Source organism: Neorhizobium sp. T25_13 (assembly GCF_002968675.1).
GTDB classification, from domain to species: domain Bacteria; phylum Pseudomonadota; class Alphaproteobacteria; order Rhizobiales; family Rhizobiaceae; genus Neorhizobium; species Neorhizobium tomejilense.
The window spans coordinates 56,523-158,567 of sequence record NZ_PVBI01000011.1 but is presented as its reverse complement, the minus strand read 5'-3'; the positions used below and the strand labels follow the sequence as shown (position 1 = coordinate 158,567).

General features: G+C 62.4%; 96 protein-coding genes, 1 tRNA gene and 1 pseudogene (1 of these 98 cut by a window edge). 54 read left to right on the top strand and 44 right to left on the bottom strand.

Going from position 1 to position 102,045, the window contains the following annotated elements; genetic code table 11:
* The first annotated feature begins 49 nt into the window (after positions 1-49).
* Positions 50-126, top strand: a tRNA-Met gene (locus C5J22_RS23645).
* A 59-nt stretch (positions 127-185) separates the two neighbouring features.
* On the opposite strand, the gene C5J22_RS23640 is transcribed toward C5J22_RS23645, so the two are convergent.
* Entirely contained in the window at positions 186-1,025 is an 840-nt protein-coding gene (locus C5J22_RS23640; protein ID WP_245440514.1) for a DUF3313 domain-containing protein, read from the bottom strand.
* A 59-nt stretch (positions 1,026-1,084) separates the two neighbouring features.
* The gene (locus C5J22_RS23635; RefSeq protein WP_105440239.1) at positions 1,085-2,254 is read right to left on the bottom strand and encodes a patatin-like phospholipase family protein; all 1,170 of its coding nucleotides are present in this window, start codon (positions 2,252-2,254) and stop codon (positions 1,085-1,087) included.
* A 457-nt stretch (positions 2,255-2,711) separates the two neighbouring features.
* On the opposite strand from C5J22_RS23635, the gene C5J22_RS23630 reads away from it, so the two are divergent.
* Positions 2,712-2,957: a hypothetical protein gene (locus tag C5J22_RS23630; RefSeq protein WP_105440238.1), complete on the top strand. Its 246-nt coding sequence runs from the start codon at positions 2,712-2,714 to the stop codon at positions 2,955-2,957.
* Positions 2,958-2,989: 32 nt separating this feature from the next.
* Here the strand turns inward: C5J22_RS23630 and C5J22_RS23625 are convergent, their stop codons facing one another.
* The 5 genes from C5J22_RS23625 to C5J22_RS23605 all read right to left on the bottom strand — a co-directional run bounded on the left by C5J22_RS23625 (position 2,990) and on the right by C5J22_RS23605 (position 10,553).
* Complete coding sequence (locus C5J22_RS23625) at positions 2,990-4,357, bottom strand: HAMP domain-containing sensor histidine kinase (RefSeq protein WP_245440513.1); 1,368 nt, start codon at positions 4,355-4,357, stop codon at positions 2,990-2,992.
* A gap of 38 nt (positions 4,358-4,395) precedes the next feature.
* Positions 4,396-5,151, bottom strand: coding sequence for a response regulator (locus C5J22_RS23620; protein WP_105405012.1), 756 nt, complete (start codon positions 5,149-5,151; stop codon positions 4,396-4,398).
* 113 nt (positions 5,152-5,264) lie between these two features.
* The gene (locus tag C5J22_RS23615; RefSeq protein WP_105440236.1) at positions 5,265-8,366 is read right to left on the bottom strand and encodes an efflux RND transporter permease subunit; all 3,102 of its coding nucleotides are present in this window, start codon (positions 8,364-8,366) and stop codon (positions 5,265-5,267) included.
* On the bottom strand, positions 8,363-9,466 hold the full coding sequence (locus C5J22_RS23610; RefSeq protein WP_172746763.1) for an efflux RND transporter periplasmic adaptor subunit: 1,104 nt from the start codon (positions 9,464-9,466) through the stop codon (positions 8,363-8,365). The genes C5J22_RS23615 and C5J22_RS23610 overlap by 4 nt, the downstream gene beginning before the upstream one ends.
* Positions 9,467-9,686: 220 nt before the next feature.
* Complete coding sequence (locus tag C5J22_RS23605) at positions 9,687-10,553, bottom strand: MipA/OmpV family protein (RefSeq protein WP_245440512.1); 867 nt, start codon at positions 10,551-10,553, stop codon at positions 9,687-9,689.
* Positions 10,554-10,799: 246 nt separating this feature from the next.
* Here C5J22_RS23605 and C5J22_RS23600 point away from each other — a divergent pair, with 246 nt between their 5' ends.
* The gene (locus tag C5J22_RS23600) at positions 10,800-11,279 is read left to right on the top strand and encodes a hypothetical protein (RefSeq protein WP_105440234.1); all 480 of its coding nucleotides are present in this window, start codon (positions 10,800-10,802) and stop codon (positions 11,277-11,279) included.
* Positions 11,266-11,706 (top strand): hypothetical protein, encoded by a 441-nt coding sequence (locus tag C5J22_RS23595; protein WP_245440511.1) that lies wholly within the window; start codon positions 11,266-11,268, stop codon positions 11,704-11,706. Before C5J22_RS23600 ends, C5J22_RS23595 begins: the two co-directional genes overlap by 14 nt.
* Positions 11,707-11,759: 53 nt before the next feature.
* Here the strand turns inward: C5J22_RS23595 and C5J22_RS23590 are convergent, their stop codons facing one another.
* From C5J22_RS23590 to C5J22_RS23560, 7 genes are all read right to left on the bottom strand, one after another.
* The gene (locus tag C5J22_RS23590) at positions 11,760-12,599 is read right to left on the bottom strand and encodes a MurR/RpiR family transcriptional regulator (RefSeq protein WP_105440249.1); all 840 of its coding nucleotides are present in this window, start codon (positions 12,597-12,599) and stop codon (positions 11,760-11,762) included.
* Between the two features lie 104 nt (positions 12,600-12,703).
* Positions 12,704-13,381, bottom strand: coding sequence for an aspartate/glutamate racemase family protein (locus C5J22_RS23585; protein ID WP_105440233.1), 678 nt, complete (start codon positions 13,379-13,381; stop codon positions 12,704-12,706).
* A gap of 69 nt (positions 13,382-13,450) precedes the next feature.
* Positions 13,451-14,416 (bottom strand): ABC transporter ATP-binding protein, encoded by a 966-nt coding sequence (locus C5J22_RS23580; protein WP_371412662.1) that lies wholly within the window; start codon positions 14,414-14,416, stop codon positions 13,451-13,453.
* Positions 14,417-14,418: 2 nt separating this feature from the next.
* Positions 14,419-15,480, bottom strand: a complete 1,062-nt coding sequence (locus C5J22_RS23575) for an ABC transporter ATP-binding protein (RefSeq protein WP_105440231.1) — start codon at positions 15,478-15,480, stop codon at positions 14,419-14,421.
* Entirely contained in the window at positions 15,477-16,370 is an 894-nt protein-coding gene (locus tag C5J22_RS23570) for an ABC transporter permease (RefSeq protein ID WP_105416747.1), read from the bottom strand. The genes C5J22_RS23575 and C5J22_RS23570 overlap by 4 nt, the downstream gene beginning before the upstream one ends.
* Positions 16,371-16,373: 3 nt before the next feature.
* Positions 16,374-17,327, bottom strand: a complete 954-nt coding sequence (locus C5J22_RS23565; RefSeq protein ID WP_105440230.1) for an ABC transporter permease — start codon at positions 17,325-17,327, stop codon at positions 16,374-16,376.
* A 77-nt stretch (positions 17,328-17,404) separates the two neighbouring features.
* Positions 17,405-19,000 carry an ABC transporter substrate-binding protein gene (locus C5J22_RS23560; RefSeq protein ID WP_105440229.1) on the bottom strand — a complete coding sequence of 532 codons (1,596 nt, stop codon included), beginning with the start codon at positions 18,998-19,000 and terminating at the stop codon, positions 17,405-17,407.
* A gap of 399 nt (positions 19,001-19,399) precedes the next feature.
* Between C5J22_RS23560 and C5J22_RS23555 the strand changes: the two genes are divergently transcribed.
* Positions 19,400-20,221 carry a bifunctional allantoicase/(S)-ureidoglycine aminohydrolase gene (locus C5J22_RS23555; protein WP_105440228.1) on the top strand — a complete coding sequence of 274 codons (822 nt, stop codon included), beginning with the start codon at positions 19,400-19,402 and terminating at the stop codon, positions 20,219-20,221.
* A gap of 46 nt (positions 20,222-20,267) precedes the next feature.
* Here the strand turns inward: C5J22_RS23555 and C5J22_RS23550 are convergent, their stop codons facing one another.
* The 6 genes from C5J22_RS23550 to C5J22_RS23525 all read right to left on the bottom strand — a co-directional run bounded on the left by C5J22_RS23550 (position 20,268) and on the right by C5J22_RS23525 (position 26,170).
* Positions 20,268-21,104: a GNAT family N-acetyltransferase gene (locus C5J22_RS23550; RefSeq protein WP_105440227.1), complete on the bottom strand. Its 837-nt coding sequence runs from the start codon at positions 21,102-21,104 to the stop codon at positions 20,268-20,270.
* Positions 21,101-21,847 (bottom strand): aspartate/glutamate racemase family protein, encoded by a 747-nt coding sequence (locus tag C5J22_RS23545; RefSeq protein ID WP_105440226.1) that lies wholly within the window; start codon positions 21,845-21,847, stop codon positions 21,101-21,103. The genes C5J22_RS23550 and C5J22_RS23545 overlap by 4 nt, the downstream gene beginning before the upstream one ends.
* A gap of 5 nt (positions 21,848-21,852) precedes the next feature.
* Positions 21,853-22,671, bottom strand: a complete 819-nt coding sequence (locus C5J22_RS23540; protein WP_105405004.1) for an ABC transporter permease — start codon at positions 22,669-22,671, stop codon at positions 21,853-21,855.
* Between the two features lie 19 nt (positions 22,672-22,690).
* A complete protein-coding gene (locus C5J22_RS23535) occupies positions 22,691-23,605 on the bottom strand; it encodes an ABC transporter permease (protein WP_172746758.1) in 915 nt (304 codons plus the stop codon).
* Between the two features lie 146 nt (positions 23,606-23,751).
* The gene (locus C5J22_RS23530) at positions 23,752-25,041 is read right to left on the bottom strand and encodes a PotD/PotF family extracellular solute-binding protein (protein ID WP_105440225.1); all 1,290 of its coding nucleotides are present in this window, start codon (positions 25,039-25,041) and stop codon (positions 23,752-23,754) included.
* A 37-nt stretch (positions 25,042-25,078) separates the two neighbouring features.
* A complete protein-coding gene (locus tag C5J22_RS23525; protein WP_105440224.1) occupies positions 25,079-26,170 on the bottom strand; it encodes an ABC transporter ATP-binding protein in 1,092 nt (363 codons plus the stop codon).
* A 240-nt stretch (positions 26,171-26,410) separates the two neighbouring features.
* Here C5J22_RS23525 and C5J22_RS23520 point away from each other — a divergent pair, with 240 nt between their 5' ends.
* A complete protein-coding gene (locus C5J22_RS23520; RefSeq protein WP_046607778.1) occupies positions 26,411-27,139 on the top strand; it encodes a GntR family transcriptional regulator in 729 nt (242 codons plus the stop codon).
* Here C5J22_RS23520 and C5J22_RS23515 read toward each other — a convergent pair.
* Complete coding sequence (locus C5J22_RS23515; protein WP_105440223.1) at positions 27,136-27,693, bottom strand: nucleoside 2-deoxyribosyltransferase; 558 nt, start codon at positions 27,691-27,693, stop codon at positions 27,136-27,138. The genes C5J22_RS23520 and C5J22_RS23515 overlap by 4 nt on opposite strands.
* Before the next feature lie 228 nt (positions 27,694-27,921).
* On the opposite strand from C5J22_RS23515, the gene C5J22_RS23510 reads away from it, so the two are divergent.
* From C5J22_RS23510 to C5J22_RS23485, 6 genes are read left to right on the top strand one after another with little or no spacing between them, the layout of a single operon-like run.
* Positions 27,922-29,013: an ABC transporter substrate-binding protein gene (locus C5J22_RS23510; protein WP_105440222.1), complete on the top strand. Its 1,092-nt coding sequence runs from the start codon at positions 27,922-27,924 to the stop codon at positions 29,011-29,013.
* Between the two features lie 3 nt (positions 29,014-29,016).
* Positions 29,017-30,078 carry an iron ABC transporter permease gene (locus C5J22_RS23505; protein ID WP_105440221.1) on the top strand — a complete coding sequence of 354 codons (1,062 nt, stop codon included), beginning with the start codon at positions 29,017-29,019 and terminating at the stop codon, positions 30,076-30,078.
* A complete protein-coding gene (locus C5J22_RS23500) occupies positions 30,075-30,836 on the top strand; it encodes an ABC transporter ATP-binding protein (protein ID WP_105440220.1) in 762 nt (253 codons plus the stop codon). The genes C5J22_RS23505 and C5J22_RS23500 overlap by 4 nt, the downstream gene beginning before the upstream one ends.
* Positions 30,833-31,447: a hypothetical protein gene (locus tag C5J22_RS23495; protein ID WP_105440219.1), complete on the top strand. Its 615-nt coding sequence runs from the start codon at positions 30,833-30,835 to the stop codon at positions 31,445-31,447. Before C5J22_RS23500 ends, C5J22_RS23495 begins: the two co-directional genes overlap by 4 nt.
* A complete protein-coding gene (locus C5J22_RS23490) occupies positions 31,447-32,067 on the top strand; it encodes a hypothetical protein (RefSeq protein ID WP_105440218.1) in 621 nt (206 codons plus the stop codon). The genes C5J22_RS23495 and C5J22_RS23490 overlap by 1 nt, the downstream gene beginning before the upstream one ends.
* A complete protein-coding gene (locus C5J22_RS23485) occupies positions 32,064-32,567 on the top strand; it encodes a hypothetical protein (protein WP_105440217.1) in 504 nt (167 codons plus the stop codon). Before C5J22_RS23490 ends, C5J22_RS23485 begins: the two co-directional genes overlap by 4 nt.
* A gap of 4 nt (positions 32,568-32,571) precedes the next feature.
* On the opposite strand, the gene C5J22_RS23480 is transcribed toward C5J22_RS23485, so the two are convergent.
* Both C5J22_RS23480 and C5J22_RS23475 read right to left on the bottom strand, forming a co-directional pair.
* Positions 32,572-33,675, bottom strand: coding sequence for an NADH:flavin oxidoreductase/NADH oxidase (locus C5J22_RS23480; protein WP_105440216.1), 1,104 nt, complete (start codon positions 33,673-33,675; stop codon positions 32,572-32,574).
* A 121-nt stretch (positions 33,676-33,796) separates the two neighbouring features.
* Positions 33,797-35,671 (bottom strand): adenine deaminase, encoded by a 1,875-nt coding sequence (locus tag C5J22_RS23475; RefSeq protein WP_371412661.1) that lies wholly within the window; start codon positions 35,669-35,671, stop codon positions 33,797-33,799.
* A gap of 267 nt (positions 35,672-35,938) precedes the next feature.
* On the opposite strand from C5J22_RS23475, the gene C5J22_RS23470 reads away from it, so the two are divergent.
* The 8 genes from C5J22_RS23470 (at position 35,939) to ccoP (ending at position 43,302) form a co-directional block, all read left to right on the top strand.
* The gene (locus C5J22_RS23470; RefSeq protein WP_105440214.1) at positions 35,939-36,979 is read left to right on the top strand and encodes an ABC transporter substrate-binding protein; all 1,041 of its coding nucleotides are present in this window, start codon (positions 35,939-35,941) and stop codon (positions 36,977-36,979) included.
* 90 nt (positions 36,980-37,069) lie between these two features.
* Positions 37,070-37,894, top strand: coding sequence for an ABC transporter permease (locus C5J22_RS23465; RefSeq protein WP_105440213.1), 825 nt, complete (start codon positions 37,070-37,072; stop codon positions 37,892-37,894).
* Positions 37,891-38,682 (top strand): ABC transporter permease, encoded by a 792-nt coding sequence (locus C5J22_RS23460; RefSeq protein WP_037086550.1) that lies wholly within the window; start codon positions 37,891-37,893, stop codon positions 38,680-38,682. Before C5J22_RS23465 ends, C5J22_RS23460 begins: the two co-directional genes overlap by 4 nt.
* 6 nt (positions 38,683-38,688) lie before the next feature.
* Positions 38,689-39,747 (top strand): ABC transporter ATP-binding protein, encoded by a 1,059-nt coding sequence (locus tag C5J22_RS23455; RefSeq protein WP_105440212.1) that lies wholly within the window; start codon positions 38,689-38,691, stop codon positions 39,745-39,747.
* Positions 39,748-39,884: 137 nt separating this feature from the next.
* The gene (gene ccoN, locus C5J22_RS23450) at positions 39,885-41,510 is read left to right on the top strand and encodes a cytochrome-c oxidase, cbb3-type subunit I (RefSeq protein ID WP_105440211.1); all 1,626 of its coding nucleotides are present in this window, start codon (positions 39,885-39,887) and stop codon (positions 41,508-41,510) included.
* 14 nt (positions 41,511-41,524) lie between these two features.
* Positions 41,525-42,256, top strand: coding sequence for a cytochrome-c oxidase, cbb3-type subunit II (gene ccoO, locus C5J22_RS23445; protein WP_105404987.1), 732 nt, complete (start codon positions 41,525-41,527; stop codon positions 42,254-42,256).
* Between the two features lie 12 nt (positions 42,257-42,268).
* Positions 42,269-42,421 carry a CcoQ/FixQ family Cbb3-type cytochrome c oxidase assembly chaperone gene (locus C5J22_RS23440; protein WP_007762698.1) on the top strand — a complete coding sequence of 51 codons (153 nt, stop codon included), beginning with the start codon at positions 42,269-42,271 and terminating at the stop codon, positions 42,419-42,421.
* 17 nt (positions 42,422-42,438) lie between these two features.
* Positions 42,439-43,302: a cytochrome-c oxidase, cbb3-type subunit III gene (ccoP, locus tag C5J22_RS23435; protein WP_105440247.1), complete on the top strand. Its 864-nt coding sequence runs from the start codon at positions 42,439-42,441 to the stop codon at positions 43,300-43,302.
* Here ccoP and C5J22_RS23430 read toward each other — a convergent pair whose 3' ends face one another.
* Positions 43,303-43,719 carry a type II toxin-antitoxin system VapC family toxin gene (locus C5J22_RS23430; RefSeq protein ID WP_172724217.1) on the bottom strand — a complete coding sequence of 139 codons (417 nt, stop codon included), beginning with the start codon at positions 43,717-43,719 and terminating at the stop codon, positions 43,303-43,305.
* Positions 43,709-43,996, bottom strand: a complete 288-nt coding sequence (locus tag C5J22_RS31345; protein WP_172746757.1) for a hypothetical protein — start codon at positions 43,994-43,996, stop codon at positions 43,709-43,711. Before C5J22_RS31345 ends, C5J22_RS23430 begins: the two co-directional genes overlap by 11 nt.
* A 142-nt stretch (positions 43,997-44,138) precedes the next feature.
* On the opposite strand from C5J22_RS31345, the gene ccoG reads away from it, so the two are divergent.
* The 4 genes from ccoG to ccoS are packed head-to-tail and all read left to right on the top strand — an operon-like array spanning position 44,139 to position 48,656.
* Entirely contained in the window at positions 44,139-45,719 is a 1,581-nt protein-coding gene (ccoG, locus tag C5J22_RS23425; RefSeq protein ID WP_105440210.1) for a cytochrome c oxidase accessory protein CcoG, read from the top strand.
* Complete coding sequence (locus tag C5J22_RS23420) at positions 45,716-46,225, top strand: FixH family protein (RefSeq protein ID WP_245440510.1); 510 nt, start codon at positions 45,716-45,718, stop codon at positions 46,223-46,225. The genes ccoG and C5J22_RS23420 overlap by 4 nt, the downstream gene beginning before the upstream one ends.
* Complete coding sequence (locus C5J22_RS23415) at positions 46,222-48,513, top strand: cation-translocating P-type ATPase (protein ID WP_105440209.1); 2,292 nt, start codon at positions 46,222-46,224, stop codon at positions 48,511-48,513. The genes C5J22_RS23420 and C5J22_RS23415 overlap by 4 nt, the downstream gene beginning before the upstream one ends.
* Entirely contained in the window at positions 48,510-48,656 is a 147-nt protein-coding gene (gene ccoS / locus C5J22_RS23410) for a cbb3-type cytochrome oxidase assembly protein CcoS (RefSeq protein WP_007757373.1), read from the top strand. The genes C5J22_RS23415 and ccoS overlap by 4 nt, the downstream gene beginning before the upstream one ends.
* Positions 48,657-48,769: 113 nt before the next feature.
* Here the strand turns inward: ccoS and C5J22_RS23405 are convergent, their stop codons facing one another.
* Positions 48,770-50,692: a PAS domain-containing sensor histidine kinase gene (locus tag C5J22_RS23405; protein ID WP_105440208.1), complete on the bottom strand. Its 1,923-nt coding sequence runs from the start codon at positions 50,690-50,692 to the stop codon at positions 48,770-48,772.
* 11 nt (positions 50,693-50,703) lie between these two features.
* Positions 50,704-51,459: a cyclic nucleotide-binding domain-containing protein gene (locus C5J22_RS23400; protein WP_105440207.1), complete on the bottom strand. Its 756-nt coding sequence runs from the start codon at positions 51,457-51,459 to the stop codon at positions 50,704-50,706.
* 119 nt (positions 51,460-51,578) lie between these two features.
* Between C5J22_RS23400 and C5J22_RS23395 the strand changes: the two genes are divergently transcribed.
* A complete protein-coding gene (locus tag C5J22_RS23395; RefSeq protein ID WP_105416823.1) occupies positions 51,579-52,304 on the top strand; it encodes a response regulator in 726 nt (241 codons plus the stop codon).
* On the opposite strand, the gene C5J22_RS23390 is transcribed toward C5J22_RS23395, so the two are convergent.
* From C5J22_RS23390 to C5J22_RS23360, 7 genes are all read right to left on the bottom strand, one after another.
* Positions 52,305-53,468 carry a CapA family protein gene (locus C5J22_RS23390; protein WP_105440206.1) on the bottom strand — a complete coding sequence of 388 codons (1,164 nt, stop codon included), beginning with the start codon at positions 53,466-53,468 and terminating at the stop codon, positions 52,305-52,307. It lies immediately after the preceding gene.
* Positions 53,465-55,369, bottom strand: coding sequence for a CocE/NonD family hydrolase (locus C5J22_RS23385; RefSeq protein WP_245440509.1), 1,905 nt, complete (start codon positions 55,367-55,369; stop codon positions 53,465-53,467). The genes C5J22_RS23390 and C5J22_RS23385 overlap by 4 nt, the downstream gene beginning before the upstream one ends.
* A 120-nt stretch (positions 55,370-55,489) precedes the next feature.
* Positions 55,490-57,064: an ABC transporter substrate-binding protein gene (locus C5J22_RS23380; protein WP_105440205.1), complete on the bottom strand. Its 1,575-nt coding sequence runs from the start codon at positions 57,062-57,064 to the stop codon at positions 55,490-55,492.
* A 20-nt stretch (positions 57,065-57,084) separates the two neighbouring features.
* Positions 57,085-58,152: an ABC transporter ATP-binding protein gene (locus tag C5J22_RS23375; RefSeq protein WP_105440204.1), complete on the bottom strand. Its 1,068-nt coding sequence runs from the start codon at positions 58,150-58,152 to the stop codon at positions 57,085-57,087.
* The gene (locus C5J22_RS23370) at positions 58,149-59,120 is read right to left on the bottom strand and encodes an ABC transporter ATP-binding protein (protein ID WP_105440203.1); all 972 of its coding nucleotides are present in this window, start codon (positions 59,118-59,120) and stop codon (positions 58,149-58,151) included. Before C5J22_RS23370 ends, C5J22_RS23375 begins: the two co-directional genes overlap by 4 nt.
* Positions 59,121-59,125: 5 nt before the next feature.
* Positions 59,126-60,025 carry an ABC transporter permease gene (locus C5J22_RS23365; RefSeq protein ID WP_105440202.1) on the bottom strand — a complete coding sequence of 300 codons (900 nt, stop codon included), beginning with the start codon at positions 60,023-60,025 and terminating at the stop codon, positions 59,126-59,128.
* Entirely contained in the window at positions 60,022-60,996 is a 975-nt protein-coding gene (locus C5J22_RS23360) for an ABC transporter permease (RefSeq protein ID WP_105440201.1), read from the bottom strand. Before C5J22_RS23360 ends, C5J22_RS23365 begins: the two co-directional genes overlap by 4 nt.
* 209 nt (positions 60,997-61,205) lie before the next feature.
* Here C5J22_RS23360 and C5J22_RS23355 point away from each other — a divergent pair, with 209 nt between their 5' ends.
* The 8 genes and pseudogenes from C5J22_RS23355 to scpA all read left to right on the top strand — a co-directional run bounded on the left by C5J22_RS23355 (position 61,206) and on the right by scpA (position 71,766).
* Complete coding sequence (locus tag C5J22_RS23355) at positions 61,206-62,102, top strand: LysR family transcriptional regulator (RefSeq protein ID WP_105440200.1); 897 nt, start codon at positions 61,206-61,208, stop codon at positions 62,100-62,102.
* Positions 62,103-62,187: 85 nt separating this feature from the next.
* Positions 62,188-62,456, top strand: a pseudogene (locus C5J22_RS23350) (leucine zipper domain-containing protein); the annotation flags it as partial.
* Between the two features lie 87 nt (positions 62,457-62,543).
* Positions 62,544-64,355 (top strand): hypothetical protein, encoded by a 1,812-nt coding sequence (locus tag C5J22_RS23345; RefSeq protein WP_105440199.1) that lies wholly within the window; start codon positions 62,544-62,546, stop codon positions 64,353-64,355.
* A 325-nt stretch (positions 64,356-64,680) separates the two neighbouring features.
* Positions 64,681-66,213 carry an acyl-CoA carboxylase subunit beta gene (locus tag C5J22_RS23340; RefSeq protein WP_105440198.1) on the top strand — a complete coding sequence of 511 codons (1,533 nt, stop codon included), beginning with the start codon at positions 64,681-64,683 and terminating at the stop codon, positions 66,211-66,213.
* Between the two features lie 87 nt (positions 66,214-66,300).
* A complete protein-coding gene (yghU, locus tag C5J22_RS23335) occupies positions 66,301-67,200 on the top strand; it encodes a glutathione-dependent disulfide-bond oxidoreductase (protein ID WP_105440197.1) in 900 nt (299 codons plus the stop codon).
* A 23-nt stretch (positions 67,201-67,223) separates the two neighbouring features.
* Positions 67,224-67,601 (top strand): hypothetical protein, encoded by a 378-nt coding sequence (locus C5J22_RS23330; RefSeq protein WP_105424839.1) that lies wholly within the window; start codon positions 67,224-67,226, stop codon positions 67,599-67,601.
* Positions 67,601-69,610, top strand: coding sequence for an acetyl/propionyl/methylcrotonyl-CoA carboxylase subunit alpha (locus C5J22_RS23325; protein ID WP_105440196.1), 2,010 nt, complete (start codon positions 67,601-67,603; stop codon positions 69,608-69,610). The genes C5J22_RS23330 and C5J22_RS23325 overlap by 1 nt, the downstream gene beginning before the upstream one ends.
* 14 nt (positions 69,611-69,624) lie before the next feature.
* Positions 69,625-71,766, top strand: a complete 2,142-nt coding sequence (gene scpA, locus C5J22_RS23320) for a methylmalonyl-CoA mutase (RefSeq protein WP_105440244.1) — start codon at positions 69,625-69,627, stop codon at positions 71,764-71,766.
* Positions 71,767-71,769: 3 nt separating this feature from the next.
* Here scpA and C5J22_RS23315 read toward each other — a convergent pair whose 3' ends face one another.
* Entirely contained in the window at positions 71,770-72,708 is a 939-nt protein-coding gene (locus C5J22_RS23315) for a sugar-binding transcriptional regulator (protein WP_105440195.1), read from the bottom strand.
* 148 nt (positions 72,709-72,856) lie between these two features.
* Here C5J22_RS23315 and C5J22_RS23310 point away from each other — a divergent pair, with 148 nt between their 5' ends.
* From C5J22_RS23310 to C5J22_RS23260, 11 genes are all read left to right on the top strand, one after another.
* Positions 72,857-74,182, top strand: a complete 1,326-nt coding sequence (locus tag C5J22_RS23310; protein WP_105440194.1) for an extracellular solute-binding protein — start codon at positions 72,857-72,859, stop codon at positions 74,180-74,182.
* The gene (locus C5J22_RS23305; RefSeq protein ID WP_105440193.1) at positions 74,169-75,161 is read left to right on the top strand and encodes an ABC transporter permease subunit; all 993 of its coding nucleotides are present in this window, start codon (positions 74,169-74,171) and stop codon (positions 75,159-75,161) included. The genes C5J22_RS23310 and C5J22_RS23305 overlap by 14 nt, the downstream gene beginning before the upstream one ends.
* Positions 75,162-75,163: 2 nt before the next feature.
* Positions 75,164-76,084 carry an ABC transporter permease subunit gene (locus C5J22_RS23300; protein WP_105440192.1) on the top strand — a complete coding sequence of 307 codons (921 nt, stop codon included), beginning with the start codon at positions 75,164-75,166 and terminating at the stop codon, positions 76,082-76,084.
* A gap of 16 nt (positions 76,085-76,100) precedes the next feature.
* The gene (locus tag C5J22_RS23295) at positions 76,101-76,853 is read left to right on the top strand and encodes a glycerophosphodiester phosphodiesterase family protein (protein WP_105440191.1); all 753 of its coding nucleotides are present in this window, start codon (positions 76,101-76,103) and stop codon (positions 76,851-76,853) included.
* A complete protein-coding gene (locus C5J22_RS23290; RefSeq protein ID WP_105440190.1) occupies positions 76,840-78,366 on the top strand; it encodes an alkaline phosphatase in 1,527 nt (508 codons plus the stop codon). The genes C5J22_RS23295 and C5J22_RS23290 overlap by 14 nt, the downstream gene beginning before the upstream one ends.
* 23 nt (positions 78,367-78,389) lie before the next feature.
* Positions 78,390-79,073, top strand: coding sequence for an HAD family phosphatase (locus C5J22_RS23285; protein ID WP_105440189.1), 684 nt, complete (start codon positions 78,390-78,392; stop codon positions 79,071-79,073).
* 113 nt (positions 79,074-79,186) lie between these two features.
* The gene (locus tag C5J22_RS23280; protein ID WP_105440188.1) at positions 79,187-80,320 is read left to right on the top strand and encodes an ABC transporter ATP-binding protein; all 1,134 of its coding nucleotides are present in this window, start codon (positions 79,187-79,189) and stop codon (positions 80,318-80,320) included.
* Positions 80,321-80,362: 42 nt separating this feature from the next.
* A complete protein-coding gene (locus tag C5J22_RS23275; RefSeq protein ID WP_105402215.1) occupies positions 80,363-81,496 on the top strand; it encodes an extracellular solute-binding protein in 1,134 nt (377 codons plus the stop codon).
* 177 nt (positions 81,497-81,673) lie between these two features.
* The gene (locus C5J22_RS23270) at positions 81,674-82,495 is read left to right on the top strand and encodes an ABC transporter permease (protein ID WP_105440187.1); all 822 of its coding nucleotides are present in this window, start codon (positions 81,674-81,676) and stop codon (positions 82,493-82,495) included.
* Entirely contained in the window at positions 82,492-83,331 is an 840-nt protein-coding gene (locus C5J22_RS23265) for an ABC transporter permease (protein ID WP_105440186.1), read from the top strand. The genes C5J22_RS23270 and C5J22_RS23265 overlap by 4 nt, the downstream gene beginning before the upstream one ends.
* A 7-nt stretch (positions 83,332-83,338) precedes the next feature.
* Positions 83,339-84,352, top strand: coding sequence for a LacI family DNA-binding transcriptional regulator (locus C5J22_RS23260; RefSeq protein ID WP_105440185.1), 1,014 nt, complete (start codon positions 83,339-83,341; stop codon positions 84,350-84,352).
* Here the strand turns inward: C5J22_RS23260 and C5J22_RS23255 are convergent.
* Genes C5J22_RS23255 through C5J22_RS23245 form a run of 3 tightly spaced genes read right to left on the bottom strand, consistent with a single transcriptional unit; the run spans position 84,349 to position 86,512 of the window.
* Complete coding sequence (locus C5J22_RS23255) at positions 84,349-85,224, bottom strand: amidohydrolase family protein (RefSeq protein ID WP_038547636.1); 876 nt, start codon at positions 85,222-85,224, stop codon at positions 84,349-84,351. The genes C5J22_RS23260 and C5J22_RS23255 overlap by 4 nt on opposite strands.
* A 25-nt stretch (positions 85,225-85,249) precedes the next feature.
* Positions 85,250-85,705 carry a MarR family winged helix-turn-helix transcriptional regulator gene (locus tag C5J22_RS23250; RefSeq protein WP_105440184.1) on the bottom strand — a complete coding sequence of 152 codons (456 nt, stop codon included), beginning with the start codon at positions 85,703-85,705 and terminating at the stop codon, positions 85,250-85,252.
* 12 nt (positions 85,706-85,717) lie between these two features.
* Positions 85,718-86,512: a crotonase/enoyl-CoA hydratase family protein gene (locus tag C5J22_RS23245; RefSeq protein WP_038547642.1), complete on the bottom strand. Its 795-nt coding sequence runs from the start codon at positions 86,510-86,512 to the stop codon at positions 85,718-85,720.
* 133 nt (positions 86,513-86,645) lie between these two features.
* On the opposite strand from C5J22_RS23245, the gene C5J22_RS23240 reads away from it, so the two are divergent.
* The 7 genes from C5J22_RS23240 (at position 86,646) to C5J22_RS23210 (ending at position 95,145) form a co-directional block, all read left to right on the top strand.
* Positions 86,646-88,502: a feruloyl-CoA synthase gene (locus tag C5J22_RS23240; RefSeq protein ID WP_105440183.1), complete on the top strand. Its 1,857-nt coding sequence runs from the start codon at positions 86,646-86,648 to the stop codon at positions 88,500-88,502.
* Positions 88,499-89,260, top strand: coding sequence for an SDR family NAD(P)-dependent oxidoreductase (locus tag C5J22_RS23235; protein WP_105440182.1), 762 nt, complete (start codon positions 88,499-88,501; stop codon positions 89,258-89,260). Before C5J22_RS23240 ends, C5J22_RS23235 begins: the two co-directional genes overlap by 4 nt.
* 6 nt (positions 89,261-89,266) lie before the next feature.
* Positions 89,267-90,874: an acyl-CoA dehydrogenase family protein gene (locus C5J22_RS23230; protein WP_172746756.1), complete on the top strand. Its 1,608-nt coding sequence runs from the start codon at positions 89,267-89,269 to the stop codon at positions 90,872-90,874.
* Positions 90,875-90,990: 116 nt separating this feature from the next.
* Complete coding sequence (locus C5J22_RS23225; protein WP_105440181.1) at positions 90,991-91,899, top strand: LysR family transcriptional regulator; 909 nt, start codon at positions 90,991-90,993, stop codon at positions 91,897-91,899.
* A 180-nt stretch (positions 91,900-92,079) separates the two neighbouring features.
* On the top strand, positions 92,080-93,417 hold the full coding sequence (locus C5J22_RS23220) for an FAD-dependent oxidoreductase (RefSeq protein WP_105440180.1): 1,338 nt from the start codon (positions 92,080-92,082) through the stop codon (positions 93,415-93,417).
* 10 nt (positions 93,418-93,427) lie between these two features.
* The gene (locus tag C5J22_RS23215; RefSeq protein WP_105440179.1) at positions 93,428-94,699 is read left to right on the top strand and encodes an aconitase X catalytic domain-containing protein; all 1,272 of its coding nucleotides are present in this window, start codon (positions 93,428-93,430) and stop codon (positions 94,697-94,699) included.
* Complete coding sequence (locus tag C5J22_RS23210) at positions 94,699-95,145, top strand: aconitase X swivel domain-containing protein (RefSeq protein WP_105416882.1); 447 nt, start codon at positions 94,699-94,701, stop codon at positions 95,143-95,145. The genes C5J22_RS23215 and C5J22_RS23210 overlap by 1 nt, the downstream gene beginning before the upstream one ends.
* A gap of 2 nt (positions 95,146-95,147) precedes the next feature.
* Here the strand turns inward: C5J22_RS23210 and C5J22_RS23205 are convergent, their stop codons facing one another.
* Positions 95,148-95,960, bottom strand: coding sequence for an NAD(P)H-binding protein (locus tag C5J22_RS23205; RefSeq protein ID WP_105440178.1), 813 nt, complete (start codon positions 95,958-95,960; stop codon positions 95,148-95,150).
* Between the two features lie 119 nt (positions 95,961-96,079).
* Between C5J22_RS23205 and C5J22_RS23200 the strand changes: the two genes are divergently transcribed.
* From C5J22_RS23200 to C5J22_RS23190, 3 genes are all read left to right on the top strand, one after another.
* Positions 96,080-96,694, top strand: a complete 615-nt coding sequence (locus tag C5J22_RS23200; protein WP_105440177.1) for a TetR/AcrR family transcriptional regulator — start codon at positions 96,080-96,082, stop codon at positions 96,692-96,694.
* 66 nt (positions 96,695-96,760) lie between these two features.
* Positions 96,761-97,501 (top strand): SDR family oxidoreductase, encoded by a 741-nt coding sequence (locus tag C5J22_RS23195; protein ID WP_105440176.1) that lies wholly within the window; start codon positions 96,761-96,763, stop codon positions 97,499-97,501.
* A 74-nt stretch (positions 97,502-97,575) separates the two neighbouring features.
* A complete protein-coding gene (locus C5J22_RS23190) occupies positions 97,576-98,622 on the top strand; it encodes an NAD(P)-dependent alcohol dehydrogenase (protein ID WP_105440175.1) in 1,047 nt (348 codons plus the stop codon).
* Here the strand turns inward: C5J22_RS23190 and C5J22_RS23185 are convergent, their stop codons facing one another.
* The 5 genes from C5J22_RS23185 to C5J22_RS23165 all read right to left on the bottom strand — a co-directional run.
* Positions 98,623-99,327 (bottom strand): ParA family protein, encoded by a 705-nt coding sequence (locus C5J22_RS23185; protein ID WP_046669009.1) that lies wholly within the window; start codon positions 99,325-99,327, stop codon positions 98,623-98,625.
* A 116-nt stretch (positions 99,328-99,443) separates the two neighbouring features.
* Entirely contained in the window at positions 99,444-100,526 is a 1,083-nt protein-coding gene (locus tag C5J22_RS23180) for a chemotaxis response regulator protein-glutamate methylesterase (RefSeq protein ID WP_105440174.1), read from the bottom strand.
* A 3-nt stretch (positions 100,527-100,529) separates the two neighbouring features.
* Positions 100,530-101,393, bottom strand: a complete 864-nt coding sequence (locus C5J22_RS23175; RefSeq protein ID WP_105440173.1) for a protein-glutamate O-methyltransferase CheR — start codon at positions 101,391-101,393, stop codon at positions 100,530-100,532.
* 39 nt (positions 101,394-101,432) lie between these two features.
* Positions 101,433-101,924, bottom strand: coding sequence for a chemotaxis protein CheW (locus tag C5J22_RS23170; RefSeq protein ID WP_105440172.1), 492 nt, complete (start codon positions 101,922-101,924; stop codon positions 101,433-101,435).
* Positions 101,924-102,045, bottom strand: partial view of a methyl-accepting chemotaxis protein gene (locus tag C5J22_RS23165; RefSeq protein WP_105440171.1) — the 3' end only. The gene runs 1,684 nt beyond the window's last position; only the last 122 of its 1,806 coding nucleotides appear in the window; the start codon falls outside the window, past its right edge; the stop codon is at positions 101,924-101,926. The genes C5J22_RS23170 and C5J22_RS23165 overlap by 1 nt, the downstream gene beginning before the upstream one ends.

The window sequence follows — 102,045 nt, the reverse complement described above, 5'->3', positions numbered from 1 at the left end:
GCCAAGCAGTTTACGCACCGCGATAAATCCCGCAGGGATTTACGCTTAACGCGGGGTGGAGCAGCCCGGTAGCTCGTCAGGCTCATAACCTGAAGGCCGCAGGTTCAAATCCTGCCCCCGCAACCAAATTCCCAAAACTCCCGAAGCAATCGCTCCGGGAGTTTTTTGTGGTCGAGCGATATGGTCTACCGGTTCTGTGCCGGAGGCTGCTTGTCGGTCCAGGTGGGCGGCATCCCGACCTGAGAGGCTGCAAAGTCCACCAGACCGGGCGACCGGCCGAATTTCTCGCAGGCAGGGTATTTCGGCTTCCCACCAAGTCCGGATTTGATCCTCTGCCCCGACGGGATTTTGGGGAGACCTTTGAAAGGTGTCTTGCCGGTGACGAGCATCTTGGAAAAATCACTGCCGAAGCTCGCCGCAAGCGAATAGGCGTCCCCGATCTGCGAAACGCGCGCACTGGTGGTCACGAAGTTCGCTCCCTTTGCCCATACCATCGCACCGACTTGCTTGCCGTCCCTTGTGGTTGCCTCGGCCTCTACGGCAAGACCTCCAAGCCCGATAGGCAACCGCGGGACGGGCACCGGAGCGACGAAGTTGGCTCCGAGCGACGTTGCCGTCGACAGGCCGGCCACCACGGTATTGGTCGGCACGATGCGGGTGATGGTGGCGTGAACGACGAGATCCGCATCCGCTTTCCGATCCACAACCATGAAACGATCACTGACGCCGACGCAGAGGGCGCGGCTGATCACATTCGCGACCAAGGCGCGATGGGAAGATTTGCTGATGGATAGTGCAGCACCGTCCGAAACCTTCGTTGGCTCGATGTAGATCGTTCTGGCGGGCACAAGATCGGTTGGCGTAACGCGATAATTTGCCTTGGTCATTCGCCCGTTGTTCGATGTCAAGCTGTCGTAGGATGTGAGTGAACTTGCCCGTTCGAGCGGCACGGCGGCGCAGCCGCCGAGCAACAACGCAAGGAGAGCAGGCGCAATCAGCCGATGGCACGGCTGGATGCCTGCCAAGCCAAGGCGGGGATGTAACATTTCGTTCTCCTATTGGGATTGGGGGGAGGTCGGTGCGGCTATCGCCACTGTGCCGTCTGTGCGGCTGTGAGCGTGTCGGCGAACGAAGGCCTGTCTTTCCACAGGCTGCCGCTCGCCATTTTTGCGTATCCGAGGTTGAAGACCGCACGCATGTAGTTGGTGTTGAACGGATCGGTCATATTGTAGGCGAGCTGCGTATCGATCGAGGCCACGCGGAACCGAATGCCGCTCCTTTGGGCATAGATGTAGGTGGCCACCAGCGCGCTGCGTGTCTGCGCCTTGATGAGGGAGGAATTCGCCCTGGCCATGACTGTAAACGTGTTGTTCGTGGTGGTTGAAAATTCAGACATCAGTGCGTTGTTGATGATGATGTACATGTTCAGCTTCACGCCCTTGGGCCACTCGACCGTGTCCGAATTGGCCATCCATCCCTCCGGAACCGTCAGGATTTGGGACGCAGCGCCTCCGTCGGAGTGCATTTCCTCGAAGGACTGATCGCCTGACTTTGCCTTGATGAGTACCGCTGGATAAAGGCCCGGGATGCTTGCCGAGGCGATGACAACATCGCGGAAGAGTTTTAGCGCGTCGGGCCGACCGCTGTCGGCGATGGCGCCCATGTTCCAGATCACCGCTCTCTGGGAATCGAGGTTCGAGGTCAAGACAAGCAGGCGCCGTCCCTTGCGATGTTCTGCGGCAATCTTCGCCAGTACCTCCTGCGTCAGGTACCGCTCGACCATCGTTCTAAGCGGCTTCTGCTTCAGGAGGCTTGCGCCGAGGAGGCCCTTGGGTAGGAAATCGGCATCGACTAACGTCTTGGCGACACCGCTCGTGTACAATTCGACGAGGATGTTGTCATAGGCGGGACCGAGGAAGGCGTAAGGTGCGATCAGTGCGCCGGTGCTGACGCCGCTGACAATGTCGAATTCGGGCCGCTGTCCCCTATCCGACCAGGCCTTCAGCGCGCCCACGCTGAACGCGCCTCCGGCACCACCGCCCGACAACACGAGGTAGTTGACTTCCTTGTGTCTCGGGATGGGCAACCATGCACGTGTTTCGGGCAGGTTCCGGCTTGTGTCCGCATAGATACGAATATCGCCGAACCCCTCGATACCGGCGGTCGCGGCAGCTTTCGGCCCATAGGCAATACGGTCCGGCGCCATGCAACCAGCAAGAAAAGCCAGCAGGAGGATAGCTATCACGCGATACACGGCTATAGCCTTGCGCCGGGCGAATGTCTGGAGGAGACGTTGAAATTTCCACCGACCGTACAGCCGATATCATCCGCGGATGTTGCATGCGGACTCCATGATGGACCGATCGCCCAATGCGGCGGCCCCACCAGATAACCTTTGAAATGCACCGTAACTTCCCTCGGAATCGAATCTGGCGGTATCAATGCAGAGTTCGTCGTTGCCTTGGGTTTTATAATGTTAAGAGTCATTGGCCGCAGCGATTGGGCGTCCACCATCGGGTCGGCAGCAGCGTCATGGATCGCCGAGGCCTGGCAGTTGTCCATGTCGCGGCCGGCTGACGAACAACGGCTATGCATTCCCGATTGATATCCCGCAACAAAACTTCATCGATCGCCTTTGTTTCGTCCCTGTTTTGACATCGCCCGGTTGCTTGCCGCGGTTATCGATCCAGACAGCAAAACGGGAGGTCGTTATGACCGATGATGAGATGACGATTGCCGAGGTCCTGAAGGATCCTCTGATCCGGCTAATGATGCGGGCAGACCGGGTGTCTTTGAGAGAGATGGAAAAACTGCTTCGGGAGGCGGCATTGGGGATTCCGCTGGCCTTCTCCGAAGACCGCCGGGGTGACATGCGCTACCTCGTCAGGCCGGCAATCCTTGAGCCGAAGTTGCCGTCGATATCATCAGCGGCACCAGCTGATCGGCAGCGCGCGTGACCATCATCGGGGATTTCGCCAGCATGTGGTGACTACCTCTGCTTGACGAGAGCCTCTTGCGCTAGCGCCTGTTCTTTCGCAGATGAGGCCTGGCTGCTTCGATGCGGTGCGGTCTCCACCGGCGGCAATTGTAGCGTCACTCGCAGACCATGCGGCAATATGTTTTCAAGTAGCAGCGAGCCACCGTGGCCCTTTGCGATTTCATCGGCAATCGAAAGCCCCAGCCCAAAACCGCTGCTGGAATTGAGTGACCGGGCCTCGTCAACCTTGAAGAAGGGCTCCAGGACCTTGTCCTCCAGCCCTTCTTCAAGGCCTGGGCCGTTGTCGCTGACAATTATTACCGCTCCACCCTGCGGGCTATCGCGCAATTCGACAGCTACCTTCGTGCCGAACCTTACCGCGTTCTCCACGATATTGGTGATAGCCCGTATGAGCGCCTTTTGTTGACACACGTATCCAAACCGCTCGGGTCCGCAGTAAATTACGTCATGGCCGAGGTCACAAAATTCCGACGCGATAGTCCGCAGAAGGCTGGAAATATCAACCTTTCGAGGCGGTTCGGCTGTAACGGTGCTGCTTAAATACTGAAGGCTTTCCTCAATCATGGTGGTGAGGTTGTCAATATCCGCCAACATTGCTTCCCTGGAGGCGGGGTCCTTCGAACGCTCCACGCGCATTCGCAGTCGTGTCAGCGGCGTCCTGAGATCGTGGCTCACAGCCGTCAGCATCCGTGTGCGATCATCGACCATTTTACGGATGCGGTGACGCATGTTGTTGAGTGCCGTCGCAAGTGTGCGAAGTTCCCTGGCGCCTTCGGCGGTGAATTGCTCTTCTTCGTTACCGTCCAGGCGCAGTCGCTTTGCCGCGTCGGCAAAGCGGACGAGAGGCGACGTGATCATGCGGCTTATATAGAGCACCAGGAGGAGCATCGGCAGCATCAGGATGTTGGCTTTGGCGATGAACTCGAAGACTGCGCTGAAAGACGAGGGGGAAACATCGGCACCGGCGAACCCGATAACGAGAGCACGGTGCGCGTCAAGGCGCACCGCAACCGTACTGTGTCCCCCGCCGTCCGAACTGTCTTTAAGAACCACCACCTCAAAATCGGCAGGCAAGACATCCTGAAGCGCGTCCGAGATGAGGGGATCACCCGTTTGACGCGCCAATTCGCTACGGACGTCGCTCCATGGCAGAACCTTCAATTCGAAATTGCCGGAGGCGCTTGCCCTCACCAGATGCTCGATTTCGTCGTCATTTCTGGCGCTTCTGACCTGATGCACAAGCAGCTCGATTTGAGCGCCTTTGCCCATGAGCATTTTTTCATTCTGGAAAATGAATGGCTCAGGGAGAACAGCGATAAGAAAGATAACGAGCAGCGGAACAATAGATGCGAACACCATGAATTGGGTTCGTATGGATGCCCTGCGCAAGCGGCCAATCATGGTGCTATCGCAACCTCCGGAGTGAACACATATCCGCCCAGGCGCACGGTTTTGATGAATGTCGGCTCCTTGTAATTCGGTTCGATTTTCTGCCGGACACGACTGACATGGACATCAATGCTGCGTTCGACAGGTCCTGCAGAGCCTGCGTGGGTACGGGCCAGTATTTCCTGGCGGTTCATTACCTGCCGGGGGTTCTGGCAAAACACCAGCAGCACATCAAATTCCGCCGTCGTGAGCGACACATGGAAACCGTCGCGGTCGGTCAATTCTCGCGTGACCGGGTCGATCCGCCAGCCCGCAAACGTCATGGGTGCCTGTTGTGGCTTGACCTGCGCTGAATACGACGACCGCCGCAGAAGCGCCTTTATCCTCGCCAGAAGTTCCCTGGATTTGAACGGTTTCGTGACGTAGTCATCGGCGCCCAGCTCCAGTCCGACAACCCTGTCTATCTCTTTCGTTCGCGCCGTCAGCATGAGGATGGGTATCGTATCAGACGACCTGATTCTTCTGCATATGCTGAAACCGTCCTCACCAGGCAGCATTCCATCCAGCACTATAAGGTCGAATTCCTTCTTCTTCAGGACACCGTCCATTTCGACCGCAGACCCGACCGCCTCTGCGGCATAACCCGCCTCCTTGATCAGATCGATCAGCATACTGGCGATATCCCGATCATCCTCGACGACCAGGATTCGGGCTGACCCTTGTACAAGAACATTGGACGCGACGTTATTCATAGGCTTGGCCATTTGTGCCGGAATTCCGATTATCAGTTAGCTCGTTTCGCAGCATGGTTGTCAGCAACAATTATGTTTAATTTTGTTTCTGCGGTTCCGCCACGGACTCTGAATCGATGGGTTCGTCACTGGCGGTCAGCCTCAGTCTTCAGTTCATGGACCACGGCCTCGCGGCGATCGTCCTTCCCGAAGCTTCGCGTTAGAAGCAGCAGGAAATCGTCGACAAAGGTGAAGATCACGGGAATAACGACGAGGCTGAGGACAGTGGACGTCATCAGGCCGCCGATGACGACGATCGCCATCGGCTGACGGAAGCTTGCATCGCCGCCGCTGAGGCTCAGGGCCACCGGAAGCATGCCGCCGCCCATGGCGATCGTCGTCATGACGATCGGGCGCGCGCGCTTATGGCAGGCGTCGACCAGGGCGTCGAAGCGCGCGAGACCTGCGCGTCGCGACATGATCGCGTATTCGACCAGCAGGATCGAATTCTTCGTCACCACGCCCATCAGCATGAGCAGGCCGATCAACACAGGCATGGAGAAGCTCGTGCCGGTCAGCACGAGCGGCAGCAGGGCGCCGCCCAGCGATAGCGGCAGCGCCATGAGGATCGTCAGCGGCTGGAGGAAGTCATGGAAGAGCAGCACCAGAACCGCATAGATGCAGAATACGCCTATCCCCATGGCGATGGCGAAGTTGTCGAAGAGTTCCGAGCTGCGCTCCAGTTCGCCCTGTTCGACGAGCCTGACGTCGTCCGGAAGGTTTTGGAGGGCGGGCAACGCCTGCGCTTCGCGATAGACGTCGCCGAGGATGCGGCCGTTGAGTTCGACCGACAGCGTAACGTTTCGCGAGCGGTCGATGCGGCTGATCTCGGACGGACTGCCCCCGATGCGGATGTCGGCGACCGAACCGAGATCGACGCTGCCCCTGGCGCCGGCAACGCGGAGATTTGCAATGTCGTCAAGCGTCGTTCGGTTGCCGGGATCGAACCGGACGCGGATGGGAAGCTGGCGCTGGGGCAGGTTGAGCTTGGCGAGCGAGGAGGAATAATCCCCGCTCGTGGCCACACGAACCGCTTCGGAAATCGCTTCTGCCGTGACGCCGAGGGCGGCGGCGCGATTGAGGTCCGGGACGATCTGGACGTCCGGGGCCTGCAGGGAGGCGCTGGACGTCACTGCGCCGATGCCTCGAAGGCCTCGCAGCTGTTCTTCGAGTGCTCCCGCCGCCCGGTCGAGCGCCCCGGAATCGTCGCTGGCGAGTGTTATTTCCAGCGTCGTACCGTTGCCGCCCGTACCCACTTCGATCCTGACGCCCGGGAGAACTGCGAGCGCCTGCCGGATGTCGTTTTCGATCTCGACCTGCTTGCGGCTGCGTTCGCCGATCTTCTTCAAATCGGCGACAAGCGAGGCGGTCGCCGTATCGACGGTCGTCGAGGAATCGATCATGTCGTCCGACGAGGCGCTTCCGACGGCGGAAAACACCCGCGTGACGTCCGGCAAACCGGAAACGATACCTGCCGCCCGCCGCGTCATGGCGTCTGTTTGTTCAATCGGGCTGCCGGGCTGAAGCGTAAGAGTGACCTTCGTCTGCGAATCGTCGGATGCGGGCAGGAAGCCGGCGCTGAGCATGGTAATCGTCGAGAGCGAGAGCCCGAGGAATATGCAGACGCCGAGGACCGTCAGCTTGCGATGGTGCAGGCAGGTTTTGACGACGGCCATGTAGGCGCGCATGATCGCGCCGTCTCTCTGCTCGATCGGACGCGCCTTCATCAGATAAGCGGCCATCATCGGCGTCAGCAGGCGTGCGACGACCAGTGAGGCGAGAACGGCCACCGCCGCCGTTATACCGAACTGGCGGAAGATCAGGCCGGGAATACCGCTCATGAAAGCGGTCGGCAGGAAGACCGCGACGAGCGTCAAGGTCGTTGCGACGACGGCAAGGCCGATTTCATCGGCCGCCTCGAGCGCCGCTCCCTTCGGAGTTTTTCCCATTTGCAGGTGGCGTGCGATGTTCTCGATCTCAACGATCGCGTCGTCGATGAGGATGCCGACCACGAGCGAGAGGGCGAGCAGCGTCACCGTATTGAGGCTGAAATCCGCCAGATACATTACGAGAAAAGTCGGGACGACCGAGAGCGGCAGCGCCACCGCCGAAAGCAGGGTCGCCCGCCAGTCGCGCAGGAAGAGCCAAACTACGACGACAGCCAGGATTGCACCTTCATAGAGCATGTTCATGGAGCCGTCGTAGTTTTCGATGATCGGCCCGACCGTGCTGTAAGCCTGGACGATCTCGACATCGGGGTTGGCTGCGGCAAAGTCCTGCATGGCCGCTTCGATGGCGGCCGCGACGCCCGTATCCGAAAAGCCGTTGGATCGTTTCACCTCGACAGCGATCACGAGTTCGCCATCGAGATAGGCGATCGACGAGCGGTCGGCAAAGCTGTCCGTCACCGCGCCAATCTCGGCCAGCTGCACCAGCTCTCCGCTCGGAAGCGGGATTGCGAGCGCCTTCAGCTCCTCGACCGAGGAAACCGCCCCAAGCGTGCGGATCCCCTGCTTGCCGCCGCCGATCTCAGCCCGGCCGCCCGATGTGTCGGCCTGGACGGACTTAAGTTGCGAGGAAACGGTCGCCGCGCTGAGGCTGAGGGCGCTCATGATCTGGGGGTTGAGGTCGATGTGCACTTCGCGCTCGATGCCACCGATCCGGCTGACCTCGCCGACGCCGGGTACGGAAAGAAGGGCCTTCGTCATGTCGTTGTCGATGAACCAGGAGAGTTCCGTCTCGTTGAGGCGGGCGGAGCGCACCGCGTAGGTGAGGAGGGTGGAGCCTTGCACCGTCACCTTGGTCACGCCCGGCGCCTGCATCTCGGAAGGGAGGTCGCCGCTCGCACTATCGACGGCATTGCGCACCTCGTTCAGTGCTTCCTCGCTGTCCTTTCCCAACTGGAACGAGACATTGATGATGACCGATCCGTCCGTGACCGTCGTCGTGATGTGGTCGAGGAGGCTCAGCGATGCGAGCCTGTCTTCGATCTTGCGCGCGACTTCCGTTTCGAGTTGCGCCGGCGCGGCGCCTTCAAGCGAGGCGCTGATCTTGATCGTCGGCAAGTCCATGTCGGGAAAGTTCTGTACCGCGAGCCGGTCGAAGGCGATCAGGCCGCCGACGGTCAGCAGGATGAACAGCAGGATGGCGGGAACCGGATTGCGGATCGACCAGGCGGAGAAGTTCATCGTGATTCGCCCTTTTCGAGCTTGACGAGCGCGTCTCCAGCCACCCGGACGAAGGCCTTGTCCGAAAGGAAAGCGCCACCCGCCGTCACGACGTCGGTCGAGCGGTCGAGGCTAGAGAGGATTTCCACTTCACTGCCATTGCGGCGGCCGGTTTCCACACGAATGCGTGACGCGCGTCTGTCTGCATCCACGGTGAAGACGTAAGCGATGCCGTCACGCAGGACGAGCGCCGTCTCGGGCACCGTGAGCGCCGTGGTGGTCTCAAGCTCGATCTGACCGGTGACGTATAGACCGATGGGCGGTCGCGCCGCCGCCGGCAGCGCCACATAGGCGAGCGCCCGGCCGGTATCGGTGCTGACCGTCGGTGCGACAAGCCGAACGGTTCCTTTGATACGTCGATCACCAGGACCGACGATCGTGGCTGTGAGGCCTTGCCTGATGCGAGGCAGATAGCGCGCGGACACTTCCGCCTGCCATTCGACGCGTTGCTGGCGGATCATGCGGAACAGCTCCGTGCCGGAGGAGACGACGGCGCCGAGCTGGGCCGAGCGGGACGTGATCAGCCCATCGTCCACGGCCAGGATAGTCGTCTTGGCGAGCTTGATCTTCTGGCTTTCCAGCAAGGCTTCGGCGGATTCCACCCCTGCCATCGCCGTCTGTTCGGCGATCAGGTATTCGTTGATCTTTTCATCCGACAGCACGCCGCTTCCCTGCACCTTGCGCGCCCGGTCGGCATTCGCCGTCGCCTTGGCGAGGTCGGCCCTGGCGCTTGCCAAGGCGGCCTCCTGGTTACGCAGTTCTGCACGCACGGCTTCGTCGGCAAGCCGGACGAGGGGCTGACCCTTCGAAACGACCGATCCGACATCGACAAGGACGGCGGTCACGCGCAGGCCATCGATTTCCGCAGCGATCACCGCTTCATGCCAGGGCTTGAGCCAGCCGCTGGCCGGCACCGTTTCAGGCCATCGGCGTTCTGCGGGATTGGCCACGGCGACGGTAAGCGCTGCCGCCTTGTTCTGTTGCGCAAGCACAGGCTCCGCTGCGGAAGCAAGGTTTGCGCTCACGAAGAGGGCGAGAAGAAGAGTTGTCGGTCGCATCAGTTGAATCTGCTTTTCTGGCATCGCGCTTACTGCCCACATTCGTCAGCCGCGATTTCATGTCCGAGCCATTGGGCCGGCCCGCGGCTCCAGACCCGGCCAGCTGGAATGCCTGCTCGCTGGGAGGGAATGACCGCGATGTGGAGTTGACGGCGAGAAGCCGAGGATAAGAGACCGGCGAGCGGGAAGGATGTCGCCGGCTTTGCCGTGTCCTGCCGAGCTCCTAGAACTTGTATCCGACCATCAGCATCGCAGACGGCTGCACGTCGTTCTGCACGATTGGACTATCCTTCGCATCGCCGGTCAGGAAACCGACCGCTGCCTGGCCGCGAATAACCCAGTGCTCGGTCGCCATATACGTGACGGACGCCTCGATATCGAAGCGTTTCAGGCCAGCGCCTGCCTCGTATTGCCGCAATCCCGATCTCGCAGACTGGGCAGCGGTTACCCCAAAATAGCTTTCCATGTGGTTGTCGTCGGCGAACGTCGCGGAAGCGCCCGCGGAAAGAATAAAGCGGTCATAGTGATGCGAGACATTCGCACCGACCTGACCGATCAGGCCGTCGCTGCCCCCGATTGTCTTGTCGACAGACGCATAAAATTCCAGCGGGCCCATTTCATACGAAAGCTGCGCTCCGACGACGGCGCCGGCGTCGATGTCGCCCAGTCCCTTCAGGTGATCGGAATCATCTTCATCGCGCCCGCCCCCCATGTCGTAACCGCCTTTCACCGTGAGCTTAACGCCGTTGGACTTCAGCACATCGATTTCCAGCCCGCCCGGATCGACCGTGACGCGATCACCGAAAGTGGCGGAAATCATGGGAATGGGGACCAGTTCGAACTCGTCGGATCCTTCGAATTTGGGTGCATACATGACTCCGGCGCCGACCATAACGTTCCAGTCGGAAAGCTTCTGGCGTATCCCGCCAAACCGTCCCTTGTCGAAATTCGTTGTCGCGGGGATAGCAGCCTCTTCACCTTCGTAAGGGTCAGCAGCGCGTGCCTGGGTAAGGGGGCAGGCGACAACCGCGAGCCCCGCAGCGATGGCGACGCGCCGAGGATGGCTTAAGAAGGACTTGGTGAATGACATTCGAATTGGCTCCTGGGATCCGGTAGAGAGTTTTCGGCGTGCAGGTGTAAGCCCGACGCGCCAGCCTCTTGCGGAGCGCACTGTCCCAGACGACGCCGTTAACTTGGGTTTTGTGATGTTAAGAAATGTTGTCCCAGACGACGCCGCTGAACCGCGGACGGCGGCCGCAACAAAATCACACAAAACCAAACACACTCTTGCACCGGCAAAAGCTAGGTTTTCTCATCTCCGTATGAGGAACTCGCTATGTCTATCGAAACCACTCACCCCAAGAGAATTCTTGTGTTTCTGCCCGTGGCGGCGGCCAATGCGATCGTCGCGATGCTGGCGGCCCATGGACATGAGTCCGTTGCGGTGTCGACGTTTCCGGAGGCTTTTACGGCACTCCGTTCGGACAATTATTCCTTCGCCATAACGACCCGACCCGAGATCGATCTCGTGCGGAATATCCGCTCCATCCCGGTGGTCAATCTCGAGGTTTTCTTCCACACGGAGCCTTCCGGCGATGGCCCGTTGATAACGTCGAAACGGTTCGACAGCAGCGCATTCATGAAACGGATCGAGTTCCTTGTTCAGCCTCTGGCAACGAGAGTTGAACACGCTGGCATCGAGCAAACAAAGAATGAAGGGATGCGAGAACCGATGGCGCCCCGATGGCGGGTGGCGTTGAAGTCCGTCTTTGGTTTGCTGCGTCGGCGAGAAGGATTGAAGGATGTTCGATCCTGAGAGGCTTACAGCGGCCGGCTTCAGTTCGGCGATAGAGGGAAGCAGCAAAAGAAGAAGAATAACCGCAGCCGGACAGGAGCCTTGGACGATGGAGCTCTGGCGCATCGCAGTTCCACGGCAGGAGCAGGCCTTTTTCGGGATATGTCTTTTGGTTCACTGGCTGATAAGCGCCGCCTCGTTGAGCGGGTATATTATAGTCGTTCTGTTTCTGATCGTGGCGGTGGGCCGGCTTGTGCGGCATGCCGCGACCCTGTTTGCATCAAGACTGCCAAGGAGGTCGCAACGCAGGCACTATATCGTGCTGTGTACGTCAGTGGCCTTCTTTTTCCTGCTCGTTATGCGAGGTTGTTGCCTCGCTGCTGTGATCGTGGACGTCGGATTTCATTCCGATCTGTTTGAAGCCCGTGGCGATATCGGTCAGCATTGACGAGCAGCCAGATTGAGTGCCGGGGGGTCTTCTCGCCATCGGCGCTGACCGCATCACAGTTCGTCGAGCCCTTCATTCAGCGTCTCGATGTGGCGTAGCCGCTTTCTCCCCTCGACGCCCGCCTTCTCCAGGCATCGGGTGATCAGTAGATGGCAGAGGGCCATGACCGCCGTGTGGTTGAAGAGTGGACCGGGTGCCAGGGTCTGGCATTGGAAATGCCAGGTTGCCGACGTCTCGAACGCGGCACCTTCGTCGGTGATGTAGAGAAGCTTCGCTTTTGACTTCCGGAGCTGGGCAAGGATGGCGTCCACCTGAGCGATCCTCCGGCGCATGGCGAAGAATACGACCACGTCGTCTTCCCGCAGGCTGACAAGATGTTCTCCAAGCGTCTGCCCTGCGCCGGGGATTGCGACGATATCCTCGATGACCTGGGTCAACTGCCATTGCAGGTAGGAGGCAAAGGGATGGCTGCTCCGGAAACCGAGCACCCAGACTTTCCGCGCCGCAATCATCGCTTCCGTCACGGCCTCGATCTGGCCCTCGGAAATGGAAAGGAATGTTGCTTCAAGATTGGCGACCCCCTGGGCGACATGTGCCTGCATCGACTGGGCGGCCGCGGCGTCGGCGGCCGCCGTCAGGAAGAGCCGGGAGCCGGTCTGCTTTTCGGCCCGGGCATGGCGGCGGGCTTCCTCGTAGTTTTCGTAGCCGAGGCGATGGATGAAGCGCGTCACCGTGGCCTTGGAGACATGCGCAAGCGCGGCAAGCTCCTGCGCCGAATAGCTGGCAAGCTCGCCGGGAAAGTCGCAAACGAACTCCCCCAGGCGCTTCTCGGCAGGGTGCAGCTGGGGAATTGCCTGCCTTACGCGATACAGGAACGATTTATCCTTCGGCACGGGAAGCTCCGCCAAGACATCAGCGCGCGGACTTTCCGGTGGGATGCCGCGACTTGCAACAGAAAAAACGATCCCTCCGTGGCATTGCCTGGGAGATGCTGCCATCAGTTCGCCCTCGAGCCGACTTCAGGAGGATGGGCGATCCGGGAAAGCAACAGTTCGACAGCGGAGCGGATAGGCGCAATCACAGGTGAAGAGAGAGCCCGCTGAAGATCGTCTGCCGCCTGGCCCAGCGGGCCGCCACCGATGATGACGGCTTCAGCGCCATCCCGTTCGAAACATTCACGAACCGCGATCTCAAGGGCCGCGTGCAAACGCGCGGGGGCGGAGGCAAGGACCAGCGGATCGCCGCTGGTCAGCCGCGTCCCGGTAAAGAGGTGGGCAAGGCCAAGCGTTTCAGCCTTGGCGGCAAAGCTCGCCATGAGGTCGGGGGTGACAGTCGCGATGCCGAAACGCCGGCCTCCGGCGGAGGCTTCGTACATGCTCGCTTCGCAAATGCCGACGACCGGCAGGCTGGACAGGGCTTTCAGGCGCTCGAGGCCCGGATCGCCGAATGCACTGACGATCAGCCCATCGCTAAATTCCTCCGCGGCCAATCCCATTTCGACGACGCCGCCGGCCGCTGCGGCAAGCTCCTCGCCATTCAGGATCATTGGCACGCCGCGCGTGGCCGTGACGCCCTCCACGGAGAAATTTTCCGGCAGGTATTTTCGGGCGATCTCGGTCATCATGACCGTCGTCGCTCGGGAGGTGTTCGGATTGATCAATGTGATACGCGTCATGCCTCGTTCCGCGCGCGATTGCACGGACGCCCTCCCCGCCTTGTCATCGTCCCTCATCATCTCCGCCGTTTAGGCACATTGCACGCAAGCGACGCTGCCGGCCCCGCCGACCGACATCAAGGCCGGCACTTCCGTGCGGCAGAGATCGGAAACCTGGGCGCAGCGCGGTGCGAAGGCGCAACCGGGCGGCATGGCGGCCAGGTCCGGCGGTGCGCCGGGAATGGTGATCAGCCGGTCGCGTCCGTGGGCCAGTTCGACGCGGGCTCCGAGCAGCCCCTTGGTATAGGGGTGTCTCGGTTCGCGGATGATGTCGGCGACCCTGCCTTCCTCGACGATCCGCCCGGCATACATCACCGCAATCCGGTCCGCGACTTCCGCCGCGACGCCGATATCATGCGTGACGAAGATGACGGAGAGCCCGTATTCCTTCTGCAAATCGCGGATCAGCAGGAGGATCTGGATCTGGACCGTCGCATCGAGGGCCGTGGTCGGTTCGTCGGCGAGCAGGACCTTCGGATTGCAGGCGAGCGCCATGGCGATCATCGACCGCTGCAGCATGCCGCCGGACATTTCATGCGGATAGTTTTGCAGCCGGCGCTCCGGGGAGGGGATCTTGACCTTCTGGAACAGAGCAAGCGCGCGCGCCGCCGCTTGCGAGCGCGGGATGCCCTCATGCCGCATGATGGTTTCTTCTATCTGGCGGCCGAGCGTGTAGACCGGGTCGAGTGCCAGCCGCGGCTCCTGGAAGACCATCGAGGCGACGGCGCCGCGAAAGGCACCGAGATCCTTGGTCGTCAATCCCGTCACATCGCGGCCGGCGACCGTCATCGAGCCTTCGATCGTCGTGCCTTTGGGGTGCAGGCGCAGCAGCGAGCGCATGGTGACGCTCTTGCCGGACCCGGATTCGCCGAGCAGCGCAACAACCTCGCCCGGCTGTACCGAAAGGCTGACGCCGTTGACGGCTTTGACGGGCTTTCGGCCGCGGTTGAAAGTCACCGAAAGATTGCGAATATCGATCATCGCGGCGGTTTGCATGGTCATGCCTCCATCAATGCCGGCGCACGGCTGTGGCGTGAGCCAGGTACCGACATCAGGCAGGCTGCGGACTGGCTTTCGGAAACGCTGGCGAGCGGCGGCAAATTCTCGCTGCAGATGCTCTCGGCGAACGAACAGCGGGTATGGAACCGACAGCCCGGCGGCGGATCGATCGGGTTCGGCGGGTCGCCCGAGAGCGGCGGCTCGGAGGTTCTTTCGGCGGGGTCCATCTTTGGCATCGAGGCCAGCAGCGCCGCCGAATAGGGATGCCGGGTGTTCTCGAAGATCGCATCGCGGCTGCCGATCTCGGCCACCTTGCCGAGATACATGACCATCACCCGGTCGCACATGAAGCGCACGACGTTGAGGTCGTGGGAGATGAACAGGTAAGTCAGGCCGAAATCCCGCTTCAGATCGAGGAGCAGGTTCAGGACCTGCGCTTCCACCGACTTGTCGAGCGCCGACACGGCTTCGTCGAGGATGATGAGCCGTGGTTCGAGCGCGAGCGCCCGGGCGATGTTGACGCGCTGCCGCTGTCCGCCCGACAGTTCGTGCGGGTAACGGCCGGCAAAGCGCGACGGCTCCAGCCCGACCCGGTGCAGCAGGTCGTGGGCCCTGGCGATCGCCCTGCTCGCGGTAATGCCATGCACGCGCGGCGCAAAGGCGATGGATTCTTCAATCGTCAGCCGGGGGTTGAGCGAGGCGTAGCTGTCCTGGAAGACCATCTGGACCTGGCGGCGGTAGTCGGAAAGCGGCAGCGCGCCGCCAACCGTCTCACCGTCGAACAGGATCTCGCCTCGGTCGGGCAAGATGAGCTGCATCAGCAGCCGAGCCGTGGTGGACTTGCCGCAGCCGCTTTCTCCGACGACCCCGAGTGTCTCGCCCTTGAAGATATCGAAATCCACGCCGTCGACGGCGCGAACGACCTTCTTCGGCTTCATGAAACCGCTACCCTTGACCGGGAAATGCTTGATCAGGCCGCGCGCGGAGATGAGCGGCTGAGCGGGGCCGCCCCTTTCGCCGACGGGAAGATCGTAGGCGGGTTCTTGGACGACGCTGATCATGACTTCACATCCATGGCTGAGCGCAGCCCGTCTGAAAAAAGGTTGAAGCAAATCGAGGTGATGAAGATCATCAGGCCGGGCAGGGCCGCCACGAACGGGTTGTTGTAGATCGCCGTGCGAAGCGTGTTCAGCATCAGCCCCCATTCGGCATCCGGCGGCCGCACGCCGAGGCCAAGGAAAGAGAGGCCCGAGGCGAGGATCATCGAGACGGATATCAGGCTGGTGGCAAAGACGAAGATCGGACCGAGCACATTGCCGAGGATATGGACGCGTATGATCGTCATCGGCGGGGCGCCGGAGGCCCGCGCCGCGTCCACGTAGTCGAGCTTGCGGACCTGGGTGGTGACGCTTTCGGCGACGCGGGCGATCTGCGGGATGAAGACGACGGTCAGCGAGACGAGCGCATTGGTGAGCCCCGAGCCGAGTGCGCCCGACAGCGCCACGGCCAGGAGGACCGACGGAAAGGCGTAGAAGACGTCGACCGTGCGCATGATCAGCGTGTTGACGATGCCGCCCGCATAACCGGCGACGATCCCGATCGTCGAACCGATGATGAAGGCGATCGGTACCGGGATGACGCCCATGATGAGCGAAAGCCGCGCGCCATAGATCAGCCGGGAGAGCATGTCGCGGCCGAGTTCGTCGGTGCCGAAGATATAACCTGGCGTGCCGATCGGCTTGAGGCGACGGATGACACTGCCCTTGGAGGGATCGTAAGGCGCGATATAGGGAGCGAAAATCGCGATCAGCACCAGGATCAGGAGAATGAAGAGGGCGGTCATGGCGACCGGGTCACGGGAGATGCGGCGCAGCACGCCGCTCCAGAAGCCGGGGGACTTGGCGATGGCGGCAGGAGAAGGGGCCGCGATGTCTGCGGTGACGACAGCCATGTGTCAGCTCCTCTGGATGCGGGGATCGATCGCGCTCTGCAGCACGTCGACGACGAGGTTGAGGAAAACGAAGAACATGGCGAGCACCAGGATCGTCCCCTGCAGGATGGGCAGGTCGCGGGTGAAGATCGCGCCGTTCAGCAGGAAGCCGGTTCCGGGCCAGGAGAAAACCGTTTCGATCAGGATCGAGCCGCCGAGCAGGTAACCGAGCTGCAGCCCCATGACCGAGAGCGCCGTCGGCGCGGCGTTGCGCACCACGTGGCGCAGGATCTGCGGTGTCATCAGCCCCTTGGCGGCGAGTGCCTGGGTAAAATCCTGGGAGAGGATATCGGCGACCAGCGAGCGGATGGTGCGGGCGATGATGCCCATCGGGATGACCGACATGGTAACCGCAGGCAGGATGAGGAACTGCAGATAAGCCCAGCTTACGCTTCGGCCCGACGATCCCTCCGGTCCGCCGCCCATGGCCGGCAGCCAGCCGAGGGTGACGGAAAAGGCGATGACCAGCACCATGCCGAGCCAATAATGAGGCACGCTGACGCCGAGCATTGAAACCGCCGATGCCAGGCGATCCACCCAGCCTCCGCGGAAGACGCCGGCAAGGAAACCCAGGGAAGAACCTGCCACGAAGCCGATAACGGCGGCCGCTAGTGCAAGGATGATGGAATTGACGGATGCATCGAGGATCTCGTTCAGCACCGGTCGGCCGCTGGCGATCGAGGTGCCGAGATCGCCCTGCAGCGCATGCCATGCCCAAAGGGCATATTGGACCGGAAGCGGCCGGTCGAGGCCGTAGAAGCTGCGCATCTGTGTCTGCAGCTCGGCGGAAGCATCCGAAGGCAGGATCGCTGCGAGCGGATCGCCCGGTGCGATATGGATCAGCATGAAGCATACGATGCTCACGCCGATCGTGACGGGAATGACGTGCAGAAGCCGTTTCAGGGCATAGAGCAGCATGGTGTCCTCACCGGGGAGGTTGATCGGGCATCATGAAAGGCGGCGCGCCGATCGCCCGGCGCGCCGCCTGCTCGGGATTACTCCACGGTAATCGTTGAAAAATCCTGGAACCAGTTCTGGGCCTGGACGAACCCCTTGACCTTGGCGGTCATGGCGCGGGGGTTGACGTCATGCGTCACCATCAGGAACAGCGCATCGTTCACGTATTTCTCGTGCACCTGCTGCATCACCTTGTCCTGCTCCACAGGATCGAAGGTGTTGCGCACCTTGTCGAACAGCGCATCCATGTCCTTGTCGCAGTAATAACCCCAGTTGGTGCCGGTCGGCGGGGCGAGCTTGCACTGCGACTGGCGGATCATGGCGGTGAAGGGGTCCTGGATGAAGTAGCTGTAGTTGACCGCGGTGGCGCCCTTGGCGCTCGGATCCTTGGCACCCGCCCGCCAGATGTTGATGACGGTGTTCCAGTCGGCAACCTCGTATTCGATATTGATGCCGACTTCGGCAAGCGTCTGCTGGATATATTCGTTCATCTGCAACGGCAGCATCTGGCCAGAGCCGGACGAGGAAATGATGACCTTGGTCTTGAGCGGCTTGTCGGGGCCGTAACCCGCTTCCTTCATCAGCTTCTTGGCTTCTTCGACATTGTATTCCACCTTGAAGGTCGGCTTGCCGAACCACTGGTGCCCGGGCGGCATGTAGCCTTGCGCGGGAACGGAAAGGCCGCCGAGAAGCTCGTTGAGGCCAGCGCGGTCAACGGCAAGGTTTGCGGCCTTCCGGACGCGGATATCGTTCCACGGTGAACCGTCGATGCGCGACAGGTGCCAGGTCCAGTTATGCGGGTAGGAATTGGTGATGATCTTGAGGCCGGCCTCCTTCAGTGATTTCACCGAATCCGGGGCAGGAGCCTCGATCCAGTCGACCTGGCCGGAGCGAAGCGCCGCGACACGGGTATTGGGTTCCGGCAGCGGGATCAGGACGAGCTTGTCGAGCTTGGGAACGCGCGCCTTGTCCCAGTAGTCCTTGTTGGGCGTCAGCTCGGCCCGTTCGCGCGGCGTAAAGCCGCTTTCCATCTTCCATGGGCCGGTGCCGGAGGGCTTCTGGGCAACCGCATCCCAGTTCTTGCCCTGCTTTTCCCAGTTTGCCGGCGAGGAAATCAGGATCCAGCTCAGCTGGTAGGGAAGCGTCGCATCCGGCGTGTTGGTGGTGACTTCGACCGTCAGGGGATCCACGACCTTGTAGGAAACGACCGCCGGGACGCGCGACTTGCCCTGGGCCGCCTGGCGCTTGTCGAACTGCGGTGCGTCCGCCTTCAGAAGCTTGTCGAGGTTCCAGACGACTGCATTCGCGTCGAAGGCGCTGCCGTCATGGAATTTGACGCCGTCGCGAAGCTTGAAGGCCCATTTTGTCTTGTCGGCCGGATCGACCTGCCAGGATGTCGCAAGGCTCGGAATGAGGCCGGATGGCTTGTCGGCTTTCGAAAGGTCCCACTCGATCAGGGAATTGTAGACCGTATAACCCATGAAGCGCTGGCCTTCGCCGCCCTGGTCTGTCTGGCCGGTGGTAAGCGGGATATCGGAAGCGGTCATGCCGATGCGCAGCGTTCCAGCCGCCAGTGCGGGGGTCGCGGCGGCTGCGAGGAGTGCGGCCGCGGTCGCGCCAAATACCGTCGTCATCCGCAGGTTCCGGAAAATGCCGAGGCCGTGCCGGCTACTCGATGATGTGTTGGTCATGCTGTTCCCTCTTTATTGAAGTCGCTGGACTTTGAGCCAGTCATCAAAGGAGAAGCAGATTTCATGCCAATTTCTGTGAAACCAGGATTTCACTTATCTCCAAAAGGAATAGCGCAGATAGATGAGCTCGATTTCGAGATGCGGACGGCTCGTGCCGAATTCTGTGGCGAGAATGCGAGGCGTCTGCCGAAAAATGCCGCGCCGCTAGCCGCAGCGGTCCGATGTGTGGCGGAAATCTTGGAGCCGCGGCTTGCCGGGGCGAATTTATTGGTTGCTTAGAGACGCCCGGCGCTTAAAGCATATGCGTATCAGACGCCGCGAAATTGGACCGCAAACAGACCCATGACCAACAGAGATTATTATTCAAACCTCGGCGGTTTGCCGCCGCAGACCGATCTGCTTTCCAGCAAGGCTGTTTTCACGACATCCTATGCGGTCATCCCACGAACCGTCATGTCGGACATCGTGGCCAGCCTGCTTCCCCATTGGCAGGGAACCCGGGCATGGATCATCTCCCGTCCGATGACGGGATTTTCGGAGACGTTCTCGCAATACATCGTGGAAGTTCAGCCCGGAGGCGGAAGCGACCGGCCGGAACCCAACGCGCGCGCCGAGGCGGCAATCTTCGTCGTCGAGGGCGAGATGTCGATCGAGTTCGCCGGAAACGATCATGCGCTGAGGGCAGGCTCCTTTGCCTATATCCCGGCCGGATCGCCGTGGACGCTGCGCAATCGCGGCACGGCGCCAGTCAAGTTCCACTGGGTCCGCAAGGCCTTTCAGGCGGTCGAGGGCCTGGAAGCTCCGCCGGCGGTCTTCACCCATGAAGACGAACATCCGATTTCATGGATGCCGGACACCGGCGACCGCTGGGGGACAACCCGTTTCGTCGACACTTCCGACGTCCGCTATGACATGCACCTCAACATCGTCACCCTGGAGCCGGGCGCGACCATCCCCTTCATGGAGACGCATGTGATGGAGCATGGCCTCTACGTGCTCGAAGGCAAGGCGGTCTACAGGCTCAACCAGGATTGGGTCGAGGTCGAAGCGGGCGACTACATGTGGCTGCGCGCCTTTTGCCCGCAGGCCTGTTATGCCGGCGGCCCCGGCCGCTTCCGTTACCTGCTCTACAAGGACGTCAACCGCCACACGGAACTGTGGTAGTCGCTGCTTGACGAGCGCGAGCGGCGTCCTCATCGGGACGCCGCCGTCAGCCGAGCTCGAGAGTGGTAATCCCGAACACGCCCGTCATACGCACCGCCGGCACTGGGCCGCGATACATCCGCGCGGTCGTGAAGCCTTTCACGAAACGATGGGCCTCGAGATAGGCTGAAAACTCCGTCTGCAGGGCCGGGACGTCGACATGCATGGTTTCGTTGCCGATCTCGGCGGCGCAGGCGCTCAGCAGTTTTTGCGCGTCGGCGGCGGTCTGGGCAAACAGCGGGCCGATCTTGTAGCCGTCATGGCATTTGCGGCAGACCGCATAGCCGCAGACATTGCCGCCACGGATGATGACCTTGGCAGCCCGCGGTGGCTTCAGCCAGGCGGTCAGGAAAGTATCGCGCTCCGCAGGGAAGAAAGCCTGGTCATAACCAAGAATGGCGGCCACGAGATCGTCGGTGATCGCGGTTACATCGGCATCGCGGCTTCCGGCAAGGCTGCCGCTCCAGCGAAACGTCTCGTAGGCCGGCTCGAAGCCCATGCTGCGATAGTTCGCCTGCTGTTCCGGCACGCCGTCGAGGCCGATCGTCCGGCCGTCGAGATGCGCCATGCCGGCATCCCAGACCTTTCTGCCAAGACCTTTGCCGCGAAAATCGGGATGGGTGATGTACAGGCCGATAAAGCCGAAATCGGAACCGTAGCGGACCGCGGATATGCCGGCCACCATTTCCCCATTCACGAAACAACCGATGAAACCTTGAGGATCGGCGGCATGAAGAGCCGGCGCATCGGCAAGGCCCGGGTTCCAGCCCTCGATCCGTGCCCAGTCGACGAGCTGTTCGACCTCGGAGGAGGTGAGTACGCGAATGGTCGAGTGAGTCTTCATTGGGCGGCGAGTTTCCCGGGCTCGAAATCTTCGAGCAGACCTTTATAGGGTTTGCGGACCGGCGAAGCATAGGCTCCTCGTTTGGCGGTCGACAAGCCCAATGTCACCAGCGCCTCGGCCTGTTTCACCGCCGCCGCGACGCCGTCGACCACAGGTACGCCGAATTCGCGGCGCAGTTCGGCGGTGAGATCGGCCATGCCGGCGCAACCGAGCACGATCGCCTCCGCCCTGTCCTCGCTGAGCGCAGCCGAGATCTCTTTGCGCAGCCGGTCGCGGGCATTGGACGCCGGATCTTCCAGTGACAAGACCGGAATATCGGCGGCCCGCACCTTGCATCGTCCGGCCATGCCGTAGCGATGAACCAGATGTTCGAGCGGCAGGCGCGAGCGTTCCATGGTGGTGACGATGGTGAAGCGCTGGGCGATGAAGGCGGTGGTGGCGAGTGCCGCTTCGCAGATGCCGATCACAGGAATGTTGGCCAGTGCCCGTGCGGCGTCGAGGCCAGTATCGTCGAAACAGGCGATGATCGCCGCATCGGCACCAGCCTTCTCGCCCTTGGCGATCTCGATCAGCAGGCCGGGTACCGCGAAGACCTCGTCATAATAGCCCTCGATCGAGACCGGCCCCATGGAGGAGGTGACGGCAAGGATTTCGGTGCCGGCATTAGCGACGCGCATGGCGGAATCGGCAATCGTCGCCGTCATGCTGGCGGTGGTATTTGGGTTTACGACAAGAATGCGCATTCTGTTCACGACCGCAGGCGGCGGCGATTGAGGTGGACGATCAGGCCGAGCGTGCCGGCGATGACGAGGAAGGAGAACACCGTCGTCACCGTGCCGAGCGCGTAGAGCACCGGCGTCGTGACATTGGTGGTCATGCCGTAGATTTCGAGCGGCAACGTGTTGAACGAACCTGCCGTCATCAGCGTACGGGCGAATTCGTCATAGGACAGCGTGAAGCCGAACAGGCCGACGCCGATGAGGCTCGGCGCGATCATCGGCAGCACGACATGGCGGAAGGTCTGCCAGGACGAAGCGCCGAGATCGCGCGCGGCTTCCTCGTAGGCGGGCGAAAAGCGGTTGAAGACCGCGAACATGATCAGGACGCCGAAGGGCAGTGTCCAGGTGAGGTGTGCACCGAAGGCGGACGTATACCAGGACGGCTGGAAACCGAGCTGCTGGAAGACGACGCCGATGCCGAGCGAGATGATGATCGACGGCACCACGAGGCTCGCGACGGCCAGATAGAACAGCGCGGTCGAGCCGATGAAGCGGCGGCGGAAGGCCAGGCCCGCCAGCAGCGAAACGACGACAGTGACGATCATCACCATGATGCCGAGCATGGCGGAGCGCCGGAACGAGCCGCCGAAATCGCCGACCGCCTGGGTCTCGAACAGATTGGCGAACCAGCGCAGCGACACGCCGTTCAGCGGGAAGGTCAGGCCGCCGTTCGGCCCCTGGAAGGAGAGGATCAGGATCGCCGAAAGCGGGCCGTAAAGGAACAGCACGAAAACGATGAAGAAGATGGCGAGAAGGTAGAATTCGCGGCCGCGCTTGTCGCTGTGCATCTCAGAGCTCCCCTTTTCCCTAAAGTTCTTTGCGGATGTCGACGATGCGGAGAATGCCCGCGACCATCAGGAGAACGAGGACCAGCAGCACGACCGCGTTGGCGGCCGCCGCCGGGTATTGCAGCAGCGACATCTGGTTCTTCATCATCAGCGCCACCGAAGCGCTCTGACCGCCGGACATCACCTGAACCGTCGAAAAGTCGGCCATGACGAGCGTCACGACGAAGATGGTGCCGATCGCCATGCCGGGCTTGGCAAGCGGAATGATGACGTTTGTGAGGATCTGGGTGCTCGTGGCGCCGGCATCGCGCGCGGCTTCGACCAGCGACTTGTCGATGCGCATCAGCGTGTTGAAGATCGGCGTCACCATGAACAGCGTGTAGAGATGCACCATCGCGAGCACCACCGCGAAATCCGAATAGAGCAGCCATTCGATCGGTTCTGGGACGATACCCGCATTGATCAGCGTCGTGTTGACGAGACCGTTGCGGCCGAGCACCGGGATCCACGAGATCATTCGAATGATGTTCGACGTCAGGAACGGCACGGTGCAGACGAGGAAGAGCACCATCTGCATGGCGGTGGTGCGGATGTGAAAGGCCAGAAAATAGGCGACCCAGAAACCGACGAACAGCGTGATCGCCCAGACCAGGAAGGCAAATTTCAGGGTGTTCAAGTAGGTCTTCCAGGTGACCCACGAGCCGAGCGTCTCGGCATAGTTCATCGACAGGAAATCCGGATACATCTGGGCGAAGTCGTAGTCCCAGAAGCTGACGACGGTAATCATCAGGATCGGCAGCAGCAGGAAAGCGCCGAGGATCAGCGCCAGCGGCGTCGCTTGAAGATAGGAGACCAGCGCCGGCGACAGGCGAAAACTGCTGGGCTTTGTGTTCTCTTCGGCCGTTTCCGGCTCGGATGATGCAATCGTCGCCATGTCTTGTCTCCCTCTGGAGGCTTCAGCGGTGCAGCGGGTTTCCCTCCCCCTTGTGGGGAGGGTGGCCGGCAGGCCGGGAGGGGTTTCAGGAGAAGGCCCCTCCCTAACCCTCCCCACAAGGGGGAGGGGACAGGTCGGAGAACGCCTTACGCTGCGATGAATTCGTTCCAGCGGCGGACCATGTAGCGGTCCTCGTCCATCACCGAGTTCCAGCAGGCCACGTGGCCCATGCGTTCCTCGAAGGAGCCGCCGTCGCGGATTGCGCCGGCCTTTTCCATGACCTTGCCGTCCGGAGCGACGATATCGCCCTTGGCAGCCTTGCCTTCGATCCAGTAGCCCCATTCGTCGGCGGACATGTGTGCCTTGGCGGTATCCATCGCGGCCGAATAATAGCCCTGGCGATTGAGATAGGCGCCGACCCAGCCGGACGTGTACCAGTTGATATACTCATAGGCAGCGTCGAGCTTGGCGCCGGAGAGGTGCGCAGCAAGTCCCAGACCGCCGCCCCACGAGCGGTAACCTTCCTTGAGCGGCTGGTATTTGCAGGCGATGCCCTTGGAGCGGACGGCGGCGACGGCCGGCGACCACATGGACTGGATGACGACTTCGCCCGAGGCCATCAGGTTGACGCTCTCGTCGAACGATTTCCAGAAGGCGCGGAACTGGCCGGCCTGCTTGGCCTTGATCAGGAAGTCGATCGTCTTGTCGATTTCCGCCTTGGTCATGTTGCCCTTGTCGGCATACTTGATGTTGCCCATGGCTTCCATGATCATCGCGGCATCCATGATGCCGATCGACGGGATGTTGAGGATCGAGGCCTTGCCCTTGAACTTCGGGTCCATGATATCGGCCCAGGTCGAAATCTCGCGGCCGACGAGGTCCGGGCGGATGCCGAGCGTGTCGGCGTTGTAGATGGTCGGAACCATCGTGAACCACTTGGTTTCTTCCTTGGCGAACGTCTTGTCGCCAGGCTTTGCGACATAACCGACCGTGTGCGGCGCGGTCCCTTGCGCGATCACGCTGTCCGGCTTCAGCTTGCCGTTTTTGAACAGCGGCACGATCTTGTCGTAATATTTGAGCTTGGTCGTATCCATCGGCTGGATGACGCCGGCCGGATAGACCTTCTTAAGGATCCAGTACTCGATATCGGCGATGTCGTAGGAGTTCGGCTGGGTGACGGCGCGCTGGGCGGCCGCGTCAGAGTCCGTCGCGGTCATTTCGAGCGTGATGCCGAGGTCGGCCTTGCACTTCTCGGCGATGGCATTGAGGTTCGAAACGCCGGTGCCGAACTGGCGCAGCGTGATCGGGTTCTGGGCCCAGATGGTCGGAAAGCCGGTAATGGCGCCGGAGCCGGCGGCAAGACCGGCGGCCGCGGACGCCGTCTTCAGAAGCGTGCGGCGCGAAATGCCCTTGGTTGATTTTTTGGTCTCAGTCATTGCCATGTTCTCCTCTGTTGAGTTTTTGTGTTTGGCATCAGTTCTTGAGGCGGCCGAGGACGATGGCGTCCTCACGGCCCCAGGAAAGGGGGATCGCTTCTCCGACCTTGACCGGATTGGCGAAAAATTCAGCATCGGTCAGGATCGCGGTGAAATCCTCGATGCCCGCGCCGTTGACCGAGAGTTTTACCGAAGAACCACGATATTCCACGTTCGAGACGGAACCGGTGAAGCCGAGGCCTTTTTCCGAAGGCTGGCCGATGCGGACATGGTCGGTGCGGATGGCGATGTCGGCCGTGTCGGTCAGCCCGGCAGCGCCGTCGTCAGTGGCGAGGAAATCTCCGCCCGCGAGCACCGACAACATCAGCTTGTCGCTGGAACTCTGCGTCACCCGGCCGGAGATGACGTTGTGATCACCCATGAACTTGGCGACGAAGGCGGTCGCCGGTTTTTCGAATACCACGCGCGGATGGGCGGCCTGTTCGATGCGGCCGTCGTTCATCACGACGATCAGGTCGGCGAGCGCCATCGCCTCTTCCTGGCTGTGCGTCACATGCACGAAGGTGATGCCGAGCGATGTCTGCAGCTTCTTCAATTCCGCGCGCATGCGGATCTTCAGGAACGGGTCGAGCGCCGAAAGCGGTTCATCGAGGAGCAGCGCTTCCGGATCGGTGATCAGCGCGCGGGCAAGCGCCACGCGCTGCTGCTGGCCGCCGGAAAGCTGGGCCGGGCGGCGGGTCGCATAGGCTTCGAGCTGCATCAGGCGCAGCATGTCCATCGCCTTGGCGCGCCGCTCGTCCTTGTCGACCCCCTTCATCTTGAGGCTAAAGGCGATGTTGTCGACGAGGTCGAGATGCGGGAATAGGGCGTAGGACTGGAACATCATCGCCGTGCCGCGTTTCGCCGGCGGCAGGTCGGTGACGACGGTATTGCCGAGGCGGACGTCGCCCGAGGAAATGCTCTCGTGCCCGGCGATCATCCGGAGCGTCGAGGTCTTGCCGCAGCCGGACGGGCCGAGCAGGCAGCAATAGGTTCCGGCCGGAATCTTCAGGCTGATCGCATGAACGGCCGTGGTTGTTCCGTAGATCTTTGAGACTGAAGCGATGTCGATTTCGGCGGCTTTGCTCATCAGGCGCTCCCTTGCGTCTGATATTTCTATGCATCAGCCATGCCAACTCGATTAAACGTCCAGAAAGACTTGAATTTACCTGAAAGGGTCAGTGTTCGGGTTTTGCCGGTGCGCAAAAATCAGGCGATCGTTTTCGATCCATTGGGCAAATCGTATGCAATCTTGGCATTGGATCAAAAACAAGTCGCTTGGCATCCTGTAGACACTCGGGTTACAAAGGCCGTACATTGGACCGCAGCAATGAATATCAGCGAAAAAATCAATTTCACGGATACCGCGCCAGAGGACCGCTCCCAGGAAGACCGGTCCATGGCGATTCGGGAATCCCTGCGGAATGCGATCATCGACCGACGTCTGGCGCCCGGCACCAAGCTTTCCGAAAGCGAAGTCGGCTCGCTGTTCGACGTCAGTCGCACGGTTGCCCGCGCCGCCCTGCAGATGCTCGCTTTCGAAGGCCTGGTGAAGACCGAGCGTAACCGCGGCGCCTTCGTCTCCAATCCGTCGCCGGAAGAGGCTCGGCAGATTTTTGCGTCCCGCCGGCTGATCGAGCCCGGTATCGTCGCGGCCGCGGTCGAGCGCATCACGCCTGAGGACATCGCGAAGTTCCGTCGTCAGCTCGACGAGGAACAGCGTTACCTGAACGAGCGCGGTCCGGCCGCCCGCCGCGCCGAGATCAAGGCGTCCGGCGATTTCCACCTCATGCTGGCCTCCGTTGCCGGCAATGTCATCCTGCAGCGCTTCATGGACGAGTTGGTTGCGCGTTCATCGCTGGTGATCGCGCTCTATGGCCGTTCCGGCGTATCGAGCTGCGGGCATTCGGAACATACCGCCGTTCTAGATGCTCTGGAAAAGGGCGACGGCGAGCGCGCCGCCAAGCTTATGATCCACCACATCGACCATATCGAAGCGGATCTCGATCTTCAGTTGAAACAGGGCTCGGGTCTCAAGGACGCCCTGTCGCTCGCCTAACCGCGCAAGTGTCGCAAGGCCTCGGTATAGGCGGCCAGATCCCGTTCCGGGTCGGCCGGCAGTGCGGCGGCGCGAATGACCCGGCCGCCACCTTCCTCGATGCCGAGGTCGATCATCAGATTGTCGGCCTTGCCGTGGTTTTCGATCGACAAGCCGTCCGGGCCGCGAGGCCTCCCGCTGCTCTCGTCGATTTCGAGCCCGGAATACCAGATCGACCGCACCCGCGTGCCATAGTCGTCGGGATGGTTGGTATAGGCCCACACCCGTTTGCCGAGCGCGACCATGAAGCCGATTTCATAGACGGTGCCGGGATCGGCGCTGATGCCGCGAAACGGCGTGATGTTGGCGAGGCAGATATCCGCACGCCGCATCGCGCCGTCGTTGCGCTGGTAGATCGCGGCTGCCGTCAGCTGGCCTACGGGCGCCTGGTTCTCGTCGCTGCCGGGGCCTGTCGGCTCGAAGCCGAAGCTGCGGGCAAGCCGGCGTTTCTCGCCCATCACGATCTGGGCGTCGGGCAAAAATACTTCGGGGCCGGCGAGATAGATGGTCGGCATGGAAATCCTTTGATGAATCGGTCAGCACCAATGTTCCATAGCGCCCTGTCCGATGCATTGCGAGCAGGAATGCGCTGGCCGACCGGTTGGAGCCGCCGAGAAGCTGCTCGGTTCAGCTCTTTACATCAGGTTGGGCGAAAGCGCGTTTTAAAAGTGGAGATTTGTAGACAAGTTTAATCGCGCGCATTAGGAATGCTCCCCGACGACGTTACCGGCAGGGGATAGATCATGGTTTCGCTCATTCGTTTCGCTTCGCGCGGCCTTCTGGCTGCCGCACTTTCCGGCCTGCTGGCGCATGGCGCCACGGCGCAGGAGATCGTCTTCAAGGACCAGGAAAACCGGGAGATAAAACTCGCCAAGGCGGCCGAGCGCATCGTTTCGATCGTCATCCCGATGGCTTCCACGGTGATCGCACTCGATGGCGGGACGAAGAGGCTCGTCGGCATGAATCCGACCGCCAAGAGTGCCGTGCTCGAAGGCATCCTGAGCAAGATCTTTCCAGAAACCAAGGACATTCCCTCCGACGTGACCGCTCCGAATTTCGTCCCGAATATCGAGGTGCTGACGGCGACCAATCCCGACCTCGTTATCCAGTGGGGCGGCCGCGGCAACGATATCGTCGCGCCGATCACCAATGCCGGCCTCAACGCCATGCTGATCCTCTACGGCACCGAACAGCTGACCCGCGACTACATGACGATGACCTCCAGGGCGATCGGCAAGCCGGAGCGCATCAAGGAACTGGTCGAGTGGCGCGACCGGGTCCAGAAGGACATCGAGGCGAAAGCCAAGGCGATCCCTGAAGACAAGAAGCCGACCACGCTTTATATCGCCCGCGCTCTGACGGAGATTGCAACGACAGGAACCAAGGGCAGCTATAACGCCTGGTACATGGAGCTCGTCGGCGGCCGGAACGCCTCCGCCGAACTCAACGGCACGGTAACCATCAACAAGGAGCAGATTGCCCAATGGGATCCGGAAGTCATCTTCCTCAACGCCTTCGAAGCCAGGCTCAACGTCGATTGGGTCTATAACGACCCGATCCTGTCGTTGACCAAGGCGGCCAGGAACAAGCGCGTCTACAAGATGCCGCTCGGCGGTTATCGCTGGGATCCGCCGAACCAGGAATCGCCGCTGGCGTGGATGTGGGCTGCCAACCTGACCCAGCCGGACGTCTTCAAATACGATCTGCGTGCCGAGATGAAGACCGCCTACAAGACGCTCTACAACTACGACATCACCGATGCCGATATCGACGGCATCCTGTGGATCAAGGAACAGAGCGGCTCGGCCAACTACGCTCAGTTCAAGGCGAAGTAGGTCATGGCGGCGCTGACTGAAAACGAGGCGGCTCCGATAGTCCGCTCGCATCTGGCCCGGCAGACGCTGGTTTTCGCAGCGTTGCTGGCGCTGTTTGCGGTCGCCTTCGTGGTCAGCCTCTGCGTCGGCCGTTTCTCGGTTCCGGCCAGCCGGGCGCTGGAGCTGATCTGGCTCGGCGCGACCGATCCATGGCGGGAACTGACCACGATCGAGGAGCGCATCGTTCTCCTGGTCCGGGCGCCGCGCGTCGTGCTGGCGGCACTCGCCGGCGCAGGGCTCGCCCTGTCGGGTGCGGCGCTGCAGGGCGTTTTCCGCAACCCGCTGGTCTCGCCGGATATCCTTGGGATCTCGCAAGGAGCGGCCTTCGGCGGCGCGCTCGGCATCATGCTCGGCATCTGGGGTTTCCCGCTGATCGCCATGGTCTTCATCTCCGGCATGGCGGCCGTCATCCTCGTCGGCCTGATTGCGCGCGTCAACGGCCGCAGCGAGACGATCACGGTGATCCTCTCCGGCCTCGTGGTCAGCTCGATGTTCTCGGCCGTCGTCTCGCTGCTGCAATTTATCGCCGACCCCAACACCTCGCTTCCGGCCATCGTCTACTGGCTGATGGGATCCTTCGCGACCGCGACCTGGGAGCGCACCCTGATCGCAGCACCCGGCCTCATCATCGGCGGCGTGCTCCTCTGGATGCTGCGTTTTCGCCTCAACATCCTGTCGCTGGACGAAGCGGAGGCCCAGAGCCTTGGCGCCAGGACGAACCGCGAGCGCTGGCTGGTCTTCGGGCTGATCGCCGTCATCGTCGGCAGCCAGGTGGCAGTCTCCGGCATCATCGGCTGGATCGGCATCGTCATTCCCCATGCCTCCCGCCTGCTGGTCGGCCACGACCATCGCGCGCTGTTGCCTGCCTCGGTCGTGCTCGGTGCCGGCTTCATGGTGATCATCGATACGCTCGCCCGCACCGCGACCGCCGCCGAAATCCCGCTCGGGGTCATCACCGCCCTGGTCGGCGCGCCGATTTTCGCGATGCTCCTGCGCAATCACTACCGCGAAAGGAACGGCTCATGATCGGCCTCGAAGACGCCACCGTCCGCTTCGGTTCGCGCACCATCATCGAGGGCTTGAGCTTCTCGGTTCCGGTCGGTCGCACGCTCGCCGTCCTCGGCCCGAACGGACGCGGCAAAACCACGACACTGAAGGCGATGCTCGGTTTCCAGCAGGTCGATGCCGGCCGCAGGGTGGCGCCCGATATTGTCGGTTATGTGCCGCAGACCGGCACCAGCAACCAGCGTTACCGCGCGCTTGACGTCGTGGTCATGGGCCGCGCCGCTCATCTCGGCATTTTCGGCCAGCCGGGACCGGAGGATTTCAGGATCGCCCGTTCGGCGCTGGACCGGGCCGGTGCCGCGCGTTTCGCCGATCACCATTTCGACCGCCTCTCCGGCGGCGAGCGCCAGCTCGTGCTGCTTGCCCGTGCGATCGCCACGGGGTCGCAGGTGCTTGTTCTGGACGAACCGGCGGCAGCCCTCGATCTGCATAACCAGGAACGGCTGCTGGCGCTGCTCAACACGCTGCGTCGGCCGTGCGACAAGGCGATCGTCTTCACCACCCACGATCCGAACCATGCGCTTTCGTCCGCCGACGATGCATTGCTGATGATGCCGGGCGGCCAGCCGCCGTTGTTCGGCCCCGTCGCCGAGACGATCACGCCGGAGCACCTGGAAAACCTATACGGCGTGCCGATGCGCGTCGTCGAGCTGGCTGGCCCCTCCGGCGAAACCCATCGGGCAGTTCTGCCCGCCTTTGCAGGAATTCGTGCCGCATGACCATCCTGATGATCCAGTCGCATTACCAGGAGCCGTACTCGATGACCCCGCCGGCGTTTGCGGATGCCATCGCCTCCGGCCTCATGAAGGTCGTGCGCGAGATGGAACTGACCGGCGACGATTTCGCGGCGGCGCGCGGGCTGATTACCACCACCCATCTCGATCAGGTCAGTTTCACGCGTTTCGCGGCCGACGTTACCGCTTTTCTCGATCGCGGCGGACGGTGGATCTATCATGGTCATATTCTCCGCCCGATCCTGGCCGAACTCGGCACCTACCGGCCGATTCCCGATCCAAAGCGGGTGGATCTCGTCCAGTCCCGGCTTTACGAGCACCCGATCTTCGCCGGCATCGACCAGAAGATGCTGGAAACCAACCATGGGGTCGCCGGCTTCTATGGCCGCGGCTACAATCCGCCGCCGCAGGGCGCTGTCGTCATCAATGCGCTCGGCCCTGCAAAAGCCCCGGTCGATTGGGTATGGGCGAGGCCGCAGGGTGGGGAATTCCTCTCCCACGCCGGCAACGAATTCTGGGGCTGCGGCGACGATCCCGAAATCAAGAAGCAGTTGGCGAGCCGCGCCGTTGCCTGGCTTGCCGGAGAGCTGAACTGATGAGCATTCTCGCGATCCATCCCGGCGCCTATTACCATATCGAGACGCTCGAAGCGCCGCGTTACGCCCATCACTTCGATAGGCTCGTGCGTCCGGAAGACCTGGCCTCCGTGGATCTTGCCGAACACGCCGTCGTCTTCATTCCCTGCCGCACGCCGGCCGATCGCCTGGCGCCGCATGCCGCGCAGCTTCGCGCCTATCTCGGCCAGGGCGGCACGATCGTCTCTACCGGCGAGACGAACTGGGACGTCTTCCTGCCCGGCATCGCCTTCACCCCGCAGCCCACGAACTGGTGGTGGTGGCTGACGCCCGGCGCCGATCTCGGCGTCCGCATTGCCGCGCCCGGCCACACGTTGTTCAATCGACTTGGACAAGACGATCTCACATGGCATCTGCATGGCTGGTTCGACCCGCCTGATGGTGTCGACGTGCTCGCCGTCAACGGCGAGGGAAAACCCATTCTCTATGTGGACGAGGTGACGACGCCCGGCCGCATGATCATCACCAGCCTCGACCCGTGTTTCCATCACGGGTCACATTTCATGCCGGCGACGACTCGTTTCCTGGACGGTTTCCTGCCCTGGATGCGCGAAGAGCTGGACGGAGCAAGGACAAAATGACAGACAAAATCAACGTTCTCGAAGACGGCAAGCCGCTTTCCTACACCTATGCGGACATGATGCATTTCCACGGCTTCGGCTATCCGGGCGGTGTCGCCCATGCCTTCAAGGTGATGCAGCGGGCCATGCCGCTCTTGAGCCCCGACGGCCCGCCGGAGCGCCGCGAGATCGTCATTCGCACCGCGTTTCGCGGTCCGGGCGCCCGCGATGCCTTCGAAATGGTGACGCGCGGCCTGACCGAAGGCCGCTATACGGTCGACCACGGGTTCGAAAAGCCCGAGCGCGGCAATATTCTCGAACGCTATGTCTTCGAGCTCAGCTATCGCGGCAGGATGGTGACGCTGCAGCTCAAGGAAGGCCATGTTCGCGAGGAATTCATTATCGTCAGCCGCAAACCGGACCGGACGCCGGCCGAAGAGGAACGCCTGGTTTGGCTGAAGCAGGAGATGGCCGACCGGCTGCTCTTGGCACCGGCCGAGGCCGTTTACGAAGAGGCCTGAGCCCTCAGGAGGTAAACAGGTTCCTGAGCTGCGACGGCTGGCAGCGGAGATATTGCGGTGCCGGCTTCACCTGGGCACCGAGTTCCGCTGCCGCATGCCACGGCCAGCGCGGATCGTAGAGAACCGCGCGGGCGATCGCGACGATATCCGCGTCGCCGGTCGAAACGATCGCTTCCGCCTGGGTCGGTTCGGTGATCAGGCCCACCGCCACGACCGGCATCTCCACCACGGCCTTGACGGCGCGCGCCAAGGGCACCTGATAGTTCGGGCCGAGCGGGATTTTCTGTTCGATATGCAGTCCGCCGCTCGACACGTGGATGGCGTCACAGCCCTTTTCGTCCAGCATCTGGGCAAACGCGATGGTCTGGTCGATGTCGAGTCCGCCGTTGACCCAGTCGGTCGCCGAAACGCGCACCGTCACCGCCTTGTCGGACGGGAAGGCCTGGCGCACGGCATCGAAAACTTCCAGCGGAAAACGCATGCGGTTTTCCAGCGAGCCGCCGTATTCGTCGGTACGCTGGTTGGAGAGCGGCGACAGGAACTGGTGCAGCAGGTAGCCATGCGCCGCATGGATCTGGATCGCATCGAGGCCGATCCTTACCGCCCGTACCGCGGAAGCCGCAAACGCGTCGCGCACCTCGTTCAGGCCTTGCCTATCGAGCGCAACGGGGGCCACGTATTTCGGATTGAAGGGGATCGCCGAAGCCGATTGGGTCTGCCAGCCGTTCGGGTGGTCCGGCGCGATCTGGCTGCCGCCGAACCAGGGCTTGTCAGTCGAAGCTTTGCGGCCGGCATGCGCGAGCTGCACCGAGATCGGCATGTCCGACCATTTGCGGATGCTGTCGATCGTGCGGCCCATCGCCTTCTCGGTGGCGTCGTCGTAGAGCCCGACATCCGCATAGGTGATGCGCCCTTCCGGGGTTACTCCGGTCGCCTCGATCGTCAGAAGCGCTGCGCCGGAAAGCGCGAGCTGGCCGAGATGGATGAGGTGCCAGTCGGTCATGCAGCCGTCCTCGGCCGAATATTGGCACATGGGCGCGATGACGATGCGGTTCGAGAGGTCGAGATTGCGGACGCGGATCGGAGAAAAGAGAGCGGGCTGGGCCATGATTGAGTTCCTTTGCGCGATCGTTGGCGCCGAGGAGGGAGGATCGGTGACGCCTGAAATCGATCCCCGCGGTTTTGGCAAATCAACCGGGTCTCATCAAGTCACGCTGACGAGAGCAGCCCTACCAGACGACCGGGTGCGTTTCGCCGGTCAGCACGTTGACGAACCCCTCCGGCGCTCGCTCCGACGGCGCCACCAGCACCCAGCGCCAGGGCGAACACGTCAGCGTCGCAAACGACAGCCGCTCCGGAAAGCCCGGCCACCAGCGCGGCGAGAATGTCGGCTCGTACATCCAGTCGATCGTCTCGCCGGCCTTGTAGAGTACCTGCATTTCCGCATCCAGTTCTTCCGCCGAGCGCGCCGTCATCAGCCCGCCGACCTCGTAGTGGACGCGGGCGATCACCTTGCCGCCGGACACAAGAACCCAGCCGCCCTGCTGTTCGGCGAGCGCATTGGCGACCATCGCCATCGCCTCGTCCGAGGAGCCGACCACCCAGATATTGTGCTTGTCATGCCCGAGCGTCGAGCCGAGTGCCGTGTCCGGCGTGCGCGGTCCGGTGCCGAGCCAGAACATTTTTGACACTTTCGCCTCGCCCGAAAACCGGTCGACGATCGAGAATTTCGTGACGTTGCGGTCGTGGTCGCGCTGGACGGCGCCATCCCTGACTGGCAGTTCCAGGGTGATGAATTCGTCCGACCAGTGGAAGGGCCGCAGCAGGGCGGCATTCGCCGTGGCGCGATCCGCCGGCGCCTCGATGCGGAAATCGGCAGCGGTCACCTGTCGGTCGATCTTCACCGTCTTGATCGCCCATTCAGGCCAATCGATAACCGGACGTGCACCGGTAAACGTCCTGCCTTGCGACACCGGCCTACCATCTGCCCAGACCTTGGCGATCGACAGCTTTTCAACGTCGTCGAGCAGCACGATATCCGCGAAACGGCCGGGCGCGATCGACCCAACCCAGGGCGTCAGCCGCATATGCCGCGCCGGGTTGAGCGTCACGCACTGGATCGCGATTTCCGGCGAAAGGCCGTTCTCGATCGCCAGGCGCACGTTGTAGTCTGTCGCGCCCATTTTCAGCGTGTCGGAGGCGCTGCGGTCGTCGGTGACGAAAGCCACCTGCGACCAGTCTGCGAGGTTCTTCTCGATAAGCCCCCGGATGACCTCCGGCAGCGAATGCGGCCGAAGCTCGATGAACAGCCCGTGCTGCAGCTTCTGCCAGATCTCCTCCAGGAACCAGCCTTCGTGATCGGAGGCAAGGCCGGCGGCGGCAAACGCGTTGATCGAGGCCAGGTCGCGCAGGCCCGCGCCATGTCCCTCGACCACGCCGCGCTGTTCGAAGGTCGCGCCGATCATGCCCCAGAGCCGGTCGTAGGAGGGGTTTGAGGGATCGGAGATCGACGGCCAGTCCATGACCTCGTCGAGACCGGCGACCATCAGGCTTTCGCTCATGAACTGCTTCTGCTCGTCATAACCGAAATAGCCGCCGCCCCACTCATAGGCCGTCGGTGGCACGGCCGAGCCCGGCAGCGGAAAGATCTTCATCGGCGAGCCACGGCGGCGGGCTTCCAGCCAGAATTCCAGGTTGCGGGCACCGTTGACGTTCGAGAATTCGTGGCTCGCCTCGCAGGTCCAGGTGACCCCGTGCGGCATGACGAGAGCCGCTTCCCATTCCGGCGTCAGGTGCGAACTCTCGATATGTTTGTGCGCCTCGCCGAAACCCGGAACAGCCGAGAGATCGGGTTCGTGGCTGCGTTCCGCCACCTCGCCTGCAAAACTGCCCGCCGGCCCCACATAGGCGATCCGCCGTCCCTTGATGACGATCTCCTGGTCCTCAAGCCATGTCCTGCTGTGGACGTCGAGCAGTCTGCCAACCCTCAGCAGCCGGTCCGCAGGCCGTTTGCCGAGCGCCGTCAGCACTAGGTCCTGGCGGATGCGGACTTCGTCGGCCGCGTTGATCAGCAGGTCGTCGGGGAGGCGCGCGGAAACTGTCATCGGAGGAATGCCTGTCGGTTCTGATCGCCGGACCCTAAAGACGATGCCCGGACGTGTAAACCATCGCAAACCGTGCATCGGTTATCGCCCGAGGCCCAAAATCAACCTCCGGTATAGGATGGTTCAAGCCTAAAGAAATTTGTCTCTCTAGGGGTCTATGCCTAATAATTGGGCTTGCGGCGGGACCGTTCAAAAAATAGTATCACCCCCAATTCCCGGGGGTGCCCCAGGGGAGCATCAACGCCGCTTTCGCAAAGGACCCGCCTCATGAAGGCCACTCGTTTCACCCAATTGGCAACTCTTGCTCTCCTGGCGACGCTCGGCGGCACGGCAACGGCAAGCGCCCAGTCGAAGACGCTCACCATCTCGTGGTGGGGCTATAACGGCGAGAAGATGACCGCCAACATCATCGATCCGTTCAAGAAGATCTGCGGCTGCGACATCGTTTTCGAAACCGGCAACAATGCCGACCGCCTCAACAAGCTGAAGCTGCGTGACGGCAAGGGTGTCGATGTCATCTATCTGACCGACAGCTTCTCGCAGCTCGGCATCGAGCAGGGCCTGTTCCAGCCGGTCGATCCGGCGAAGATCCCGAACCTTTCCGAAATCTATGAGCTCGGCCGCGCGCCGCAGGGCAAATACGGCCCGGCCTATACGATCGGCCGTATCGGCCTCGTTTACGACTCTGCCAAGGTCACCCCTCCGATCACCTCCTGGAGCGATCTGTGGCGTCCGGACCTGAAGGGCTCGGTTTCGCTTCCGGGCATCACCACCACGGCCGGCCCCATGGTCGTGGTGCAGGCCGGCAAACATGCCGGCGTCGATCCCTATACCGGCACCGACAAGGCGTTCGAAGCCGTCGAAGCCCTGAAGCCGAACGTGGTCAAGAACTACAATACCGGTTCCGAACTGGTGAACTTGATCTCGACCGGCGAAGTGCGCGTCGCAATCGGCCAGGATTTCACGCTCGCCTCGATGCAGGCCGCGGTGAAGACCATGACCTGGGCGAAGCTCAAGGACGGCGATATCGCCACGCTGAACACGGTCAACATCCCGAAGGGTTCGACAAACGTCGAACTGGCCCACCAGTTCATCAACTTCATCCTGTCGAAGGACGTGCAGCAGAAGGAAGCCGAGCAGGGCGTCGATGCGCCGATCTCCACCAAGGTCCAGCTCACCCCGGACCAGGCGAAGATCTGGACCTACGGCGCCGATCAGGTTTCCAGCCTGACCCGCATCGACTATGCCAAGATGAACGCCGCCAAGACCGACTGGATCGACCGCTGGAACGAGGTTTTCGGCAAGTAGCCCCGGACGTCGCCCGACTGGCGATATCTTTGCATTGAGAACGGAGCGCCGCCATCAACGCGGCGCTCCTGCCTTTGAGAAAGACTGTCGATGAACAAGCTTGCCAGATGGGGTTTGACGATGCCGGCGACGATCGCCGTCGTCCTGCTTCTGGTCATTCCCGTCGTGCTGACGATCGCCACCACGTTCGGCGAGGCGGCCGGTCCGTTTTCCACCTACACGGCCTTCTTCAAGAGCGGCTTCCGCATGGCCGTCCTCTACCGAACCCTTCAAGTCGCCCTGATCACCACGGGCATCGCGCTCGTGGTCGGCTTCATCACCGCATATGTCATCGCCCAGATGCCGGGACGCCTGAAGAGCATCATGATCGTCGCCGCGGTCTTTCCGTTGCTGACCGGCGTCGTCGTCCGCTCCTTCGCCTGGCTGATCATCCTCGGCAAGAACGGCATCATCAACAATGCCCTGATGTCGGTCGGGTTGATCGGCGAGCCCCTGTCGATGCTCTACACCCAAGGCTCCGTCATCGTCGCGATGGTCTATTTGTTCGTGCCGCTGATGATCCTGACGCTGGTCGGGGTGCTCGAGGGAATCCCGCGTGACCTGATCGAGGCGTCAGCGTCGCTCGGCGCCCGGCCGATCCCGACCTTCCTCCAGGTCATCCTGCCGCTTGCAGCCCCCGGTCTCATCGTCGGCGCGGTGCTGGTCTTTACCGGCAGCTTCACCTCCTATGCGACCCCCCAGCTCCTCGGGGGCGAAAAGCAGATGATGATGGGCACCTTCCTCTACCAGCGCGCCATGGTGACCTTCGACTGGGTCGGCGCCTCGACGATCGCCGCCATCATGGTGGTCATAACCATCGGCGTCGTGCTCATCATGAGCCGCATGGCACGCCGGCTCAACCCGATGGCGGTCTGATGGCGACGCGTATTCACCCCCTGCTCGGCGCTTTTGCCATTCTCGTCTTCTTCTTCCTGCTCGCGCCTCTGGTGATCATCGTCGGCTCGGCCCTCAGCGACACGACATTCCTCACCTTCCCGCCGCAGGGGCTGACGCTGCGCTGGTTCGCCAACATCTTCCAGATGGAAGCCTTCCGCCGCACGGCGATCACCAGCCTGCAGGTGGCGCTTCTCGGCACCGGCCTGTCTCTGTTGATCGGCATTCCGGCCGCTTACGCGCTCAATCGTTATCGGGTCGAGCTGCCCCGTTGGCTCTCGACACTGTTCGTGCTGCCGATCCTGGTGCCGGAAATCGTCTTTGGCTTCGCGCTCCTGAAGTCGATCACGATAGGCCTCGGCCTGCCGGTCTTTATCAGCCTTGTCGTCGGCCATGCGCTGCTGATCCTGCCCTATTCGGTGCGCGTCGTCGGCGCTAGCCTCGCCTCCTTCGATTTCTCGATCGAGGAGGCCGCGAGAAGCCTCGGCTGCCCACCGCTCAAAACCTTCATGACCGTGGTGCTGCCAAACATCCGCGCCGGCGTCATCGCCGCCTTTATCCTCGCCTTCATCACCTCCATCAACGACGTGTCGGTCTCGGTCTTCCTGACCGGCCCGGGCATCTCGACGCTGCCGATCCAGATTCTCGCGCATATGGAGCAGTTCTTCGATCCGACGATCGCTTCCGTTTCCGTGCTTCTGATGCTGGTGACCGTCGGCGTCATGGCGATCGTCGAAGCGACGCTCGGCCTCACATTCCTCACCAAGTAGGTTACCGTGACCGTATCTCTGACCATTGAAAACCTCTCGGCCCACTACGGCACCACGCAGGTCCTGAAAGACCTGTCGATCTCCGTTGCGGCGGGCGAACTGGTGTCGCTGCTCGGCTCCAGCGGCTGCGGCAAGACGACGACGCTGCGCCTGGTAGCGGGTTTCCTGCAGCCGACCAGCGGTCGGATCAGGCTCGGCGACCGCGATCTGACGACATTGCCGGCCCATGCCCGCAACATCGGTCTCGTCTTCCAGAGCTATGCGCTTTTCCCGCATCTGAGCGTGCTCGACAATGTCGCCTTCGGCCTGAAGCAGCGTGGCCTCGCCAAGCCGGACCGCACGAAGCGGGCGATGGCGATGCTGGAACGTGTCGGCCTTGCGCCGCTCGCCGACCGCCTGCCGGCAGCGCTGTCCGGCGGCCAGAAACAGCGCGTCGCGCTTGCCCGAGCTCTCGTCATCGAGCCGCCGCTCCTGATGTTCGACGAGCCGCTCTCCAACCTCGATGCCAAGCTCAGGATCGACATGCGCGTCGAAATCCGCCAGCTGCAGCGCGCCAACGGCACCACCTCGCTCTACGTCACCCACGATCAGGAAGAGGCGTTTTCGATCTCCGACCGCGTCGCGATCATGAATGCCGGCCGTATCCTGCAGCTCGATACGCCGGAAGTGCTCTACCAGAAGCCGGCCAGCGCCTTCGTTGCCCGCTTCGTCGGGTTCGAGAACCTGATCCGCATGAAGGTCGTCGACCGCCAGTCGGCAATCGTTACCGCCGAGGCGACCGGCGGCACGCGGCTTCACCTTTCCCAGGATCTGTTTGGCCCGATCAAGGACGATTTCATTCTGGCCTGCCGCGCTGACGGGCTTGCGGTCCGCCGCGAGGGCGAAGGTATCCCGGCAGTCCTCGGGACGCGCACCTATCTCGGCCGTGCCTACCAATACAAATGCCAAACGGCTGCAGGCGAAATCACCGCCAACGGCCCGCTTTCCGACCCCTTGGATGCCGGCGCCCGGGCGGTGCTCACACCGCTGCCGGAGCAGTGCTGCATCCTCGATCCGGAAAACTGAACCCGAAATAGAATACGAACCGGGCCGTTTGCCGGGGGCGTTGACGCAAGTCAAACCCCCGAAGCGGTCCGTATGTCAGCACATCATGGTCACAATCCTTCAACCGGCAGCGTATTTGCGCTGTGAGGCCAAAGACCATGAATTACGTCTCAGAAACACTCTGGCTGTCGATCGGCACCTTCCTGGCGTTGCTCGCGGCCGCCTACACCCATGACAGCCTGTTTGCGGCCCATATGTGGGTCCTGTTCTTCGTGCTGCTGATCAGCACGACCGTCTTGATGCGCAGGATCTCCTTCGCGCCGCAGGCGCCCGCGATAAGCCTGCCGCCAAAGTCCGAATATTTCGACGAGGTGGTCAAATACGGCACCATCGCCACGGTTTTCTGGGGCGTCGTCGGTTTCCTGGTCGGCGTCGTCATCGCACTCCAGCTTGCCTTTCCTGACCTGAACATCGAACCCTGGTTCAATTTCGGCCGCCTGCGACCGCTGCACACTTCGGGCGTCGTCTTTGCCTTCGGCGGCAATGCACTGATCACCACATCGTTTTATGTGGTTCAGCGCACCTGTCGCGCCCGCCTTTTCGGCGGCAATCTCGCCTGGTACGTGTTCTGGGGTTATCAGCTTTTCATCGTCATGGCGGCGACCGGCTATCTGCTCGGCATCACGCAGTCGCGCGAATATGCCGAGCCGGAATGGTATGTGGACCTCTTCCTGACGGTCGTCTGGGTCGCCTATCTCGCCGTTTTCCTCGGTACGATCCTGAAGCGCAAGGAGCCGCATATCTATGTAGCGAACTGGTTCTATCTCGCCTTCATCGTAACCATCGCCATGCTGCACGTGGTGAACAACCTGGCGGTTCCGGTCTCCTTCCTCGGCGTGAAGAGCTATTCGGCCTTTTCGGGCGTCCAGGATGCGCTGACCCAGTGGTGGTACGGGCATAACGCGGTCGGTTTCTTCCTGACCGCAGGCTTCCTCGGCATGATGTATTATTTCGTGCCGAAGCAGGTCAATCGCCCGGTCTATTCCTACCGGCTGTCGATCATCCACTTCTGGGCGCTGATCTTCCTCTATATCTGGGCCGGCCCGCATCACCTGCACTATACGGCGCTGCCCGACTGGGCCCAGACGCTCGGCATGGTCTTTTCGATCATGCTCTGGATGCCCTCCTGGGGTGGGATGATCAACGGCCTGATGACGCTCTCGGGCGCCTGGGACAAGATCCGCACCGATCCAATCGTCCGCATGATGATCATCGCCATCGCCTTCTACGGCATGTCGACCTTCGAAGGCCCGATGATGTCGATCAAGGCGGTCAATTCGCTCAGCCACTATACGGACTGGACGATCGGCCACGTGCATTCCGGTGCGCTCGGCTGGGTCGGCATGATCTCCTTCGGCGCCATCTACTACATGACGCCCAAGCTATGGAACCGCGAGCGGCTCTACAGTCTCGATCTGGTCAACTGGCACTTCTGGCTCGCCACCCTCGGCATCGTCGTCTACGCCGCCGTCATGTGGGTTGCCGGCGTCCAGCAGGGCCTGATGTGGCGCGAATACGACAACCAGGGCTTCCTGGTCTATTCCTTCGCCGAAACGGTCGCGGCCATGTTCCCCTACTACCTGCTGCGTGCGGTGGGTGGTGCCATGTACCTCGCAGGCGGGCTCATCATGGCCTTCAACGTCACCATGACCATCCTCGGTTATCAACGGCAGGAGCGGGTTCGGGGTGGTGCTTCCCCCGCCGCTCTCCAGCCGGCCGAATAAGGAGGGAACCACTCATGTCCATTCTCGACAAACATCACTACATCGAACGCAACGCGACCCTGCTCCTGGTCGGCTCGCTGCTCGTCGTCTCGATCGGCGGCATCGTGGAAATCGCACCGCTCTTCTATCTCGAAAACACCATCGAGAAGGTGGAAGGCATGCGGCCCTATTCGCCGCTCGAGTTGGCCGGGCGCGACATCTACATCCGCGAAGGCTGTTATGTCTGCCATAGCCAGATGATCCGCCCCTTCCGCGACGAGGTGGAGCGCTACGGTCATTACAGCCTGGCGGCCGAATCCATGTACGACCATCCGTTCCAGTGGGGGTCGAAGCGCACAGGCCCCGATCTCGCCCGCGTCGGCGACCGCTACTCGAACGAATGGCACGTCCAGCACCTGATCGAACCACGCGACGTCGTGCCGGAATCGGTGATGCCGAGCTACGCCTTCCTCAAGGAGACGCCGCTCAAGATCACCGACGTCTCCATGGAGCTGAAGGCGAACCGCGCGGTCGGCGTCCCCTATTCGGACGAAATGATAGCGAGCGCCAAGGCGGACCTTTCCGCCCAGGCCGATCCGAACGCCGACACGTCCGGCCTGCTCGCCCGCTATCCCAAGGCCAAGGTCGGCGATTTCGACGGCAATGCCCAGAGTCTCACGGAGATGGATGCGCTGGTCGCCTATCTGCAGATGCTCGGCACGCTGGTCGATTTCTCGACCTACGACGATGCCGCCGGTTACCGCTGAGGGGACAAATCCATGGAATTCTACACGGCCATGCGCCACTTCGCCGATAGCTGGGGTCTGCTCGCCATGACCCTGTTCTTCCTCGGCGTTCTCGTCTTCACCTTGCGCCCCGGCGCGAAAGCCTCTGCAGACGAGGCCGCCCGGATCCCTCTGAAGGAGGATTGAACATGCCGGAAAAACATATGGCGGAAAAACATATCGACCAATTGAGCGGCGTTGAGACCACCGGCCACGAGTGGGACGGCATCCGCGAGCTCAACAATCCGCTGCCGCGCTGGTGGCTCTGGACCTTCTATGCCTGCATCCTGTGGTCGGTCGGATATGCGATCGCCTACCCTTCCATTCCGCTCCTGACCGACGCGACGAAAGGCCTGCTTGGTTATTCGAGCCGTGCCGAGCTTGCGGCAGATCTCGATGGTGCGAAGGCTGCCCAAGGCGGCATCCTGGAGGAAATCTCCAGTTCGTCGCTGGAAGAGATCGTCGCCGACCCCCAGCTTAGCCAGTTTGCAATCGCAGGGGGCGCTGCCGCCTTCCGCGTCAACTGCACCCCGTGCCACGGCACGGGTGCCGCCGGCGGGCAGGGCTACCCCAATCTCAACGACAACGACTGGCTGTGGGGCGGCGATGTCAACGCTCTTTATCAGACGATCGCCCATGGCATCCGCGATCCCGCCGACGGCGAGACCCGCATTTCAGAAATGCCGGCCTTTACGGATATGCTGAAGCCGGACGAGGTGCGCCAGGTTGCGGCCTACGTGGTGAGCCTCACCGGAACCCCGCGCGATCCAGCGATGGTCGAGCCCGGAAAGCAGCTTTTCACCGACAATTGTGTCTCATGTCATGGCGAGAAGGCCGAGGGCAACCGCGACCTTGGCGGGCCGAGCCTTGCCGACGCGATCTGGCTGAAGGCTCGCGGCGAGGCGGAGATTGCCAGGCAGATCCAGGCCCCGAAACACGGCGTCATGCCGGCCTGGGGAGCCCGCCTAGGAGACGTCGCCGTCAAGCAGCTCGCCGTCTACATTCACTCGCTCGGCGGCGGGGAATGATCAGGCTTCCGCCGACAGATACCGCAGCTCGATACCGGCCGGGGCGCGAATGCCCCGGTCGTTCGTCAGGAAGACATCGCATCCGAGAGCTTCGGCGGTGGCGACGTGGATGGCATCAATGAGCTTCATGTTGAGTTCGGCGCCGAGGGCGGCGGCGCGCTTGATGAGAGCAAGACTGACGGGCGCGAGTGAGATAAACTCAGCATTGCTCAAAATGGCGAGGAAAACAGCCGAAACATCCGGAGCATCGCGAGGTACCCCGCGTAGGCATTCACCGAACGTGATCTCGCTGGAAAATAACCTCCATTCACTTCCGATGAAGGCCATCACGGCGTTTTCAGCCAGGGATTTGAACGCGGGTAAACCATCGACGTAGTAGATCAGGACATTGCTGTCGACATAGACCTTACCGGTCATATTGACGATCTTCGCGGAATTCGCGGATCTGGCGATCGATCTCTTCCGCGGATCGGCCAGGACGTCCCAGCGCATCGATCCGCGCAGACATTTCACGGAGGAAAGCCCGCCGTCTCTCTATCTCCGACCGATCCGGCGCGTCGACGACGGCTGGGGGAAGATCCTTCAGCTTGTCGACGACGACCTCTGCACGTGAACGATTGATACGAGCGGCGGCGGCATCAATCCGCGACAGCATCTCGTCATCCACCTCGATTTCCAGCTTATGCAGGCCCATGGTCTTCTCCCGGTTGCGGTGAAGAATAGTGCATTTTGCAGGTCCCCGCCAGAATGTCGCGGTCTGCTGCCTTCGCCCGTTGACTTTAGTCAAGGGAGATTGCTCGCCCCGGTGCGAGACTACGGCCACAAAGGATCGGCCAATGAATCTCTACACCGCCTCCCATCTGCAGCAGAACGGTTCTTCCGTTGAGCGCATCGATGTCCAGCCCGTGCATTCGCCGGGCAAGCCGCTTTACGAGAAGCGCAAGAAGATATTTCCCAAAAGGGCCGAAGGGCGCTTCCGTCGCTTCAAATGGCTGGTGATGCTGATAACCCTCGGCATCTATTACCTCACTCCCTGGATCCGCTGGGACCGCGGTCCCTTTGCGCCCGATCAGGCGGTGCTCGTCGATCTTGCGAGCCGCCGTTTCTATTTCTTCTTTATCGAAATCTGGCCGCAGGAATTCTTCTACGTCGCCGGGCTTCTGGTGATGGCCGGTTTCGGCCTTTTCCTGGTGACCTCGGCCGTCGGTCGCGCCTGGTGCGGTTATGCCTGTCCGCAGACGGTCTGGGTCGATCTCTTCCTTGTCGTCGAGCGCTTCTTCGAGGGCGACCGCAATGCCCGCATCAAGCTCGACACCGCGCCCTGGAGCCTCGACAAGCTCTGGAAGCGCGTCGCCAAACACGCTACCTGGCTGGCCATCGCGGTGGCGACCGGCGGCGCCTGGATCTTCTATTTCGCCGACGCGCCCTCGCTCGCCTTCGATTTCGTCACCGGCCAGGCGGCGCTCATCGCCTATTCGACCGTCGCGACCCTGACGGCCACCACCTACGTGCTCGGCGGACTGCTGCGCGAACAGGTCTGCATCTACATGTGCCCCTGGCCGCGCATTCAGGCTGCCATGCTGGACGAGAGTTCGCTGGTCGTCACCTATAACGACTGGCGCGGCGAACCGCGCAGCCGCCATGCCAAGAAGGCGGCAGCAGCCGGCCAGCCGGTCGGCGATTGCGTCGATTGCAACGCCTGCGTGGCGGTCTGTCCCATGGGCATCGACATCCGCGAAGGCCAGCAGCTGGCCTGCATCACCTGCGCGCTCTGTATCGACGCCTGCGACGGCGTGATGGACAAGATCGGCAAGCCGCGCGGCCTGATCGCCTATGCGACGCTCGACGAATACGACGCCAACATGGCGCTTGCGACAAACGGCAGCACGACGCCGATCGACCCTGTGCGGGTGCGCAATCCGGACGGTTCCTTCATCGACAAGGTCCGCCACTTCGACTGGAGGGTGATCTTCAGGCTCCGCACGCTGATCTATTTCGGCGTCTGGTCTGCCGTCGGTCTCGGCCTCGTCTTCGCGCTTCTCGCGCGCGACCGGCTGGAGGTCAACGTGCTCCATGATCGCAACCCGCAATTCGTGCTGGAATCGGATGGTTCCATCCGCAACGGCTACACGATCCGGCTGCTCAACATGATCCCGGAGCCGCGCACGATCATGGTCTCGATGGAAGGCCTGCCCGAAGCGACGATGAAGATCTCCGGCGTCACGGACGTACCGGGCCGCCTCTTCGCGGTGCAGGTGGAGCCCGACAAGACGCTTGCCTTGAAGGTTTTCGTGACCCTGCCCAAGGATGCCGTTTCCTCCGAGGCCGTCGATTTCCACTTCATCGCCGAGGACCGGTCGAGCCACGAAAAGGACAGCTATTCAGCCGTCTTCAACACACCGGGAGCCAGAAAATGAGCCCGACAAAAATGAACGCGATCCCTGCAAAATCCTTCGTATTCACCGGCTGGCACATGGTCGGCGTGCTGGTGCTCTTTTTCGGCACCATCATCTCGGTCAATTTCTACATGGCCTATAACGCGGTCACCAGCTGGAGCGGGCTGGTAGCGGAAAACACCTATGTCGCCAGCCAGCAGTTCAACGGCAAGGCGGCCGAGGCGAGGACGTTGACGGCGACCGGCGTCACCGGCCGCATCACCGTCAATGGCTCCGATGTCCGTTACGAGGTCTTCCACCCGAAGAACGGGCCGGTCGCCGCTGATGGGCTGACGCTGAAGTTCAAACGACCGGTCGGCGAACATCAGGATTTCGAACTCGACCTCGTTCCCGTCGGCCAGGGGATATTCGTAGCCACCCATGAAATCCTGCCAGGCCATTGGATCGTCGATGCGAGCGCCATCCGGGATGGCAAGCGCATCCTGCATCAAGCCGAACGCATCTCGGTTTTGAGGAGGGCGGAATGAGCTGCTGCGCGCCTGGAGCCGAAGGCTATTCGGACCTTCCGCTTCCGTCCTCCGAGGAACTGACGCTGTCCAGCCGGATGATTTCCCCTGGCTTGCGCCAGACCGATCTCAGCGTTCCGCAGGTCCATTGCGGCACCTGCATCGCGACGATCGAGAAGGCGCTCAATGCGCTGCCGTCGGTAGAGCGGGCACGGGTCAATCTCTCCACCAAACGCGTTTCGATCATTTGGCGGGAAAAGGCCGGAGATGTCGACACGGATCCGGTCGAGCTGGTCAGGGCGATCGTCGACGCCACCGGCTATGATGCGCATCTTTTCTCGAATGCCGAGGAGGTCGGCGAAAAGCTGCAGCGCGACCTCATCCGCGCCGTCGCGCTCTGCGGTTTTGCGGCGGCAAACATCATGCTGCTTTCGGTTTCGGTATGGTCGGGTGCCGATGCCTCGACACGCGACATGTTCCACTGGATATCGGCACTGATCGCCGCGCCGGCGCTGATCTATGGCGGCCGTTTCTTCTATCAATCGGCCCGGAATGCGCTCAGCCGCCGCCGCACCAACATGGACGTGCCGATCGCGCTCGCCATCACGCTTTCCTATGCGGTGTCGCTCTGGGAAACCATGCATCATGGCGAACATGCCTGGTTCGACGCGACGGTGTCGCTGTTGTTCTTCCTGCTGATCGGCCGCACGCTCGACCATGTCATGCGCGACCGGGCTCGAGCCGCGATCAGCGGCCTCGCACGCCTGTCGCCCCGCGGCGCCACGGTTATCGGTCCGGACGGCTCGCGCGACTATCGCCCGGTGGACGAAATACGGCCGGGCGACCGGGTGGCGATTGCGGCCGGTGAGCGGGTGCCGGTCGATGGGCTCGTCGAGAGCGGCGCAAGCGATATCGACGTCTCGATCGTCAATGGCGAAAGCGCGCCGAGGCCGGTCCGTGCCGGGGACATGATACAGGCAGGAACGCTCAACCTCACCGGTTCGCTGGGGCTGAGAGCGACGGCCGCGGCGAAGGATTCCTTCCTGTCCGAAGTCATTTCACTGATGGAGGCGGCAGAGGGTGGACGGGCGCGCTATCGTCGGATCGCCGATCGCGCGGCGCAATATTATTCTCCTGCCGTCCATTTTCTGGCGCTTGCCGCTTTTCTCGCCTGGGGTTTCATCGGCGGCGACTGGAAACACGCGATGCTGGTGGCAATCGCCGTGCTGATCATCACCTGCCCCTGCGCGCTCGGCCTGGCCGTTCCGGTGGTGCAGGTGGTCGCTGCCGGCCGGCTGTTCCGGAACGGCATCATGGTCAAGGACGGTTCGGCCATGGAACGGCTTGCCGAGATCGACACGGTGCTCTTCGACAAGACCGGCACGCTGACCCTCGGCCGGCCGCGGCTGCTGGATGTCGAGCGGTTCGACAGGAAGCAGCTTGCCCTGGCCGCCGGCCTCGCCGCCCATTCGCGCCACCCTCTCTCCCAGGCGCTTGCGATGGCGGTATCCGGCCCGGTTGCGGTCTTCGAGACGGTCACTGAAATCCCGGGGCGCGGCCTCGAAGCGGTGACGCCCGCCGGCGTCTACCGTCTCGGCAACCGCCGCTTCGCTCTGTCAGTGCCGGACGACGGAAGTCCGGGCAATAGCGTGACCGAGACGGTTCTCTCGCTCGACGCCAAGGAAATAGCCACCTTCCGGTTCGATGATTCGCTCCGCCCCGGCGCCCTGACCGCCACGGCATCCCTCGCGGCAAGCGGTTTCGAGACGGGCATACTATCGGGTGACCGGCGCCGGGTGGTTGCCGATCTCGCCACCCGCCTCGGCCTCGAACATTGGCAGGCGGAGCTTTCGCCGAGACAGAAGGCGGAGTTCTGCACCTCGCTCGAAGCAAGTGGCCGCAAGGTGCTGATGGTCGGAGATGGCATCAACGATGCCCCGGCGCTCGCCGCAGCGCATGTTTCGATCGCGCCGGCGACGGCGGCGGACGTCGGCCGTCAGGCCGCCGACTTCGTATTCATGCGCGACAGCCTCGAAGCGGTGCCGCTGGCGCTCGATATCTCGCGGCGCGCCGGCCGGTTGATCCGCGAGAATTTTGCGCTTGCCATCGGCTATAATGTCATCGCCGTGCCGATCGCGCTTGCCGGTTATGCGACGCCGCTGATTGCCGCCGTTGCCATGTCCACGTCGTCGATCATCGTCGTCGCCAACGCCCTCCGGCTCGGCGGATCGGGAAGCAGTGCCGAGGCCGATGCGGCGGAGAGCCACGGTCGAGCAAAAACCCCTCCCGAGGAGGCCCGCGTCGCATGAACATGCTGATCTATCTCATCCCGATCGCGCTTTTCCTCGGTGGTCTTGGCCTCTTCGCCTTTCTCTGGTCGCTGAAGAGCGGCCAGTACGACGATCTCGAAGGCGCCTCCTGGCGCGTGCTTCAGGACGACCCGCCGGAATGAATCAGGAATCTTGGGCAAAGGCAGGCCCCAATGCGGGTGCCGCCAGCCACTCAGGCATTTCTTGGGCGATTGTCAAAAAAAGGACCGCAGATGCAGCCCTTTTGAAACCCTGCTCAGTCCAGCAGTTCGCGAAGCCGCACCGCGAGCTCCCTGGCGGTGTAGGGTTTCTTTAGCCAGCTACCGGATTGGGCGAGCTCGCGTCCGGCGATGGCCGGTTCGGCATAGCCGGAGGTGAACAGCACCTTCATGCCGGGCCGTCTGGCGCGCACTTCGGCCGCCAGTTCGTCACCCGTCATTCCGCCTGGCATCACGATATCGGTGAAAAGAAGGTGGATGCCGTCGTGCTGGCCGAGCTGGTCCAGCGCCTCCTGGCCGTTCGAGGCTTCGATAACGCCGTAACCGAGCTGCGTCAGCCGGGACACGGCGATGCGCCGGACGCGAGGATCGTCCTCGACGACGAGGATCTTTTCGGTGCCGCCGGGAATGGTGGCCTGCTTCGAGCCGGCCTCGACGGTAAGCGGACCCGCCGCCTCCGTCTTGCGCGCCACCGGCAGGAAAATCCGCACGCTCGTGCCCTGTCCCGGCTCGCTATAGAGCTGGATATGCCCGCCGGACTGTTTGGCGAAACCGTAGACCATGCTGAGGCCGAGACCTGTTCCCGCGCCCAGGCCCTTGGTGGTGAAGAATGGCTCGAAAGCCTTGTCCTTGACGTCGGAAGGCATGCCGACGCCCGTATCGGTGACGGAGATCAGCACGAAATCGCCGGTGCGGACATCGGGATACATCTGCGCATAATCGACATCCAGCCTGACGCGGGAGATCTCGATCGTCAGCTTGCCGCCGCGCGGCATCGCGTCCCGGGCATTGAGCGTCAGGTTGAGAAGCGCGTTCTGGAGCTGCGATGCGTCGACCAGCGCTTCGTTGGAAACGCCGGTAACGGTGGTGCGAAGCTCGATCGTTTCCCCGAGCGTTCGCCTGAGAAGCTCCGAGAAGCCGGAGACGAGATTGCCGACATCCGCGAGCTTCGGGTTGAGCGGCTGGCGCCGTCCGAAGGCCAGAAGCTGGCCTGTCAGTTTGGCGCCGTCTTCCGCAGCACCCTGGGCTTCATGCAGCAGTTCCAGCAGGCCTGCATCCGCGACCTTGTTCTCGATCATCTCCAGATTGCCGCTGATGACGGTGAGAAGATTGTTGAAATCGTGCGCCAGGCCGCCAGTCAGCTGGCCGATCGCTTCCATTTTCTGGGCCTGGCGAAGTTCTTCTTCGATCTTGTGACGGCTGGTGAGGTCGCGGACGAAGCCGGTGAAAATGCGTTTTCCATTGGTGACGGCCTCACCGACCGAAAGCTCCATCGGAAACGTGCTCTTGTCCTTGCGCTGCCCAGTCACGACGCGGCCGTAGCCGATGATCCGGCGCTCGCCTGTGGTGAGGTAGCGCGAGATATATCCGTCATGGGCTTCGCGATCGGGCGATGGCATCAGCATCTTCACATTCTGCCCGCAGACTTCGTCGGACGAGTAGCCGAACAGCTGCTCGGCCGCGGTGCTGAAGGAGGAAATGCAGCCGACTTCGTCGATGACGATCATCGATTCCGGAACCGTATCCAGAATGGAGCGCAGATGCGCTTCGCGTTCGGCAAGATCGTTCTGCACCCTTTTCATCTCGGTAATATCGTTGTTTGTTTGGATGATGATCGAAGGTCCGTCGCTCGACGGATTGACGGCCACCCAGCGGCTCGCCACGACGACGGAGTGACCGTGCCTGTGGCGATGGACGACCTCTCCCTGCCAGGTATGGTAGGTCTGGACGTGACGGCGGATCTCGTCGAGCGGCTCGGGAAACTGCGTCGCCAGCAGCTCGTGGACGACCCTTCCGAGAGCCTCCTCCCGATGCCAGCCGTAAAGCTGCTCGCAGCCGCTCGTCCAGCGGCTGATGATGCCGTCCACGCCGTGGACGATGAGGTTGGCATCGTCGAGAAGAAGAGTGACGGCATCGAGTTGGCTTTCCGTCGTGGCTTCGGGTCCTGTCTTGCCGATCATGTCCAATCCGTCTAATGGCGCCGTCGCTCGCCGAGAGCGATCAGGTCGCGCCGCATGTCCCCACAGTCATCGTCGTCACCGGCGAGTTGCGCAAGCATCCCCGGCCGTTCGATTCTTATGGAATGACGGGCGGCCGGGTCCAGAACATTCAACACGCCTTTGCCGATAAGCCTGGTGATAGTACGCGAAACGGTCTCGATCGTCAGTCCGAGATAGTCGGCCATGTCCTGCCGGCTCATGGAGAGCTCGACGACCGGCTGCGCATTGCGTTCGGCCATCGCGCGTTTCAGGTATCTCAGAAGGAAGGTGCAGAGCCGCTCTTCCGCGCTTTTGCTCGACAGGAGCACCATCTGGTCCTGGGCTGCGGCCATTTCGTCGCAGACGCGGGCAAAGACCTTCGGCCTCAGGCTCTCGGAATTGATGATGGCTGCCTCGAATTGCCGACGCGCCAGCCGGCGGACCTTCGCCGTGGTGATGGCTTCCGCAGTGTAGATATAATTATCCCGGAACGACACGCCGATCATATCGCCGGCATGCAGAAACCCTGTAATGACCCGGCGTCCGTCCGAAATGATCCGGAAAACGCGCAGCGTCCCCTCCATGACCTCGAAGATATGCCTGGCCTCGTCGCCCTCGAAGAACAGGGCCTGGCCGGCCGACAGATATTCCACAGGCTGCTTCGCGAACAGCGAATGGAGACAATCCGGTTCGTCGAGCGGTCTTGCTGCTGCCGTGTTGAAGGTCTTCGCATAATCCGTGACAAACATGAAACTGCCCCTATCCGTTTGGTTAAGGCAGTTGACCGAATCCCGGTAACGCGCGAATGCTAGTCGTGTGAAAGACGGTTCTAATTGGTAACAATCTGTAACACGCCGGTTCCCTGCTGATGTCATCCCCCGCAAGCTCAGCCAACATCCTCGTCGTCGACGACGATCCCCGAATCCGCCAGATGCTGACGCGGTATTTCGAGGGCGAAGGATATGCCGTCAGCGCGGTATCCGACGGACAGGAAATGCGCGCTCAGCTGAAACGGCAGGAGGTCGACATCATCCTCCTCGACCTGTCGTTGCCCGGCGGCCAGGACGGTTTTGACCTTGCCCGGGAAATCCGGATGCAATCGGACGTTCCGATCATGATGCTGACGGGCCGCGACGACGTGGTCGACCGGATTATCGGGATCGAGATCGGTGCAGATGACTATATCGCCAAGCCGTTTCACCTGCGCGAAGTGCATGCGCGGCTGAAATCGATCCTCAGGCGGCGCCAGCCGGCTCAGCCGAAGCAGGAGGAAAACGAGGAGAAGATCGTCCGTTTCGAAGGATGGACGCTCAACCTTTCCAGGCGCCAGCTGCTGTCTAACGAAGATGGCGAAGTCGAGCTGACGACGGGCGAATTCGACATGCTGGCGGCCTTCGTGCAGCATGCCGGCCGGGTGCTGACGCGCGATTTTCTGATGGACGCGACGAGAGGACGGCAGCTCGACGCCTTCGACCGCACGATCGATGCCCAGATCGTCCGGCTGCGCCGCAAGATCGAGGCGGATGCCAAACATCCCCAGCTCATCAAGGCTGTTCGCGGCGTCGGTTACATTTTCACCGGCAAGCTCGGCTGATCAAAAAACGACCTGCCTGTCCGCCGCGGAAAGCCCGGCGAAAGCTCTTTCCCTGATATCGTCCGCATCGGAGCCCTGCAGCGGAATCGGCCCCAAAGGCAGGTCGTGGTCCACCGGCCTGCCGACCGAAATCGGCAGCAATTCCAGTCTTTTGCACGTACCGTCATCGGCAAGCGTCAAGCGGATCGCGGCACTGCGCCAGACATCGACATGCTTTTCGTCATAGGTCGCCGGCCGCCCGGTGTGAAAGACGAAGTTGCCGAGGCCGGCGACGATCACCCGCCCGCGATAAAGGATGAGCGGCTGCATGACCGGCGCGCCGGTACCAAGCACCAGGTCCGCGCCGCAGTCGATCAGGCCGCGACAGAGATCGAGCAGCCAGTCGGGCGTTGTTTTCCAGTTCGAATCCCAGTGATGGCCGTGGAGCGCCACCGCCACCAGATCCCCTATCGCCTTTGCGGCATCGATGCCGTCGACGAGCCGCTGCATATCCGTCTCGTCCGCCGTCCAGCGTGCACCGATGGCGTCGCCGGCAGCGACGGGAGTGCCGAAGACCTCCAGTTCCGGGCGTTCGCCCGCATCATAACCCACTGCAGCACGTGCCGCGCCGCGTTTGTCGTCGCCGAGGGTCCCGACTATCCTCTTCAGCGTCTCGAATTCTTCGGCCGGCACGCTCACTGTCCGCTTCATCCGCAAGGGGGCAATGCCGCCGCGCTCGGTCGAGGCATAGTTGATGTCCGGCTGCGGCCCGAGATCGACGGAGAAGATGGCGAGAGACTGCTCAGGTCCCGGCACGATGACCGGCGCGGCGGCCTGCTCGATATCCCGCCCGCTGCCGGCAAGCTTCAGCCCGGCCGCTTCCACCGCGGCGCGCGTCGACGCGATGCCCGGCGGGCCGAGGTCGAAGGCGTGGTTATTGGCATGCGTCACCGCGTGAAAGCCGAGTTCCCGGATGGAAATCAGCGCATCCGGGGAAGCCAGATGCAGCGTCTTCGTCTTGGTGGGCCATGCCCCTGCCGTCTCCACCGTCGCCTCGAGATTGCCGAAGACAACATCCGCCTCGAGGAAATCCTGGACCTCGGCCTGTCCCTCGCCATGGAGGTCGAGGGGGCCGTGGATCAGGATCTGGCCGGTAACGGCGACGGTGAGCATGGCCTCGTTCATTTCGCGATGGGCTTCAGCGCCGCCATTGCCACTCTACCGACGATCGGCAGGCGGATGGCGGATGCACGCATATCATCGCAGAAAACGGTGTTGCGGGCCACTTGGCTTGTGCGTCCCCGGCCCTCCGGCGCATAGCTATTTGGATTGATGTCGTACTTCGGGAAATTGGATGATGAGATATCAACCCGGATGCGGTGGCCCCTGGCGAACAGGTTGGCGGTCGCGAACGGCTCGATCGTCACCTTGAACACCTCATCCTTGACAATCGGCTCCGGCTTTTCGAAGGAGTTGCGATAGCGGCAGCGGATGATCCCGTCGGTTATGTTGAGCGCGTAGCCGGTCGGGTAATCCTTGCTCGGCGGATAGACGTCGACGAGTTTCGCGGTGAAATCCGTGTCCGGCGCATCCGACGAGACATAAAGTTCGACCGTGATCGGCCCGACCACGGCGACATCTTCGGCGAGCGGCTCGGTCTCGAAGGAGAGCACGTCGGCACGCGCCGAAAGCGGCAGGCCCGGATGTTTCGAGCCGTAGAATTTGTCGCCCTCGCGTTGGTCGAAGCCGCCGCCTTCGAAGATCGGTTGGCCGCTCGTCAGCGATCCGCCGATCGTCGGAACCGGGTTCTTCGGGTCGAAGTCGTAGGTGAAGGGGGAAGCCTCCGCCTTCGGCCTGTCGGTCGAAAGCGAGCCGTTTTCATGGATATAGTAATTTCGGAATTCTGTTCCCGGCAGCGGCCAGTCGGCCGCCTCGATCCAGTGCCCGCCATGATCCAGCCGGCCGTCCGCGTTGCGCGTGCCGGACCCGCCACCCATCACGAAAGCCCGCACCACCGGCTCCTGCGCAACCGTGTTGTCCTTGCCCTTCAGCCAGTGGTCGAACCAGTTGCGGCGGAAGGATAGCCAGCTTTCCATCACATTGCCGCCAAGCGGTGCGGCCGGCCCGAAGGAGGTGTCGCCGGCAAGCGTCGCATTGCGGTTGCCGTGCAGCCAAGGCCCCATGATCAGCTGCAGCGGTCGGCTGTCCTTGCCGGAAAGTCCGCGATAGTTGTCGAGCGTCGATTTCACATAGGCGTCGTACCAACTCGACATCAGCACGACAGGCACTTCCGGAAAGGTCTCGTAGAAACCTTCCATGTAAAGCCCGACCCGGCGCCAGCTTTCGTCGAACGTGCCGCTGCGCCACTGGTCGAGCAGGTAGCTTTCATATTCCGGCATCCAGCGCACCGGAGAATTGCCTTCGCTCCAGGGCATGACGTTGAACCATGCGTGAAGGTCCTCCGCCTCGATCGCCGCACGGGCAACCTCATTGCCCTCGCCGATCGCCTGGTTATAGGCCCAGGTCGCCTGCTTCAGTTCGAAGGCGCCGCCCTGGCGGATGCCGCACTGATAGGCGTTCGAGAATCCGCCCGAATCCATCACCATGCAGGCCAGCCCCGGCGGGTTCAGGCAGGCGAGCGCTGCTTGAGTATGGGCCGCATAGGAAAGGCCCATCGTCCCGAACTGGCCGTTCGACCACGCCTGTTCCACCAGCCAGCAGGCGGTATCGTAACCGTCGGCGGCTTCCGAAATGTATTTGCTGAATTCGCCCTCGGAATTGTAGCGGCCGCGGCAATCCTGGTAGATCACGGCATATCCCGCCCGGACGAAATAGCTCGCAACCTCATGGCGCTTCATCGGCTCCGCCATGCCCACTTCGATCTCGGAACGCGAGCGCTCCGCCTTGCCGTAGGGCGTGCGTTCCATGATCGCCGGAAGCCGGCCTTCGATCGCCTTGCCGTCCTTGGCGGGCCGGTAGACGTCGGTCGCCAGCCTCACGCCGTCGCGCATCGTCACCATCACATCCCGTTCGACGACCACGTCGTCGGCAATCACCTCGAAGCGCGATGGCGTCAGAGTATCCATGTCCATATCCTCGAATTTGCAAATCAATTCCGGGCCAGCCCCACCACACGTCAGGCCGGCCCGGGATATGCCGCGGCTCCAGGAGAGAGGGCCGCAGCAAACTGTTGAGTGCGGAAAGACTTACTTGGCGATGCCGGCGAGCGTCGCGGCGGTGTCTTCCGTCATGTTGGCGACATAGGAGAGGTTTGCCTTGCCGGCCCAGTGAACCTTCTGCCAGTAGAGCGGGATGACTGGAATGTCGGAAAAGACCAGCTTGGTCGCCTTCTGCAGCAGTTCCACGCGCTTCTTGACGTCGAATTCGGCGGTGGCGGCACGCATCGCATCGTCGAAGGCCGGGTTCGAATATTTCGTCCGGTTGAACGAGCCGGTGCCCGCATCCTTGTTGGCCGTCATCAGCAGGTTGCGAAGACCCGTGGCGGAGGTTGGCGTAGAGTTGCCGAGCGAGAAGATGAAGGCTGAGAATTCGCCGGCCCCGGCGCCCTTGGTGTAGACGTTATAGGGCTGAGCGACGACGCCGTTCACCTTCAGGCCGCCGCGCGCGAGCATCTGGCCGAGCGCCTGCGCCACTTCCGCATCGCCCGGGAAGCGGTCGTTGGAGGTGTGGATGGTGATGCCGAAACCGTCCTTGTAGCCGGCTTCCGCAAGCAGCTTCTTGGCGTTTTCAGCGTTCATGGCGGGCGCCGCGATCGACGGATCGTTGCCGGCGACGCCCTTCGGAACCAGCTGGCCTGCAGCTTCCGCCGAACCGTCGAGAATCCGGTCGATGATCAGCTGGCGGTTGACCAGCTCGGAGAGCGCCTGCCGGACCTTGATATCCTTCAGCGGGTTCTTGTCGAGCGGCTTGCCTTCCTTGTCGGTGATGAAGGGCGTCTTGTCGCGGGCGCTGTCGAGCGCCAGGTAGATCATCCGGGACGAGGGGATCGAGAAGACCTTGAGACCGGAGATGCCCTGGAGGGTCTTCACGTCGCCGGGCGGCACGGCGTCGATCAGGTCGACGGAGCCGGAGCGAAGGGCTGCGACGCGCGAGGCGTCGTTCGAGATGAACTTGATCGTGACGTTGTCGAAATCCTGTTTCTTGCCCCAGAAGGCATCGTAGCGGGTGAGCTGCAGGTTGTCGCCCGGCGTCCAGGACTTGAACTTGTAGGCGCCGGTGCCGATCGCCGCCTTACCGCTGTTGAAATCCTCGATCGAGGCGCCTTCCGCGACCTTCTTTTCGACGATGTAGACGAAGCCGACCTGTTCGATGAAATCAGGCGTCGGCTTCTTGGTCTTGATCTCGACGGTCAGCTTGTCGATCGCCTTCATGCTGTCGATCGCCCCGACATTGCCGGAGAACGGCGCCGGGCTGTTCGGGATATCCTTGGCGCGGGTGAGCGAGAAGATCACGTCCTCTGATGTCAGCGGGTTGCCGTCGTGGAATTTGACGCCGTCGCGCAGTTTGATCTGCCATGTCAGCGGATCGACATTTGTCCAGGAGACGGCAAGCGCCGGCTCGACATTGATTGCCGGGTCGGTCTGCACCAGGCGGTCGAAGACCTGCATGGCGATGTTCTGGTTGTTGCCGGTGCGCGAAAACTGCGGATCGATCGCGGACGGCTCGGTGGCGCTGCCGAGTATCAGGTCGGCGGCCTGCGCCGAGCTCAGCGCGATGACTGAGGCCGCAACCCCGGCCAGGAGAAATTTCATCGGTTTCATTATGTCTGTTCCCTTCCTTTTTAGATGGCCGGTTCGGCCGTCGCATTTGTTGCCTGATGAGTGGCAAGATCGTTCAGATGGCAGGCGCTGACATGGCGACCAGCGACCTTGGCCGCGTTTTCCTTCAAGACCGGCCGTTCCACGCGGCAGCGGTCGAAAGCCTTGGGACAGCGGGGATGGAAATGGCATCCCGCCGGCGGATGGAGCGGCGAGGGGATCTCGCCCTTGATCGGCGTGAACACCCGGCGGCGATCGGTGACGGACGGCAGTTCGCGGATCAGCGCCTGGGTATAGGGATGTTTCGGATTGTCGAAGAGCTCGTCCGGCGTGGCGCTTTCCACCACGCGGCCGAGATACATGACCACCACCCGATCACAGATATGTTTGACGACGCCGAGGTCGTGGCTGATGAACAGGTAGGTCAGCCCGAATTCTTGTCTCAGGTCCATGAACAGGTTGAGGATCTGCGCCTGGATCGACACGTCGAGGGCAGCGACGGATTCGTCGCAGACGAGCAGCTTTGGCTTTACCGCGAGCGCCCGGGCAATGCCGATACGCTGCCGCTGCCCGCCGGAAAACTGGTGCGGGTAGCGGTCCAGATAGGACGGATCGAGGCCGACACGCGTCACCAGTGCGGCCACATAATCCCGCATCTCCCGGCCCTTGACGATGCCGTGCACCTTGGGCGCCTCGCCGATCAGGTCGAGGACCCGCTTGCGCGGATTGAGCGTCGACATCGGGTCCTGGAAGATCATCTGGGCGGAAAGCCGCATGGCGCGTTTGTCGTCGCCCTGCAGCGAAGTCAGCGGCCGGCCCTTCCACCGTACCTCGCCGCCGCTCGCGGGCATGATGCCGGCCATCACCCGGCCGAGCGTCGATTTCCCGCAACCGGACTCACCGACGAGGCCGACTACCTCGCCCGGATAGACTGCGAGATTGACTTCGTCGACCGCATGTACGGTCTTCTCCTCGAGGCCCGCCCCGAAGAGATTTGCAATCTTTTCCGCATAGTCGAGCTTGCGGGAAAAACGCCGGCTGACATCCACGGCTTCTACGAGGGGCACGGCTTCCATGAGCGGGTTCGTCATGCGGCGCTCCAGAGGTGAGGGTGGAAACAGCGGAACTCGCGATCGGCGGCGATTGACCGTATCGGTTCGGTGGCGCAGACATCGGTGGCCCGGGCGCAGCGGTCGCGGAAGGCGCAGCCGGAAGGACGCGACAGCGGCGAGGGTGCGAAACCGGGGATCGGCCGAAGCGGTTCGCCGCGCGGCACCGCCGCAGGCACGGCGCTGAGCAGGCCGGACGTATAGGGATGGCGCGGCGCGGTGAGCACCCCATCGACCTGCCCCGCCTCGACGATCCGGCCCGCATACATGACCATGATCCGGTCCGCGAGTGCTGCGACGACGCCGAGATCGTGGCTGATCCAGATCAGCGCCATGCCGAATTCGGCGGCCAGCCGCTTGATCTCGAACAGGATCTGCGACTGGATCGTCACGTCGAGCGCCGTCGTCGGTTCGTCGGCGATGATCAGGTCCGGCCGGTGCAGGAGTGCGATCGCGATCGCCACGCGCTGGCGCATGCCGCCGGAAAACTGGTGCGGATAGGAATCGAGCCGCTCCTCCGGCGAAGGGATGCCGACAAGGCCGAGCGCATCGCGCGACCGGGCGCGGGCTTCCGCGCGCGAAACCCGGTCATGCGCCTGCACTGTCTCGATCATCTGGGTGGCAACCGAGAGAACCGGGTTCAGCGTCATCATCGGATCCTGGAAGATCATCGCGATGCGTTTCCCCCGGATGGTCCGCATGGCCGTTGGGGACTTCGTCAGCAGATCCTCGCCGTTGAACAGGATCTGGCCGCTGACCACCCGGCCGGGCGGATCGACGAGGCCGAGGATCGAGAAGCCGGTGATCGACTTGCCGGAGCCGGATTCGCCGACCAGGCCGACGATCTCCTGCTGACCGACCGTGAAGCTCACGTCGTCGACGGCCTTCAAGATCCCGCGGCGGGTGATGAATTGGGTGGAAAGGTTCTTGACTTCGAGGACGGGTGTCATCGCGCTCACCTTTCACCAAGTCGGGGATTGAGGACTTCGCGCAGCCGGTCTCCGACGATGTTGATCGAAAAGACCAGAACGAGCAGAAGCACGCCGGGGTAGACGCTGATCCAGTATTCGCCGGACATCAGCAACTGGTAGCCGTTGGCAATCAGCAGCCCTAGCGACGGTTCGGTGATCGGCAGGCCGATGCCGAGGAAGGAGAGGGTCGCCTCCGCCGAAATGGCGTTCGCCACCTGCAGCATGCCGATGACGATCAGCGGCGGCAGGCAGTTCGGCAGGATATGGCCGATCAGGATACGCGGCGTGCCGATGCCGAGCGTCACCGCGGCCTCGACATAGTCCTTGTTCTTCTCGACAAGGGCCGCACTCCTGACGGCGCGGGCAAATGTCGCCCATTGCACCAGGATCAGCGCGAAGATCACCTTCCAGAGCCCCTGGCCCAGAAGTGCCAGCAGCATCAGCGCCACGAGGATGGTCGGAAAGCCGAGCATCAGGTCGACGACGCGCATGATCAGCGTGTCGATACGCCCGCCGAAATAGGCGGCGATCAGGCCGAGCACCGTGCCGACCAGAAGCGCGACGATGCCGGAGAATACGCCGACGCCGAGGCTGGTGCGCAGGCCGTAGATCATCGCCGAAAACATGTCGCGGCCCTGGCCGTCGGTGCCGAGCCAGTAGTTCATGCCGTCCATGCTCTGCGAGCCGGGCGGCAGCTTGGAATCGAGGATGTCCAGAACCGCGAGATCGAACGGGTTTTGGGGTGTCAGATAGGGTCCGACGACTGCGCCAAACAGCAGGATGATGCAGACGATGGCGGCAACGACCGCCTTGGGACTGCGGCCGATGCCGGTGACCAGGCGGCCGAGCAACATGTCTTCGGCGAAAAGAGCGCGGGCGGTCATTGGGCGCCTCCGAGCCGTACGCGCGGATCGACCAGCGAATAGAGCACGTCGACGACGAAATTGATGAAGATGAACAGGCTGACGATGACCAGCAGGTAGGCGACCACGACAGGCCGGTCGAGCCGCATGATGCTGTCGATCAGCAGCTTGCCGATCCCCGGCCAGGCGAAAATCGTCTCCGTCACCACCGCGAAGGCGAGCATGCTGCCGAGTTCCAGGCCGATCACGGTGATCAGCGGGATCAGGATGTTCTTGAACACATGGACGAAGACGATGCGGCGCTCGGAAATGCCCTTGGCGCGCGCGAATTTCACGAAATCGAGCGGCATCGTCTCGCGCACGCCGGTGCGGGTGAGGCGGATCACCAGCGAAAGCTTGAACAGCGATAAGTTGATCGCCGGCAGGATCAGGTGAGTGAGACCATCGAGCGTGAACAGGCTGGAACGGAGCCCAAGAAATTCGCCCATCTGGCCGCGCCCGGTGGACGGCAGCCAGCCGAGCCAGACGGAAAAGATCATGATCAGCATCATGCCCTGCCAGAAGCTCGGCAGAGAGAAACCGAAGATCGAGCCGGTCATGATCACTTCGTCGGTGGCGGTGTTCGGCTTCAAGCCGGACAGAAGGCCGAGCGGGATGCCCAGCAGGAGCGCGAAGACGAGGCCGGTCAGCGTCAGCTCCAGCGTCGCCGGCAGGCGTTCGAATATCAGGCTGATGGACGGACGGTTGAAGACGAAGGAGCGGCCGAGGTCGCCGTGCAGCGCGTTCCAGGCGAAAGTGAAGAACTGTTCCCAGAGTGGCTTGTCGAGCCCGAGCGAGACGACGACCTGAGCGCGTTCCGCCGGGCTTGCATCCGGCGAGATCAGCATTTCAGCCGGATCGCCGATCGCATAGATACCAATGAAGACGATAACCGCGGTCACACAGAGGACGGCAATGCTCTGTAGGAAGCGGCGAATGACGAAAACCGTCATGGCGTGCGCTCCTGCTTACCCTTCGTCCCCCAGGGACAGAGAATTCTCATGAAGACGTTCCCTTTTTTCTCGTTGTTGAGGCCGACGATAGCGGGCGGCGCGGGATGCGCAATATTATGCGCGGAATGCATGGTCCTATGCGTTTTGCGCGCGGAACCCTGTTCGATGTCTCTGCTTGTGTTCGCCGCCGCCTTCCGTAGGATCGCGGCATGAATTTCAAGCAGCTCGAAATCTTCAAGACGATCATGGATACCGGCTCCACCATAGCGGCGGCGGCACAGCTCGGCCTGTCGCAGTCGGCGATCAGCCGTCAGCTCGCATCGCTGGAAGAAGAGATCGGTCGCGAGCTTTTCCTGCGCGACAAGGGGCGGCTCATCCCCCGGCCGGAAGCGCATCTCCTGGTCGACGAGGTGGATGACGTCGCAGAGAGCGTCGCCCGGCTGCGCGTCAAGGTCGGCGACGTCCGTTCGGGTGTCTTCGGTGAGGCGCTGATCCGCGTCGCCTTCCCGCACAGCCTCGCGACCACCATGCTGCCGCCGATCCTTGCCCGCTTCAAGGCCGATCATCCGCGGGTTACGGTGGAGATCCTGAGCGGTCCCTACGATGCGATCGAACGCATGGTGCGCGGACGCGTCGCCGATCTCGGTTTCGTCCGCCTGCCGCCGGAGGAACATTCCTTCGACACCCGCCCGCTTTTCACCAGCGGCACCACCTGCGTCATGCCGGTCGGCCACCCGCTGGCCGCCAAGCAGGCCATCGACGTCAACGATCTTGCCCGCAACGACCTGATCCTGCTCGGCCGGCAGCGCGTCAACCGCAACGAACTTGAACACGAACTGCGCCGCATGGTGCCGAGCTACCGCTGCAGCCTGGAAGTCCATTCGGTCGAAACCGCCTGCGCCTGCGCAGCCCAAGGGCTCGGCATCGCCATCGTGCCCTCGCTGATAGCCGAGTTCTTCCGCAGCGATGCGATCGCCATGCGGCCTTTCCTGCCCGACAAGGTCTCCGAATACGGGATCATCTCGATGCCAGGAGCACCGCTGTCCTGGACGGCCGAGGCGTTCATCAACATCATCAAGGCGGATTCGGGCGAAACCACGCTCTAGGTGTGAGCTTTCAGGAGGTTGTCCATTCGGAGCGGATTTAGGAGACTGGAGTTACCACACCTCAGTTTTCCAGGATCGCTCCGAATTGAACATCCATAAGAATGCCCGACTGACCCCGCTGCGTCGAGAGAAATGGCCGTCGCCGTTGTCGGCGGCGCACTCACCAAAGCGCAAGCCGCCCGCGTCTATGCCGTCTCGGCCAGGATCGTGTCGCGCTGGATCGAACGCTTCGAGCAGGATGGGCGCGCCATGGCTGACCGCTCGTCGCGGCCCAAGAACAGCCCGCGGCAGAGAGGTCAGGTTCTGAGCGAGCGCATTGTCGCTCTTCGTCGCCAGCGCCTGACCGGCAAGCATAACAGGCTAGATTTCCGTAGCCTGTAGTAGCATATTTTTAAACGGCGTTTGCTAAATCTGGCCCAAATTTCGAGCTGGAAAGTCCCCATGGGAGATTTTGCGAAATCGGTTACGGATGACGTAGTTATTAAATGGCGTCAGCCTGTCTTCTGGCGAATCTTTTTGATCGTCTACATCACAGCATTGGCAATGTCCGCGCTGGATATAGCAAACGGCCACCTCTTGACGGGTGATATCGACGATCGGATGCGGGCAATCCAGATACGCCAGCTCCTTTCTCCGACCGGTCACTGGTGGAGCCTTGTGCTACCGGTCGTTTCCATGCCTGAACCCTATGTTTCTCCTTGGTCGCGACTGGTCGATCTACCATACGTTGCGATTAGTATCGCTCTGTCGCCGATGCTTGGCCATAACGATGCCATCTCCTGGTCATTCCTGATTTGGCCCCCCCTGATGCTCGGCATTTACAGCATACTGGTCAGTCAAATTTTACGGCGCCTGACCGAATTCCACACGACGGCAGATTATCTGCTGCTGGTCGCAACGACTATTTCCATGACCCTGGCTGTGGGCGAATTTGCGCCGGGGCGAATCGATCATCACGGCATGCAGATCCTCGCGTTGATGACGATCGTGCTTGGCCTTGTCCGCTGGGACCGGTTCGGCGGCATTCTGATAGGACTGGGCAGCGTTACTTCCGTCGCGATAGCATTGGAGGGACTGCCTTTGGTTGTCACCGCCTTTTCGGGGCTGGTGATCTCATATCTGTGCAGAACCCGCGCATCACAACAAGTTCTCGCCGGAGCATCGGCATCTGTTTTACTTTGTACGGTGCCCGTGGCGCTTGTCCTGCTTGGCCCATCGGCTTCTATATCAACGCAATGCGACGCTTTTTCCGCTCCCTATATCTTCTTGCTCGTCGGATGCTCGGCCCCGCTGCTGTTGGTCACTACAGTTTTCCCCCGCATAACAGGGTGGGGGCAATTGGCGATCATATGTGTCGTCGGGGCGGCAGCGGTCGTTTTCGCTGCCTTGCTTTTCCCGCGATGTCTCGCAGGACCTTACGAAGTCATAGATCCCATTTCTCGTTCGCTATGGTTTGACCGTATCCTCCAGGAAAAACCGCTTTGGTCCGCGGCTGCGCACACGCCACCGGCCGTCATCTGGTGGGTTGGGCTCGCGGGGTCTCTTTTGCTGGCTGCCGTGCCACCAATGCTGGGGCCTCGCGGCCGCGAGCAGCCCGGACGGCCAGTCATCTTTGCTATTGCTGCTGCAAGCCTTTTTCTCACGATTGGAATCGCCCGCTACGTCCGTTTCCCATTTGCCTTCATTCCGTTGTTCCTGCCGGTCGCCTATCACTATCTGAAGCAGGGGCAGGCAACGCCAGTTGCCTGGTGGCATACCCGCTCAATCTTTCTGGCGTCTCTTTTACTGCCGATCGCGGCCGCCCAATCAGCCAGCATGTTCATGCCACCGATCGAACTGAACTACGATGCGGCCGACTACATGGCGTTTGACGACTGCCCGCACGGCGATTTCTCCGTACTCGGGAAGGTTACGCCGGGGCGAATTATGGCACCACAAGGATTGTCCCTTCGACTGGCTGAAGGCATGCCCGACGGTTTTTCCGTCGGGGCAATTCCTTTCCATCGGGCGTCTCCTGGCATCAGACGGGCACTGGAATTTTTTATCTTGCCTGGTGCGCATGTCAGGCAACAAGCACTCGAGTCGTTCGACTATGTCGCAATCTGCCGTTTTCCGCTAAAACCGATGCCGGGCGACGCGCCTGTATATACAGCGCTCGCGGGCGGCGAAGAATGGCCGGGTCTTGTGCGAATACCAGGCGATGCTTCCAACCCTTTTCAGCTTTTCCGGATTAACTACCCAGCGGTCCAGTAGGAGCCGCGTGATGCCGAACGCGATGAGCTGTAAGCCATTGGCCGCGCAGCTGCGGTCTACCGAGAGAAGGATCGCTTGGCGGTTGATGGGGGCAGAACAAGAGGAGTGCGAAATCGTACGCGGCCGTTATCAACCAAAGACAGCTACGGCTGATTTGATGGTGACGAGGCCAGCCAGGCCGCCGCTCTAGGTGTGGTCATATGGTTTCAGGCCGTTTTGCATTTTCCGGCCGGCGCTCTTATCAATTCGTATAGATGCGCGTTCCACGGTTTCCCGTAGGCCCGCGAAACGCTAAGTAATGCCCAAGGGAATACCGGGAGCAAACATGCGAGCAGTTCTGGGTGAGGTCGAGAAACGCCGGGCGGAGGCAAGGCTCGGCGGGGGCAAGAAGCGTATTGAGGCACAGCATGCCAAGGGCAAGCTGACGGCCCGCGAGCGCCTCGAGGTCCTGCTCGACGAGGGCTCCTTCGAGGAGTTCGACATGTACGTCACGCATCGGGCGGTGGATTTCGGCATGGATAGCCAAAAGGTCGCGGGCGACGGCGTCGTCACCGGCTGGGGCACCATCAACGGCCGCCAGGTCTATGTCTTCTCCCAAGACTTTACGGTTCTCGGCGGTTCGCTGTCGGAGACACATGCGCAAAAAATCTGCAAGATCATGGATATGGCGGTACGCGTCGGCGCGCCGGTGATCGGCCTGAACGACAGCGGCGGTGCCCGCATCCAGGAAGGCGTTTCCTCGCTTGCCGGCTACGCCGAAGTCTTCCGCCGCAATGCCGAGGCGTCCGGCGTCGTGCCGCAGATCTCGGTCATCATGGGGCCGTGCGCCGGTGGTGCGGTCTATTCGCCGGCCATGACCGACTTCATCTTCATGGTGCGCGACAGCTCCTACATGTTCGTCACCGGTCCCGACGTGGTGAAGACCGTGACCAACGAGATCGTCACCGCCGAAGAACTCGGCGGCGCCGGCACACACACGAAAAAATCCTCGGTCGCCGATGCCGCCTTCGAAAACGATATCGAAGCGCTCGAAGCCGTCCGCCAGCTCTTCGATTTCCTGCCCCTGAACAACCGTGAAAAGCCGCCGGTCCGTCCCTTCCACGACGATCCGGCCCGCATCGAAAACCGCCTCGACAGCCTGATCCCGGACAGCGCCGCAAAACCCTACGACATGAAGGAACTGATTTATGCGATCGCCGACGAGGGCGATTTCTTCGAGATCCAGGAAGCCTATGCGAGAAACATCATCACCGGCTTCATCCGTCTCGAAGGCCAGACGGTCGGCGTCGTCGCCAACCAGCCGATGGTGCTGGCCGGCTGCCTCGATATCGACAGTTCCCGCAAGGCCGCCCGCTTCGTGCGGTTCTGCGACGCGTTCTCGATCCCGATCCTGACTCTGGTGGACGTGCCGGGTTTCCTTCCGGGCGTGGCGCAGGAATATGGCGGCGTCATCAAGCACGGCGCCAAGCTTCTCTTTGCCTATTCCGAAGCGACCGTCCCCATGGTTACGCTGATCACGCGAAAAGCCTATGGCGGCGCCTATGACGTCATGGCCTCGAAACATATCGGCGCCGATTTCAATTATGCCTGGCCGACCGCCGAAATCGCGGTCATGGGTGCGAAGGGAGCGACCGAAATCCTCTATCGCTTGGAACTCGGCGACCCGGAGAAGATCGCGGCGCGGACGAAGGAATACGAAGAGCGTTTCGCCAATCCGTTCGTGGCGGCCGAGCGCGGTTTCATCGATGAGGTGATCATGCCGCATTCATCGCGCCGCCGCATCGCCCGCGCCTTCGCTTCGCTGCGCAACAAGCAGGTGACGACGCATTGGAAGAAACACGACACGATCCCGCTGTGACCAGCGGAAATTCGGCTGGCCGCTCTCTATATAGGTGTCGCCCCGCTAAAACCCTCGGGCGCGCCACCTGAATGGAAGGAAGATTTCATGACCGACAAATCCCCCGCCGAGAATTTTCCAGCGGGCTACGAGCTCCCGAAGATCTGGACCTGGGAACAGGGAAACGGCGGCCAGTTCGCCAATATCAACCGGCCGATCGCCGGTCCGACACATGAGAGGGAGCTGCCGGTCGGCAAGCATCCCCTGCAGCTCTATTCGCTGGCAACGCCGAACGGCGTGAAGATCGGCATCATGCTGGAAGAACTGCTGGCCGCGGGCCACAAGGGTGCCGAATACGACGCCTGGCTCATCAAGATCGGCGATGGCGACCAGTTCGGTTCCGGTTTCGTCGACGTCAATCCGAATTCGAAGATCCCGGCCTTGCTGGACCGTTCCACGCCCGAGCCGACCCGCGTTTTCGAGAGCGGCTCGATCCTTCTCTATCTCGCGAACAAGTTCGACGACGCATTCCTGCCCAAGGACCACAAGGCCCGCACCGAAACGATGAACTGGCTGTTCTGGCAGATGGCCTCGGCGCCCTATCTCGGCGGCGGCTTCGGCCATTTCTATGCCTATGCGCCGGTCTATATCAAATATGCCATCGACCGGTTCTCGATGGAGGTGAAGCGCCAGCTCGATGTTCTGGACCGGCATCTTGCCGAGAACCGGTACATGGCAGGCACCGAATATTCGATCGCCGATATCGCCATCTGGCCCTGGTACGGCAACCTGGCGCAAGGCAAGGCCTATGGCGAGGCCGGCACCTTCCTCGACGTCCAGAGCTACAAGAACGTCCAGCGCTGGACGGCCGAGATCGCCGAACGGCCGGCCGTCAAGCGTGGCCGCATGGTCAACCGGGTGAACGGCGATCCGTCCGAACAGCTTCACGAACGCCACGACGCTTCCGATTTCGAGACGAAGACACAGGACAAGCTCGTCAAGGCTTGAAGAACGACCGCAAGGAGACCAGCATGCCCAGACCGCCCGACATGACGAAACATAGGGGTTTCCCTTCCGGCATGCCGGGCCACGGGCATCATTTCACGATCCGGCGGGCAAACGAAAAGGGGGCGACGCCGCTGAAGCAGCTGCAGCGCCTCGCCCGCCCGGGCACGATCGAACACAAGGTGGATGCCGCCTTCCTGCATGCGCTGTGGCACCATTTCGGCTCTGAGCCGTTCGAGCGGGGCAATCTCGATGCCGGCCGGCTTAACCTTCTGTTCGGCCGCGAGGTCGTTCCGGCCGAAAGCGATTTCGACCCGACCTCCTACGACGCGCGTCTCAGGATCGACGAGAAGGTCGCCCGCAGAACGTTCCCCGAATCCTTTGACGACGTCATGGAGGTCTGATGCCGGCGCTCAAGAAAATCCTCGTCGCCAATCGCGGCGAGATCGCCTGCCGGGTCATCAGGACAGCCCGCAAGATGGGCATAAAGACGGTGGCGGTCTATTCGGACGCGGATGCCGAGGCGCTGCATGTACGGATGGCGGACGAGGCTGTTCACATCGGCCCGGCACCGTCTTCCCAGTCCTATATCGTCATCGACAAGATCCTGGAGGCGATCCGGACGACCGGCGCGGATGCGGTGCATCCGGGTTATGGCTTCCTTTCCGAAAATGCCGCGTTCGCGCAGGCGCTGGAAAAGGTAGGTGTCGTTTTCATCGGCCCGCCAGTGAAAGCCATCCAGGCGATGGGCGACAAGATCACCTCCAAGAAAATCGCGGCCGAAGCCGGCGTCTCCACCGTTCCCGGCCATATGGGCCTGATCGAGGATGCCGAGGAGGCGGTGAGGATTTCCGCCTCGATCGGTTACCCGGTGATGATCAAGGCGTCCGCCGGCGGCGGCGGCAAGGGCATGCGGATTGCCTGGAACGATGCCGAGGCGCGCGAAGGTTTCCAGTCCTCCCGCAACGAGGCGAAGAATTCCTTCGGCGACGACCGCATCTTCATCGAAAAGTTCGTCGACCAGCCGCGCCACATCGAAATCCAGGTGCTCGGCGATCAACACGGCACCACGCTCTATCTCGGCGAGCGCGAATGCTCGATCCAGCGCCGCAACCAGAAGGTCATCGAGGAGGCTCCGTCGCCCTTCCTCGACGCCGAAACCCGGCGGGCCATGGGCGAACAGGCGGTCGCACTCGCGAAAGCGGTCGGTTATTTCTCGGCCGGCACGGTGGAGTTCATCGTCGACGGCGCCAGAAATTTCTATTTCCTCGAGATGAACACCCGCCTGCAGGTGGAGCACCCGGTCACCGAACTCGTCACCGGCATCGATCTTGTCGAACAGATGATCCGCGTTGCGTCAGGCGAAAAACTGTCGCTCGGTCAGGACGACGTCAAGCTGAATGGATGGGCGATCGAAAGCCGGCTTTATGCCGAGGATCCCTACCGCAACTTCCTGCCGTCGATCGGTCGGCTGAGCCGCTACCGTCCGCCGGCGGAAGGCCGGCAGGACGACGGCACCGTGGTCCGCAACGATACCGGCGTCTTCGAGGGCGGCGAGATCTCCATGTACTACGACCCGATGATTGCAAAACTCTGCACCTGGGCGCCTGATCGTTTGGCGGCGATCGACGCGATGAGCAAGGCGCTCGACGATTTCGAGGTCGACGGCATCGGCCACAATCTGCCCTTCCTCTCGGCCGTCATGGATCACGACCGTTTTCGCTCCGGAAACATCACCACGGCCTTCATCGCCGAGGAGTTCCCGGAAGGTTTTTCAGGCGTGCATCCCGACGAGGCGGCCGCGAGGAAGCTCGCCGCCATCGCCGTCCTAGTTCATCAGGTCCTGCAGGAGCGGGCGGTCCAGATTTCCGGCACGATCGGCAATCATCGTCGGGTGATCGGCAAGGATTGGGTGGTGACGCTCGCAGGCTTCGAAGAGGCCGTGACGCTCCAAACCGGGCCTGACGGCGCCGGCGTCCGCTTTGCCGATGGGACGCAGCTTTCCGTCGCCAGCGGCTGGCTGCCGGGCCAGAGCCATGCCCGCTTCCATGTCGGCGGCGAGACGATGGGGGTCAAGGTCAACCTCATCGGCTCCGCAGTGCGGTTGCGCTGGCGCGGCATGGACGTCACCGCCCGCGTCCGTTCGCCCCGCGTGGCCGAACTTGCCCGCCTGATGCCGAAAAAACTGCCGCCGGACACCTCGAAGATGCTGCTCTGCCCCATGCCCGGCGTCATTACCTCCGTGTCGGTGAAAGCCGGCGACGCAGTCGAAGCCGGCCAGACGCTCGCGACCGTCGAGGCGATGAAGATGGAAAACGTGCTGAAGGCCGAGCGCAGGGGTATCGTCAAGCACGTCGCCGCGAGCCAGGGCCAAAGCCTGGCGGTCGACGAGTTGATCATGGAGTTCGAGTGATGGCCGAGAAGACCGTGAAAGCCGCAAAGACCGTCAAGGATTGGGAATCTCTGGCCGAAAAGGAGCTGAAGGCTTCGCCGGAAACCCTTGTCTGGCATACGCCCGAAGGAATCGACATCAAGCCGCTTTATACGGCCGAAGATCTCGATGGCATCGAGCATCTCGATTCGCTGCCGGGCTTTGCGCCCTTCGTGCGCGGCCCGCGCGCCACCATGTATGTCGGCCGCCCCTGGACGATCCGCCAATATGCCGGCTTCTCGACAGCCGAAGCATCGAACGCCTTCTACCGCCGCAATCTCGCCGGCGGGCAGAAAGGCTTGTCCGTCGCCTTCGACCTCGCCACCCACCGCGGTTACGACAGCGACCATCCGCGGGTCGAGGGCGATGTCGGCAAGGCGGGCGTCGCGATCGACAGCGTCGAGGACATGAAGATCCTGTTCGACGGCATCCCTTTGAAGGAGATGTCCGTCTCTATGACCATGAACGGCGCGGTCATCCCGATCCTCGCCTCCTTCATCGTCGCCGGCGAGGAGCAGGGCTGTTCGCGGGCCGAGCTCTCCGGCACCATCCAGAACGACATCCTCAAGGAGTTCATGGTCCGCAACACCTATATCTATCCGCCCGAGCCTTCGATGCGGATCGTCGCCGACATCATCGAATATACGGCAAAGGAAATGCCGAAGTTCAATTCGATTTCGATATCCGGCTACCATATGCAGGAAGCGGGCGCGACGCTCGTCCAGGAGCTCGCCTTCACGCTGGCCGACGGGCGCGAATATGTCCGGGCCGCCCTTGCCAAGGGCCTCAGCGTCGACGAGTTCGCCGGCCGGCTGTCCTTCTTCTTCGCGATCGGCATGAACTTCTTCATGGAGGCCGCCAAGTTGCGCGCCGCCCGGCTTCTGTGGTCGCGGATCATGGAGGAGTTCAAGCCGCAGAAGGCGTCCTCGCTGATGCTGCGCACCCATTGCCAGACGTCGGGCGTCTCGCTGCAGGAACAGGACCCCTACAACAACGTCATCCGCACGGCCTATGAGGCCCTGTCGGCGGTGCTCGGCGGCACCCAATCGCTGCACACCAACGCGCTCGACGAGGCGATGGCTTTGCCGACCGATTTTTCCGCCCGCATCGCCCGCAACACCCAGCTGATCCTCAATCACGAGACCGGCATCACCAAGGTCGTCGATCCGCTGGCCGGTTCCTATTACGTCGAGAGCCTCACCAATGAGCTTGCCGAAAAGGCCTGGGCGTTGATCGAGGAGGTCGAGGCGATGGGCGGCATGACCAAGGCTGTCGCCGACGGCCTGCCGAAACGATTGATCGAGGAAGCCGCCACCCGCCGCCAGGCAGCCGTCGACCGCGGCGAGGAAATCATCGTCGGCGTCAATAAATACCGGCTGGAGAACGAGGACGAGATCGACATCCTGGCGATCGACAATACCGCGGTCCGCAAAGGCCAGATCAAACGCCTGGAGGAAGTGCGTCGGCAGCGGGATCCGAAGCGGGTGGCGGCGGCGCTGGCCGTCCTGGAGGAGGCCGCCGAAAGCGGCGAGGGAAACCTGTTGGAGGTGGCGATCGAAGCGGCCCGCGCCCGCGCCACCGTCGGCGAAATCTCCGACGCGATGCGGCAAGCCTTCGGCGATCATTCCGCCGTGCCGGAAGTGGTCAGCGATATCTATGGACCCGCTTATGAGGACGATCCGGAATACAAGACGATCGTCTCGCGGCTTGGCAGCTATGCTCAAACGCTTGGCGCTAAGCCGAAGATCATGGTCGCCAAGCTCGGCCAGGACGGCCATGACCGCGGTGCCAAGGTGATCGCATCGGCCTTTGGCGATATCGGTTTCGAGGTTCTCGCCGGTCCGCTATTTCAGACGCCCGAGGAGGCGGCCGACCTCGCGGTCAGGCAAAACGTCCAGGTGGTCGGCATGTCGTCGCTCGCCGCCGGTCACCGGACGCTTGCGCCCCAGCTCGTCGAAGCGTTGAAGGCGAAAGGTGCCGAAAACACCATCGTCGTGGTCGGCGGCGTCGTGCCTCGGCAGGATTACGACTACCTGATGGACCACGGCGTTGCCGCCGTCTTCGGCCCGGGCACCAATGTGCTGGATGCCGCCAACTCCATTATCGACCTCTTGGAGGGCAAGCGCCGCAATATCTGACGGCTACTTCGCCGCCAGCATCGCCTTGGCGCTGTCGGCATCGGTGATCATCACGTTGGCGAGCCCGTTTTGCGCCACCGCCTGCAGGATCTTGTGCTTGTGCGGCCCGCCCGAGGCGACGATGCGGCAGCCGATTTTCCGGAAATCCTCCATCTCCGGGGCGAGAACCTGGCGGTTCAGTGGATGGTCGATTTCCTTGCCCGAGGCGTCGAGATAACGGCCCATCAGGTCGCCGACCGCGCCGGCTTTCCTGAGGATCTGCTCGTTCATGCCTTCGGGCAGGCCATAACGCACCTGCAGCGACTGCTGCGATACGTCGCCGACGCTCAAGTAAGCGACATCCACCTCGCAGATCTGCTTGAATGTTCGTTGGAACACCGCCTGCGAAATGATCGCATCACGCGATTCCGGGCTCTCGGCATAGATCGGCGCCACGAAATAACGGCACTGAGCGTTCAGCACCTGCGCAAAGCCGCGCACGATCTCGAACGTGTTGATTTCCGAGCCCTGCGTCAGCCCGCCCATCATCGAGCGCACTTTGATCTGCGGCTCGTTCAGCGACGGGATGTGCTGGATCGTCTCGCGCAGCGTCGAGCCCCAGCCGACGCCGATCGATGCGGGTTTCTGCGTCTGGATCAACCGGCCGAGAAAGCCGGCTGCCCCACGTCCGAGCACCGAATGCAGAAGCGCAGGGTCCGCCGGCGTCGGCACCACGACCGCATCCTGCAGGCCGAACCGCTTGCGTAGCTTCGCTTCGAGCTCGACGCTTTCCGCCAGCACGGAATCGAAGCTGATCCTGACGACGCCTGCTTCCAGCGCCTCCGAGAGGATCTCGTTGACCCGCCGGCGGGTGATATTCATCCGTTCGGCGATCTGCTGCTGGGTAAGGCTTTCCACATGATAGAGCCACGCGGCCCGCACCATCAGCTCACGATATTCCATTGTCCCTGCCCTTCGAAGTATCATATGTCACACGCACGTAACACATGTAACTTACCCATCCATGTCATGGCTAACCCAGACTGATGGAGATGGCCAGAACCGAAACAGGGCGGGTCGTGCGAAAGACCCGATTATCAGGGACCGAAACATGGCTTCGACATATGTGAAATCGATCACCGGCCTTCTTGCCGCAAGCGCACTTTTGATGGGCGCGACGGGAGCAATTGCTGCCGACCGCGTCAAGATCGAGTGGTGGTATGCGATCTCCGGCAAGCTCGGCGATACCGTCCAGCAACTGATCTCCGACTTCAACAAGTCGCAGGACAAGTACGAGGTCGTCGGCACGTTCAAGGGCAATTACGAAGAGACCATGGCGGCCATGGTCGCCGCATACCGCGTCAATCAGCAGCCGGCTATCCTTCAGTCTGCCGAGCGCGGCTTCATGACCATGCTGAACTCCGGTGCGGTCATCCCTGTCGACCAGCTGATGGCCAAGCAAGGCTACAAGATCGACTGGAACGACTTCGTCAAGCCGGTTGCCGGCTTCTACATCGTCAACGGTAAGCCGGCCGCATTGCCCTTCAACTCGTCGACGCCGATCCTCTGGTACAATGCCGATGCCTTCAAGGCCGCCGGCTTCGATGCGCCATCGGATACCTGGCAGGGTCTCGAAAAGCAGCTCTATGCGCTGGAGGAAAAAAAGGTCACCGATTGCTCTATGGCGCTGCCGGGCGATTTCCAGTGGAGCCTGATCGAGAACTATTCGGCGATCAACAACTATCCCTTCGCCACCAAGGCCAACGGTTATGCCGGCCTCGACACCGAGTTCACCTACAACAAGACCGGCGTGGTCGGCCAGGTCGCCCGTCTCAAGAAGTGGGTGGATGACGGCGTGCTGAAGATCGCCGGCCAGGGCGTCGCCCCGATCAGCCTCTTCACGTCAGGCACCTGCGCCACGATCATCAACTCCACCGCCAGCCATTCCGGCGTCGAAGCGGACGCCAAGTTCAAGTGGAGCGCCGCGGTCATGCCGCATGAAGAGGGCGCCGACGTCAAGAACGGCACGATCGGCGGCGCGTCGCTCTGGGCGGTCAAGGGCAAGTCGGAAGAGGTTCAGGCCGGCGTCGCCGCCTTCTTCAACTTCGTCGCCCAGCCGGATACCCAGGAATGGTGGAGCAAGGCGACCGGTTACGTTCCGGTCACCAATGCCGCCTACCAGAAGATGAAGACCGATGGTTATTTCAAGGATCATCCGACCCGCGAAATCGCCATCGAACAGCTGTCGCGTGGCGAGCCGACGGACAATTCCCGCGGCTTCCGCTTCGGCAACCACAACCAGTCGACTTCTATCCTGATCGAGGAAATCCAGGCCGTCTGGACCGGCAAGAAGACCCCGCAGGAAGCGCTGGACTCATCGGTCAAGCGTGGCAACGAGATCCTGCGCCAGTACGAGAAGCTCCATGCCGGCAAGTGATGCCATCATGATCAGGAACGAGGGCGCGGCGACACGCCCTCGGTTACCCTTGCGGCGGAGCCTGAGCTCCCTGGTGGGGACGTCGGAAGCGGGGCTCAAGGCCTCGCATTTCCGGCGGCCCTGGCTGGCCGCGGGCCTGCTCGCGCCGCAGCTGCTGATCCTGCTCTTCTTCTTTTTCATCCCCACCTGGAAAGCGCTGTCGCTCGCCTTCGTGCAGGTGGATCCGTTCGGCGGCAGGATGATCTTCGTCGGGCTGGAAAATTTCACCACCCTGTTTTCAAGCCCGGAATACCGCGACAGCGCCATCCTGACGCTGTGGTTCACGGTGGTGCAATGCGTCGCCACGCTCGTCATCGCTGGGCTGTTGGCTTTCGCCACCGACAACGTCATGCGCGGCAGGGCGATCTACAAGGGCGTCATCCTTCTGCCCTACGCCATCGCCCCGGCGATATCGGGCGTGCTCTGGGCCTTCCTGTTCAACCCGACCGTCGGCCCGCTCGCCCAGATGCTGCATGAGATCGGTTTCGCCTGGGATCCGAACCGCCGGCCGTTCGATGCGCTGCTGCTTGTCTCGGTCGCGGCGGTCTGGAAACACGTCTGTTACGACTACATCTTCCTCGTTGCGGCCTTCCTGGCTGTGCCGGCCTCGGTGATGGAGGCGGCCGCGATCGACGGCGCCCGTCCGGTCCGCCGCTTCTTCACGGTGACGCTGCCCATGGCGGCGCCGACGATTTTCTTCCTTATCGTCATGAACTTCGTCTACGGCCTGTTCGAGACCTTCGGCATCATCGACACCGTGACCCACGGCGGACCCGCCGGCAGCACCAACACGCTGGTCTACAAGGTCTACCAGGATGGCTTTCGCCAGCTCGACCTCGGATCGTCGGCCGCTCAGTCGGTGATCCTGATGGCGATCGCCGTGCTCTTCACCTTCCTGCAGTTCCGCGCCGTCGAGCGCAAAGTCAATTATCAGGTGTGACCATGGTCGAACATCACACGGGCCTCTCGATCTTCTGCCACGTCATTCTGCTGATCGGTGCCGCAGTCGTCTGCATGCCGCTCTATTTCGCTTTCGTCGCCGGTTCGCTGACGGTCGGCGAGGTGCAGCAGGTGCCGTTTCCGCTGGTCCCGGGCGGCCATTTCGTCGAGAACACCGTCCTTGCCTGGAACGAAGGCCAGTTCAGCCGTCTCTACATCAACTCCCTCATCGTCACCATCGGCATCGTCGTCGGCAAGCTGACGGTCTCGCTGATAGCCGGCTTCGCGGTCACCTATTTCCGGTTTCCCTTCCGCATGACCGCTTTCTGGCTGATCTTCATCTCGCTGATGCTGCCGGTCGAGGTGCGCATCATCCCGACCTACGAGGCGGTGGCCGATGCCGCCGGCCCGCTGCGCGCGCTGTTCGACGCGATCGGCCTGACGGGCTTTGTTGCCGACAAGACCGGCTACCAGCTCGACGCGGCGCTGCAATGGAACATGATCAACAGCTATGGCGGGCTGATCCTGCCGCTGATCGCCTCGGCGTCGGCGACCTTCCTGTTCCGGCAGTTTTTCCTGACCGTACCGGACGAACTCTGCGAGGCGGCCAAGCTCGACGGCGCCGGGCCGTTGAAATTCTTCTGGGACGTGCTGCTGCCGCTGTCGCGCGCCAATATCGCGGCGCTGTCGATCATTCTCTTCCTCTACGGCTGGAACCAGTATCTCTGGCCGCTCCTCTTCACCACCGAAAAGGCGATGGCGACGGCGATGATCGGGTTGAAGGACCTGATCCCGGTCGCCGACGCCCAGCCGGCCTGGAATATCGCCATGGCCGCCTCCTTTTTTGTGATGGCGCCGCCGGCTCTCGTCATCCTTCTGATGCAACGCTGGTTCACCAAGGGCCTGGTGGATTCGAGCAAATAGAAATGAGGTATTTCCAATGACCAATCCCATCATCGTCGGCCATCGCGGCGCCCGCAATCTCTGGGCCGAGAACAGCCTGACAGGGTTCCGCAATCTTCTCGACCTCTCCGTCGAATCGGTCGAATTCGACGTGCATCTGAGCGCCACCGGCGAGCTCCTTGTGATCCATGACGCGACGCTCGACCGCACCACCGAGCGTTCTGGCCGGGTGACTGATCTTGCCGCCGGCGAATACCGTTCGGTGATCCTCAAGGGCACCGATGAGCACATCCCGACGCTCGAGGACGTGCTCGAAATCTACGCGCCGACCGGCCTCGAACTGCATGTGGAACTGAAGGCCGATGCCGACGGCAAGCCTTATGAAGGCCTCGAAGCCAAGGCTGCGGCCATGATCGATCGTTTCGGCGTGGCTGACAATTCCTTCCTGACCAGCTTCAGCGGCGAAGTCCTGAAGACGATCGGCGAAGTCGCGCCGCATATCCGCCGGCTCTCCTCGCTCAATCACAAGTCCGTCCAGGCTCTCGGTCTGCGCCAGTCCGTCGAAGCCATGCTGCGGGTTTCCAACGTGCTGGCGATCGAAAAGGCGCTGCTGCTGGAAGAATGGGAACTGCTCTCCGCGCTGGTCCCGGCTGAAAAGCTCGGCGTCTGGGTTCCGAACGAGTTGGAAGACCTGTCCTTCTGGCTGAAGCGTCCGCTGCGCCAGATCACCACCGACCGCCCGGATCTCGCCGTCAAGGCACGAGAAGGGCTGTTTGATGCCGCTCATTGATCGCCGAAGCCTGCTGGTGGGCGGACTGGCGGCGGCGGCCATCTGGCGGACGCTCGGCTCCGCGCGTGCGGCGAGCTTCAAGACCGATCCCTTCGCTCTCGGTGTCGCGTCCGGCGCGCCGAGGGCCGACAGCGTCGTCCTCTGGACCCGTCTTATCCTGGAAGACACATCGGCCGCCACCTCCGCCGATCCTTTCGCCCCGGCGCCGAAGCCGAACCTCGATCCGATCGACGTGGAATGGTTGATCGCCGAGGACGAGGCCTTTTCAAAGCCGGTCCAGTCGGGCCTCTTCCGCGCCGTCCCCGAATTTGCCCATTCGGTGCATGTGGAGGTCACGGGCCTTCAACCCGGCCGCTGGTATTTCTACCGCTTCCGGTCCGGCAATGCGGAAAGCCCGGTCGGTCGCACCCGCACCGCGCCAACGGGCAATGCCGATACGCTTCGCCTCGCCTTCGCCTCCTGCCAGCAATACGAACAGGGTTTCTACAGCACCTATGCCGACATGGCAGGCCGTGACCTCGACCTCGTCATCCATCTCGGCGACTATATCTACGAGCGCAGTTACGGCGCGCAGCTGGTGCGCAAGCATGAGACCGGCGTGCCGTCGATGCTCTACGAATTCAGGGATCGTTACGCGCTCTACAAATCCGACCCGCAACTGCAGGCCGCCCATGCAGCCTTTCCCTGGCTCGCCGTCTGGGACGACCATGAAGTCACCAACAACTACGCCAATGACCGTGCTCCCGACGCACCGAACCGTGACGAATTCCTCGCCCGCCGTCGTGCCGCCTACCAAGCCTGGTTCGAGCACATGCCGGTGCATCCAAGCCTCGCCGCCGGCTTCGATGCGCTGCGTATCTACGACCACTATCAGTTCGGCAATCTGGCTGGCGTGACGCTGCTCGACACCCGGCAATATCGTTCGCCGGAACTCCAAGGGTCGGCAGGCGACGACCGGCCGGAGCGGACCATGCTCGGCCCGGCGCAGGAAGAGTGGCTCGGCAATACGCTCGGTACCAGCCGGGCGAAGTGGAACCTCATCGCCCAGCAGACACTGCTTGCCGAGCGCGACACCAAATCCGGGGCGGCCACCGCGTATAATCTCGACGGCTGGGACGGCTATCGGGCGGCTCGCGGCCGTCTGCTGGAGGCGGTGCAGACCTCGGCGGTCCAAAATCCGCTGATCATCGGCGGCGACCTGCATGCCTTCTACGCGGCGGATGTGAAGCGCGATTTCGCGGATGAGAAGGCTCGGGCAATCGCCAGCGAATTCGTCTGCGGCTCGATCACCTCAGATGCGCCTTCCTCAGCGAGCCTGGCAACGGCGCTTGCCGAAAATCCGCACCTCAAGTTTGCCTCGGACAAGCATGGTTATGCGATCATGCGCTTGAGCGATCGATCGACCGAGGTCGATTTCATCGGGATCACCGACCGCAAGCAGCAGAATTCCCCTGCTGCTGTTTTCCAGAGCTTTGCCGTCGCCGACGGTTTAGCCGGCGTCAATCGGCTTTGACGCCTCATTCAAATTGGACTTTCATGCAGATAGATCTCCTGATTTTCGATTGTGATGGCGTCCTGATCAACAGCGAGCCGATCGCCAGCCGCACGCTGGCCAAAGCCCTGCAGGATGCTGGTGCCGCCATCACCGCCGAGGAGGTTCTGGTCCGCTTTACCGGCAATTCCGCCAGCGCCATCCGCCGCATCTGCACCGAAGAGTTCGGAATAACCGATATGGATGCGGTCTTCGAGGCCTGGCATCTCGATATCTATCCGGAATTCGCCCGCTCGCTGGAGCTCATGCCCGGCATCGAAAGCCTCGTCCGCGCACTGCCGCACCGCAAATGCGTCGCCTCCAACAGCTCGACGGACCGGCTGTCGAAAAGCCTCGGCCTTCTGCCCCTCTGGCACGCTTTCGCGCCGTCGATCTTCAGCGCCGACATGGTGGCGCGGCCGAAACCGGCGCCGGATCTGTTTCATCTCTGCGCCGAAACGCTCGCCGCCGATCCGGCCCGTTGCGTGGTGATCGACGACAGCGCCCACGGGATCACCGGGGCGATTGCGGCGGGCATGACGGCGATCGGCTTTGTCGATCCCGCCGATCCGCGACCTGGCCGCGCGAAAATCCTGGCGGAGGCCGGAGCCGTTTTCGTGGCGACCGGAGCCGAGGAGCTTGCAGAAGCGCTCGCCCGGCTCGAAGCCCCGTTCTCCGTGGACGCCTGAGCGGCCACCTCACGAGCATCCGGCAATAAAAAATTTGAGGTGTCATCCGCCTGTAAAACTCCGGCCCTAAGAAACGCCCAGCAAGATTGCACGGCTGTGCAAAAGGGGGTTCGATGGAACGGGACGGTTTTCTGGAATTGCGCGGTGTCGCCAGCCGTTATGGCGCCACGCAAGTTCTGGCCGATATCGATCTGTCGATCGCCAAGGGCGAATTCGTGGCGCTGCTCGGTTCGTCCGGCTGCGGCAAGACCACGCTTCTGCGTCTGCTCGCCGGTTTCATCAGCCCGTCGGCCGGTGAAGTGAAGGTGCGCCATCGCGATGTGACTTACCTGCCGCCCGACAAGCGCGGCATGGCGCTGGTTTTCCAGTCCTACGCGCTGTGGCCGCATATGACGGTGGCGCAGAACATCGGCTACGGCCTGAAGCTGAAGGGTATTTCTCGAACCGAGATCGCGGCCCGCGTCACCGCCATGCAGTCGCTGCTCGGCCTCGACGGGCTGGAAGCGCGCAAGCCGCAGGCGTTGTCGGGCGGCCAGCGCCAGCGTGTCGCGCTCGGCCGGGCGCTCGCCATCGATCCGGAAATCCTGCTGCTCGACGAACCGTTGTCGAACCTCGACGCCCGCATCCGCCTGACGGTGCGCCACGAGTTGCGGGCGCTGCAGAAGCGGCTCGGCATCACCGCCATCCACGTCACCCACGACCGCGAGGAGGCCATGGTGATGGCCGACCGGATCGTCATCCTCAATACCGGCAGGATCGCCCAACAGGGCACGCCGGAAGATGTTTATAACCGTCCCGCCTCGGCCTTCGTCGCCGCCTTCATGGGCGCGGAAAATGTGCTTTTCCTGAACGGTGAGCCGCAGGACAACCAGTTTGCGATCGCTGCGGGCCCGGCCAATGCGGCCTGTTCCCTACCGCTCCTCGGCCGTCCGCTGGCCGCCGGTCCGGTCGAGGCCCGCTTCCGCCCGGAGGCCGCCCGTCTGTTCCCGGCCGATGATATCGCCGAGATCGGCCCCGGCATCACTTTCCGGGGCGAGGTTGCCGCCGTCAGTTATCCCGGTGGCCATTGGCGCCACGTCGTCAAGCTCGGCGACCACGAGATCATGGCCGATGCCGACCGCGCCTTCGAGCCGGGCGCCCGCGTTGCCGTGTTCGTGCCGGCCGAGGCGCTGTTCCTGTTCAATTCACCGGAGGCTGCTTCGGCCTCCCCCATTTCCCGGGCGCCATCCGGGAAAGTCCACGCCTGATCTTTCGATACCTCTGCCTTTTCAACTCACGGAGAAGCACTCATGAAGAAGATGTCCTACGCAGCCTTCGCCGTCGTTTTCGCAGCCCTTCCGGTTCATGCCGAAGAGCTGACGGTTGCGACCGCCGGAGACCAGAACATGGTCGACTACATCAACCAGTATCTCGGACCGCTGTTCGAAAAGACCTATCCCGGCAATACGGTTCGCGCCGTCGGCACTGGCCCCGGCGATGCGGGCTCGCAGAAGATTCTCGAGCGCTTCGACGCCCAGGCTGCGGCGAAGTCCGACAAGTGGGACGTCGACGTCGCTGTCGTCCACGAAAAATTCGTCGGCCCGATGGTGACCAAGAACTATCTCGACAAGTACCGCAGCGACATCGAAACCGGCAAGCTCGTCACCCGTGCCAACGCCAAGATGGCGCTCGGCACCAATGTCGACGGTTACGTCATGCCGATGTTCAACAGCCAGACCGCGATCGCCTACAACCCTGCGCTCGTTCCGAACCCGCCGAAATCCTATGCGGAGCTTGCAGACTGGGCCAAAGTCCATCCGAAGCAGTTCGGTTATAACGGCATCAAGGGCGGCGCTTCCGGCGTTTCGTTCGTCATGGGCTGGATCTATGCCTTCGGCGGTGGTGATGCCAACACCCTGATGAACGGTCCGTTCAAGGAAGACGAAACCAAGAAGTGGGATACGGCCTTCAAAAGCCTCGCCGACTTCACCACCAACGCCACGCTGACGCCCGGCAATGCCGGCACGCTTGACCTCCTGTCGCGCGGCGAAATCGCCATGGGCCCGGTCTGGGTCGACATGTTCTATTCCTGGCAGGCCAACGGCCAGCTGCCGCCGACCATGAAACTCGTCCTGCCGGCTCCGGGCATGCCGGGCCAGCCGATGCACTACGTGATGCCGGAAAAGGCTGCCCACAAGGCGCTGGCCGAGAAGTTCATCGCTCTCGCCACCAGCCCCAAGGTCCAGGCCGAAGGCATCGTCAAGCGCTTCAACTGGTATCCGGGCATCGACGCCGACAACGTCAAGCGGGAACTGGACGACGCAACGTGGAACAAGCTGTTCGTCGACATCTCGCCGGCCGACCTTGCCGCCAAGGGCAAGCCCTTCCCGATCGCGCCCTACAACACAGCGATCCTCGAAGCCTATGAGAAGTCCGTGAAGTAATCCGAGATCCCTTCTCCCCTTGGGGAGAAGGTGGCCCAACGGGCCGGATGAGGGGGCTGTGGCACGGCATACGAGGCCTCAGGGTCGCGTCTGCAGCTCACCCCCTCATCTGTCCTTCGGACATCTTCTCCCCGAGGGGAGAAGATAGTGCCCATCATCCCTCCGAACGGTCGAACCATGCCAAAACGCCTCCTCGGTCTCCTTCTCGTGCTGCCGGCACTCGCGGTGATCGCCTTCCTTTTCATCCTGCCGCTGATCATGTCGGCGGTCGGTGCCTTCCAGGTGGAGGGGGTTTTCGGCTGGGGCAATTTCACCAAGACTTTCGACCTCTACACCAAGGACATCATCTTCACCGTCGTGATCGTCAGCCTGTCGACGGTGCTGATCGGCATCGCCTCGATCGCGATCGGCGGTTATCTGACGCTCGGCGAACATCCGGTCGCCGTCGCGATCCTGCGCTGGCTCTATCGTTGGCCGATGTTCATTCCCTTCATCGTCGTCGGCCAGATTCTCCGCACGTTCCTCTCCAAGAACGGCATGATGAACAACACTTTCATCAATCTCGGCCTGCTGACGCCGCTCGATGCGGTGAGCTTCCTCGACTGGCGCGGCATCGTCATCGCCTTCGTCTGGAAGCAGACGCCATTCGTGGCGCTGCTCGTCGCCGGCGCCATGGCCTCCATCAACCGCGATACGATCGAGGCGGCCCGCAATCTCGGTGCCTCGCGGCTGCGCCTGCTGCTGGAAATCGTCGTGCCGCAGGTGGCGATGACGCTGACGGTCGGCCTCATCCTCTCCTTCGTCACCATGATGTCGGTTCTGTCCGTGCCGCTGATGATCAACGCCCAGTCGCCGACCATGCTGACCGCCGACATCGCCTTCCGGGTCAATTCCTACGGGGACTACGGTGTCGCCAATGCGCTTGGCCTGATCTCGCTCGTGCTCGCCGCCTCCGTCGCATGGATCTACCTGCGCGCCAGCCTCAAGGAGCGCGCATGACAGCCGCCCATAATCCCGCCGCCCGCAATCCTCTCACGGCCCTCTGGTGGGTGCCGCGCGGCATCATCTTCGGGCTGATGGCCTTCTTCATCTTCGGGCCGCTCTTCAACCTGCTGATCTGGACGGTGGCTGAGAAGTGGTATTTCCCCCACAGCCTGCCGCTCGAATACGGCTTCAGTTCCTGGGCGCGGGTGTTTGCACCGCGCGGCGGGGCGATGGAATCGCTGACCAATTCGCTGGTCGTTGCCCTGCTGACCGTTGTCGTCTCGCTGTTGTTGGCGATCCCTGCCGGCTACGCGCTGGCGCGGCTGAAACTGCCATTCCGCGGCCTCATCCTGCTCGCCTTCCTCATTCCGCAGGCCTTTCCGAACCTGACGGTCTACGTCAACGTGGCCCGGATATTCTACGAGATCAGGCTCAACGGCACGATTCCCGGCGTCGTGCTGGTGCATGTCTCGCATGGCCTCGTTTATGCGGTGTGGATCGCGACGGCCGCCTTTTCTGCGATCGACGCGGAACTCGAGCAGGCAGCGCGCAACATCGGCGCCAGCGCCTTCCGGGCCTTCCTCGACGTAACGTTGCCGTTGGCGGCACCAGGCCTGATGGCAAGCGCCATCTTCGTTTTCCTGGAATCGCTCGATGAATTCACCGGCAGCTATTTCGTCGGCGCGCCCGATGTGAACATGCTGCCGTTATTGCTCTATACGACCGCTGCCGGCGGCAATTATCAGATAGCGTCGATCACCGCCCTCTTGCTGCTCGTTCCCTCTCTGGTGTTCATGTTGATCGTGGAGCGATTCCTGAAGGCGGACGTCCTTTCGCGGGTGGGGCATTGAGGAAAGCATGAAGGACGAAAAACGGATGCGCTTTGTCAGCGCCGAACAGGTCGCTCGCCTTGCCGGCGTCTCCCGCTCGGCCGTTTCCCGCACGTTTACGCCAGGCGCCAGCGTTGCGCCGGCGACGCGCGAAAAGGTGCTGCGGGCAGCGGAAGAGCTCGGCTACCACGTCAACGACCTCGCCCGCGGCGTGCTTGCCAACCAGAGCCGGCTTGTCGGCATCGTCGCGACCAAGCCGGAAGTCGGTTTCCGTGCCCATCTGACTGCGGCGCTCGCCAAGGCGCTGATTCAGCGCGGCAGCATCCCGATCCTCATCAATACCGGACAGGCTGAAGAGGAATTGCTGGCTGCCCAGAAGATGCTGATCGGCCACCGCGCCGAGGCGACCATCATCCTGTCCGGCTCGCCGCCGGCAAGCTTCTTCGAGCTCGCCCAGCGCAACGGCCAGCCGCTGGTGGTGATCGGCCGTTCGGAACCGGATGCCGATCATGTCCGCGCCGGCAATTCCGAGGCTTCCCGCAAGGCCGCCAATGCCTTTTTCGATACCGGCCGTCGGCGCCTCGCCGTTGTCGGTTCGCAATCGGGGACACCGAGCATCGTCGAACGCGAAAATGCCTTCACGTCGGCGGCGCTGGCGCTCGGCGCCGAGGTCCGCTCCGCCGGCGGGCCGGATTCCGATTACGACAGCGGCATCGCCGCCGCCCGCGAGCTGTTCGCCGGTGGCGAACGCCCGCACGCGGTGTTCTGCGCCAACGACCAGATCGCCTTCGGCCTTATGGATTTCATCCGCATCGAGAAGAAGCTGCGCATCCCGGAGGATGTGGCGGTGATCGGCTTCGACGACGTGCCGGAAGCGGCCTGGCTGAGCTACGGCCTCACCACCTTCCGCCAGGACCCGATCACCATGGCGCTTCGGGCCGTCGAGCTTCTGGAACGGCGCCTCGAAAACCCGGACGCTTCCCCGGGCTACGAGCGGGTCATCCCCGAACTGGTGGTGCGAAAGAGTTTCGTCCCGGTTTAAAGCTTCAGCAGCTTCCGGGCGTTTTCCTTGAGGATCAACGGCCGCACCTCGTCCTTGATCGAGATTGCGGCAAAATCCGCCATCCAGCGGTCCGGGGTGATCGCCGGCCAGTCCGAGCCGAACAGCATTTTGTGCTTCAAGATCGAGTTGGCGTATTGCACCAGGATCGCCGGAAAATATTTCGGCGACCAGCCGGACATGTCGATATAGACGTTCGGCTTGTGGGTCGCGACGGAAAGCGCCTCTTCCTGCCAGGGAAAGGAGGGGTGCGCGAGAATGATCGGCATGTCGGGAAAATCCGCCGCCACGTCGTCCAGATAGATCGGGTTGGAATATTTCAGCCGCATGTTCATGCCGCCGCGCATGCCGGCGCCGACGCCCGTCTGGCCCGTATGGAACAGCGTAATCGCGCCTTCTTCGGCAATTGCCTCGTAGAGCGGATAGGCCATCCGGTCGTTCGGGTAGAAGGCCTGCATGGTCGGGTGGAACTTGAAACCCTTGACGCCGAATTCCCGCACCAGCCGACGCGCCTCGCGGGCGCCCATCTTGCCCTTGGCGGGGTCGATCGACGCGAACGGGATCATGATGTCGCTGTTTTCGGCGGCGATCATCGCCACTTCTTCGTTGTTGTAACGCCGGAAGCCGGTCTCGCGCTCGGCATCGACCGGAAAGATCACGCAGCCGATCTTGCGCTCGCGGTAATAGACGGCGGTCTCGTTCACCGTCGGCAGCATGCCCTTGTGGCCGGCCGGGTTCTTGAAATATTTGGCCATGCCGGCCTGGAATTGGTCATAACCGTCGTCGCGCGGGCCGCAGCAGGGTTCTTCCGCATGGGTGTGGACGTCGATGGCGATCAGCTCGTCGATGTTCAAGGTTCGCTCCTCCCGATCCTTAAATTCAGCCCAGGCCCACGAATTTCCGCAGCAGGGCCGTCAGTTGTTGGCGCTCGTCACCGGTAAGGTTGGCGCCGACCGACTCTTCGTAGGTGAAGAACCATTGGCTTGCCTGCTTCACCCTTGTCACCGCTTCCGGCGTCAGCGTGATCTCAACGGCGCGGCGATCCCCATCCGGCACCGTCCGCGAAACGAGGTTCTGGTCCTCCAGTGCCCGGATCAGCTTGGTCATATGAGCCCGCTTGATCATCAGCCGTTGGCCGAGCACGCTTTGGCGGATGCCGGGATTGTGGAGAATGACCCAAAGCACGGAGAATTCCCCCGGCTTCAGATTATGCTCGCCGACCTCTTCGAAAAACCGCTCGTAGATCTTGAGCTGCGCCAGCCGCATCAGGAAACCGAGCGCTGAATTGAGCCGGTCGAGTTCGACCTGGTCTGCGGTGCGGATCGGCATGTCCATGGGCGTTCCCCCTTATGCCGAGCCCGGCGCCTTCAGCCGCGCGGCGCGTTTTTCCAGGAAAGCGCGCAGACGCTCTTCGGCCTCCGGACTGGTGGCGGTGAAGGAGGCGATGAAGGATTCGACGAAAAGCCCGTCTTCCTTGGCCATGTCCTGGATCCGCGGCAATGCGTTGAGCACCGCGTAGTTGGAAATTTCGGCGTTGCTGGCGGCGGCTTCCGCAAGCTCATGCGCCTTCTGCCGGGCCATGCCCTTTTCGACCACGTATTGCGCCAGGTTCCAGCGCTCGGCCTCTTCCGCCGAAGCGACGCGGCCGGTCAGCATCATGTCGGTCATGCGGGCGACGCCCATCAGCCGTGCGGCCCGCACCGAGCCGCCGCCGCCAACGAAGATGCCGCGCTGGCCTTCCGGCAGGGCGAAAAAGGCGGACTTGTCCGCAACCCGGATATGGGTGGCGGACGCCAGTTCGAGGCCGCCGCCGACCACCGCCCCGTGCAGGGCTGAAATCCACGGAATCGTGCCGTGTTCGATGCCGGCAAACACCGCGTGCCAGCGGCGCGAACCGCGCACGCCTTCGATCGGCGTCTTCTTCACATGTTCGGCAAGGTCGAGCCCGGCGCAGAAGTGATCGCCATGACCGAACAGCACGACGGCTTTCGCCTCGCTTTCGGCGCGGGCCACGGTCTCGGCGATTGTTTCGACGAAACGGTCGCTGATCGCATTGCGCTTTTCCGGACGATTGAGACCTATATGGGCAACATTGCCCTTGAGCTCATAGGTCACGAAGCTGGTTGCCGTATGATCGGCCATTTTATGCATTCTCCTCCAGCAACGGACGCTCCCCAGCCCGTCATCAGTTTTTGATCGTTTACAGGGAGATTGTTTCTTTGTAAACAAATTTTGGGAGCCCGATAGGGAGCATTGACGTCTGGGAGGAGAAGTCATGAGCGGAAAACCTGTGCGTGACGTGAAGCTGTGGTCGCCTGTGGTCGGCTGGGAAGAACGGCCGAACGGCGAGTTCGTGGTCTGGCGTGAGGATCCGCTCGGACCTTATCCCGACAAGCTCAACGAGCGGCTGGTCCATTGGGCAAAAACCGCACCCGACCGCACCTGGATGGCCGATCGTGAAGGGACGGCCGAGTGGCGCAGGGTGAGTTTTGCCGAGGCGCTGGATCAGGTGCGCCGCATCGGCCAGTTCCTGCTGGACATGAAGCTCTCGGCCGAAAATCCGCTCGTCATCCTTTCGGAAAACTCGATCGAACATGCGCTGATGGCGCTCGGCGCCCAGCATGTCGGCATCCCGTCGGCGGCGATTGCACCGGCCTATGCGACCATCTCCTCCGACTTTTCCAAGCTGCATGACATCGCCAAACAGATCACCCCCGGCCTGATCTTCGCCGACGACGCGGGTGCCTTCCGCAAGGCGGTCGATACGGCTTTCGGGGCTGACATTTCCTTTGCCGGCATGCGCAACCTGCCCGAGGACCGGTCCGGCACCTATCTTCTCGACGACATCCTCAAGACCGAACCGACCGAGGCCGTGGACAAGGCTTTTGACGCAGTCGGGCCGGATACGGTCGCGAAATTCCTGTTCACCTCGGGCACCACCGGTTCGCCCAAGGCGGTCATCCAGACGCAGCGCATGCTCTGCTCCAACCAGGAGATGGTGACCGACTGCTATTCCTATTTCCGCGATGAACCGCCGATCCTGGTCGACTGGGCGCCCTGGAACCACACCGCCAGCGGCAACAAGGTGTTCAACATCGCCATCTATAGCGGCGGCACCTATTACATCGACCGTGGCAAGCCGAGCCCGGCGCTGATGGCCCAGACGATCGCCAACCTGAAGGAAATTTCGCCGACCTGGTATTTCAACGTGCCGGCCGGTTATGAAATGCTGATCCAGGCGATGCACGAGGACGAGGGACTTCGCAAGACCTTCTTCAAGGACCTGAAGCTCCTGATGTATGCCGGCGCCGGCATGGCGCAGCACACCTGGGACGCGCTGATCGAGCTTTCCGAGATGACGATCGGCGAACAGGTGCCGCTTGGCACCGGCATCGGTTCCACCGAGACTGCACCGTTCGCGATCTTCTGCACCGACCCGCAGGAAAAGCCCGGCAATATCGGGGTGCCCGGCCAAGGCGTCACGATGAAACTGGTGCCGATCGACGACAAGTACGAATTACGCCTCAAGGGGCCGAACGTCACCCCCGGGTATTGGCGCAACGATAAGCTGACCAAGGAGGCCTTCGACGAGGAAGGTTTTTACCGGATCGGCGATGCGGTAAAGTTCGCCGTGCCGGGCGATCCGCGCCAGGGGTTCTATTTCGACGGCCGCACGGCTGAAAACTTCAAGCTACAGACCGGCACCTGGGTGGCGGTCGGCGTGCTTCGGGCACAGCTCGTCAACCAGTTCGGCGGGCTGATCCGCGATGCGGTCATCACCGGCGAGAACCGGGCCGAGCTCGGGGCGCTGGTGGTTCCCTTCATGCCGGCACTGCGCGAACTGATCGGCGGCGACGCTGCTCTTTCCGACGAGGCGGTGGTTGCCCATCCGAAGGTAAGGGCGGCGATTGCTGAGCGGCTGAAGGAACACCAGCGCCAGTCGAGCGGTTCGGCGACGCGCGTCATGCGCATGATGCTGATGACCCAGCCGCTGCGTTTCGAAAAGGGCGAGGTGACCGACAAGGGCTCGATCAACCAGCGCGCGGTGCTCGCCCATCGCGGCGATCTCGTCGAGGAACTGTACGCGGATGCGCCGGGCGTCATCCGGGTCGGCAAGGAGCTGGCGGCATGAGGATCGAAGGAACAAGCGCCGTCGTCACCGGTGGCGGATCGGGGCTCGGCGAGGCGACAGCACGGCTTCTCGCGAAACTTGGGGCCGTGGTGCATGTCTTCGACCGCAACCAGGCCGCAGCCGAGAAGGTCGCGACCGAGATCGGCGGCGTGGCGCTCTCCGGAGACGTGACCAGCGAGGACGATGCGGCCAAGGCACTCGATATTGCGGCGAAAGCGGGCGACGGCTTGCGCATCCTCGTCAACTGTGCCGGCATCGGCACGGCGGGGCGCATCGTCGGAAAGAACGGGCCGATGCCGCTTGCCGATTTCGAGCGGGTGATCCGCGTCAACCTGATCGGCACGTTCAACATGATGCGGCTTGCGGCCGAGCGCATGTCGGGCCTGCCCGAGCGCGACGACAAGGCGCGCGGCGTGATCGTCAACACCGCGTCGGTCGCCGCTTTCGAGGGACAGATCGGCCAGGCGGCCTATGCGGCCTCCAAGGGCGGCATCGTTTCGCTGGCTTTGCCGGCGGCGCGCGAATTCTCCCGCTTCGGCGTACGGGTCAACACTGTAGCACCCGGCATCTTCCTGACGCCGCTGCTTTATGAGCTGCCGCAGGAGGCGCAGGACAGCCTTGCCAGCGCGATCCCCTATCCGTCCCGGCTCGGCGATCCCGGCGAGTTTGCCGATGCGGTGCGGTTCGTGATCGAGAACCAATATGTCAACGGCGAAGTGATCCGGCTCGACGGCGCACTGCGCATGCAGCCGCGGTGACCGGCGATGTCGTTTGCGGATCAGGCCGACCGGACGCTGGACATCCTGGCCCTGACGCCGGGCTGGCACCGGCTGAAAGAACTCCGTGAGGATTGCGACGACGAGACGGTTGCCGCGATTATCGGGGGGGCGGCAAGTTTTGCCGAGGGCGTGCTGGCGCCGCTGAATGCGGTGGGCGACCGGGTCGGTGCGAGGATGGTCGACGGCCGGGTGAGGACGCCGGACGGTTTTGCCGATGCGTTCCGGCAATATGCCGAGGCCGGCTGGCTCGGCATGGACGTGGCCGAGAAATTCGGCGGCCAGGCGGTTCCGCTGACCTTGCATGCTGCCTGCGCGCCGCTGTTCGAGCGCGGCTGCATAGCGCTGATGATGGCCGCCGGCTCGACCCGTGCGGCGGCCCATCTTCTGGCGGAAGCCGCCGACGAAGCGACCGCAAACGAATGGGTACCGAAACTTAGCACCGGCGAATGGGCGGCGACGATCTGCATTTCCGAACCGGATGCGGGTTCCGACGTCGGCCGGCTGCGCACCATGGCCGAACTCAGCGATGGCGAATGGCTGATCACCGGCCAGAAGATTTGGATCTCCTTCGGCGACCATGACATGGCGGACCGCATCGGTCATTGCCTGCTCGCCCGTACCAACGACCAGCCCGGCACGCGCGGCATCAGCCTCTTTCTCGTGCCGAACCTCATCGACGGCCAGCCGAACGGCGTTTCCGCCGATCGGATCGAGGAGAAGATGGGCCTGCACGGCTCTCCCACCTGCGCCATGCGCTTCGACAACGCCAAGGGCATCATGCTCGGCCGCGAAGGCCGCGGCCTGCCGCAGCTTTTCACCATGATCGAGCTGATGCGGCTGCTCACCGGCTGCCAGGGGCTGGGCATCGCGTCCGCCGCGGCCGATATTGCCGGAGACTATGCCAGGGAGCGCCGCCAGGGCGGAAGGCCGGACCAGCCGCCGGTGCCGATATCGAGCCATCCGGATGTGCAGCGCCAGCTCCATGAGATCCGCAGCTCCACAGAAATCCTGCGCGCCGCCATTCTCGAACTTGCCACGACCATGGATATCGCCCGGCTGGAGCCCGAGTCCGGGCTGGAGGATTTTACCGGTTGGATGTTGCCGCTGATCAAGAATTTTGGCGCTGCGGCCGGGTTCGAGACGGCGAATTCGGCGATCCAGGTGCTCGGCGGCGTCGGCTACACCCGCGACTGGCCGCTCGAGCAATATCTGCGCGATGCCCGCATCATGACCATCTATGAGGGCACGACGGGCATGCAGGCACTGGATTTCCTGACCCGCCGCCTTTGGCGCGACGAGGGGCGAGGGCTCGCGCTTTTCCTGGAGAAGGCGCGCGACGAGATCGACGCCTACATCGCCGAACATCCCGCGGCATCGGAACAGGCTCTCGTGGTCCTGGATGGGTTCGAGCGCTTGAGCGGGCGGATGACGGCGCTTCAGAGCGATCCGGATGCCGCCCTCTACCGCGCCGACAGCTATATGCGCGCTGCCTGGTCGGCCGTGTCGGTATGGATGGCATTGCGCATCTCGGAAACTGGCGCAGTCGGGAAACTGGCTGCGGAGTTCGATTTTCACCGCGCACGTTGCGGCTGATCCATCGAGGGGGCAACCAAATAGGACGCCGGCTATGGAACGTGGCGGGAGTTGCGAAATCCCGAAAAATATGGGCGTGATGCCGGTTAGGATTTTTTCTCGAAACGAGAAAGACAGTGAACATACTTCTCGACATCGGCGCCTTTCTGGCGACTGCCCGCGCCGGCAGCTTTTCCGCCGCCGGCCGTGACCTGGGCGTTGCGACCTCGGTCATTACCAAGCGCGTCAAGCGGCTCGAAGAGCATTTGAATACCCAGCTTTTCGTGCGCACCACAAGACGATTGGCCCTGACGCTCGACGGCGAGCGGCTGCGGCCCCGTCTGCAGCTTCTGGTCGGCGAGATCGAGGAGACGCTGGCGACGCCGAATACCCACGAACTGGGGCTGACCGGTTCGCTGCGCATCAAGGCGCCGACGACGCTGACCTCGATGTTCTTCGGCGATATCTGCGCCGCGTTTCAGGCTACCAATCCGCGGGTGAAGATGGAGATCGTGCTGATCGACCGCTCGGTCAATCCGCTGGAGGAAGGGTTCGACGTGGCGATCGGCGCCCTGCCGCAATCCTACGCCTATGTGATCGATCATCCGCTTTGTCCCTATCCGCGGGTTCTGTGCGCATCGCGGGGTTATCTGGCGGGCCGCAAGCGGCCGAAGACGCCCACCGAACTCGTCGGCCACGAATGCATCACCTTCCACACGATCGGCACGACCTGGACCTTCCAGATGGAAACGAGCACGCTCAACGTGGAGATCACCTCGAATTTCACGGCCAACGATAGCCGGGTCCTGCTCGCCGCTGCGCGTCAGGGATTGGGACTTGCGATCCTGCCGAGGTTCCTCGCTCGATCGGATCTCGATAGCGGCGCGCTCGAGGAGGTGATGCCGGAATTTCCGGTCGAGCCGCTCTGGGTCAAGGCTTCGGTGCCTAGGATCAAGATGAACAAGGTCGTGGTGTCCGAGTTCATATCCTACGTGCAGAAGCGGTTTTCGGAAGGGGTGCCGGATCAGGTCATCCCAATGTTCTGAGAAGAAATCCGGACCTGCCTCAAGCTCGCAGTTTCACTGACGCCAAAGCCGCTGAAATCCAGCGGGACCTTTCTCGAAACAAGAAAGCTGATCGCATCACTTGCCGGGTTCAAGGCGAGGCGGCTTGGGTTACGATCATAGCCAAAGCGCCGGGAGGGCGCAGGCTGACGGGAGGGTTCGATGGCGGAGACGCTGAGCAGGGAAACGCGGATTGTCCGGCGCGAGAAGTCGGCGCCGTTCCGCAGGCTCAAGGCGGATATCTGCGTCGTCGGCGCCGGCATTGCCGGGATTTCGGCCGCACTCGAAGCCGCGAGACTGGGCCGCAAGGTGATGATCGTCGATGGCCAGGCAGCGCTCGGCGGGCAGGCGGTCAACTCGATCATCGCCACGTTCTGCGGCCTGTTTTCGAACGGCACGCACGGCTACCAGTTCACCTATGGCATTGCTGACAGGTTGCTCGCCCATCTCGAAAGCCAGGACCAGTCGATCTATTACCGCCACGGGCCGAACACCACGGTCGTCTATTACGACGAGGTCGTCCTCGGCCGCTGGATGGAACAGAGCATTCTGGACGCCGGCATCGAGGTCGTGCTCGGTGCGCAGATTCTCGACGTGCATGTCGAAGGCCGGCGCGTCGTCCAGACCGATTTCATGACCCGTTACGGCGGCGTGTCGATCGAGGCGGCCGGCTGGGTGGAGGCGAGTGGCGACGCGGCGCTCGTCTGGCAGGCCGGCTTTGCCTGCCGCCAACCGGAAAAGGGCGGCGTCTTCGGTACCCAGATGGTGGTGCTGGAAAACATCGACGAAGCCAAGCAGCCGACCCGCTACGAGATCGGCGACCGGATGAAGGAAAAGGCGGCAAGCTACGGCCTGCTACGCCGCGAAGGCCTCGGCTTCACCATTCCCGGCCGCGGCATTGCCGCCATGAACATGACCCATGTGGAAACGCCGCTCGATCCGGTCGAGGCGTCCAGAAAGGCGCTCGAAGGCAAGGATCAGGCGGCTCGCGCAGTGGAGTTCCTGAAGGCGGAATTCCCGGAATGTTTCGGCAACGCCCGCATCCGCTCCTTCGGTCTGCCGGGCATCCGCCAGACCCGCTGGATCGCCGGCAGCCATCACCTGACCGTCGATGAGATCAAGGCCGGCACCAAGTTCGACGACGCCGTTGCCCGCACCGCCTGGCCAATCGAGCTGCATGACCACGGCGACGGCCACCACTGGATCACTTTCGACGAAGAGCATGCCCACTACATTCCGCTTGGCAGCCTGACGCCGGACGAATGCGACAACGTTGCCGCCGCCGGCCGCTGCGTCGACGCGGATTCCGCGGCGCTTTCGAGCATCCGCGTCATGGGGCCGTGCATCGCCATGGGCATGGCGGCTGCCAACGCGCTCGACCTTGCCGGAACCGGTAGCGTGCACCAGATCGACCGCGATGCGCTGCGCGAGCGGGTTTCCGACAACGTCGAAAAGAAGCATTATCGGTGGGCCGACGCGAAAATGCGCGCCGCATCGTGAGGAGGATGCGATGAACCTGACGGATCACGAAAAGGCGATGTATGACGGCGAGCACGGCCGCGCCAAGGCGCGCGCCATGGACCTGCTGGTTCGCTACGGCGAAGCGCTCGGCGCCGAGCGTCTGGTCGAGACCAACAATGTCGCCGGCGCCTTCAATGCCTCGACGCCATCGGTGCAGGCGATTGCCGAAAAGGGCATGGAGCACGTCTATTCAGAGCTCAACCTCGACAGCGACGAAGTCGTCGAGGTGCCGCATATGGTGGCGCATACCTGCCAGCTGATCACCGGCATCGACAACGACAACTGGGAACTGCAAGGCGTGGACAAGGCGCTTGTGGACATGCAGCGCGCCAATGAGAAGTATCTGGGGCGACGCGGCGTCAACATGTTCGCCACCTGCACGCCCTATCAAGTGGGCAACGTGCCGGTGAAGGGCGAACACTGCGCCTGGATGGAATCATCGGCCGTCATCTACTGCAACTCTGTTCTCGGCGCCCGCACCAATGTCGAGGGCAAGGAAAGCACCGGCGCTGCGGCGCTCACCGGCCGCATTCCCTATTGGGGGTTCCACATCACCGAAAACCGCCGCGGCACCCATCTGGTCGAGCTCGATATCGAGGTCGACGACATGATGGATTGGGGCCTGCTCGGTTATTATATCGGTGAGGTGATCGGTGAGGAGATCCCTGTCCTGAAGGGCGCCAGCCGCCAGCCCGACCTCATCAAGCTCAAGCATTTTGGCGCAGCCGCAGCGTCCTCCGGTGGGGTGGAGATGTACCATATTCCCGGCATCACGCCGGAAGCGGACAGCATCGAGGAAGCCTTCGGCGGCCGCAAGGTCAAGGGCACGTTCCGCTACGGCGCCAAGGAACGCCGCGAAACCTATGAGAAACTGCAGAGCTCGACCGAGAAAAAGGTCGATTTCATCATGCTCGGCTGCCCGCACAATTCCATCGACCAGATGGCGCTGATCGCCCATATGCTGGAGAATAAAAAGATCCATTCGAATGTGCAGCTCTGGGTGCACACGCCACGTGCGATCAAGCAGGTCGCCGAGCGCAACGGCTATATCGATGTCATCCGCGAAGCGGGCGGGGTCGTCATGAGCGATACCTGTCCCGCCATTTCCCGCCGACTGCCGGCGGGGACCAAGGTCATCGCCACGGATTCCGCCAAGCAGGCACACTACTTGCCGGCGATCACCGGCGTGCAGGGCTGGTTCGGCTCGGTCAGCGATTGCGTCGATGCGGCCTTGACCGGCCAGTGGAACGGGAGAGCCTGATGGATATCGCGACCGAAGCAAAACCCGACACGATCGAGCTCAAGGGCCGCAAGGTGGTGGCCGGCCGTGCCGAGGGCGAGGCGCTCGTCACCACCGAGACGATCTCCGGCTGGGGTGGCATCAACGAGCGCACTGGCACGGTCATCGAGCGCCGGCACGAAATGCGCGGCGTCTCCTTCGCCGGCAAGATTCTGGTTTTCCCCGGCGCCAAAGGCTCGTCCGGCTGGTCGGCCTATTTCCATATGACGCGGCTGAACGGCGTCCAGCCGGCGGCGATGATCTTTACCCGGATGACCACCAAGATCGCGCTCGGGGCCGTCGTCACCCGGGTTCCGGCGATCACCGAGCTGGACCAGGACCCGCTCGATGTGATCGAGACCGGCGACTGGGTCGTGGTCGATGCGGATGCCGGCACAGTGACCGTGACCAAGAAAAAACCCGCCTGAGATCATGCCCAGGCGCCGCGGGCCGCGGCGTCTTTCGCATAATCGGAGAAGCTCCTGGCCGGCCGGCCGAGGGCGCGCATCACGCCGTCCGACAGGTATTCGTTGCGGCCGTCGAGCACGACGGTGAACAGCTCCACCAACAGTTCGGCAACATCGGCGGGCACTTCGGCCTGTTTGAGACCTTCCACGAACGCCTCGTTGGAGATCGTCTGGAAGGCGATTGCGCGCCCGCTTGCCTTGCCGATTTCCGCCACGGCTTCGGCAAAGGTCAGAAGCTGCGGACCGGTCACTTCGTAGAGTTCGCCGATATGCCGAGGGTCGGTGAGGGCGGCAGTGACCACGTCGGCGATGTCGCCGGCATCGATGAACGGCTCGCGCACGGTGCTGACCGGCAGCGCCAGTTCGCCTTCAAGGATCATCGGCAAGAGCTGTCCCTCGTCGAAATTCTGGTCGAACCAGCTTGCCCGAACGATCGTCCAGTCGGCGCCCGAGGCGATCAGCCGCCGTTCGCTTTCCTCCGCCGCGGGTTCGCCCCGGCCTGACAAGAGAACCAGCCGCTTGACACCCAGCGATACCGCCAGCGTCGCAAGCGCCTCAATATCGTCCGGCGCCCCCTTCACCGCGAGATCCGGATAATAGGTGATATAGGCGGCCGACGCTCCCTCCAGGGCCGGCGCCCAGGTGCTACGGTCCGTCCAGTCGAAACCGGTGGAGCGCGAAGCGAAACGGACAGGCCTGTTCAATGCCTGCAGGCCCTCTGTAACCCGAGAGCCGGTCTTGCCCTTGCCGCCGATGATGAGAACGGGGTCTTCCATGGGATGTCTCCTTTAACATGAATTTTCCTCATGTTTTAAAGCGATAAATCCTCATGTTGCACTTGTCAACAAAAAATGCGAATGTTCCTCGCGTTTGAAACTCAAAGCACGGAAAGACAATGGAGATTTCTGCATCGACGCCACGCCAGCCCCAGCAGAAGCGCAGCCGGGAGCGGGTGGAGCGGATTCTCGCGGCGGCGAAGGAGCTGATCGCCCGCGGCGGCAGCGACGTGATGAAGATGGGTGAACTGGCGGAAAAGGCGGGCGTGCCGATCGGCTCGCTCTACCAATTCTTCCCGGACAAGGGGTCGGTGGTCCGCACGCTCGCCGAACGCTACAACGAGGAAGGCCGCGCCTGCATTCGCGAGGCGCTGGAGCCGGTCCGGAACGAGGCCGCGTTTTCGCAAGCGTTCAGAGAGCTGATCGACATCTATTACGGCCTGTTCCTCGCCGAACCCGTGATGCGCGACATCTGGTCCGGCACCCAGGCAGACAAGGCGTTGCAGGATATCGATCTCGCCGATGCCCGCGAAAACGGCGCGATCGTCGCCGCAGCGCTGGCGCATATGCAGCCCGACGCCCATCCGGAAGAACTGTTCAACCGGGCCATGCTGGTCATGTATCTCGGCACGTCGACAATGCGGCTGGCGATCTCCGTCGAGCGCGCCCAAGGTGTAGCCATGGTGGAAACCTACAAGCGGCTGGCCCTTCGCGAACTGCTGGCAAGGGACTGATGGGCCTCGACGGCCATGCCGATCGCCGACTATAAGATGCGGCGAAACGGACAAGGAGGAGTGGACATGTCGAAAGTAGCGATCGTAACCGGCGCGGGCTCGGGCGTTGGCAGGGCCGTCGCCATCGGGCTTTTGAACGCAGGTTATAGGACTGTGCTTGCCGGCCGGCGCGAGAGCGAGCTGCGGGGCACGGCGGAACTGGCCGGCGGGGAGTCGCTCGTCGTGCCGACGGACGTCACCGATCCGGCCGCCGTGGAGGCTTTGTTTGCCGCGACGGAAGAGGCCTATGGCCGCCTTGATCTTCTGTTCAACAATGCCGGACGCGGCACGCCGGCGGTTCCGATCGACGAATTGCCGCTTGAAACCTGGCGGGCCGTCATCGACCTCAACCTCAACGGCGCCTTCTATTGCGCCCGGGCGGCCTTCGGGATGATGCGGCGGCAAAACCCAGGCGGCGGGCGGATCATCAACAACGGTTCGATCTCGGCGCATGTGCCGCGCCCGTACCAAGCTGCCTATACCGCCACCAAACACGCCATTACCGGCCTGACGCGCCAGATCGCGCTCGATGGGCGGCCGCTGAACATCGTCTGCGGCCAGGTGGATATCGGCAATGCCGACACGCCGATGACGGTGCGGATGAAGGAAGGGGCGCTGCAGGCGGACCTCACGACTGCTGTGGAGCCGGTCATGGATACCAAGCACGTGGCTGATGCGGTGCTCTACATGGATGGATTGCCGCTGGAAGCCAATGTCCTGTTCATGACAGTGATGGCAAACGGCATGCCTTATGCCGGCCGTGGCTGAAAGCGGCAGATGGCTGCCTTGATCTCGCCCGGAAGCTCGGCCAGCGTCAGGAAATAATGGGAAGGAAACATCGCATGCAGCAGGCACTGGTGCTCGAGAAAAAAGGCGTTCTCGCGTTAAGGGAGATCGATCTTCCGACCGAGGTTGGGCCGGGCGACGTGAAGATCGCCATCGATACGGTCGGCGTCTGCGGCAGCGACGTCCATTATTACACCCACGGCGCAATCGGTCCCTTTGTCCTGCGCGAGCCGATGGTGCTCGGCCACGAGGCGGCCGGTATCGTCGTCGAGGTCAGCAGCGAGGTGAAGACCTTGAAGGTCGGCGACCGCGTCTGCATGGAGCCGGGCGTGCCGAACCTGTCCTCCCGCGCCTCCAAGCTCGGTCTCTACAACGTCGATCCGGACGTCCGTTTCTGGGCGACGCCGCCGGTCCACGGGGTGCTGACGCCGGAAGTCATCCATCCTGCGGCCTTCACCTACAAGCTGCCGGACAACGTCTCCTTTGCCGAAGGCGCCATGGTGGAGCCATTCGCGATCGGCATGCAGGCCGCCAGCCGCGCCCGTATCCAGCCCGGCGATGTCGGTGCGGTGATCGGTGCCGGTCCGATCGGCATCATGGTGGCGTTGGCGGCACTCGCGGGCGGCTGCGCCCGCGTCTTCATCTCGGATCTGAGCCCCGACAAGCTGAAGATCGCCGGCCAGTACCCGGGCATCATCCCCGTCAACATTACCGAACGGCCGTTTGCCGAGGTCATCGCCGAAGCGACCGGCGGCTGGGGTGCGGATGTCGTGTTCGAGGCTAGCGGCAGCCCGAGGGCCTACGCAGGCATGTTGGACCTGGTACGGCCCGGCGGTGCCTTCGTGCTGGTCGGCCTGCCGGTCGAGCCGGTGCCCCTGGACGTCTCGAGCGCCATCTCCAAGGAAGTTCGCTTTGAGACCGTGTTCCGCTACGCCAACATCTTCGACCGGGCGCTGGAGCTGATCGCGTCCGGCAAGGTCGACCTGAAGCCGCTGATCACCGGCGTCTTCGATTTCAAGGATTCGATCAAGGCCTTCGAGCGGGCTGCCGCCGGACATCCGTCCGACGTCAAGCTGCAGATCCTGATGAACGGCAAGGCGTGATCAGGCAGCGCGGACGAAGCGCTTCGAAAGCGAGGCCGGCTTGTGGAGCGGCACGCGGCGGAGCATTTCGAGCGCGAACAGGCGGGCGTTCTGCCGGGCCTTGTCGAGATTGCTGATGCGGTTTTCGTCCATCGTGTAGAGCGTGCCGCCGAGATCGAAGATGTCGCGGAAGGCGGCGCGTTCGATGATCGGCGTGTCGAGCACTTCGACCTTGCGTTCGGCCAGCAGCATCTTGACAGCGAGCAGGGCGCGGGTGGTGACCATCGAGTTGACGCGAGTCAGCACCACCGAATGCGGCACGCGCAGATTGGCCTTTTCTTCGAGATAGCGCAGCAGTTCCAGCACGTTTGCACCGCCCTGGGCATCCATGGCGCAGCCCTGGATCGGGATCAGCACGTGGTCGGAAAGGCCGATCGCCTTGGCGAGCAGCGGGCTTTGGGCGCCGGGCAGGTCGAGCACGAAATAATCGGTCTTGTGGCGGTTCTCGGAAATATGCCGGTCGATCGAAGCCTGCGTCACGTAGGAAATGACGTTGAGCTTGTCATCGCGCGGGGAGAGCATGTGCCAGCGGGTGATCCAGTATTGCGGATCGGCATCCAGGATCGTGACGCGGTAGCCTTGCTCAACAAGTTCGGTTGCAAGAAGAAGCACAGCGGTGGTCTTGCCCGCTCCGCCCTTGGTGTTGGCAAAGGTAATGACTGGCATCTTGGGTCCCTGTCCGGCTACGAGCGAAATATTGCTCTCTCACCGCACCCTCATGATGCGTTGCCCCATTCTTGCCAAACATGGTTAACGAGCCGTGAAAAATCCGTTGCCAGATCTTACCGCCGACGATCGGCGGCGAGGATTTCCCGGGCGATCTGTTCGAGCGAAACGACCTTGTCGACACCGCCATGGGCGATGGCTTCCTTGGGCATGCCGAACACCACGGACGACGCTTCGTCCTGGGCAACCGTATAGGCGCCCGCCTGATGCATCTCGTTCATGCCGCGGGCGCCGTCGTCGCCCATGCCGGTCATGATCACGCCCATCGCATTGCCGCCGGCCGAGCGTGCGGCGGACCGGAACAGCACGTCGACGGACGGACGATGGCGGCTGACCAGCGGGCCGGAGCGGATCGAAACCTCGTAACGTGCGCCGCGCCGTTCGAGCAGCATATGCTTGTCGCCGGGGGCGATCAGCACGTGGCCACGCAGCACCGGATCGCCGTCGGCCGCCTCCTTGACCTCGACTTCGCAGAGGCTGTTGAGCCGCTTGGCGAAGGCGGCGGTGAATTTTTCCGGCATGTGTTGGACGATGACCATGCCCGGAGAATTGGCCGGCAGGGCTTCGAGAAGCTCGCGCAGAGCCTCGGTTCCGCCGGTCGAGGCGCCGACGCAGACGACCATTTCGGTGGTCTTCGCCATGGCTCCGGCCTTGGGGGGCGGAAGCACCGCATCGGCCGTCAGCTTGGCGGTCGTTCCGCCGTCGGAAATGCGTGACGGGCGCAGCCGGCCGACGCGGGCGCGTGCGGCTCCCTTGACCGCGGTGCGGATTCTTTCTCCGGATTCGGCAAGGTGGTCGGCCGCGCCGATCTTCGGCTTCAGGATGATATCGACGGCGCCCGCCTCGAGCGCCTGCATCAGCGTTTCCGAGCCGCTTTCGGTCAAAGATGAGCACATCACCACCGGAATGGGATGCTGGGACATCAGCTTGCGCAGAAAGGTAATGCCGTCCATCTGCGGCATTTCCACATCGAGCGTAATGACGTCGGGGATTTCCTCGCGCAGCTTTCGCGCCGCCATGAAGGGATCGCTGGCCGCGCCTATGACTTCGATATCCGGATCCGCCGACAGGACGGCTGTCAGGGTCTGGCGGACGCTGGCGGAGTCATCAATGATCAGAACGCGAATTTTGCCGCTCATGGTTCATACTCGCTTGAACACAGTATTTGCCACCTGACGGATCGGCAGGTCGAAGCCGGTCACGGTTTCCGAATGACCGATGAACAGATAGCCTCCGGGAAGCAGGGCCTGACAAAGGCGGGACAGCACATGCTGCTGCGTCGGCTTGTCGAAATAGATCAGCACGTTGCGGCAGAAGATCATGTGCATCGGGTCGCCGACGGGGTAGGCCTCGTCCATCAGGTTCAGCCGGGCGAAACCGACGCGGGAGCGCAGTTTCGGTGAAATCCGCACTTCCTGCCGCCGGCTGTCGGACGAACGCATGACGTATTTGCTCATCATGTCGGCCGGAACGGGAGCCAGGAGATCGCTCTGGTAGATGCCGCGCTGGGCCTTCTGCAGCACGTCGGTCGAAAGATCGGTGGCAAGCACGAAATAGTCGCGTTCCGGCGTCGACGAGCTCAGAAATTCCGAAAGCACCATGGCCATCGTATAGGGCTCGGCGCCCGTCGAGCAGGCCGAACTCCAGGTGCGGATACGCCGGTCGGCGTAGGTTTTCAGGATGTCCGGCAACGCCGTCTGCATCATGTAGTCGAAATGCTTCGGCTCGCGAAAGAAGTCGGTCTTGTTGGTGGTCACCGCATCGATGAGGAAGATCGATTCGGCCTCGATACCTCCGTGCTTGAAGAGGTAGTCGCAATAACTGTCGAAGGTCGGCATGGCCGTGACGCGCAGGCGCCGGCGAAGCCGTCCTTCGAGCATGGTCAGCTTGCTGTGCGGCATCTTGATGCCGCTATAGTCGTAGATGTACTTCGAAAGCAGATCGAAGTTGCGCTTGCTCAGCCGGTCGTCGAGCGGCTGGCTCCTCATTGCTGCACTCACGCGCATGCCCCCCGTACAAGAACCTATCCGGTTATGCGAATTCCATTATGCGACCTGGGACTGCGGCCCAACATCGGCGAGCGCCGACCCGGAATCCGAAAACAGCCGAGCAAGGTCGACAACGACAACGAAGCCGCTCTCCCGGCGCACCACGCCGGCGATATAGTCGGAGCGCCAGCGCACCCCGATATCCGGTGCCGTCTCGATCTGTTCCTTGCGGAACGGCACCACTTCGAAGACCCGGTCCGCGACGAGGCCGAGCACCAGGACGCGATCGGCGACCGGCACGTCGAGCACCAGGATGCGCGTATGCGGCGTCTTGACCGTCCTCGTCAGGCCGAGGCGAAGACGGAGGTCGATCACCGGCACGCCCTGTCCGCGCACATCGCGCAGGCCGAGCAGATATTCCGGGCCGTGCGGGATCTTGAACGGCTCCTCGTGGTCGAGAATCTCGCGGACCACCTCGACGGGGACCGCGAAAATCTCATCGCCGAGGCTGAAGGTTACGAACTGGGATTCGAAGGATATACCTGCCATTACGCGCTCTCCCTGAAATCGTCATCGTCAGCGTCCGGGCCGCCCATCGACAGATCGAGGGCAAAACCTTTCACGCGAGCCTGTTGTGCGTTGACTGAATGACCGGTCGAATAGGCCTTGG

Excerpts from the sequence above, each read along its gene's own strand:
- C5J22_RS23630 (WP_105440238.1), top strand. The coding sequence starts at position 2,712 with ATGACCGATGATGAGATGACGATTGCCGAGGTCCTGAAGGATCCTCTG.
- C5J22_RS23625 (WP_245440513.1), bottom strand. The coding sequence starts at position 4,357 with ATGGTGTTCGCATCTATTGTTCCGCTGCTCGTTATCTTTCTTATCGCT.
- C5J22_RS23620 (WP_105405012.1), bottom strand. The coding sequence starts at position 5,151 with ATGGCCAAGCCTATGAATAACGTCGCGTCCAATGTTCTTGTACAAGGG.
- C5J22_RS23615 (WP_105440236.1), bottom strand. The coding sequence starts at position 8,366 with ATGAACTTCTCCGCCTGGTCGATCCGCAATCCGGTTCCCGCCATCCTG.
- C5J22_RS23605 (WP_245440512.1), bottom strand. The coding sequence starts at position 10,553 with ATGTCATTCACCAAGTCCTTCTTAAGCCATCCTCGGCGCGTCGCCATC.
- C5J22_RS23600 (WP_105440234.1), top strand. The coding sequence starts at position 10,800 with ATGTCTATCGAAACCACTCACCCCAAGAGAATTCTTGTGTTTCTGCCC.
- C5J22_RS23595 (WP_245440511.1), top strand. The coding sequence starts at position 11,266 with ATGTTCGATCCTGAGAGGCTTACAGCGGCCGGCTTCAGTTCGGCGATA.
- C5J22_RS23585 (WP_105440233.1), bottom strand. The coding sequence starts at position 13,381 with ATGACGCGTATCACATTGATCAATCCGAACACCTCCCGAGCGACGACG.
- C5J22_RS23580 (WP_371412662.1), bottom strand. The coding sequence starts at position 14,416 with ATGCAAACCGCCGCGATGATCGATATTCGCAATCTTTCGGTGACTTTC.
- C5J22_RS23575 (WP_105440231.1), bottom strand. The coding sequence starts at position 15,480 with ATGATCAGCGTCGTCCAAGAACCCGCCTACGATCTTCCCGTCGGCGAA.
- C5J22_RS23570 (WP_105416747.1), bottom strand. The coding sequence starts at position 16,370 with ATGGCTGTCGTCACCGCAGACATCGCGGCCCCTTCTCCTGCCGCCATC.
- C5J22_RS23565 (WP_105440230.1), bottom strand. The coding sequence starts at position 17,327 with ATGCTGCTCTATGCCCTGAAACGGCTTCTGCACGTCATTCCCGTCACG.
- C5J22_RS23560 (WP_105440229.1), bottom strand. The coding sequence starts at position 19,000 with ATGACGACGGTATTTGGCGCGACCGCGGCCGCACTCCTCGCAGCCGCC.
- C5J22_RS23555 (WP_105440228.1), top strand. The coding sequence starts at position 19,400 with ATGACCAACAGAGATTATTATTCAAACCTCGGCGGTTTGCCGCCGCAG.
- C5J22_RS23550 (WP_105440227.1), bottom strand. The coding sequence starts at position 21,104 with ATGAAGACTCACTCGACCATTCGCGTACTCACCTCCTCCGAGGTCGAA.
- C5J22_RS23545 (WP_105440226.1), bottom strand. The coding sequence starts at position 21,847 with ATGCGCATTCTTGTCGTAAACCCAAATACCACCGCCAGCATGACGGCG.
- C5J22_RS23540 (WP_105405004.1), bottom strand. The coding sequence starts at position 22,671 with ATGCACAGCGACAAGCGCGGCCGCGAATTCTACCTTCTCGCCATCTTC.
- C5J22_RS23535 (WP_172746758.1), bottom strand. The coding sequence starts at position 23,605 with ATGGCGACGATTGCATCATCCGAGCCGGAAACGGCCGAAGAGAACACA.
- C5J22_RS23530 (WP_105440225.1), bottom strand. The coding sequence starts at position 25,041 with ATGACTGAGACCAAAAAATCAACCAAGGGCATTTCGCGCCGCACGCTT.
- C5J22_RS23525 (WP_105440224.1), bottom strand. The coding sequence starts at position 26,170 with ATGAGCAAAGCCGCCGAAATCGACATCGCTTCAGTCTCAAAGATCTAC.
- C5J22_RS23520 (WP_046607778.1), top strand. The coding sequence starts at position 26,411 with ATGAATATCAGCGAAAAAATCAATTTCACGGATACCGCGCCAGAGGAC.
- C5J22_RS23515 (WP_105440223.1), bottom strand. The coding sequence starts at position 27,693 with ATGCCGACCATCTATCTCGCCGGCCCCGAAGTATTTTTGCCCGACGCC.
- C5J22_RS23510 (WP_105440222.1), top strand. The coding sequence starts at position 27,922 with ATGGTTTCGCTCATTCGTTTCGCTTCGCGCGGCCTTCTGGCTGCCGCA.
- C5J22_RS23505 (WP_105440221.1), top strand. The coding sequence starts at position 29,017 with ATGGCGGCGCTGACTGAAAACGAGGCGGCTCCGATAGTCCGCTCGCAT.
- C5J22_RS23500 (WP_105440220.1), top strand. The coding sequence starts at position 30,075 with ATGATCGGCCTCGAAGACGCCACCGTCCGCTTCGGTTCGCGCACCATC.
- C5J22_RS23495 (WP_105440219.1), top strand. The coding sequence starts at position 30,833 with ATGACCATCCTGATGATCCAGTCGCATTACCAGGAGCCGTACTCGATG.
- C5J22_RS23490 (WP_105440218.1), top strand. The coding sequence starts at position 31,447 with ATGAGCATTCTCGCGATCCATCCCGGCGCCTATTACCATATCGAGACG.
- C5J22_RS23485 (WP_105440217.1), top strand. The coding sequence starts at position 32,064 with ATGACAGACAAAATCAACGTTCTCGAAGACGGCAAGCCGCTTTCCTAC.
- C5J22_RS23480 (WP_105440216.1), bottom strand. The coding sequence starts at position 33,675 with ATGGCCCAGCCCGCTCTCTTTTCTCCGATCCGCGTCCGCAATCTCGAC.
- C5J22_RS23475 (WP_371412661.1), bottom strand. The coding sequence starts at position 35,671 with ATGACAGTTTCCGCGCGCCTCCCCGACGACCTGCTGATCAACGCGGCC.
- C5J22_RS23470 (WP_105440214.1), top strand. The coding sequence starts at position 35,939 with ATGAAGGCCACTCGTTTCACCCAATTGGCAACTCTTGCTCTCCTGGCG.
- C5J22_RS23465 (WP_105440213.1), top strand. The coding sequence starts at position 37,070 with ATGAACAAGCTTGCCAGATGGGGTTTGACGATGCCGGCGACGATCGCC.
- ccoN (WP_105440211.1), top strand. The coding sequence starts at position 39,885 with ATGAATTACGTCTCAGAAACACTCTGGCTGTCGATCGGCACCTTCCTG.
- ccoO (WP_105404987.1), top strand. The coding sequence starts at position 41,525 with ATGTCCATTCTCGACAAACATCACTACATCGAACGCAACGCGACCCTG.
- C5J22_RS23440 (WP_007762698.1), top strand. The coding sequence starts at position 42,269 with ATGGAATTCTACACGGCCATGCGCCACTTCGCCGATAGCTGGGGTCTG.
- ccoP (WP_105440247.1), top strand. The coding sequence starts at position 42,439 with ATGGCGGAAAAACATATCGACCAATTGAGCGGCGTTGAGACCACCGGC.
- C5J22_RS23430 (WP_172724217.1), bottom strand. The coding sequence starts at position 43,719 with ATGACCGGTAAGGTCTATGTCGACAGCAATGTCCTGATCTACTACGTC.
- C5J22_RS31345 (WP_172746757.1), bottom strand. The coding sequence starts at position 43,996 with ATGGGCCTGCATAAGCTGGAAATCGAGGTGGATGACGAGATGCTGTCG.
- ccoG (WP_105440210.1), top strand. The coding sequence starts at position 44,139 with ATGAATCTCTACACCGCCTCCCATCTGCAGCAGAACGGTTCTTCCGTT.
- C5J22_RS23420 (WP_245440510.1), top strand. The coding sequence starts at position 45,716 with ATGAGCCCGACAAAAATGAACGCGATCCCTGCAAAATCCTTCGTATTC.
- C5J22_RS23415 (WP_105440209.1), top strand. The coding sequence starts at position 46,222 with ATGAGCTGCTGCGCGCCTGGAGCCGAAGGCTATTCGGACCTTCCGCTT.
- ccoS (WP_007757373.1), top strand. The coding sequence starts at position 48,510 with ATGAACATGCTGATCTATCTCATCCCGATCGCGCTTTTCCTCGGTGGT.
- C5J22_RS23405 (WP_105440208.1), bottom strand. The coding sequence starts at position 50,692 with ATGATCGGCAAGACAGGACCCGAAGCCACGACGGAAAGCCAACTCGAT.
- C5J22_RS23400 (WP_105440207.1), bottom strand. The coding sequence starts at position 51,459 with ATGTTTGTCACGGATTATGCGAAGACCTTCAACACGGCAGCAGCAAGA.
- C5J22_RS23395 (WP_105416823.1), top strand. The coding sequence starts at position 51,579 with ATGTCATCCCCCGCAAGCTCAGCCAACATCCTCGTCGTCGACGACGAT.
- C5J22_RS23390 (WP_105440206.1), bottom strand. The coding sequence starts at position 53,468 with ATGAACGAGGCCATGCTCACCGTCGCCGTTACCGGCCAGATCCTGATC.
- C5J22_RS23385 (WP_245440509.1), bottom strand. The coding sequence starts at position 55,369 with ATGGATACTCTGACGCCATCGCGCTTCGAGGTGATTGCCGACGACGTG.
- C5J22_RS23380 (WP_105440205.1), bottom strand. The coding sequence starts at position 57,064 with ATGAAACCGATGAAATTTCTCCTGGCCGGGGTTGCGGCCTCAGTCATC.
- C5J22_RS23375 (WP_105440204.1), bottom strand. The coding sequence starts at position 58,152 with ATGACGAACCCGCTCATGGAAGCCGTGCCCCTCGTAGAAGCCGTGGAT.
- C5J22_RS23370 (WP_105440203.1), bottom strand. The coding sequence starts at position 59,120 with ATGACACCCGTCCTCGAAGTCAAGAACCTTTCCACCCAATTCATCACC.
- C5J22_RS23365 (WP_105440202.1), bottom strand. The coding sequence starts at position 60,025 with ATGACCGCCCGCGCTCTTTTCGCCGAAGACATGTTGCTCGGCCGCCTG.
- C5J22_RS23360 (WP_105440201.1), bottom strand. The coding sequence starts at position 60,996 with ATGACGGTTTTCGTCATTCGCCGCTTCCTACAGAGCATTGCCGTCCTC.
- C5J22_RS23355 (WP_105440200.1), top strand. The coding sequence starts at position 61,206 with ATGAATTTCAAGCAGCTCGAAATCTTCAAGACGATCATGGATACCGGC.
- C5J22_RS23345 (WP_105440199.1), top strand. The coding sequence starts at position 62,544 with ATGGGAGATTTTGCGAAATCGGTTACGGATGACGTAGTTATTAAATGG.
- C5J22_RS23340 (WP_105440198.1), top strand. The coding sequence starts at position 64,681 with ATGCGAGCAGTTCTGGGTGAGGTCGAGAAACGCCGGGCGGAGGCAAGG.
- yghU (WP_105440197.1), top strand. The coding sequence starts at position 66,301 with ATGACCGACAAATCCCCCGCCGAGAATTTTCCAGCGGGCTACGAGCTC.
- C5J22_RS23330 (WP_105424839.1), top strand. The coding sequence starts at position 67,224 with ATGCCCAGACCGCCCGACATGACGAAACATAGGGGTTTCCCTTCCGGC.
- C5J22_RS23325 (WP_105440196.1), top strand. The coding sequence starts at position 67,601 with ATGCCGGCGCTCAAGAAAATCCTCGTCGCCAATCGCGGCGAGATCGCC.
- C5J22_RS23315 (WP_105440195.1), bottom strand. The coding sequence starts at position 72,708 with ATGGAATATCGTGAGCTGATGGTGCGGGCCGCGTGGCTCTATCATGTG.
- C5J22_RS23310 (WP_105440194.1), top strand. The coding sequence starts at position 72,857 with ATGGCTTCGACATATGTGAAATCGATCACCGGCCTTCTTGCCGCAAGC.
- C5J22_RS23305 (WP_105440193.1), top strand. The coding sequence starts at position 74,169 with ATGCCGGCAAGTGATGCCATCATGATCAGGAACGAGGGCGCGGCGACA.
- C5J22_RS23300 (WP_105440192.1), top strand. The coding sequence starts at position 75,164 with ATGGTCGAACATCACACGGGCCTCTCGATCTTCTGCCACGTCATTCTG.
- C5J22_RS23295 (WP_105440191.1), top strand. The coding sequence starts at position 76,101 with ATGACCAATCCCATCATCGTCGGCCATCGCGGCGCCCGCAATCTCTGG.
- C5J22_RS23290 (WP_105440190.1), top strand. The coding sequence starts at position 76,840 with ATGCCGCTCATTGATCGCCGAAGCCTGCTGGTGGGCGGACTGGCGGCG.
- C5J22_RS23285 (WP_105440189.1), top strand. The coding sequence starts at position 78,390 with ATGCAGATAGATCTCCTGATTTTCGATTGTGATGGCGTCCTGATCAAC.
- C5J22_RS23280 (WP_105440188.1), top strand. The coding sequence starts at position 79,187 with ATGGAACGGGACGGTTTTCTGGAATTGCGCGGTGTCGCCAGCCGTTAT.
- C5J22_RS23275 (WP_105402215.1), top strand. The coding sequence starts at position 80,363 with ATGAAGAAGATGTCCTACGCAGCCTTCGCCGTCGTTTTCGCAGCCCTT.
- C5J22_RS23270 (WP_105440187.1), top strand. The coding sequence starts at position 81,674 with ATGCCAAAACGCCTCCTCGGTCTCCTTCTCGTGCTGCCGGCACTCGCG.
- C5J22_RS23265 (WP_105440186.1), top strand. The coding sequence starts at position 82,492 with ATGACAGCCGCCCATAATCCCGCCGCCCGCAATCCTCTCACGGCCCTC.
- C5J22_RS23260 (WP_105440185.1), top strand. The coding sequence starts at position 83,339 with ATGAAGGACGAAAAACGGATGCGCTTTGTCAGCGCCGAACAGGTCGCT.
- C5J22_RS23250 (WP_105440184.1), bottom strand. The coding sequence starts at position 85,705 with ATGGACATGCCGATCCGCACCGCAGACCAGGTCGAACTCGACCGGCTC.
- C5J22_RS23245 (WP_038547642.1), bottom strand. The coding sequence starts at position 86,512 with ATGGCCGATCATACGGCAACCAGCTTCGTGACCTATGAGCTCAAGGGC.
- C5J22_RS23240 (WP_105440183.1), top strand. The coding sequence starts at position 86,646 with ATGAGCGGAAAACCTGTGCGTGACGTGAAGCTGTGGTCGCCTGTGGTC.
- C5J22_RS23235 (WP_105440182.1), top strand. The coding sequence starts at position 88,499 with ATGAGGATCGAAGGAACAAGCGCCGTCGTCACCGGTGGCGGATCGGGG.
- C5J22_RS23230 (WP_172746756.1), top strand. The coding sequence starts at position 89,267 with ATGTCGTTTGCGGATCAGGCCGACCGGACGCTGGACATCCTGGCCCTG.
- C5J22_RS23220 (WP_105440180.1), top strand. The coding sequence starts at position 92,080 with ATGGCGGAGACGCTGAGCAGGGAAACGCGGATTGTCCGGCGCGAGAAG.
- C5J22_RS23215 (WP_105440179.1), top strand. The coding sequence starts at position 93,428 with ATGAACCTGACGGATCACGAAAAGGCGATGTATGACGGCGAGCACGGC.
- C5J22_RS23210 (WP_105416882.1), top strand. The coding sequence starts at position 94,699 with ATGGATATCGCGACCGAAGCAAAACCCGACACGATCGAGCTCAAGGGC.
- C5J22_RS23205 (WP_105440178.1), bottom strand. The coding sequence starts at position 95,960 with ATGGAAGACCCCGTTCTCATCATCGGCGGCAAGGGCAAGACCGGCTCT.
- C5J22_RS23200 (WP_105440177.1), top strand. The coding sequence starts at position 96,080 with ATGGAGATTTCTGCATCGACGCCACGCCAGCCCCAGCAGAAGCGCAGC.
- C5J22_RS23195 (WP_105440176.1), top strand. The coding sequence starts at position 96,761 with ATGTCGAAAGTAGCGATCGTAACCGGCGCGGGCTCGGGCGTTGGCAGG.
- C5J22_RS23190 (WP_105440175.1), top strand. The coding sequence starts at position 97,576 with ATGCAGCAGGCACTGGTGCTCGAGAAAAAAGGCGTTCTCGCGTTAAGG.
- C5J22_RS23185 (WP_046669009.1), bottom strand. The coding sequence starts at position 99,327 with ATGCCAGTCATTACCTTTGCCAACACCAAGGGCGGAGCGGGCAAGACC.
- C5J22_RS23180 (WP_105440174.1), bottom strand. The coding sequence starts at position 100,526 with ATGAGCGGCAAAATTCGCGTTCTGATCATTGATGACTCCGCCAGCGTC.
- C5J22_RS23175 (WP_105440173.1), bottom strand. The coding sequence starts at position 101,393 with ATGCGCGTGAGTGCAGCAATGAGGAGCCAGCCGCTCGACGACCGGCTG.
- C5J22_RS23170 (WP_105440172.1), bottom strand. The coding sequence starts at position 101,924 with ATGGCAGGTATATCCTTCGAATCCCAGTTCGTAACCTTCAGCCTCGGC.